This is a genomic window from Paraglaciecola sp. L3A3, from assembly GCF_009796765.1.
GTDB lineage: Bacteria > Pseudomonadota > Gammaproteobacteria > Enterobacterales > Alteromonadaceae > Paraglaciecola.
Genome location: NZ_CP047023.1, coordinates 4,475,731 through 4,591,073, shown reverse-complemented (window position 1 = coordinate 4,591,073; position 115,343 = coordinate 4,475,731). Strand labels below are relative to the sequence as shown.

Sequence of the window (115,343 nt, the reverse complement as noted above, 5' to 3'; positions counted from 1 at the left end):
GTTTATCCAATCGCACAATGTAATAATAGTTATATCTTTCCGGGTATAGGTTTAGGAGTAATAGCATCTAAAGCAGAGTTCATTAGTGACGAAATGTTGATGGCAACCAGTGCTGCATTAGCTAATGCTTCTCCCTTAGCGATAAATGGTCAAGGAGCGTTATTACCTTCATTAGGTGAAATTGCTACTTTAAGTAGAAAAATAGCCTTTGATGTGGGTAAAGTGGCTATGAATCAAGGGTTGGCTTTGCAAGTCTCGGATGAAGTATTACAACAAAGAATTGAGCAGAACTTTTGGACTGCCGAGTATCGTCCGTACAAAAGAGTAAGTATTTAATTGTAACCCTTGCTTAACCTGCGTAGAATCCGCCACCGGAGTTGGCCTGGCAATCGCCGTTCAGTTTTCACTTGTGAATTTCTGAAGGGAGGAAAGTCCGGGCTCCACAGGGCAGGGTGCCAGGTAACGCCTGGGCGGCGCAAGCCGACGACAAGTGCAGCAGAGAGAAGACCGCCTTTTTGTTATCCGTAATAAATTGGTAAGGGTGAAAGGGTGCGGTAAGAGCGCACCGCACCACTGGCAACAGTGTGTGGCAAGGTAAACTCCACCCGGAGCAAGACCAAATAGGATCTCTTATGGCGTGGCCCACGTTGAGATCGGGTGTGTTGCTTGAGCCAGTGAGCGATTGCTGGCCTAGATGAATGATTGCCCACGACAGAACCCGGCTTATGGCCAACTCCACCTTATTTTTATCTTCGGGCCTCTTTATACTTATCTCGAGTTCAGGTTACTTATTCTCTAAAGTGTATCGCCCTAGAATTATTGAGAAACTTCAACTCGGCCTCTACCATTATGTTTCGCTTTATATAAGGCTTTATCTGCTAGGCGGTATAATTCGTTAATAGACAGGCCTTCATGCCATTCTGCACCGCCAATACTTACGCTTAGTTGATAATCTTTAGCTTCCTCAAGTTGTAATTGAGCGACGCCTTTACAAAGTTGTTCGAGTAAGATTTTAGCGTGTGCTATATCTGTTGCGGGTAGAATAATCGCAAACTCTTCGCCGCCAATCCGTGCAATAAAATCAGTTACTCTCAGACGTTCACTTAAATACATAGCTAAAATTTGTAGCACTTGATCACCAAAGTCATGACCATACTGATCATTTACAGATTTAAACCAATCGGCATCAACTATGGCTAAACATAGATTTTCATTGTGTGATTGGGTTTGGTTAATTTCATTTTTTATTGCTGAATCAAAGGCACGTCTATTGGGTAGTTGTGTTAATACATCTGTGGTTGCGGCAAGGGTAAGTCGAGTATTGGCGGTTTGTAAATCTTGGGTACGTGTCAGTACTTGTTTTTCTAAAGATTCATTTAATTCTTTTAGATTTTGCGCTAAACGTTGTTCTCGTCCCAGTAAACGCATATGTTCCCAGCCAAAATAAATGGCTTGTGAGGTGATAAATAGAAATATAGCAATGGCAAATAACTCTAGATAAGGATCAATGTTCTGTGCATAAAGGAAGGCATCATAGGCGCCACTGACTAAAATAATAACTAAACCTAATAGCTGTAACCAGTGTTCACGAAATCGAGCGTAGACTTTCCAACTTAGAAAAAGAGCGTAAGAAAAAGCAACCAGTACGTAAAAAGTGCGTAATGAATGTCCTATTAGCAAGAATTCGTGCAAAGTCAGTAACGGAATAAATAACAGTAAAACTATGGGGATAGCACTAAGAAAAAGTAACAGCTTTTTTAAGATGAAATGTTGTTTAAAAATGGCAGGTAACAAGTAGACCTGCGCCCCAACAAAAATAGCTAATAAAGATAGAAAACTACCCCAGGCTAAGTAGAAATAGTGATTAATTGTGAAATGGGGAAATAAGTAAGCAAGAACACTCCCTGTTACCAGTAAACGTAAACCTGTACCTAAAGATATTAAAACTAAAAATAAATGTAAGGCACGACGGCTAGAAGAAAAAATAGCTTGAGCTGCGGCAAATATTGTCACTAATAAACTGGCGCCTAAAAATAATATATGCCATGAAGAGCGGTGCATAATATTGCGATATAGTTCATCTTTTTGACCTATTTGGGGAGGCTGAGCTATGCCTCCAGTCCGATAATCATCAATGTATAATTGTAAAATTACTTTATTCCCTGGATAAAGTTTTGGTAACTGAAATGATGCCCCGCTATGAAGTAAGCCTGCGGATCCTGCTGGGGGTAGCGATTTAATTACCTCATCTGATTCGGCAATAAAAGGAGATAAGTTATCAAAAGCTTTGACCCAGGTTCCATGCCCATTATCAATATAAACTCGCATGGTAGAACTTTGACGGCCTGGCCAAAATGCTAAATCCTCTCCTGTGCTGTAAATGCCATTTAATTCAATTTCAGCCCAGAGTGTGATTAACCCTCTAGGATAATATTCATCGACTTTTACTTTATTCTCTGGCCAATAACTTGGGATTTCTAGTGTGATGGCATCCTGTTGAAACTGTGTAATCTGTGCAGGTGGGATAATCTTACCAGGCAGGGCCTGCCATAAGCCTCGTAAACTCATTTGCTGACAAGATGGATCTATCATGCCTGTCTTGTGGGTATATGACGAGCAGTCTGAAGCAGAATATATACTAGCTGACCACAAACTTATTAAGCCTATTAGTATCCACTTAAACAAGCGACAATCAATCATATATAATCTGATCCTATCCTTAGCTGACAACAAATCGGCGTGGGTATTCAAAATCTACTCTAGCGACAAATTTACTGATAGTACAATTGTGATTAAAACGATATCAAGCCCTCAAATCTAAGATAACTTATTCTTAAAATCTTCGTAACTAAATTGTCGAACTAATTCAAAACTTCCATCTTTGCGTAATATGCCAATCGAAGGGTGTTCAACGCCATTAAAAAAGGTGGTTTTAACCATAGTGTAATGGATCATATCTTCAAAGATAATGCGCTCGCCGATTTGTAATTCATGGTCAAAACTATACAAATCTATGGCATCACCAGTAAGGCAAGAGTTGCCACCAAAACGGTAGGTATAAGCTTTTTCACCGGATTTACCTGCGCCACGCACATCTGGGCGATAGGGCATTTCGAGTACATCCGGCATGTGCGCAGTGGCAGACATATCAACAATAGCAATTTTATCGCGATTCTCGACAATATCTATGACTTCACAAATTAACGGGCCTGTTTGCCAAGCTACAGCAGAACCAGGTTCTAATATAACGTTAAGGTGCGGATGACGAGATTTAAAGGCTTTTAATGTGGTGATAAGGTGCTCTACATCGTAACCCTGTTTAGTCATTAGATGACCACCACCAAAATTGATCCACTTAATTTGCGCAAAGTATAGGCCGAACTTTTTTTCTACTGCGAGGATCGTACGTTCTGTGGCATAAGAATCGCACTCACATAGGTTATGAATGTGAAAACCTTCAATGCCGGATAAATCTGCATCCACTAAATCTTTGGCTAAAATGCCAAAACGTGAGCCAGGAGCACTTGGATCATATAACTCAGTTTCAGCTTCACGGTGTTCTGCATTTAATCGAATACCAGGAGAAACAGTGGAGTTTAAAATTTGTTGTTTATACCTATGCCATTGGCCGAGACTGTTAAAAGAAATGTGATCAACTAAATCGACTAACTGGTCGATATCAGTAGGTTTATATGCGGGAGAAAAGGCATGAACCTGTTTGCCTATCTCTTCTTTCCCTAGTCTAGCCTCCCACACTGCACTGGCAGTAGAACCTTGTAAGTACTTGCTAACCAAGTCAAACGTAGACCACATAGAAAAACCTTTCAGCGCTAAGATTATCTCAACACCACTTTCTTGTTGCACTCGCTGCATCAATTGTAGATTGGCTTCAAGTTTAGTTTCTTCACATACATAACAAGGAGAAGGGATCGCAGGGTTTAACATGGGGTCTTGCATAAGGAGGTTACTTTTTAAGGCAAAATAGATTCGTTAGCATAACGCTAGCAATCTATGAGTTAAAGTAAAAAGGCTTAGCTAATCAAGCAAAGCCTTTATTATTTTAGCTACGAGCTACGAGCTACGAGCTACGAGCTACGAGTGTTTTAGCTCGGTACTCGCAGCTAGAGAGAGCTAGCTGATGTTATCTTTTAAATGGGCTTTCGTCGCATTCAATCACATGCCAAGGTAAGCCATGCATATTTAACATCTCCATAAATGGGTCTGGATCAAATTGTTCCATATTCCATACGCCTGCTTTTTTCCAAGTACCGTTCAATATTAAACTGGCACCTATCATGGCTGGTACACCTGTCGTGTAAGAAACGGCTTGAGCACCTAATTCTTCGTGGCACTTAGCATGTTCGCAGTTGTTGTAGATAAAGATGGTTTTTTCTTTGCCATCTTTTAGGCCCGTTATATAAGTACCAATACAAGTTTGCCCTGTATAACCGTCGGCTAATGAGCCAGGATCAGGCAATACCGCTTTCAGAAACTCTAAAGGTACAATCTGCTGACCTTGGAAGTTAATTGGTTCAATACTTGTCATGCCAATACCTTCTAACACTTTTAAGTGATTCAGGTAGGCATCGCCAAAGGTCATCCAAAAACGTGCACGTTTAAGGCTTGGGAAATGTTTAACGATTGACTCTAATTCTTCGTGATACATTAAATACGAAGCTCGAACACCTATGTTTTGATAATCGAGATATTCACGAACACTTAATGGATCGGTTTCTTTCCATTCGCCATTTTCAAAGAAACGCCCACGCTGGGTAATTTCTCGAATGTTAATTTCAGGATTGAAGTTGGTAGCAAAAGCTTGGCCGTGATCGCCACCATTACAATCTACTATGTCTAGGTAATGAATCTCGTCGAAATAATGTTTAGCTGCATAAGCGGTATATACATTGGTCACACCTGGATCAAATCCACTACCTAATAAGGCCATTAAGCCTGCCTTTTCGAATTTTTCTTGATAAGCCCATTGCCATGAATATTCAAATTTAGCGACATCTTTAGGTTCGTAGTTGGCGGTATCTAAATAATCTACCCCTGTTTCTAAACAAGCGTCCATAATGGCTAAATCTTGATAGGGTAAGGCTAAGTTAATCACTAAGTCTGGGTTAACTTGATTGATAACCGCGACTACTTCACTAGCATGATCTGCATCGACAGCAAAAGTACCCTTAACACGGTCTAAGCCCACTTCTTTTTGTAATGCTTCACATTTAGATACCGTGCGGCTGGCAAGATATATTTCGTCAAAAAGCTCAGGTAAACGAGCACATTTTTTAATGGTGACTGCAGCAACACCACCGGCACCAATAATTAAAACACGAGACATAAAGTTATCCTTTTAAGCATAGATGAGACATAAAAACCGCGGCATCCTATCAGTATTTTTCAACTGCGCAATAGATACATGAAATTAGTGATACAAAATAAAAGTTTTTGTCGCCAAGTGCTAGTTAAATATTGATGAATATTCAGCTAATAGTGTGCCTAGAACAACTTCCGTTCGTTGCTTTAAGGTGCCAGATGCCACTAAGTGCGGAATTCGCTGTTTGGCTAAATAGTCACGATTAAATTGTTGAAATTCATAGCGGTTAGCATCCCCTGATCTTTCCCAAGTATCATCGTAGGGAATATCATCGTCACATAAAACCACTAGGTCATATCGTTGCCAACATTGTTTGGCTAGTTTTTCTAATTCAGGTAGAGCGTTCTGGTGGTAATGTAAAGCAAAGTGCCAGGTGGTAAAGGCGCTGGTATCACAAAATAAATATTTATTTGCTTCTAGGCTCGCTTGGTCTTCCCATTGATTTTGAGTTTGCGCAATATGTAATAGTTGTGCTGGTGTTAGTCGCCTATCAATTTGATGTTTTAACCAATACTCTCGCCCGTATTCCGCCACGCTTAATGTCTTTAATTCTTTGGCTAGCGTTTCACTTAGTGTGGTTTTACCGGTAGATGGTGCACCTATAAATACAATTCGTTTGATCAATCGTTTTGCTCTATTAATGTGTTGTATACCAAGGGGGATAAGTAGTCTTTAAACTGGTCTACATTATTCCTAATTTTAGTGGCACTTATAGGGACTTTGGTTCTTGCTTGGTCAAATCTTATATCTTTGCAGTTAAGAGCTAAGCTAACGTGCTCTCCATAGGATTCACTACTAAAAAAGTAATCGAAGCAGTGATCTTTTAATAATTCTTGTAGATAGACGTCATGTTTGTTAATAATTTCTTGGCTATAGCCCACTTCTTTTGGACCATCAATTGCTAATATCACTTGAACCTGGGGGTACAGTTGTTCGAGCCATTTGATTCTAATTGGTAGTGGGCAGCTGGGTAATTCATCACATGCATAAATGACTATTACCAGTTGATCTGCATATCGCAGGGAAAAATCAATCAGTGCTTGATGGCCTTTATGTAATGGAGCAAATTTACCTAGGGTAAGGCCTTTAGCCATATTTATTCCCTAGATTTTGCTGACACAGATTTTTATACCACTGCCATTGACCAATAATTGCCAAAATTAAAAAACATAAATATAAAATAGATGTAGGGTATAAGCCTTTTTGCCAATAAATAATAATGGCGACTATATCCACTAAGATCCATAAGCTCCAATTTAAGAGTTTTTTGTGCGACAGCAACCATTGGGCGGCTAAGCTAGCACAGGTGGTAAAGGCGTCAGGGTAGGGGAAATCTGCATCGGTTTGGCTGGCCATCATAGTTCCTAATAACAAGCTGCTTCCGATAATAGTGGTTATCCATAGCGTATATTCTTTGACTGAACCTGGTTGTACTTGAATATGCCCTGTTTGGTCTTGAGAATGCCGCCAAATCCACCATCCGTAAAATTGAAACCCTATATAAAAAATATGCAGTGCCATATCAGAGTAGAGTTTAACATCGTAAAAAATCCAGCTATAAATACAGACTTGAATTAAGCCAAAGGCAAAACACCAAATACTACGCTTTATAATAAGATATACACATAGAAAGCCTGCCACTGTAGCAATCCATTCAAAGGGTGAGGCGCCAGCAAAACCTTGTAACCATTCCAGCCAATGCATCAATTATTCGACAGTAAATGTTTGGATTGAATCTAAAAATAATTTGCCAGAACCTAACGTCCCGCCAATAACATAAATTACCCCATTTAGTTCAGTTGCTGCATTATGTCTAGAAGCTTGAAAATTAAATGGTGAAGTACTCCAGTTTTGAGTTTTTGTATTATAAATGTAGCTAGAAGTTAAGTTCTTATAATCGCCGAAGGTATAAATTTTGTCCTGCACAGCTACTGCCGAGTGGGCACTTAAGAGCTGTGGAAGAGATGGCAGACTTATCCACTGATCTTTCGTTAAATCGTAACGAGAAAAGTGGTTAGAGGCTTTCTTATTGTTATAACCACCAATGGCATAAATATGTTTACCAAGTATCACGGTTCTAGTGTCTTCTGCAAAGGGTAAACCAGACGCTTTTGTCCACTGGTTAGTTGTGATGTCGAAGATACTGACGATGTTGGTAGGCACTAACTTTTGTCTGGAATCGTATTTACTACCGCCACTTACCACGATTTTTCCATCGATATAAACTGCGCTGGCAAAACGTCTTGGGACCGGCATTTCGCCCAAGATTTTGACTTGTTTAGATGGGATGTCATATATTTCAACCAATGGCTGTAAACTAGAATAATGCTTCCAAGCTGTTACTCCGCCTAAAATATAAATTGAATCTTTTCCGTCCCACACTGCCGAGTGGTAACGTCTAGGTAACAATTTATCTTTTAATTTTATCATTTCTTTGGTTCGTGGATCTATAATGTGAATATCTCTCGAAAAACCTCCTTTTTGGCTGCCAGCTAATACAAAAATTTTCTGACCATTGTTGACGATCGCATGACCATATAAGCCATTTGGCATCGATAAAACCGCTGATTCCGGCAAAGTGTGGTAAGTAGTACAACTTGTGAAGAAGCAAAATGTAATCACAATTATAAGTATGTTGTTTATTGATTGGCTCATGGTGATTTTTCGAACTTAAATATTTATGGTTGAATTGCCAGCTAAATATTGAATACTTATAATGATGTGTGCAAGGTTTATTTTCTTACCCCTTGCAAGCCACCTGTGTGCAAAGCCAAGATCCGACTGTTTTTAGGAAAATACTTTTGGTGTAGTAAATCCTGTATGGCAAAAAACAATTTGCCACTGTAAATTGGTTCAATATCTAATTGCTGTTGTTGGTTAAAGTCAGTGCAATACTGAGTTAACTCTTCAGTCTTTTTGGCATAACCACCAAAATGATAATCATGATTAATTTGCCAATTTTTATTGTGGCAATCTGGCGGCAGTAAGTCAGTAACTAAATCCTCTAAGTAATTTTGTCCTTTTAGTACACCTATGCCTAACACTTTTGTTTTATTTGCTAGTTGTTTGTTACCTAATGCATTAATCAACCCCGCTAAAGTGCCGCCACTGGCAACAGGCGCAATGATAAAGTCATATTCTTGGTTAAGTTCATTTACTATTTCGCCAACACCTTCTAGAGCATATTGGCTAGAGCCGCCTTCGGGGATAATAACGGCTTGTGGAAATTCGATTTGTAATTGGTGTAAATAACTAGAGTTGCGTGCTTGATACGTGATTTTGTTTACATAACGTATATCACTTTGCCATGAGACTAAGTCTTGTAACATCGGACTAAGATTTTGCGAGTAATCTCCACGTACGATTGCAGTAAACTTAATATTCAGTTGTCGGCAACAATAGGCCAAAGCATGCAAGTGATTAGAAAAACCGCCGCCAAAACTAATAATATGTGGGCATTTTTGTTCTAGCGCATCGATTAACTGAAACTTGATCTTGCGCCATTTATTACCCGAAATAATGGCGTGGATAGAGTCGTCACGTTTAATGGTAATCTTGGTACCTTGGAGCAGAATGGATTGTTCTGGTGATGGTAAGATGATCTTTAATAATGGTGTTAAATCTGTTGTTGTCACGCTATTAATTTCTTGAATGGTTAGTGCCGTGGTTATTATACATATTCCTCTAACTTCGAATATAACCGCTGTTGCTGTATGGGTTTGGCTAGGTAATCAGTCATACCGCTATCGATACACTTTTCGCGATCGCCTTTCATTGCGTTAGCAGTCAAGGCGATAATTGGAATATCTGATATTTCTAAATTTAGTTTTCTAATACTCTGCGTAGCTTGGTAACCGTCCATATTGGGCATTTGACAGTCCATTAAGATTAAAGAATAAAAGCGATTTTGTTTGGCTTCTTTATCTAATTTTTCTAAGGCTTCTAAACCGTCTGATGCGATATCATGAGGGACATCTTTTAATTTTAACATCTCACTGATAACTAATTGATTAATTTCATTATCTTCAACAATTAATATTCGTAACTGGCTTATCTCTTTGGCGTTTGAAGATGGCGTTTTAGCTATGGAAATTGGTTTAAAGCTATCCGTGTTTGATACTTCAATTTTTACCGTAAAAGTACTGCCTTTTTGTTCTGTGCTTTGTACTGTAATTTCACCGTTCATCAAGGTCGCCAAACTTTGGCTGATAGATAGGCCTAATCCGGTGCCACCAAATTTACGTGTGGTTGATGCATCTGCTTGTCTAAATGGTAAAAATAAATGTTTTAGTTGTTGTTCTGTTATGCCGATGCCACTGTCTTTTATTGTTAATATTAAATGAGACTTTTGTTTTTCCAGAGTAATCAGTTCACTGCTGATAACAACCTCACCTTGTAAGGTAAATTTAATGGCGTTACTGATTAAATTCGCATAAACCTGCCTGATTCTTGTCGGATCTGCAATGATTGCGATGTTTTCAGTTAAAGCAAAATCCGAGGTTAATTTAATAGATTTATTTTTCGCAAAAACAGTAAATGGAGCAACACATTCATTCAATAAGTCGTTAATAATAAAGGGGGTGTTTTCTAATTCAATTTGTTTGGAGTCAATCTTTGCAAAGTCTAAAACATCATTTACTTGGGCAAGTAAAGAATCCGCGCTACTTTGCGCTAAATTCAAAAAGTTCTTTTGATTATTATTTAAACCTGTTTTATCCATCACTTGCAACGAACCAATCACACCATTGATAGGTGTGCGAATTTCATGACTCATATTAGCTAAAAAGGTACTTCTGGCCTCAAGAGCTAGGGTCAGTTCTTGATGCCTTTTTTCTAATTGTTCTCGGTAATAGACTTGTTTAGTGATGTCTTGAAATGCGCCATATAAACGAACACATTGATCATTTTCAATTTCAGCCCTACCTTGGCTCGCTACCCATTTTATTTTGCCTGTGTGGGTGACAATTTCAAACTCCCCTGCGAAGTCACCACCTTTTAACATAACTTTATTGACCATAGCCCGAAGACGTTCTCGATTTTTTCCGGCTTTATAAAAATCAATAGCGGTTTCAAGATCTGGAACATAATCTTTATCAACTTCATGAATTAGCCTTGTTGCTTCAGACCAATGTATTGACTGAGTGACAAGATCTATCTCCCAAGCTCCGACTCCTGAAAGTTTGCTGATTTCATTCATCAAATTTTGCTGGTGGGTTAAGCGTTTCTTCTGCTTTTGTAATATGGCCAATGCGTTGTTTCTGGCAATTTCGTTGCCAACCCAGTGGGCTAAAAACTCAATAAATTCGTGTTCTGTTGGACCAAATGGATTGGCTCTTGGTTCACTGGAAGAAAAGTTGAGGGTACCGTAGCGTTTTCCTTCAACCATCAAAGGTGCCCCGATATAACTTTCAAGACCAAAATCTAAATAACAGGGATGTTCAGCAATTTCACTTTTGCCAGCATGATGAAAAGAAGTGGATTTGTCTGCAAGTAGGGTGTGGATACAATAAGTATTACTTAACGGAAAAGTTGTTTCTGCTTGCAAGGCGTTATCCGGAGAAATCGCATGTTTCACAGTATAAGTATCATTGTGTATTTGGCTAATAATAGCTAATTCTAGATTAAAAACATCACTGCCGAGAATAAGCAGCTTTTCCATTTTCTGTAGGTAAGAAAGGGAATTGTCAGAAGTGATTTGATATAAACTTTTTAGGTGTAACATCTTGATTATTATTCCAAAATAAATCGGTACGCTTAATTAGTTTGTATCGATGTTGTTAATCTATTATTAGGCAAATTAGATCCTAATGAAGTATATCAAATGAGCAAATAACCACTCGATTTTAATAAGTAAATAACTTAGCCAATATTAGCATTATTTGCGAACAGTAACAAAGTATCTAAAGTCGAATTAGCGATAGACTTTGGTCGTGTTTAACTGATGTTTCTATTCTTTACTAAGTTTAGACAGGTTTACCTAGAGTCATTCTGAGTTCATCGTCGTTTGCTTAAATCGGTATAAGGCATATCAAATAACAAAACATCTGCATATGTTAGTTGACATATAGACGTCTATACGGCAAATTGCACTTATGAAAATCAATTCAATTTGCATCACCGGCATGATTATTACCACCCCAGATAAGGTGGTCGCTGGCTAGTACATACGCATTACATACTAAAAGCCCGCAACCAAAGCGGGCTTTTTTGTTATTTGCTTGTGTGAAAGTAAATTTGAAATAACTAGAAATACGTGAAGTTCGAGGAGCAATAAAATGAAGGTGTTGAAGTTTGGCGGGTCATCTCTCGCCGATGCAGAGCGTTACTTGCGAGTTAAAGATATTGCCATGGCATGTCATACCGAATCGGGTGCTGCTATTGTATTGTCTGCTCCAAAGGGCGTAACAAATGCCTTGTCTTTATTGTGCGACGAAGCCGCATCAGGCAAAGATTACGGTGAATTATTTGCTAAATTAAATATGGTTTTGTTTGGAATTTTAGAAGACTTACAAACCAATTTACCTAACTTTAAATCTGCTGATTTGGCTGAATTTATTCAACAAACTTTGAATGAGTTGAATCAACATTTAGAAGGTTTTGCCTTATTAAGATGCGCACCAGAGCAAGTGGTAGCGAAAATTTTAAGTATTGGTGAATACGTTAGCGTTAATATTTTTAGTCAGATTCTGACTTCTGTTGGTCAAGCCAATAGTATTATAGACCCTGTTGATCATATTATTGCAGAAGGTGATTACCTTGATAGCATTTGTGATGTATCTGCAAGTAAAGCTCGTTTTACTGACGTAGATAGCTCAGGCAAACAAGTATTAATCATGCCTGGTTTTGTGGCTGTAAATGGCGCAGGCGAGAAAGTTACTCTAGGACGTAATGGCTCTGATTATTCAGCTGCGATTTTAGCTGCTTGTATCGATGCTGAGTGTTGTGAAATTTGGACTGATGTTGACGGTGTGTATAACGCTGATCCAAATCAAGTTGAAGGTGCGGTGTTATTAGACAAACTGACATACCAAGAAGCCATGGAGTTATCATACTTTGGCGCCAAAGTATTACATCCAAAAACAATCGGTCCTATTGCTCAACATCATATACCTTGTTTAATCCGTAATACCTTAAATCCATCAGCACCTGGTACCTTAATTAGTAACGAAGCCAGTACTAAGTGGACCAGCGTAAAAGGCATTTCACACTTAGATGACATGACTATGTTTAATGTAGCAGGCCCTGGCATGAAAGGCATGGTTGGTATGGCAAGTCGTGTGTTTGAAGTGATGTCTCGTGCCAATATTTCTATTAGTTTAATCACTCAATCTTCTTCGGAATATAGCATTAGTTTTTGTATTCATAGTAAAGATGCGGCTCACGCCCAAGATTTATTAGAAGACTCCTTTGCATTAGAGCTATCTAATCAGTTACTTGATCCGATTGAAGTACGTCATGATTTGGCGATTGTTACTTTAGTGGGGGATGGCATGCGTCATTCAGAAGGTCTAGCGGCTAAGTTCTTTAATTCTTTGGCACAAGCAAGAGTGAATAACGTAGCCATTGCTCAAGGTTCTTCAGAACGTTCTATTTCGACAGTGATCGCGGCTAATAAAGCGAAAAAAGCAGTGCGAGTAGTACATCAAAACTTTTTCTCAAGCTTACATTCAATCGATGCATTTTTAGTAGGTTGTGGCACAGTAGGGCAGGAGTTCTTAGGGCAAGTGGCTCGTCAACAAGCGTCTTTGTTAGAACGTAATATCAAGTTGAATGTGTATGGTATCGCCAATAGTAAAAAATTATTGTTAGACACCAAAGGCATTGATCTTAATGCTGATTGGGCAAATGCATTACAAAACAGCGATAAAGCGTTGTCAGTTGATACATTACAAGATTTTGCTCACGCGAATAGTTTAGTCAACCCAGTTCTAATCGATTGTACAAGTAGCTCGGCTATTGCTGATCAGTATCCACATATGATGGAAAGTGGTTTCCATGTGGTTACGCCAAATAAAAAGGCCAATACTGCCAGCACTGAGTTTTACCAATTGTTGCGTGACACAGTACAAAAAACCAATCGCCAATTTTTATATGAAACCACTGTGGGTGCAGGCTTACCTGTTATCGAAAACCTGCAGAAGTTATTTTATGCTGGTGATGAGCTAATCAAATTTGAAGGCATTTTATCTGGCTCTTTATCTTTTGTATTCGGCAAATTAGACGAAGGTTTAAGTTTATCTGAAGCCACTAACATAGCTAAAAAGAATGGTTTTACTGAACCAGACCCTCGAGATGATTTAAGTGGTATGGATGTCGCCAGAAAACTATTAATCATGGCTCGTGAAGCTGGATTAACGTTAGAATTAGAAGATATTCAAATCGAGCCTGTATTACCTGAGTTTTTTGATGCGAGTGGCTCTATTGACGACTTTATGGCTAAATTGCCAGAAATCGATAGCCATTACGCAGACAAAATTAGTGCAGCCAAACAAGAAGGCAAAGTGCTGAGATATGTTGGTTCAATTAATCAAGGTAAGTGCGTGGTAAATATTCAAGCTGTGAACGAATCTCATCCTTTGTTTATGGTTAAAGAAGGTGAAAATGCTTTAGCTATTCACAGTCATTATTACCAACCTATTCCATACGTAATACGTGGTTATGGTGCGGGTGCTGCGGTAACTGCTGCTGGTGTGTTTGCTGATGTGATGCGAACTATGCCATGGAAACAGTCGTAATCATCTTGAAACGTAACCATGTTGGAAAGTAAGTAAGATAAAATGTCAGAATCAAATATGCAGAACAAAACAATAACAGCCTATGCGCCAGCCTCTATTGGTAATGTCAGTTTAGGTTTTGATTTATTAGGTGCGGCCCTGAAACCGATTGACGGAAGTTTATTGGGTGATGAAGTTGATTTAACCATAGCAGAGCAGTTTAGTCTTGAAGTGGCTGGCCGTTTTGCCGACAAATTGCCACCTGATCCTGATAGTAATATTGTCACTCGTTGTTATCAGCATTTTGTTAAAGTATTAGAGCAAAAAGGTTATGCCAAAGAAGATATCCCAGCATTAAAAATGACCTTGCATAAACATTTACCTATAGGTAGTGGTTTAGGTTCTAGTGCTAGTTCAATTGTTGCGGCATTACATGGTCTTAATCAGTTTTATGCAGAATATTTTGGCAAAACGCCTTTTACTGATAATGAACTGTTATTAGTTATGGGTGAGCTGGAAGGGCAAATTAGCGGCAGTGTGCATTATGATAATGTTGCCCCTTGTTTCTTAGGTGGTTTAACCTTGATGGCTGAATATAAAGAACAAGTTGCCTTACAATTGCCTATCTTTAAAAATTGGTATTGGGTGTCTTGTTATTCTGGCATTAGTGTTTCAACTGCCGCAGCACGAGAAATTTTACCAAAACAGGTATCAATGGCTGATACAATTCAATTTGGACGCCAGCTAGCAGTATTCACTGATGCCTTATATCGCCAAGACGAAGAGCTTGCTGCAGCCATGATGCAAGACGTTATCGCCGAACCATACCGTAAATCATTGTTACCCAAGTTCGATGAATCGAGAGCGTTTTCTGAACAAAATGGTGCATTAGCATTTGGTATTTCTGGTTCTGGCCCCACAGTGTTTGCTGTGTGTGATAATTTACAAAATGCAGAAAAAATTAATCAATGGCTAACTGACAATTATATTCAAAATGACACAGGTTTTAGTCATGTCTGTCAGTTAGATTTAGACGGTGCCGTTACGCACCAATCTTAAGGTTGTGTTGAAGTAGTTGTACTATGCTTCTGTGCAATAATTTAACGTAATTAAAGTGCGTTGAAAATAGAAATTAAAAGGTAATAAAAATTGGAACTCGTAAATTTAAAAGACGCATCAGAAGTAGTGACATTCGCCCAAGCCGTTAAGCAAGGTTTAGGCAAGAATCAGGGGTTGTTTTTCCCAACTACACTACCTAAGTTTGATGATATGGACGCACTTTTGGCTATGCCTTTTGTTGAGCGTAGTGTTGAAATCTTAAGTTCTCTTATTGGTGATGAACTTTCAAAAGAGCGGATCGCAGGCATAGTTGAGCGTGCTTTTGCATTTCCAGCACCTTTAGCAAAAGTAACCGACAATATTTATAGTTTAGAATTATTTCATGGTCCAACATTAGCATTTAAAGATTTTGGCGGTCGTTTTATGGCCCAATGTCTAACTGAAATTTCTAACGGTGAACCTATTACCATTTTGACAGCCACTTCGGGTGATACAGGTGCTGCGGTAGCTCATGCTTTCCACGGCATTGAAAATATCAATGTGGTTATTTTATTCCCTAAAGGGAAAATTAGTCAGCTACAAGAAAAATTATTCACCACTTTGGGCGATAATATTCATACGGTAGCCATTGATGGTGACTTTGATGATTGCCAACAGTTAGTTAAAACAGCTTTTGATGATGTTGATGTGCGAGAAGGTTTACACCTTAACTCAGCTAACTCAATTAATATTAGCCGTCTAGCTGCACAAGTTTGTTATTACTTTGAAGCTGTATCGCAACTGACTGCCGAAGAGCGTAAAGAAATTGTGATCTCTGTACCTAGTGGTAACTTTGGTAATCTGACTGCCGGCTTAATTGCTAAAGTGATGGGTTTACCAATTAAACATTTTGTTGCTGCAACGAATATGAATGACACTGTTCCTCGTTATTTGAAAACGGGTGAATGGGAGCCAAAAGACACAGTGGCAACTTTGTCCAATGCTATGGATGTTAGTAATCCAAATAACTGGCCACGTATCGAAGCTATTATCGAACAAGGTTATGTAGACAAGTCTGAGATTTCTGGCGATACGGTTGACGAAGAATATACCCAAGTGTCTATGCGTCAATTAGCGCAATTAGGTTATATCAGTGAGCCCCATGCTGCGATTGCATATAAAGCACTAGTTAGAAAACTAGAAGAAGGGCAAACAGGTATATTCCTTGGTACAGCTCACCCTGCTAAATTCAGAGAAACAGTTGAAAATGTGTTAGGCCAACCTATTAGCCTTCCACAACCATTAGCTGAATGTGCAGGTAAAGAAGGTTTGGATGTTGAATTAGCCAATGACTACCAAGCATTAAAAACGCATATGTTTAACTTGTTAGGCTAAATACTAATAAGTGGATACTTGGTCGGATATATTAGCTGCGGAAAAACGGCAGGCTTATTTTCAGCAAATTACAGAGTTTGTTGATAATAAAAGACGTGCTGGCACTGCAGTATATCCTCCTCAACAAGATGTTTTTAATGCCTTTGATTTGACTCAGTTAGCCGATGTAAAAGTGGTAATACTGGGTCAAGACCCCTACCACGGGCCTAATCAGGCCCATGGTTTATGTTTTTCTGTTTTACCAGGAGTTAAACCTCCCCCATCTCTTGCAAATATCTATAAAGAACTGGCCAATGATATTGATGATTTCTCTATTCCCGAACATGGATTTTTACAAAATTGGGCAGAACAAGGTGTTTTGCTGTTAAATACCGTTTTGACTGTAGAACAAGGAAAAGCCCATTCTCATGCAAAAATCGGTTGGGAAACTTTTACAGATAAGGTCATGCAACAACTAAATGAGCACTGCCAGGGTGTGGTCTTTTTACTTTGGGGTAGCCATGCGCAAAAAAAAGGTGCTGGTATAGATCAAACAAAGCACCATGTTTTAAATGCTCCACATCCCTCGCCATTATCTGCTTACCGAGGTTTTTTTGGTTGCCAACATTTTTTCAAAACCAATCAAATTTTACTCGAACAGGGTAAATCGCCAATTAACTGGCAAGTATAAAATCCTTCATTGTTAATTTCTGAAAATACTTAAATTACATTGAAACAATTACTTAGCTGTGGTTTTCTAAGCCTAAGTAGTTGCATATTATAAATGGGTAAAGAAATGAGAGCAGATTTTGTCAGAGCAATAACAATCATTTGGTTGAGTTTGCTGGCATTGAGTATCACTTGGCCAGGTATGTTGTGGTTTGCAGTTATTTTAGTACCACTTACTGCAGTGGGCTTTTATGATATGTATCAAACGAAACATGCACTATGGCGAACGTTTCCTTTAATTGGTCGTGGACGCTGGGTGATGGAGTTTTTACGTCCCTTTTTGCGTCAGTATTTTTTCGAATCAGAAACTGATGGAGTACCTATTAACCGGATGAACCGTTCGGTGATTTATCAAAGGGCTAAAGGTCAGCAAGATACCATTCCCTATGGCACCAAAGTGGATACTCAAAGGGTAGGCTATGAATGGATTGGCCACTCTATGGCGGCTATTCATCTAGATGAAAATGCTATCGAACCTAGAGTGAAAATTGGTGGCCAAGCTTGTAAGCAACCCTATGAGGCGAGTATTTTTAATGTCTCAGCTATGAGTTTCGGTTCGTTAAGTGCGAATGCAATTTTAGCCTTGAATAAAGGCGCTAAACTCGGTGGTTTTTATCATAATACTGGAGAGGGCAGCGTCAGCCCTTATCACCTGCAACATGGCGGAGATCTCGTTTGGCAAATTGGTACAGGCTATTTTGGTTGTCGTGATGTGCGGGGCAAATTCAGTGCAGAAAGGTTTACCGAAACTGCTACTAAATTTAATATCAAGATGATTGAAATTAAATTAAGCCAAGGTGCTAAACCTGGGCACGGTGGCATTTTACCAGCAGATAAAAACACCTTAGAGATCGCGCAAATTCGTCATGTTGAACCCGCTACTAGAGTGGATTCCCCGCCAGCACATAGTGTATTTAAAACGCCGCTAGAGATGATGGATTTTATTCAACAATTACGAGATTTATCTGGTGGAAAACCTATAGGTTTCAAATTGGCAGTCGGCCGAAAAAGTGAATTTATTGCTCTTTGTAAAGCCATGGTTGAAACCAATATTAAACCCGATTTTATCACAGTAGATGGGGGCGAAGGTGGCACAGGCGCAGCACCCTTAGAATATTCTAATTCGGTTGGTATGCCACTAAGAGAAGCCATAGTGTTTATTACTGACGTGCTTACTGGTTTTAATTTACGTAAGGAAATCAAAGTGATCGCCAGTGGTAAAGTGTTCACTGGTTTTGACATAGTTAAGAATTTATCTTTAGGTGCCGATCTATGTAATAGTGCTAGAGGTATGATGGTCGCGTTAGGTTGTGTGCAGTCTTTGGTGTGCAATACCAATGAATGTCCAACAGGTATTGCCACGCAAGACCCCATATTAGCCGCTGGCTTAGTGGTTAACGATAAAGCGACTCGGATTGCTCGATATCAAAAAGAAACAGTACGGGCCACTATGGACTTGGTTGCCTCTGCTGGTTTGCGAGATCCCAATCAAATCACGCGTTCACATATATATCGTAGAGTCAGCGAAACTAAAATTAAGCGTTTGGATCAAATTTACATAGGTTTAGTGCAAGGTAGTTTATTAGGCGACGATTATCCAGAGCGATTTGCCCATGAAATGAAAGAATCTTCATCTAAGTGTTTTATGCCCACCAATTTTGTGGTGCAATGTTACAGTGGTTTAGAAGAAGTAACCGAAAGCTGAAGTTGGTAATGTTATAAAAACTAAAACGCCCTGAATATCAGGGCTTTTTTGTAGCGATTGATTAGATAACCTGAATACTGGATAAGCCGAACCTCTCGATAACGCTCTTTTTGTGCCTAGCGGCGTTGGGCTGCCTAGCCGCGATGGAGGAGAGTCTAGCAATTACACGTTATTACGTACGACAATCCGCCTTGCTATACACCAAAATTTCGTCACCGAGTTAGCATCCAGGTGAGGTGATTTGGCTGGATATTATTAAGCCATTGAATTTTAATGAAAAATCCAGATTAGACGATACTTCTTATCCAGAACTCAGGTTAGATAAATTCTAATTGATCTTCCGGTGACATACCTAGCTCACGTAATTCTTGCCTAAGTCTGTGTCTGTCATGGATGGCTTCGATTTCTCTCCACTTGCGTTTGCTGGTTTTAGATTTTGAGTTACGGGTTTCTGAATCTATAGTTGACAATAATTCGGACTTATTCATGATGAACTCCAGTATTATTTTTTAGCGCAGCGTTAACATATTATTGAAATCTTTAGGTTTTCATCTAAAGACGGTTTAAATATGTACCATAAGAGGCTTAAAAATAGAACAAGTATTTGAATTATTTATTAATAAAATGTGAACTTAATGTGACACTTGCTGAAGGTTTGAAATGATTGATTTAGGGTTTCGAGAGAAAATCATAATATAACAGCATAAAAAAACGGCGACATTCATAAGAATAACGCCGTATTGATTGACAAGCTAAACTGTTAAAGCAACATCTTTACGAATCTCGAATCTCGAATCTCGAATCTCGAATCTCGAATCTCGAATCTCGAATCTCGAATCTCGAATCTTAGCTATTCGCTTTTCTAAATTTAGCGATAAGTTGATTAGTTGATGCATCAAAGTTTAGTTCTGCATCTGTGTTAACTAGCTTGTTTAATACTTGGTTGCCTAATTCTTTACCAAGCTCTACACCCCATTGATCAAATGAGTTCACACCCCAAATAGCACCTTGCACAAACACTTTATGTTCATATAAAGCAATCAAAGAACCAAGGGTTTTTGGATCAAGCTTATCGAACAAGAAGGTATTGCTAGGTTTGTTGCCTGGCATAGTTTTGTGTGTGGCTAATGATTCTAGCTCATCATCGCTTAGGCCTTTTGAGGCTAAGTCAGCTTTACACTCGTCAAAGGTTTTACCTTGCATTAAGGCTTGAGTTTGACCAAAACAATTAGAGGCTAACATGGCATGATGCGTATCATCTTGATTAGGCACATTTAAAGGCAACATAAAATCAGCAGGAATTAATACTGTACCTTGGTGAATTAGTTGGTGGAATGAATGTTGGCCGTTCGTGCCTTCACTACCCCAAATAACTGGGCCTGTTTCGTAGTCTGTGACTGTTTTATCGCCAGAGACACGCTTACCATTACTTTCCATGTCTAACTGTTGTACGTAGGCTGGAAAGCCGCGTAGATAATGATAATAAGGTAGCAACACATGACTTTGTGCGCCAAAGAAGTTGATATACCAAACACCTAGACTAGCTAAAATCATAGGTAAGTTCTGTTCAGCAGGGGCTTTTTGAAAATGTTCATCCATTTCAAACGCACCTTGTAACAAAGCACGGTAGTTGTCATAACCAATAGTAAGGGCGACAGGTAAACCAATCGCAGACCAAAGAGAATAACGACCGCCAACCCAATCCCACATAGGAAAAATATTGTCTTCAGCCATACCAAATTCGGTTGCGGCTTTGATATTTGAAGAAACAGCAATAAAGTGTTTCGCTATGTCTTCTTGTTTACCACCGGCTTTTAAGAACCAAGCTTTAGCGGTTAAGGTATTTTGTAATGTTTCTTGGGTGCTAAAAGATTTAGACGACATCACCACTAAGGTTTCTTCGTGATCAACAGACGCTAAAACATCTTGGATATGACAGCCATCGACGTTGGCTACATAGTGCACTTTTACACCTTTAAACCAATAAGGTTTAAGGGCTTCAGACATAATTTTAGGGCCTAAAAATGAGCCACCAATACCGATTGCGACAATTTCTTTAAGAGGTTTTCCGGTATAACCTTTTAGCTCGCCGTTGTGAACACTGGCCACAAACTTTTCAATTTTTTGCTGACAGGCTAACACTTCTGGCATCACGTCTTCGCCATCAACCAAAACAGGCTTACCAGAAAAATTACGTAATGCGGTGTGTAATACTGCTCGTTTTTCGGTGTGATTGATAATTTCACCAGCAAACATTGCATCACGTTTTTCAGCTACCTGACAATCAGTCGCAAGTGATTGTAGTGCTGAAATAACTTCATCAGTTACTAGGTTTTTTGAAAAATCTAATTCGATACCACAAGCTGATTGGGTGTATTTTTCTGCTCTTTTAGGATCGGCAGCAAACCAATCTCGCATATGTTGCGTTTTTACTTGTTCTGCTAGGCTTGCTAATTGTTGCCAAGCTGGAGATTCAGTCAGTGCTGTCATGAGGTTTCCTTAAATGTAGGGCGGTTGTAAGGACATAATCTTTATCCTTGAAACTACACGTTTATTGGCTGCGATGCTGACGGGCTGAAGCCAGACCTACATAGGTTGAATGTAGGTCGGTATTTAAGCCGTCATGTCTCATGGGATTTTGCCCATTCGCCGGCGTGTAACTCAAATGATTTTGGGTATATACAATTATAATGACAAAAAAGCGCCGCAGAACGACGCTTTTTTTAACTAATTGAGCTTATAAATAGCTTTTTAGTAGCGTTTCTAATTTAACTTGGTCGATAGCGAAGTTACGGATACCTTCAGATAACTTTTCAGTAGCCATCGCATCTTGGTTCATGTCCCAACGGAACTGAGCTTCAGTTAAAGGAGCACCAGGTGTTTTAGTTGCGCCTGTGTCTTTTAACTTAAGAGGTAATGCCCCTTCAGCTTGAGACAAATCTTCTAATAAACCAGGGCCAATTGTTAAACGGTCACAACCAGCTAATTCTGTGATTTCATCAGTGTTACGGAAGCTTGCGCCCATTACTACTGTTTTATAACCGTGTTCTTTGTAGTAGTTATAAATCTTAGTAACAGAAACCACACCTGGATCTTCAGCAGGAGCGTAGCTGTCTTTACCTGTTTTAGCTTTGTACCAATCTAAAATACGACCAACAAATGGCGAGATTAAAAATGCACCAGCTTCGGCACAAGCTTGTGCTTGAGCAAAACCAAATAATAAGGTTAGGTTACAGTTGATGCCTTCTTTTTCTAAAACTTCTGCTGCGCGAATACCTTCCCAAGTAGAAGCTAATTTGATCAAAATTCGGTCTTTACTGACGCCGGCTTCATCATATAGCGCTACTAGTTTATGTGCTTTTTCGATGCTTGCAGCAGTGTCGAAAGATAAACGTGCATCAACTTCAGTTGAGATACGGCCAGGTACGATATTCACTATGTCTGTACCAATAGTGACAGATAGCTTGTCGCCAGCATCGATGATTTGTTGTGCTGGATCAGAAGATTGCTCTTTTGCCCAAGCAACAGCTGCTTCTAAATGCGACTTATATTGTGGCATTTCAGCGGCTTTTAATAACAAAGATGGGTTAGTGGTCGCATCAACAGGTTGATACTTTTTAATGGCTTCGATATCGCCTGTATCCGCTACAACTGTAGTGATTTCGCGTAAAGCTTGTAATTGGTTAGACATATAATCCTCTATGTTAGTGGCATTTTTGTAGGCTATAGCTTGGCAAACTTGTATGCAATCTCAAAGAAATAAGGCAACTATCTTATGTCTTATCAAGCTTAGCTAATTGAAAATTAAATTATGGTATCTGTACAGGGTATAACTGTTAAAAAATGCTTGCCAGTAAAACTCGCACAATCGGCAACAAAAATAACAGTAAAATGATAAGACGTAACGGTTTTTAGGTAATTTAACTAAAACTTTAATAGATTTGCTTGTATTCGCCAGTAGCTACCTCATATTAGTTATTGTTAATTTACCTAGATAGGATTTATTTAAATGTTAGTTGTGATTTCACCCGCCAAAAACCTTGATTATGATACCCCGCCAGCAACTAACCTCTTTACTCAGCCAACTATGTTAGCTGATTCTGAAACCTTGATTGAACGTTGTAGAAAACTGACCCCTGCGAATATTTCATCTTTGATGAAAATCAGTGACAAACTCGCGGGCTTAAATGCTGATCGATATGCCAGTTGGCAACTACCTTTTACCTCCGAAAATGCCAAACAAGCGGTACTAGCATTTAATGGTGATGTGTATTCTGGCTTAGATGCCAGTAGTTTTACAGAAAACGATTTTGAGTATGCCCAGCAACATTTACGTATTTTGTCTGGTTTGTATGGTGTATTACGCCCTTTAGATTTAATGCAGGCCTATCGGTTAGAGATGGGCACTCGCTTAGACGTAGAGCAACACAAAAACTTGTATCAATTTTGGGATGACAGAATAACCAACAAATTGAATCAAGCGATTGAAGAGCAAGGTGATAATGTTTTGGTTAATCTTGCTTCAACTGAATATTTTAAATCAGTAAAATCCAAATTATTAAATGCCGAGATTTATACGCCCGTTTTTCAAGATTGTAAAAATGGCCAGTACAAAGTGATTAGTTTTTTTGCAAAAAAAGCCCGTGGGTTGATGGCTAGGTATATCATTCAAAATCGCGTCACTGATATCAGTGAATTAAAACGCTTCAATAGTGCAGGCTATCAATTCTCAGCAGAAAAAAGCCAAGGTAGTGAATTAGTCTTTACTCGTGACGAGCAGAAATAGACTGGTACTTATTGTTTGGCTCATTCAATCGGCATTATCAAAATTGAGCCATAATACTTTGTTAGCAAGTGTTATGAAAAACAAAAATCAATTTGAGGTGACTATGCTTTCTTTCAATATATTTCGTGTATTTGGACTCCCTACTAAGCTTGCTGTGGCCATATTTTCACCCCTGTTGACAGTATTAAAAAGGCATTGGCCAATCCCAACAATATAACTCACACTTTACATAACCTGAGTTCTGGATAAGAAGTATCGTTCAAGCTAAATATTAACAATATAGTTCAATAGCTTAATCACATTCGTCCATATCCCTGACCCGAATGCTCACTCGGTGACGAAATTTTTCGTGGATAGCAAGGCGGATTGTCTTACGTCATAACGTGTTATCAGGGACTGTTAATCTTTTCAGTATAAATTTTGTTGTAACTAAACGCTTTTTAATCGCGGCGCTGGTTTACTCTAGGCATCCTGCCTTACGCTAAAGCCAGCAAAGCTGTTTAAAAACACTCCCGATGTTTTTGTTTAGGCCTAATGGTGGATTAAGTCAAAAATCAACAACACAAATAATGTATGGAACATTTTTGAATAGCTTTAGCTAGCCTGCTTGCAGGTGAACTACATGGATGTAGTGAATAAAGAGTCCTATGTGTATAGGACGACCTACTTTCTTTAAAACATAACAAGCAGCGTTTGTGCGGTATTTCTACTTCACAATCGTGATTCATTGTATAAATAGCGCACAACTCACTGTAAAAAATATAGAGAAGGTCAATAGCCCCAGGACAATCCAACGCCGCTAGGCACAAAAAGAGCGTTATCGAGAGGTTCGGCTTATCCAGTATTCAGGTTATTTAATAAATCTTTATGAGTTTATTCATGAGAAATATTATTACCACTTTGATTCAATTAAGTTTTTATTAACTAGGCTTGTAGTTAATTATTCTGCAAATAAGATGGAAATAAATGTTAACTAGTTGTTGCAAATGTTTGACTGAAATCGTTTTCATTGGCATAGTAGTCAAACTAAGATAATAACAATGCAAACTATTTATAAAAACATCTGTTCATTTGTAACCGTTTTATTTGACGCTAATTGAACACAGTTCCATCGATATAAAGGTTGTTGGAAACATTTCTACTAGAGTTACAGCTGATTGGTTGGATGTAACTCTTAACATACAAGAGGTAACATTTATGACTGCACACAATAAAAAGAATTACACTCCAGTCTTCAAAAAATCTCTAATGGCTTTGGCTATTATGGGAATTTGTGCGACTGCCACAGGACAAGAGGTCGAAGCTACAGATGAAGATGCTGAACTAGAGGTAATTCAAGTTTCGGGCACACGTGCCAATCTTTTAAATGCTCAAAATTTAAAACGTAATGCTGAAACTGTTGTTGATTCTATTACCGCTGCTGATATTGGTTCTTTACCAGATCGGAGTGTTTTAGAAGCCATTCAAAGACTACCTGGTGTGTCAATTGAGCGTTTTTCTGGTCCTGATGATCCAGATCATTTTAGTGTTGAAGGTTCAGGTGCCATTATACGTGGTATGACCCAAACTCGCTCTGAATTTAATGGTCGTGACTCTTTCACTGCAAACTCAGGTCGAGGTTTGTCTTTCCAAGACGTATCCCCTGAGTTGATGGGGGGGGTTGATGTATATAAGAGCCAAACTGCCGATATGATTGAAGGTGGTATTGGCGGTACCATTAGTTTACGAACTCGTAAACCATTTGATGCGCAAGGCCGAGTGTTTGCGTTTAATGCTGATTACTCTTATGGAGATATTGCAGAAGAAGGGAGCCCTACATTTTCAGTTCTTTATAGTGATCGCTGGGAATTGGATAGCGGCGCAGAATTTGGTTTGCTAATCAATTATGCAAAGTCTACTTTAAACGGCGCTTCTGAGGGTATTCAATCTGATGCCTATGTACAATATAACGCTAGTGAGCTTGCTGGCGCAGAAGATTTTGTAGGTGATGGTTCTGGTAAAGTATGGATGCCAAATGGGGCTAACTTACTCCAAAAAACAGACCATCGTGAACGTGAAGGTTTTTCTACAGCGATGCAGTTTGAGAGTGCTGATGATACAGTTTTAGCTAGCTTCCAGTATATTCGTTCTGATGCCACTTTATCTTGGCATGAACAAGCAATTAAATATCAAGGTGGCTATAAGCAAAATTTAGCTGGAGAAAATGCTTCCCGACCATTAGAAGGAACTCAGTTTGCCTTTGATGATATGGGACGTTTTGAATCTGGCACCATCACTCAGGGCGCTGGTGGCTGGAGAGTTGCTGATGGTAATGTTGATCATGTACCTAGAGCATGGGGAGATAACGCAGCTAATCAATGGGGACATATAAACCAATTTGAAAGCCGTGTAAAAGACACCAGTAATCTAGTAGAAGATTATTCATTTAATGTGCGTTGGTTGGCGACTGATAATTTAACGTTAACAGGCGATGTACAGTATATCAAAGCCGATACCCAAGATGATGACGTGTTGATTAGCACGGCTACCTTCATTGCTCAAGAATATGATTTAACAGGTGGTAGTCCTACCGTAGCCTTTTTAGAGCCTTGGTTAGGTGCTCGTGATGCAGATCCTGATGCCTTTGCAACAGGTTATCCTGGTTTCTCAGATGATCCTGCCGGTGATAGTAACTACTTTAACGACCCCAATTCATACTTTTTGCGGTCGGCGATGGATCATTACGAGCGGTCTGAAGGTGATTCTATTGCAGCACGTTTAGACGGAAAATATTTTCTAGAGGATGCCGGTATTCTTAGTTCTGTTGAGATGGGGGTTCGTTACGCAAAACGTGAACAAACTATCCGTAAAACTGGTTGGAACTGGGGAGCTTTAGGTCCTGAGTTTAGTGGTGCAGCACCCGCATCTTGGTTAGCGACAACACCTGAAATTTCGGCAGATTCATATGAAAGTGTTGATTGGTCTGATTTCATGGGCGGAGATGCTGCAAATATTCCAGGTAATAAAACTATTCATCTAACGGAAGATTATGTTCGTTCAGTGATCGCTGGTGCTAGACCTTATCAATCTGCTGCTGGTGACTGGGTACCTTATCCCGATTATGACGATGTAGACGCTGAATTTGGCTTGTTTTCACCTAGTGATGTGAGCAATACCATAGAAACCAATAAGGCTCTCTATGTAAAATTAAACTTTGAGAGTGATGACGATATTCGTTATAGCGGTAACATTGGTTTACGTTATGTAGAATTAAAACGTGATGCATCTGGTTTTGTTAGTTTTCCTGATTTAGTTCCTGGAGAAGGGCTCGCACCGCCGGCATCTATTGGTGATGTGCAACTAACTCCTGAAATTGTAACTAATTTTATTATTCAACAAATTACCGCAGATCCTAGTTTAACTGTTGCTAACGTAATTGAAGCCAATGCTTGGATTAGCGAACAAAATAATTATTTACCTGACGCATCAAGAGCTTTTGGTAACAATTATAGAGAAGCTTTAGCTGCCGAAAAAACATTCAAAATGTTTTTACCTAGCTTTAATCTTAAACTGGAGTTAAGCGATGAGTTAATCGCGCGTTTTGCTCTATCGAAGGCTGTAGCATTACCTGATATTGGCGATATTACTAACTATTCTTCGCTTGGTGCCAGTGATATTACTACTGTAAGAGCTGGAGGACCTATCGATCCAGAGAATCCACCAGAACCTGAAGATAATTTACTGCTAGAAACTTATGTTGGTTCATGGACAGGCAGTGGTGGAAACCCATTATTGGAGCCTATGGAATCGGTTCAATATGATATTGGGTTAGAGTGGTATTTTGCTGATGTCGGGCAGTTGAGTGCAACCTTGTTCCATAAAGATTTAAGTAATTATTTTATTCAAGGTGGTTTCCCTCGTTCTTTTACTAATCCGTCTAATGGAGAGGTACAAACTGTGTTGGTTTCGACAACAACAAACGGTGGTAAAGGAACTATGGATGGTTTAGAACTAGCCTATCAACAATTCTTTGATAAGTTACCTGCACCATTTGATGGCCTAGGTGTACAAGCGACTTATACCTATATTGATGCTAGCGGTGTGCCGAATAACGAAATTGAATACGAGGACGAATCTTGGGCAGGTAAGCCAGATGAAGATCCTGGTGTGCGTATCACCTTAGATAATGTGCCATTACAAGGACAATCTAAGCATACTGCTAATTTTGTGGCTATGTATGAAAAAAATGGGTGGAATGCACGTTTAGCATATAACTGGCGCTCTAAGTACTTGTTAACTACTCGTGATGTCATTAGTAAAGTACCATTATGGTATGACGATCATGGTCAGTTAGATGGATCTGTTTTTTATAAGGTCTCGGATAATATTACTGTGGGCATTCAAGGGACCAATATGACTAACTCGGTATCTGAAACTATCATGCAACTTTCCAATGAGGGATTAGAAGCTGGTCGGTCATGGTTTGAATCGGATCGCCGCGTTGCTTTGGTGGTACGTGGTAATTTCTAAATAGGTAGTTACCTATATAAAATGCGCTCTGGGTGATCAGAGCGCATTTTTGTTTATATCAATCAATATTTGCCTCAGTAATTTGTTATACAGTGTTAATTTCTGTGCTCGAAGGTTAATTCTCATTAATATGAAAAAAAAGAAAATAGTTATTGTAGGAGGTGGTTCTGCAGGTTGGATGACCGCAGCTGGACTGTCTCAATTTTTACCTAAAATGCAATTTGAAATAACCCAAATAGAATCAAATATGATTGGCACTGTTGGTGTGGGTGAAGCAACTATTCCACATATTCGTCAATTTAATCAGATGCTTGGTATTGATGAAAATGAATTTATGCGTGCTACCGGAGCAACCTATAAATTAGCGATTCAGTTTACCGGTTGGGGTAGTAAAGATAGTAGCTATATGCATCCCTTTGGCCATAGTGGCCATGATATTAATGGAATTAATTTTCATCATTATTGGTTGCATTTACAGCAACAACAGGGGCTTAAATTAGCTGAATTTGATCAGTATTCTATAGCTGTAGTTGCGGCACAAAAGAAAAAATTTCAATACCAACAACAAAATCAAAATGCGTTGTTAGATGACTACAGTTACGCGTTTCACCTAGATGCCACCTTATATGCTAAATATCTTAAATCTTACTCTATTAAACGAGGTGTCAGGACAATCGAGGGTAAAGTTACAGTGGTTAACCTTGCTGATGATAGTGGTGATATTCAGTCTGTTCAGCTGGAGTCGGGACAAAAGATAGAAGGCGATTTATTTATCGACTGCTCTGGGTTTCGAGGATTATTAATTGAAGAGGCGCTTAAAACAGGTTATCAAGATTGGACTCATTGGTTGCCTTGCAATAAAGCATTAGCTGTTGCCAGTGAAAAAACAATCGATCCACCTCCTTATACTCGTTCTGCTGCCAAAAAAGTGGGTTGGCAATGGCGGGTACCTGTTCAGCATCGAACCGGTAATGGATTAGTATTTTGTGGTGATTATTTATCTGATGATGAAGCACATGCAATTTTGCTCGATGGTCTTGAAGAACCGGCATTATCCGACCCAAGGTTGTTACGCTTTACTACAGGCAAACGTAATAAGTCATGGTCTAAAAACTGTATTGCGATTGGGTTATCAGCCGGTTTTTTAGAGCCACTCGAGTCTACAAGTTTGTATTTGACGCAAATAGCTATTCAAAAACTGATCGAATTTTTTCCTGCTGACAAAATTAACGATGTTGAGAGAAACGCTTTTAATCGACACTTGGACACTGAATATGAACGGGTTAGAGATTTTCTAATTTTACATTACAAACTAAATCGACGTAATGATTCAGAATTTTGGCGTTATTGCCAAAATATGCCTATACCCGATTCTTTGCAGCAACAGATGACACTTTTTCAACATAGTGCTCATATCTCCACTTACCGCCAAGGTTTATTCATGCCTGCGAGTTGGTTGGCTGTGTATTTAGGTCAAGATAGTTTACCTCTCCATTATGATCCTCGAGTGTTGACTTACCCCGTTGAAAAGCTGCAGTATTATTTAAATAAAATGGCCGAGCAGGTTTCTCAAACAGCTAGCGAAATGCAAAACCACAACATAGCGATTCAAAACATTCAGCGAATTGGTTTTAGTGCTTACCCTAATGCTGCACTAAGTTTATATGGAGGCAGAATATGAATGAATCTATGTCAATCAAACATATTGTGTTAGTCGGTCAACATTTACCTTTGATGATGTCAGCTGTGATCTTATCCTCACAACTTGCAGACCAACCAGTGCGGATAACTGCTGTTGAAATTAAAGGGGGTGATACTGGACAGGTTGAATCCACTGGTAGTGAATTTATGTCATTGTGCAATATATTAAAATTGCCATTTAAAAATATAATGCAGCAGTGTAAGGGAACATTTAGCCTTGGGCAGCGGTATATCAACCAGCAACGTGATTGGTTTGTTTCCTATGGTCATTTTGGGATTCAAGGTGAAGATAATGAATTTGTACAAGGTTTATTGAGGCTTAAGCGAAGTGACCCGTCCATACAATTGGAATCTGCGAGTATTGCGGCCCATGCTGCAAAACAAGGAAAGTTTGCTATTCCCCCAGCTAGTAGACCTGATTTACAACAAGCTTTAGATTTTGCTGTTAATTTAGAAGCAAATAACTATGAAAAGCAGCTAAAAGAATTTGCTTTAGCACGTAAGGTCACTTTTATAAAAGCTAATAGTTTTTCTGTTAACTGTGGGGCTGACTTTGATATTGAAGCAATTACACTCGATGGACAACATGAGCTAACTGCTGATTTTTGGATTGACTGTAGTGGTGATTTGACTCGTTTTATGGCTAATCATGATGAGGTGACTACTCAGAGTAATGACTCTTGTTGGGATAAATACGCAGAGTGTCTGGTAGATGATAAAACTTGTCTCGATCAACCATATAATCAGTTGCATGTTACACATTGGGGGTGGTTGAAAATACTCCCGTTAGCAGAGCAGGCTTGTGTCCAGCTCGAGTATAATAGCCAACAAGTGAGTGAGGTTGAAATCAATCAATGGCTTGCTGATTATTTATCGTTGTCGGACTCAAAAGTTGAGTTAATCGTACATCGAAAAAATAAGTTTAAAATGAACGCCAAAGCTTGGCAGGGCAACTGCTTATCAGTTGGCAATAGCAATGTAAGCATGAGTAAGTTGTTTTTTTCGGAACTGTATTTCGTGCAAGCTGCATTGGTGCAGTTTTTGGGAGTATATCCTTCACTTGGCGATAATAATGTCAGTAAAATTTGGTTTAATAATCAATGGCTGCAATTTATTGCTGAGGCAAATGATTATGTGCAGTGCCATTATGCGTTTTTAGAGCAAGGATCTCTTGTTAGCGCTTCGATACGCTCAAAAAAATTGCAACAGCGATTGGATTTGTTCCAGCGCTTAGGGCGTTTGACCACGTCAAATACTGATGCTGTTAGTGATGTTGCTTGGAATGGATTGTTGGCTGGAATGGGGATTATTCCTCAATTATCGAGCTTATATTTATCGAATATGAGTAATGAGCAACTTCATGACTCATTGAATAAAATTAAATTATCAATCGATAAACTTGTGGCCGGAATGCCCCATTATCGAGATTTTTATCATCAGTTTAATCGTTCATAAGTCGATTAGTGTTATGCAACCCATGATGTGGAGCATGTATTAAATATGCAAAATAATAAGATAAAAAAAATATTAATTTTGGGCGGCGGAACCGCCGGCTGGATGGCTGCTGCGGCACTGTCTAAAGTTTTACGTCAAGAGTTTTGTGAGATACGTTTAGTGGAGTCAGAGCAAATTGGTACTGTTGGTGTAGGGGAAGCCACCATCCCGCAAATTCAACTTTATAATCAACTTCTCGGTTTGGATGAAAATGATTTTGTTCGTAAAACTCAGGCTACCTTTAAATTAGGTATTCAATTTGTTAATTGGAATAAAAAAGGCAGTAGTTATTTCCATGCTTTTGGTGATGTAGGTAAAGATATGGAAGGGGTACATTTCTATCAATATTGGTTGAAAATGCGTGCATTAGGCAAAGCTGCCGACATAGATGAATATACATTAACTGCTTCTGCATGCCATGAAAACCGTTTTATGCGCTCTATCGATGCGGGTAATTCACCGCTGTCTAATATTGCTTATGCTTTTCACTTCGATGCTGGCTTATATGCTAAATATCTACGTGAATTATCTGAGAGTAATGGAGTGATCCGTACAGAAGGCAAAGTAGTGAAAACTAATTTGCGTGATAGTGGATTTATTCACTCTGTGCAGCTTGATGATGGCCAAGAGTATCAGGCTGACTTTTTCATTGATTGTTCAGGTTTTCGAGGCGTGCTAATTGAAGAGGCTCTGCATACAGGATACGAAGATTGGTCACATTGGTTACCTTGTGATAGAGCTGTTGCAGTACCTTGTGCCAGTGCTGGTGAACCTTGGCCATTTACTCGTTCTACTGCACACAAAGCTGGTTGGCAATGGCGTATTCCTTTACAAAACCGTATTGGCAATGGGCATGTGTATTGCAGTCAATTCATGTCGGATGAAGAAGCTACCCAAATTTTGTTAGATAATTTGGATGGCGAACCTTTAGCTGAGCCTAGAATATTGAAATTTGTGACAGGTAAGCGACGTAAAAGTTGGAATAAAAATTGTTTGGCATTAGGGTTGGCTGGCGGTTTTATGGAGCCCTTGGAATCTACTAGTATTCACTTAGTTCAGTCTGCGTTGTCTAAACTGTTTAGTTTCTTCCCAAATAAAAACTTTGATCAAGAAGATATCGACGAATATAACCGCCAAATCGATTTTGAGTATGAACGTATTCGTGATTTTCTGATTTTACACTATTACGTAACAGAACGAGATGACTCCCCTTTTTGGAAATATTGCCGAACTATGGACGTGCCTGTTGAGCTCACCCAAAAGATTGAACAATTTAAACGAAATGGCCGTATTGCTCGTTTCAATAATGAGATGTTCAATGATCTTAGTTGGTTTGAAGTGATGTATGGACAGGGGATCGTTCCTGACTCTTATCACGCGCTGGTAGATATTTTTAGCGAGGAAGAGCTACATAATCGAATGGAAGGAATAAAGTCAGTGGTTAATAAATCAAAAAACTATATGCCTTCACACCAAGAATTTATTAATCAAAATTGCAAGGCAAAATAGGTGTTGTTACTAACAACGATCGAAGAATATGTTGAGCAATAAATTGAGTTAAGAAGTGCTGCATATAGGCCAAGAACAGCAACCTATTTTAGTGATAGATAACGTTGTTCAGGATACCAGTAGTTCAATTGATTATGCCATGACAAAAAATGATGTGGCACCTTCTGTTAGTCATTATCCTGGACTACGTTCTGTCGCCCTTAAATATTATGGGGTTATGCTAAAAAAGACTTATCTGCATTGTTGTGTTCGGTTTTGTATATAGAAGCGCAGCAACTGGATAAAGTTGATAGTTATTCGTCATTATTTGTGTGATGCCGAACATGGTGGTAGCTATTTTTACCATCATCGAGATAGTGGTTTTGAGTTTATTGGTGAATCACGTATTCGTTCATATCAGATTGATCTAAAAGGTGAAATTCCACAATATGGAATGCCTTGTAAATCGTGTTATATTAAAATTGAAAACGTTTTCTTTTAACGTGCCATATCCGTGGCAGTAATATTTAACCGAGCAGTTATCTATCGATGCTCCAGTTTACATTCGGGGGATATTTCCGCGAATTATAAATTTGACATGAATCCATATACAGAGCGTTTCATGATCGCTTCTTTTATATATAGTTAATTGTGGTGACACTAAAAGTTAACTATAAGCAGGATGTAAAATGCAAAAAAAATTACTTGTTTTACCTTTAGTGGCTGTATTTATTAGTTGTAATCCAACAACTGTTTCTAAGTCATCTCAGCATGATCAAATTGATAATAATGCTGCAGGTGTAATCCATCCTGAATTATGGCCTAAACAATCGTCACCCATTGCTCGTGATCCTGCTCAAGAGGCAAAAATTGCAGAGCTACTCGCTAAAATGACCTTGGAAGAAAAAGTAGGGCAGGTCATTCAAGGGGATATTGCCTCTGTGACCCCAGAAGATGTTAAAAAATATCATTTAGGTTCAATTCTAAATGGGGGGAACTCAGCGCCTAATGGTGATAACCGTTCTCCAGCCAAAGATTGGCTGCAACTGGCCGATGAATTTTGGTTAGCCTCTACTGACACCTCTGATGGTAATCTTGGTATTCCGGCCTTATGGGGCATAGATGCAGTACATGGCAATAATAACGTGTCAGGGGCCACTATCTTTCCTCACAATATAGGTTTAGGTGCGGCTAATTCCCCTGAGTTAATGGAAAAGATTGGCGAGGTAACGGCTAAAGAAGTGTTAGTGACTGGTATTGATTGGACTTTTGCCCCAACAATTGCGGTGGTACAAAATGATAGATGGGGTCGTACCTTTGAAAGTTATTCTGAAAAGCCAGAAATAGTTGCCAGTTACGCAGGTAAAGTGGTGGAAGGTATTCAAGGTGCAGTAAATTCTGCAGACTTTTTAACTAATGGGCATTTGTTAGCTAATGTTAAACACTATGTAGGTGACGGTGGCACAACAGATGGTGTCGACCAAGGTGAAACCTTAGCTAGCGAAGCACAGTTAAGAGATATACATGCCGCAGGTTATCCTCCTGCTATTCAAAGTGGCGCATTAGTTGTGATGGCGTCATTTAATAGTTGGTATGGCGAAAAAATGCATGGTCACAAACCTCTATTGACTGATGTGTTAGTGGGGCGAATGGGTTTTGATGGATTTGTTGTGGGTGACTGGAACGGTCATGGTCAAGTCAAAGGTTGTTCAAACACTTCTTGTGCCAAAGCCTTTAATGCCGGTTTAGATATGTTTATGGCCCCTGATAGCTGGAAAGGCTTATATGAAAATACCTTAGCGCAAGTTAAATCAGGTGAAATCAGCATGGCTAGATTAGACCAAGCCGTATCTCGAATTTTGCGGGTTAAAATGCGTGCCGGCTTATTTGAAGCGGGTTTACCCTCTAGTCGTCCATATGCCGGAAAATTCGAATTATTAGGCTCAGCCCAGCACAGAGAAGTAGCTCGAGAAGCTGTACGTAAATCACTGGTTTTATTAAAAAACAATAAAAATTTGTTGCCTCTCTCGGCTAAATCAAAAGTGTTAGTGGCGGGGGATGCTGCGGATAATATTGGACAACAATCAGGGGGCTGGACCTTAACTTGGCAAGGCACAGGTAACAAAAATTCAGATTTCCCTAATGGCCAGTCCATTTACCAGGGGATATCCGCTGCTGTTAATGCTGCTGGTGGACAGGTAAGCCTTAATGCCACCGGCGAATATGAAGAGAAACCTGATGTAGCGATTGTGATTTTTGGTGAGCAACCTTATGCTGAATTTCAAGGTGATGTGACTGACTTAGACTTTAAACCAGAACAAAGCTTACAAGTATTACGTGATTTACAAGCAGCAGGTATTCCTACTGTCAGTGTATTTTTATCCGGTCGCCCTATGTGGGTTAATCCAGAGTTGAATGCTTCTAATGCCTTTGTTGCTGCTTGGTTGCCGGGTAGTGAGGGATCAGGAGTTGCTGATGTGTTATTTAGAGATAAAGATGAAAATATCCAATATGACTTTGTCGGTCGTTTATCATTTTCTTGGCCGAATAATCCTTTAGATGTTGAACTGAATCATGGCAGTGCACCTTATCAACCATTGTTTGCTTATGGATATGGTTTGTCAGTTGAAGATAAAAAAGATATTCAGCTGATTGATGAAACATTAGATCCGGCCATAGTGAAAGAAAATAATAGCCGATTTATGTTTGCCGGTGACCCAGTGCAACCTTGGCGTTTAGTGTTAAATGATGCCGGTGGTAATACTCAAGTGAGCTCTAATGTTCAAGTCAGCTCTATGTCTAAATTACAAGTAAAAGCTGCGGATTATCAAGCCCAAGAAGATATTATTGAAGCCACTTGGAGCGGTGATGCTAATCTTTCAATCCAAGGCAACCCAGTAAATCTAGTGGCCTTGATGGAAGCAGGTAAAGTACTGCAGTTTGATTATAATTTGCTACAACATTCAGCCAGTAATGTTTCATTAGCTATGGGTTGTGAGCAGGGTTGTAATGGTACTATTAATGTCACTCAAGCCTTGAAAAACAAGGTAGGTAAAGGCTGGCAACAAGCCAATATTAAACTGAGCTGTTTTGTTGAATCTGCTGGCAATTTACAAGCTGTGACTTCGCCCTTTACATTACACTCAGATGCCGGACTGTCAATTCAACTCAGTGCAATTAAAATAGTCGATAACGATATGGGCGCGGTTTGTTCATTTTAATATTATGAATTAAACGAGTGTGGTTAGCTAAATTGGCCAACAACACTGGGCTTAATGAATAGATAAAAAGTAGCGGCTTATGCCGCTATTTTTTTATGACTCACAGTCCCTAGTTTATCTAAAGCTGTTTCGCCAAAAATTCCTCATGGGACGGCATGATGCTTAAGCATTTTTGTGTCACGGTATGAATTTCTGTCATACGCCTCTCCATTTCTTTTTCGTCTAAAAAATTGGCGATAGGATGATAACGTTGTGGGTGAATGCTTTGACCATTGAATATTGCAAACCAACTACTATGATTAAAAAACTCTTTGTCTTCACTGTATAAGCGCGCATTTTCTTTATAAATAGCGATACGCTTCTCTAACGACACCGGTATATCCATTTCCCGCACATAATTCCAGAACGGGCTATCGTGACGCGTAGTCGCTTTATAGTGCAGGATCAATAAATCTCTAACTTGCACGTATTCCTTATGAGTGGACTCGTTATAGAAATCAATATCGGCTTGATTAAATAACTTATCTGGGAAGTTAGTCATTAGCCTGGCAATAGCGGTTTGTATTAAGTGTATCGATGTTGATTCAAGCGGCTCTAAAAAACCCGAAGCAAGACCTATGGAAACCACATTTTTGTTCCACGGCTGCTTTCTAATACCTGTTTTAAACCTTAACTGACGAGGGGCTGAGATGGGGGCCGTATCAAGGTCTTTGTTGAGGCTTTCGATTGCATCCTGGTCACTTAAAAATTGACTTGAGTACACATAGCCATTTCCGGTTCTTGACTGTAGTGGAATACGCCACTGCCAACCTGCCGTTTTAGCCGTCGCTCGGGTGTATGGAGGAAGATCGGTCATACGTTTGCTGAGGCGCGTAACAGCACTATCGCAGGGCAAGTAATGTGACCAATCTTCATATCCCGTCTTTAACGTCTCTTCGATGAGTAAGCCCTTAAAGCCTGAACAATCAATAAACAAGTCACCTTTAATACATTCGCCATCTTCCAATGTGACCGATTCAATGTGGCCGGTGTTTGTTGCTTGGGTGACCTTAACAATTTTACCTTCGGTTCTAGTCACGCCATTTTTCTCAGAAAAATCTCGTAAAAAGGCTGCATACAATGCCGCGTCAAATTGATATGCGTACGAGAGTGCACTTAGAGGACTTCCCTGCAACTCTGGACGTGCACGCATGAATTTTCCTGCCTTGGCTGCTTGAACCTGTAGGTTAAATTCGTCGATAGGTTTGGCAGTACCCATTTTCTGTTGGCGTAACCACATATGATGAAAATGAATGCCTTCCATATCCAGACCATAAGGGCCAAATGAATGAAAATAAGACTCACCAATTTTATGCCAGTCAACAAACTCGATACCGAGTTTGAAGGTCGCATTGGTTTTTTTAATAAAGCTATTTTCATCAATGCCTAACAGCCGATTAAAGTACTGAATATGCGGGACGGTGGCTTCACCTACGCCTACTGTGCCTATCGATTCAGATTCAATTATTCGGATATTGATTTTTTTACTACCCAGCAGTTTCGACATGCCTGCAGCTGACATCCAGCCAGCAGTTCCACCACCGACTATGACGATATCTTTAACGTCCATACCTTGCATAAAATTACCTGCTTAAAATTAGAATTTAAATCGAAGAGCCTGCATAGTTTTTTATAAACTCGGCATGGGTTGGCATTTGCAAGCTTGTTTGTTGCATTGCGCGTTGCATACTTTGTAAGCTCTGTTCAATGTTTTGTATAGGCACACCAAGCAACATTGGCTCTGCTGTTTCAGGGTAAATGTTTTGACCCATCATTACGGCTACCCAGCTAGAAGTTGAGAATAACTCGTGGTCGTCTCTGAATACTCGTCCAGCGCACTGAAATAACTCCATTTTGTGTTGCAAAGAGTCAGGTATCGACATGTTTTTACAATAGCGCCAAAATTCGCTATCTGTGCGTTGTGTGGCTTTGTAATGCAATATAATAAAATCTCTGACTTGATGAAATTCACGGGTCATTAAACGGTTATATTCTTCTACTACTTTAGCGGGGGGCGTTAAAGACGGATATAACGAAATAAAGCGGCTGATCCCCTGTTGTATTAAGAAAATAGAAGTCGACTCCAATGGTTCTAGAAAACCGCTAGCAAGACCAATTGCCACACAGTTTTTATGCCAGAATTTATCTCGGCAGCCAGTGGTAAATCTTATGGTACGTGGGTCAGAAAGAGCTGGGGCATCAAGTCCTTGCATAAGTATATCTGTAGCTTGCTGATCATCCATAAAATTAGTGCTGTAAATATGGCCGTTGCCAGTCCTATGCTGAGTCGGAATGCGCCATTGCCAACCAGCGGTTTTGGCCATGGATTTAGTGTAAGGCAGTAACTCACCTTGACGTTCGCTTGCAACTGCTTGAGCACTGTTACATGGCAGCCATTTTGTCCAATCGTGAAAAGGCACGCCAAGTGTTTGGCCTAATAATTTTGATTGAAACCCAGTACAATCAAAAAAGAAATCACCCTCAACACGCTGATTGTTTTGCATAATAAGTGTAGAAATATTTTCAGTTTTCTCATTAAGCAATATCTGCTCGATACGCCCTTCGATTCGTATCACGCCGCGCTTTTGGGCGTAGTTTCTTAGAAACAAAGCGTATGCAGTGGCATCAAAATGGTAGGCATAACCAATTTGCGATAAGAGCGAGCGAGGATTATCGTTAGGTAGGGCAAACTTCATACTTTTAGCGGCCACCGCGCACATGCTGTATTCTTCTAAACCATTGGTGTTACCAGCTTGCCTTGTATGTAGCCAATATTGATGGAAATCAATACCGTTCATGTCTGCACCATGGTTACCAAATGGATGAAAGTATTTATCGCTAAGTTTACCCCAATCACTAAACTCTATGCCCAGCTTAAAAGTACCCTTGGTTGCCTTTAAAAATTCAGCTTCATCAATGCCCAACATGCGATTGAAGCTTATAATATCGGGAATGGTTGCTTCACCCACTCCAACCGTGCCAATTTCTTCAGATTCTACTAGTACAATTTGTACGTCATCAGGTCTTAGCATGCTTGATAGTGCAGCCGCAGACATCCAACCCGCGGTTCCGCCGCCAGCGATAACAATTTTTCGGATGCGATTGGTAGATGATTGATTCATGATTGTCTCTTTAAATAATTCAAAAACTTTTCTGTGTAGAGTGAACAGGGGGGGATTTTAGGCACCATGGTCACTATTGTATTTTGGGTTTGCAGTAAGTGCTGTTTAACATGTGTATTGTCTATGTTGTCACATAGACAATTTAGGCGCCTTGGAAAACGCTGCATACCAAAATGAAGTATTATCCAATCTTCGGCGTAGAAGGGTTCAAAGTCGTAGGAAACGATTAATCCACGGTGCAAATATTGTGCTAGTTTTCTATCGAGCAATGCTTGTGTATCACTATCAAGAACCGGATTTTGACTCTTAATTTGAACAGTGTGCTCATGTTGCGAAAAATGTCTGGTATCGGTCAATGCCAAGTTAAATAGTTTGGCGTGCTGAACGTCCAATCTATAGCGCCGATTGTATTCTTTTTGTTCCATGGTCATATTATTCGAGATGGGAATTAGCGCTAGAAGGCGTTCTATATCTAGCTTAAGCAATCTAAAGGACGCATTTGAAAATGGCTCAAGCACAGCTGCACTGAGGCTGATAGCTACACAATTACCTACCCAAGCTCGTTTTTTTTCACCAATATCAGCGCTAATTGATGCAATTGTGTTGGTAGACATTATATTTTCTGCAGGCGTATCTTTAACATTAACAGCTTGCAATATCTGGCTAGAATCTTGTAAATAAAGCGTCGACTGCCAAGAATTTCCATGTCCCGATACTAGGTTACACGGTTTCATCTGGGTGTCATTTTCGTTAGTTAAGAGCGACACGTTTATTTTAGAATCTACGCGTTTTTTGCTAGCCAAAGCGCTGATTAATTTAGCGTCAGTACCCGAACAGTCAATGAATAAATCGGCCTCAATGCAGGAACCGTCATTTAGTCGCAAGTTAGTAATATGCTCATCTGCGGCTTCGACTTTTAAAAGATCTGATTGGATCAGTTTTATCTTTCTCTGCTTAATTGTATTGAGTAGGAATAGTGCGTAACTTTGATAGTCAAAATTATAGCCATATTCAGCCCTAGACAATGGCGATGCTGGTTGATTTTGCGGTGGATGAGCAAACTTCTCATGTAAAGCGCACTGGGCGCCCGCTAAGTATGTTTGTAAGTCTTGTTTGTGTTTTAACAAAACTTGGTGGAAGTCAACGCCGTACATAGAGGTAAATGGCAAACTAAAGGCTTGTACCCAGTTAAATTTTGCTTCTGTCCAATTTTGATAATGGGTTCCAAAGGAAAAACTTGAATTGGTTTGTTGCAGTAACTCCGCCTCAGAAATATCCATTGCCAAATGCAGGTTATAAGCATCAGGCGTGCTTGTCCCCCCATACAAGACATCGCTGGGCGCCTGTTCAGCAGGTAATATCAGTGAAAGCGACACTTGATCTGCCAGTGTGTTATGGATTGTCAAAGCGGATATAAAAGCAGCAATGCTATGACCATATATCACGATATCTAGCTTTTTCGGATTCACTTTATTAACGGAGTTGGCCTTGTGCACTTCATTTTTATTCATATACAACATTCCTTACTACAATCTATACGATACATAGGCAAAGTCATGATATATAGCGATTCAAAAAGGCCCGGTGTTCTTCAGCCTGATGTAAACCTAGCTTGATATCTTCGCGCATCGCATTTGCTCTAGCGCGTATATGATCACCAACAAACGCTTGCACCCTAGGATCGACATTATGCGGTATCAAGTTTTGTCCAAGCAAAACTGCAACCCAACTTGGTGGTAAAAATGCGCCTATTTCATAGCGCTGAATGTAGGCGCGATGCATCCACAAATCTAGTTTTTCTTGCAGGCTATCAGGTAGTGTCATATTTTTAAAATATGCCCACATAGGGCTATCATTACGGTCGTTTGCAACATAGTGTAATAATAGAAAATCTCGAATACGCTCATATTCTAAGCCCATCTGAGTATTGTATTCTGTAATATCTAGTGCATCTATTGTGAGTGGAATCGAGCAGGTTTGTTGATCATCTAAGGCTGGAAATAGTTCGATTAACTTAGTAATGCCTTCTTGAATTAAATGAATAGAGGTAGATTCGAGTGGCTCTAAAAATCCTGCTGACAAGCCGATAGCAACAACATTGTTTTTCCAAAAGTGATTTCTACGGCCTGTTTTAAATCTAAGCTTGCGAGGCTCAGCCAACACTTTGCCATCCAATTGATCTAAAAGTGAGTGTTGTGCAGCGTCGTCACTAATAAACTGACTGCAATATACATGACCATTGCCAGTACGATGCTGTAACGGAATTCGCCAAATCCAACCTGCGTTTTTAGCTGTTGCGCGGGTAAAAGGAGTTAACTGTTCTGTACTTTCACAAGGTACAGCAATGGCTCGGTCACAGGGTAACCAAGTGGACCAATCTTGGTAGCCAGATTTTAGACTTTGCTCAATCAGCAAACCACGAAAGCCTGAACAATCAACAAATAAATCGGCACTTATAAGTTGGCCATTCTCCATGCTTAATTCTGAAATGTTGCCATTTGTTTCGTTTATTGAAGTGTTAACAACTTTTCCTTCTATTTTATTTACTCCAAGTTTGCATGAAAACTCCCGTAAGTATTGGGCATACAGGCTAGAGTCAAATTGATAGGCATAACCAAAAGAGTTTTTCAGATCTAGTGTGCCCACTTCTGGTATCTTGAATTTGTTAGATTTTGCCGCGGCAATACCAAAGGCGTAGTCCTCTAATTTACCAATGCCATTATCTTTTTGAGCTAATAACCAATACTGATAAAAGTCGACTGAATTTATTTTTTCGCCAAAATCACCAAAAGGATGCATATAGCGTTGTCCCTTGCCGCCCCAGTTAACAAACTCTATCCCCAGTTTAAATGTAGCTTTGGTTTTACGCATAAAATCGCGTTCGTCTATGCCTAGGGCCTGATTGAAAAATCTAATATGTGGCAAAGTGGCTTCACCGACCCCAACGGTGCCAATTTCTGCAGATTCAATAAGGGTAATTTGCAGCTTTTGCCTTGAGAATTTCTTTGCTAGGGCTGCCGCTGTCATCCATCCAGCAGAGCCACCTCCCACTATACATAAATGCATACTTCGACCTGTTTTTTATTACTAAATTTCATTTTTGTTTTCATAAATACCGCAAATTTAAAAAAACGTTGTTAATAAATGTGACGTTATGTTAAAAAAAGACATGTTAGCGCTAACATTATGGCATTAACATATAATATTTTGTAAATAAAATCACTAGTTAATAAACAACACGTTTTTATAATCGGGTCAATTGTTGATGTTTTTTTGACCGCTAACTAGAAAGAATATAACTAAGAATGCGCTGAATTAGGCGTAGTAAACCACTCACTAGGAGAACACACTATGAGCTTGCAAAGAAAAACTTTTCTATGCACTTCAGTAAGAGCAGCGATGTTTGGTACTTCAGCTCTTCTCGCAGCTGCCTCAAGTCAATATGCGGTCGCACAAAGCGTTGATGGAGAAGCCGTCACTGAAGACGATGTTGAAATTATCAGCGTTACGGGGATCCGTGGTGCATTAGCTAACGCAGCTGAAATCAAACGTGAAGCATCAACATTTGTTGACTCGATTACTGCATCTGACGCAGCAGCGATTCCTGATTTGTCTGTTGCTGAGGCTCTTTCGCGTATACCAGGCTTGACTGTTTCTCGTTTTACTGCGGGTGGAACAGCTGGCGACTTTCCTTCTCCTGAAGGTTCAGGCAACTTAATTCGCGGTCTTGGATTTATTCGTTCAGAATTTAATGGACGGGATGCGTTTTCAGCAAATGGTGGCAGAGCGTTAGATTGGTCTGCTGTACCTCCACAACTTATCGGCCGTGTTGATGTTTTCAAAAACCAACAAGCCGACCTTATAGAAGGTGGTATTGGTGGAACAATTAACCTACAAACACTTGCTCCTTTTGATAATGAAGACGGTATAGCACAAATTTCTGTTGATACTGTTTACACTGATATACGGGAAGAATACAGCCCAACATATAGCGGTGTGTTTGGCAAAAACTTTACCTCTGATAACGGCAGATTTGGATTTGTAGGCTCATTTTCTTCATCTCAATTACAGTCAGACATCAATGGTTACCAAGCAGGAATGGTTGTTCCTCGTGATAATGTACCGGCCGAGAGCTTTGCTGAGGGGCAAGAGGTAAGTGATCCTGTAGGCACTGTTGCCCTGACACCTGGTTTTAATTTACGTACCAACGAAGTTGATCGCGAAAGAGAGAGTTACTACCTTGCTGGGCAATGGCGCAGTGCTGACGATAACGTTGAAGTATTAGTTAAATACGTAACCGTAGAAAATGAAACCAATGGTCTTGAACGCACCTCTGAGTGGTATGCTGACGCAGAAACGGTGAGATCAGGAGGGGTAGAGGTTAGTGATTTAGTTGTATCGCCATTTACCTCAGACGGTATCCCCAAATGTAATGGCAGCAACGAAGTACCTGCTGGTGAATGTGACGAGCTAATCCCTGTTTCAGGTGGTTTAATGGAAGAAGGGCTGATAACAGATGATTTTAGAAGCTGGGCTGGCGCGTACGGATTGCGTGTGTCGAATCTAGGCATAGGTAAGCAAGAATATTCAAAAACCGATGATGTCAGTGTTAACATAAAATGGCGTGCTAGTGATCAATTGACTGTTGAATTTGATGCTCATAAAACAACGGCCGAAGCGTCTTTTGAAGAACAATGGATTGGTGTAAATACATTCTTAAACGTGTTTTCTCGTCCAGATTTAGATAACCCATATTTAGAATTTTCTGTTGATCCGCGTACTAACATAGCTGCGGGTAACCGCCAAGACAGTGGCACGGTTCAAGTTCCGTATGAAGCGCCTACTAGTCCGGCAGATCCTGCTGGTTCTTATGTTGGTTTTGCAAACGACTCATTCCGTGAAGGCGAAGGCGATTTACATGCAGCCAAGCTTGACGTTGAATATGAATTTGACAACTCAGACGGTTGGTTTCAGTCTGTTAAAATGGGCGCACGCTACTCTGAACGTGAACAAATCAACAAAGAAGCTGGTGGCAACTGGAAAGGCGTCACTCCATTATGGGGCGGGGGCGTAGCGCCTTTAAATTCGTTAGATAAAAATATTTACGATGAAGTGGATTTTAGTGATTTCTTCCGTGGTGGTGTAGTAGGTGGTGAAAATACCACACTACTTTATGCCAGTGCTGACTTGTTGCGTAATCCAGAGTTATTTTATGATTACTTACAGGCTGAGCCTGATTTCGAAACATCATTCTATTCGCCATTCGCTACTACTGATCTTAACCCTGCGGATCCAGCTAATGCGGACCAACTGCGTCGCACAGACGATGGTAACTATACTAAAATTTATCAGCCAAGCGGTATTTCAGATGTTGTTGAAGAGACCATTAATTTGTATGCCATGGTCAAATTTGCGCAAGAATTTGATAATGGGATGTGGCTAGAAGGTAATGTAGGTTTACGTTATGTTAAAAACACATTGGGTTCAAATGGGGTGCTCAGCTATAACGAATTCGGCGTAGATGAACAGGAGGTTGACTATACTTTCGAGATAGATGGAGAGGAGTTTACTCTACCTTACCCAACAGAAGTGGAAGCTACAGATGAAATAAATGACTTTTTGCCTGAAACAGAAGCATATTTACAAACAGCAAACTCTGTTCGAAGAGTTGACGTAAAAGATGAGCATTGGTTACCTTCATTAAATATTAAATTGAACCTTAACGACGATATGCTCATCCGTTTTGGTGCAAGTAAAGGTGTGACTCGTCCAAACATGTCAGACCTTAATGCCACTCAGTCAATAAGTGCCAAAACGAGTGTTGAACGTTTCGTGAATATTGATCCCTCTGACCCGGATTATGATCCCACTGACCCGAGTAATTTTACTCCTCGTGGTTTAGTAAATGGCACCTTATCAAACATCCGCATAAATGGCGGTAATCCAGACCTTGTAGCCACTACAGCGAACAGTTTTGATATTTCATATGAATGGTACTTCGAAACTGGCTTTGTTACTTTTGGTGTGTTTAAAAAAGATATTAAAAACATAGTGCAATATGGTGTTAAACCAGTTGGTAGTATTACCTTAGACAACACACAAGTTAATGTTAACTTTAACGGTCAACTTAATTTAGCCGAAGCCGAAATTTCAGGTTTTGAAATCGCTTATCAAGATTTCTTTACTGAGTTACCGGGCATTTGGTCAAATTTGGGTATTCAAGCTAACTACACTTTTGTTGACGCGTCGGCAACACCACCGCCACAGTTTCTAGATGCTGATGACGATGGAGTACCTGATTCGGCTGATACTACTTTCCGTTTCGGTTTAGATAATCTGCTTGGGCAATCAGAGCACACAGGTAACCTAATTGGTATTTATCAAGATGATGCGTTAGAAGTGCGTTTAATTTATAACTATCGTTCAGAGTATCTGAATTCATATCGAGACTTTGTCACGGGTAACCCCGTTTTCCAAAAACCCACTGGATTTTTGGATGCGTCTGTTAGATATCACTTTACTGACCATCTAACGGCGAATTTCTTAATTGCCAACATCACCGATGAGAAGAACCAGTCAGAAACGCAGGTTGACGAAGCGGGTACACGTTACCAACGCTCTAGCTTCTTGAATGATCGTCGTGTGCAAGTAGGCCTAAGTTACAAATTCTAACCTGAGTTGTTCTTAAGCATATTTTTAGTAATAAAGGGAGAGGTTAACCTCTTCCTTTTTGTTTTAGTTAGTTCATTAACTCACGTATTTTCTACTAGTAAAAATGAAGTCAACTAAATGGAATTTCGTATTTAACGACCGATTTTCTTGCTAACTTAAGAGGAAAAGTAAAATGAAAAAATTATTAATTCGTTCGGCAAGTATAGTGACAATCATGTCATTATTGGCAGCATGTGGGATAGAGGAACATCCAAAAGATGTAGAGTTTCCAGATAACGAATCTTCAGTGCCTGAAGATCCAGATCCTGAAGTGCCAGAAGAATTTTCTGACGTTACTGTGACCAGTTTAAAAGCATTGGCAAACTTTCCAATAGGCGTTGCGGTGCCAGAGAGTCTATTAAGTGATACTGCACATCAAGACGTTGTAATACAGCACTTTAGCCAACTATCGTCTGAAAACGATATGAAAATGGATGCTATGCACCCATCTGAAACTACTTTTAACTTTACTAAAGCCGATGCATTACTTAGCTTTGCTGACGCTAATAATTTAACTGTGCATGGCCATGTATTAGTTTGGCATAGTCAAATACCTGATTGGATGAGAAATTTTTCCGGAGACACAAATGCTTGGGTTGCCATGATGGAAAATCATGTAACAACAATCGCAACACGATACGCTGGTCGGCTTGAAACGTGGGATGTTGTTAATGAAGCATTCAATGAAGATGGCACATATAGAGGCTCGGCTGCAGGTGATGATTCTGTATGGTATACAAATATAGGAGAGTCATTTATACCGAAAGCCTTTACTGCCGCTCGAGCTGCTGATGCTGATGTAGATTTATACTACAACGATTATAATCTGATTTGGAATAATGATAAATTAGATGGTGTTATTAATATGGTCAATGATATGCAAGCTGATGGCGTACCTATTGATGGAATAGGCTTCCAATCTCATATTACAGTTAATAGCCCTGATATTTCGACAATCAGAGCCCAATTTCAGAAAGTGGTAGATATTCGCCCAAAAATCAAACTGAAAATCACCGAACTTGATGTGCGTATGAACAATGAAGGTGGTGCAGCTTTAACTACTTTTACAGCTGCTAGAGCTGAAGTGCAAAAGCAATATTATTTTGATATTGTCCAAGCATACTTAGACATTGTTCCTGAAGATCAACGTGGCGGTATTACTGTTTGGGGAACTAATGATGGAGATAGTTGGTTACAAAACTTTCCTGCACCTACAGTAGAATGGCCATTATTGTTTAATGATGATTTTACGCCTAAACCTTCTTTACAAGGTTTCGCTGACGCATTAGAAGCTGCAAACCTTGTTAATCCTGATGATACAGAAACACCTGCAGCATTCTTTAATACAGGTTTTGAAACTGATCTTGATTCATGGGAACCACGAGGAGATGCAACAGTAACGTTAGAAACCACCGAAGCACACACTGGTAATAATAGTGCTTTAGTTGCAGGACGCACGGCTACTTGGCAAGGTGTATCAAAAAGTGTTGTAGACTTATTCACCGTGGATGAAAGTTATAATGTTTCTGCATGGGTTAAGTTATCTGATGATGCTAGTACAGTTACACCTAACATGAAGCTAACGTTAGAAATCAATCACGGTGCAGGTGACGGTACCACTGAATACCTTGAAATGACGGCTCCGGTAACAGTAACTGCAGGTGATTGGGTAGAACTAACAGGTACTTATACGCATACGATATCAACTGTAGCAAACTCTGCTAACCTTTATGTTGAAGCAAGTGAAACCACAGTTGATTTTTATGTTGATGATATTTCTATAGTACCGTCTACGCCTGTTGTTGAAGAGCCTATGGGTCCAGCTGAACTTATAGTTGATGGTGATTTTGAAGATGGTATTGGTGCATGGGGACCGCGAGGAGATGCAACAGTAACATTAGAAACTACCGAAGCACACGCAGGTAATAATAGCGCTTTAGTTGTAGGACGGACGGCTAATTGGCAAGGTATATCAAAAAGTGTAGTAGGCTTATTCACAGCGGATGAAAGTTATAACGTTGCTGCATGGGTTAAGTTATCTGATGATGCTAGTACAGTTACACCTAACATGAAGCTAACGTTAGAAATCAATCACGGTGCAGGTGACGGTACCACTGAATACCTTGAAATGACGGCCCCGGTAACAGTAACTGCAGGTGATTGGGTGGAACTAACAGGTACTTATACCCATACGATAACAACGGTAGCAAATTCTGCTAACCTTTATGTTGAAGCAAGTGAAACCACAGTTGATTTTTATGTTGATGATATTTCGGTAACATTGGCGGAATAATATAAATATTAACTATGATTATTCATTAAGGATTTATATCTACTTTAATGTTAAATTATAGTTAAATGCTATTAATGAAAAGAGCTAACAGATTTATCTTTTAGCTCTTTTTTTAGCTCTAAATTTAGTCGTTAAACGCTGACAATTCATAAAGCCAATGCATTATTAGGAAATATTAACCTTTTAGCTTATTGAAGGACCATCGTATGTAAGTATGCCTAAGTTACAAATTCTAACTTGAGCTTTTCTTAAGCATATTTACTTAAAAAAGGGAGAGGTTAACCTCTCCCTTCTGGTTTTGGTCTGTTCCTCTGAAATACTCTGACATAAAGTGGGCTTCTTTATGAAAGCATCATAGAATTGGTAAATAGGATATGAATGCAACGTGTTCATTTTAACAATAAGAATAATTAATAGTTTGGAATGAAATTATGAAAAAAAGCATTAGTAGTTTGGCCATATTAATCCTCGTATCACTAGTGTTAATTTCCTGTGATACAAATAAGGCTAACAGTCAAGCCATACCTATTTACCAGCAGTGGCATACAGTATCTATGTCATTTAATGGTCAAACAACCAGCGAAGATGCCGAAGTTAATCCATTTACTAACAGCCGTTTGTTGGTTCGTTTTAGTCACAAAGATAAAAGTTATTTGGTTCGCGGCTTTTATGCAGCTGACGGTGATGCCGCCAATACCAGTGCTGATAGCGGCTCAGTTTGGCAAGTCAGATTTTCCCCAGATCAGTTAGGTGATTGGCAGTATCAAGCCTATTTACATACGGGGGATAAAGTTGCAGTTAGTCGGTCATTAGATATAGGGCAATTACAACCATTAGCGAATGACTCTGGCCAGTTTATTGTGGTCCCTTCTGATAAAGAGGGACGTGATTTTAGAGCTAAAGGTAAATTAGTGGGGAAAGGTCGTTATTTGGGTTTTACAGAGCAGGATAAACCTTGGTTAAAAGTCGGTACTAATAGCCCTGAAAATTTTTTAGGCTATGTAGATTTTGATGATACTTACCGTGGTGACTTAAATCATCAACACGAGGACGCACCTCAGGCAGATAAATTACATATGTATGCACCTCACGCCAATGATTGGTCAGAAGGTGACGTCACTTGGGCTAATGGTAAAGGTAAAAACATTGTCGGTGCCACTAATTACTTAGCTAGCATGGGCATGAATAGCGTGTACTTTTTAACTCTGAATATTGGGGGGGATGGCAAAGATGTGTGGCCGTACACAGATTATGATGAAAGAAAACGCTTTGATGTGAGCAAATTAGAGCAATGGAATCTATTGTTCGAACACATGCAAAAAAAAGGTCTGGCTCTACACATTGTCACCCAAGAAACTGAAAATGAAACTATGTTGGACGATGGTGATACAGGCTTTTATCGGCAATTATATTACCAAGAGCTGATTGCTCGTTTTGCTCACCACTTGGCGCTAATATGGAATTTAGGAGAAGAAAATGGCCCAGTTGATTTCTCTCCTATTGGTCAAACGCCGGAACAACGTAGAGCGATGGCGCGCTATTTTGTAGAAAACGATCCTTACACTCATCCTGTTTATTTACATACCCATGCGAGTGAACATCACAGAGAAGAAACCTTGCCTGAAGTGTTATCAGAAACCGCTATTATGGGCTTGTCGTTTCAAGTGGATAAGCCTGGAACTGTGCACGACGCCATTTTAAAGTGGCGTAAAAAGGCGCAGCAAAAAGGTAATAATATTCAAGTTAGCATGGATGAAATTGGTATTTGGTATGATGGCCTAAAACCAGATGTAGATGATCCCCAGCATAATATTTTGCGTCAACAAGTACTATGGGGCAGTTTGATGGCTGGGGCGTCTGGCACTGAATGGTACTTTGGTTATAAATTTCCTAATAACGATCTAAATTCAGAAGATTGGCATACTCGCCATAATATGTGGCAACAAACTTCTATTGCCGAGCAGTTACTCACGTCTTACTCCTTAGCTGATATGCAACCGAATGATCAGCTAACCGTTAGAAATGATGATTACGTTTTAGCTGAAGAAGGTAAAACCTACTTAATTTACCTTGCTAAAGCAGCAGGAGAAAACAAGTTGAATTTACCCGCTGGAAACTATCAAGTGGCTTGGTTTAATCCCAGAGAAGGAGGCGAGTTAGCCGAAGGAACAGTAACTGTAATATCAACAGAGGCTAATAACTTTGGCATGCCGCCACTTGATGTACAAGAGGATTGGTTGGCAGTGATAACTAAAAATTAAGCTAAAAATATATTCATGATACAATGCATAGTTAGCGTAAAATCTATGCATTCTTTTTTTATTATCTATTTTTAGGGATCTTGTTGTTGAGTGAATACCAATTAAAAGCTTGTCTAGTAAAATACAAATTAAAATTTTTCTTAGTATTAGCCGCTTTATTTCTTAATCTTTATTGTTCGTTGTTATTTGCCAACACAGCAAATAAAAATATCACTGAAGCTGAACAATCAGTTGTTAGTTATTCGACAGAAATAGCCAAAACACCTGTTCTGGTAGTAGAACAACTACAAGAAAATCAGCAAAGTCTGAACATGCACTTATTCCTTATAATCTTACTAGCTTTTAGTGTTTGTGCCTTGGTAGTGATAATCATCTACAAAGGAGTCAAATATAAACGAGAGATGGTATTATTAACCAGCACAGATGAACTAACTGGTTTGGCAAATAGGCGTCAAATATTGCAGCAGTTAGATAATGAACTCGAGCAGAGCCAAAGTTATAAAACACAGCTCAGTATTGCTTTGTTGGATTTAGATTGGTTTAAACAACTGAATGATAAGTATGGTTATTTTACTGGAGATAAAGTCTTAAAGTTGTTTGCTAACTCATGCGAAGAAAATTTACGGCAAGCTGATTTTGTCGGCCGATTGGGTGGTGAAGAGTTTTTATTTATCTTGCCTTGCACTGAAAGTGAAGGGGCTTATCAAGTGATGGAAAATTTACGACTTAAGATGACAGAACTGACAGCTGAGATAAATTTGCCCGATCTAAATGTCACGATTTCAGTAGGTATATGTCAGTTTCAAGTAGGTGACAATGTTGAAGATATCATGAATATAGCAGATACAGCATTATTTAGAGCTAAACAAAATGGTCGAAATCAAGTGGTTGTCGGTGATAGGCGAGAAAGCTCGATAGTCGAATAATATGAGATGCACTGCCGAAGGCTTTATTCTTACCGTTAATTCATTTGAACATCAGCATCAAACATTTCTAGAATTCTGGTTTTTAACCGAACAAGGGCCGGCTAAAGGTATTAGCCCTGCCCAAGAGTTAGTGTTTTTTATTGAGCAGGATGACCAACAAATTGTCACCCAGCGCTTAACCCAAGCTAATCTAGTTTTTACCTATAAACCTTTGACACTCAGCACATTTGAGCATGTGAGTGTGGGGGCTATCTATTTTCAAAAACAAAGTCATTTTTATCTCGCCAAACAATCATTGAAACAAGCGGGTGTTGTCGGTTTTGAAGATGACATTCGTTTACCCGAACGTTATTTAATGGAGCGTTTTATTTATGGTAGCGCGAAATTTACAGGTAATAATGTAGATGCTGATAGCAAGTACTTACAATTAGACAATTTACAGTGTAAACCTAGTCAATATATTCCTAAATTTAGTCTGTTGTCTGTGGATTTAGAATGTAGCGAAAAAGGAGAGTTGTATTCTATTGGTTTAGCCAGCGATACATTTAAATGTGTCATCATGATTGGAGAGTCAGAGCTCAAAACCGGACCTGACGCTGATTGGATTATTTGGATAGCAGATGAAAAAGCTTTATTAGAAACCTTTATCCAACAATTTAATCAGCAAGATCCTGATCTAATCATTGGCTGGAACGTGGTAAATTTTGATTTTCGGTTATTGATCAAACGCGCCGCTTTACACAATGTTGCATTAAATTTAGGCCGTGAACAGCGAGTAATAAGTTGGCGTGATGCGCGCAACGAAAGTAATTTAGGATTTGTGTCTATACCGGGTCGCATGGTGATTGACGGCATTGATGCTTTAAAAACCGCCACTTATCAATTCGATAGTTTTAGCCTAGAAAATGTTGCTCAAAGTCTGCTGGGAAAAGGTAAAGCCACAGAGAGCGTTGACGATAGGTTAGCGCAAATTCAATACGACTTTATCCATAACAAAATCAAGCTAGCAAAATATAATCTGCAAGATTGTGATTTAGTGTTAGAAATATTTGCTCACACTAAGGTGCTGGATTTTTTAGTGTTACGTAGTCAACTGACTGGGTTAGAGCTAGATCGGATGGGTGGCTCGGTGGCAGCCTTTATCAATTTATATTTACCTAAATTACATCGTGCCGGATATGTCGCGCCTAATCGCCCTCAAGATGGCGGCTTAGCTAGCCCAGGTGGCTATGTGATGAGTTCTAAGCCTGGTCTTTATAAACATGTATTAGTGCTAGATTTTAAGAGCCTATATCCATCTATTATTCGTACATTCAAAATTGATCCGCTAGGGTTAGTTGAAGGGCTGAAAACTCCAGACAATGCAATACAGGGCTTTAAAGGCGCAAAATTTAGTAGAGACAAGCATTTTCTGCCGGACATTATTACTTCACTGTGGCAACAAAGAGATCAAGCCAAACTAAAACGAGATGACGCCCGTAGCCAAGCGATTAAAATATTAATGAACTCATTTTACGGGGTATTAGGGTCGGGGGGCTGTCCGTTTTACGATACCCGCTTAGCCAGCTCTATTACGATGCGTGGCCACGACATTATGCAACAAACGGCATTGTGGATAGAACAAGCGGGTTATCAAGTGATTTATGGTGATACCGATTCCACCTTTGTTTGGTTAGACGGTGAGTTTACCAATCAACAGGTGCAAACCATTGGGGATGAGCTTGCTAAAAAAATTAATCTAAAATGGACTGAAAAAATCACCACAGAACATCAATTAGACAGTGACTTAGAAATTGAATTCGAAACCCACTTTAGTCAATTTTTAATGCCTACTATTCGCGGTTCTGAGCTCGGCAGTAAAAAGCGTTATGCCGGACTAAAAGTAGTCGAGGACGGTGAACAACTTATATTTAAAGGGTTAGAAACAGTGCGCTCAGACTGGACACCGCTTGCCAAAACCTTTCAATTAAAGCTCTATCAAATGGTCTTTGCCCAGCAGAGTGTTGAAACTTATCTTTGTGATCTAATTAACGACACCCGTTTGGGTAAGTTAGACGACTTATTGGTTTACCGTAAACGGATTCGCCGTAAATTAAGTTTGTACGTGAAAAACATCCCGCCCCATGTAAGGGCTGCCCGTTTAGCCGATGAAAAAAATGCCAGTTTGGGTAAGGCATTAAGATATCAAGATAAAAGCTGGATTGAATATGTCATGACCATAAATGGCCCAGAGCCAATAGAATATTTAACCAGCCTAATCGACTACGAACATTATATTGAGAAACAAATACAACCCATAGCCGAAGGCATTTTGCCTTTTATTGATCTGTCTTTTGAAAACATAACCAGCAGGCAAATGGGCTTGTTTTAATCTGTAGGATTAGATTTTTCACTACCAAAATCCACTATCACTTGATAACAGCCTTGGCTGTCACTTTTTTCATAAAACCAATTGTGGTGTTCTATTATTTTTTCACTTAACTCTAGTCCTAAGCCGTAACCATAACCAAATGCTGAGGAAGGGGGATTTGTGTTAGATGTGTGATTAGTGCTCGGCAACTGTTTAACCGCATCGTCTTTGGCGTTGCTATTGGTAATAGTGACACGACTACCTTGTTGGTTGATATGTACATAGCCTTTTTGTGTGTGCTGATAGGCATTTCGAATTAGGTTGTTTAGAACAATGTGACAGGCAAGGGCAACCACGTTGACACTAGCTGCTTGGCATTCAATTTTAATCTCCACATCTTTAGCGGCTAATAAGTAGCTTAAATCGTTACAAGCTTGATGAATGACTTCATCTATTTTGACTAGCTCTGGGGCTATGGCTAAATCGTCATTGCGGCTCAACCAAAGAAAGGTGTCGGTTAAGTTACTCATGGTTAAACTCGCTCGTTGAATACGTTCGAGTGTCTGTTGCTGTTTTTCAGTTACTGGTTGCTTTTCATTGAGTCGCTGCAATAAATCAACACTACTTCGCACCACCGCAATAGGTGTACGTAATTCATGACTGGCGTAACTTAAAAAACGTTGTTCACGCTCCAAACTTTGGTGCACTGAAATTAAACTGCTTTGTATTAATGATGCCAGCACATTTAATTCATTGTAGTTAAAATCAGGGGGGGAATTTTGTACCGTTTTTTGATCTAAGGACTTGGCCCAGTCTTTTAATGACTCCACAGGTTTCGCAATTTTTTGCATGATCATACGTAGAAAAAAAGCAAATAATGATATGGCAATGATGGCTACAATTAGTGCCCATACTAAACGGTTCTTGGGTTTACTTTTTTTGACTTTTAAAGAGATATCTTTTTCAAGGAAGACTTTCGAAATGTATATTGGCTCACCTTGTGAGGTCTTATATAAAACCACAAAAAAGACGTTTTTAGGAAGAGCGAAAATATTTGATTGATCTTTTATCTTTTGTAACTCACCTTCTTTCGTAGGGGGGGATTTAAAACGTTGTTGAATAATTTTAGGCGTGTCTTGCCAACGCTTGGCAATGCCAAAGTTGGCGATAGTTTGTGGCTGACCATCCTCCACATTAGTTGTCTTAGCGAGATCAAACATGGTGCTGTTAATTCCTCTGTCTAATCCATCTATATAATAATTGACACTTAAAAATGAAAAACCTATAGCCATGACAGAGCCAAGAAATACCACACTGATAAAAAAGTAAAGTTTAAGACTCGGCCTGATTTTCACTATAAGGCTCCTTCATTTTGCTGTGTGATGGCAAAGCCTACCCCAGACACTGTGGTCAATTTTATATTGGCAGTGATTGCTTCAAGTTGTTTACGTAGGTGATGAACGTGAACTTTAAGGCTGTTACTGTCGGGTTGGTCATCGCCCCAAACAAATTGCATAATCTGTTCGCGACTTACCGCTTGCGGCGCACTGCGCACTAATACCTCTAGCAATTTAAATGCAATAGGCGAGAGCTTTAACTGTTGATTGTTTAATAAGGCTCTGGTCTGGGTTAAATCTAAGATCAACTCTCCCAACACTAAACGTTTGGCTTCACCGCTACGACGTTTAGCCAGCACTTGTACCCGTGCAACCAGTTCTTTCATAGCAAAAGGTTTGACTAAATAATCGTCACTGCCTGCTTCAAAACCTTGTAATTTATTTTCTAGGCTATCTCTGGCAGTTAACATTAAAATGGGCATGTCCATGCCTCGTTCTCGTAAGGTGTGACAAAGAGTGAGACCGTCCATTTTCGGCATATTGATATCTAGTATGATCATTTGGTAATGATTCAATTCAATTAAGTGCAAGCCCATTAATCCGTTACTAGCATGGTCACATTGAATAGACTCAATTTCGAGATAATCGACAATGGTGGTAGCAAGGTCAATATCGTCTTCAACCAGTAGTACATTTATCATTCAGGCTTTGTTCCTAGATACTTCTTGGACATTAGCCCCTAGCTTATGAGCTTTGGAGCCGTAATTTACTAATTTTTAAAGCTAACATATAGGGTGACTTTCATACAGGGGGAGCTCCTTTTATATGGCCCCGTTCTCTGTAATCCCACCACCCAATACTCGATATAAACTAATACGGTTAGCTAAGTCGACTTGCTTGGTCAAGATCAGTGATTGTTGCGCTTGATACAGAATACGCTGTGCTGTTAATGCATTTTGAAAACTATCCACCCCTCCTTTATAACGAGCAAGGGATAGTTCATAACTACGCGTTGCCGCTATCACTAAGGCTTGTTCTGCATTGAGCTGTGCTTGTATAGTCGCTCTTCGGGCCAAGGCATCAGCTACTTCGGCAAAAGCGTTTTGAATAGCGTATTCATAGGAGGCTAGATACTTAGTTTGTTGGGCTTGGCTATAAGCTAAGTTTGCCTCGTTAGCGCCGCCATCAAATATTGGCAGGGTTAAACTAGGGGCAATGGTCCAAATTGAGCTAGCGCCACCAGTAAAAATATCGGCTAACACGGCACTGGCTAAACCACCTGTGGCAGTTAAAGACAAGCTAGGAAAAAACGCGGCTCTTGCTGCGCCTATATTGGCATTGGCCGATTTTAATTGGTGCTCTGCCGCTAACACATCGGGACGCTGTAACAATACCGACGATGACAATCCAGCTGGCACATCAGCTACTAATTCAGCTGCGTCAGGTAAGCTATCTGGCAATAAGCTACTATCTAATTGCTCACCTACCAATAAGCGCAAGGCGTTAAGGTCTTGGCTTACTTGGGTGGTGTACACAGCGATGTCTGAATTTGCACCATAAAAAACAGTTTCAGCGCTGGCAAGATCTATTCTTGAATCTACCCCAAGTTCTAAACGTTTAAGAGTGATATCTAATGTTTTTTGTGCATTTGCTTGAGTCGCTCTAGCTAAACTGAGTTGATTGCTATCAGCGGCCAAGGTTAACCAAGCGTCGGCTATCTCGCCAATTAGAGCAATTTGCGCGGCCTTAGCCGTGTCTTCTGTGGCTAAATAGGCTTCCATTTGTACTGTATTCAAACTACGAAGTTTACCAAATAAATCAATCTCGTAGCCGCTAAGGCTAGCGTCTGCTGTATAGACTGTACTGATATTTCCCGATGATGTTTTGCTACGACTACCGCCAAGACCAAGGTTTATATTTGGATATAACTCCGCTTTTTGAATACCGTAGGTGGCTCGTGCTGCTTCAACATCAGCAAGGGTTTGACGCAAACTTCGATTGTTGTTTAAAGCTAATTCAATCACTTGGGTTAAACGTGAGTCTTGAATAAAGCTTTGCCAAGGTACTTGATTGGCTTGTTGTGACGATACTCCTGAATATTGCTCTGCTTGATACTGCAATTGCAAACTTTCATCTAAGGCTTTTTCTTCAGCTAATTCAGAGCGAGAATAATCAGGGGCTAAGGTGCTACAACCCACTAAAATTAACGCCCCAGCGATAGGTAATAACCTAGCGCTGAGTTTGTTTGCTAATAATGATTTACTCATGATTATTCTCCAATGCTTTAGGGGTTTCATCAGTAACATGCTTTCTTTTTGGAAATAGGCCACGAATTAATACAAAGAACAGAGGTACAAAGAAGATACCCAAAACCGTTGCCGTTAACGTACCACCCACAATACCTGTACCAATTGATATACGACTATTGGCACCCGCGCCAGACGACAAAGCGAGAGGCAATATGCCAAACATGAAGGCCAATGAGGTCATAATGATCGGGCGTAAACGTAACTTAGCGGCGTTAACTGCAGAATCCACCAAAGATAAACCACGTTGGTAAGACGCTTCAGCAAATTCAACAATCAAAATGGCATTTTTTGAAGCCAAGCCAATGGTGGTTAACAAGGCGACTTGGAAATAAATATCATTTTCTAAGCCTCTTAAGGTGGTGGCTAATGCCGCACCAATCACACCCAATGGAATAACGGTAATCACAGATAAGGGCACTGACCAACTTTCGTATAATGCGGCTAAAGCAAGAAACACCACCAAAATGGATATCACATACAGGGCAGTTGATTGTCCACTGGATATTTTTTCTTGATATGACAAACCACTCCAAGAGTAAGTCAGTTTGCCTTGGCCTACTTCCGCAGTTAATCGTTCCATTTCGGCCATTGCCTGTCCAGAGCTGACACCATCGGCACCTGCTCCTTGGATTTGATAAGAGGCAATACCATTAAAGCGAGATAAGCTTTGCGGTGCACTCGACCATTTAGTACTACTAAACGCAGAAAAAGGTGTCATGGTGGTTTCACCCTCGGCATTTTGGCCGCGAATATGCCAGTCATCTAAGTTTTCAGGTTTTGAACGATATTCAGCATCACCAGCGATATAGACTTTTTTCACTAGACCATCGTCAAGAAAATCATTGATATAAGCCCCTGCCCAAGCATAGGTTAAGGTACTGGCCACATCGCTTAACGACAAGCCAAGTGATGTGGCTTTGCCATTATCTATATCAATTTTAAGTTGTGGGGTTTCGCTTAGTGCCCCTTCTCTAATACCAATAAGCATGTCACTTTGACGGGCTTTATTGATTATTTCATTTTTTAAGGCTGTCAGCTCTTCTCGACTGGTACCTGCAGAGGCTTGTAACTCAAAAGTAAAGCCATTACTTTGGCCTAAGCCGCGGATAACAGGTTGAGATAAAGCAAAGATATTAGCATCACGTATGCTGGCTAAATTTTTATTCATGCGTCCAATCAAAGCGTTAACACTTTGTTCTTCGCTAGTACGCTCGTCCCAGGGAGTTAGTGCTACAAAGCCCATTCCCGCGTTTTGTCCACTACCTGAGAAATTAAAGCCAGCAATAGTAAAACGGCGAATAACAAGATCAGACTCTTGTTCAGCTAAGTATTGATCAACTTTTTCAGCCACAGCTTGTGTTCTTTTGATGGATGCACCTTCAGGTAAGCTAACCTGAAACATCGCACTACCTTGGTCTTCTTGGGGTAAAAAACCACTAGGCATACGTGCTATCAAAACTCCTAATATGACAACAATCAGGCCATAGCCTAATACCCAGCGTATTTTACGGGTAATCACACTTTGTACTTTTCCTGTGTATGAGGCCGTCATACGATCGAATCCGCGGTTGAATCGAGCAAAAAATCCTTTGCCCTCCGCGCTATGTTCGGTTTTAGTTAACATGCTTGCACAAAGTGTTGGGCTAAGGGTTAAAGCTACAATTACTGACAAGGTCATAGATGAAACGATGGCAATAGAAAACTGTTGATAAATAACACCAGTTGAACCACCAAAAAATGCCATAGGTAAAAATACCGCAGACAACACCACTGCAATACCGACTAGCGCGGTGCTAATTTCTGACATGGATTCTATGGTGGCATCTCGGGGGGATAGGTTTTTCTCACGCATTAAGCGTTCGACATTTTCTACTACCACTATGGCATCGTCTACCAGCAAGCCGATCGACAACACTATGCCAAACATTGTCAGAGTATTGATAGAAAAACCAAAAGCAGATAACACGCCAAAGGTGCCTAATAACACTATAGGCACTGCTATAGCAGGGATCAGTGTTGCCCGCCAATTTTGCAAGAATAGCCACATCACTAATACCACTAAAACTATGGCTTCAATCAGGGTTTTGACTACTTCGCTGATAGATATTTTAATAAAAGCGGTACTGTCACGTGGAAAAGTGACCTCGTAGCCATCTGGTAGGCTTTTAGCGAGCTCAGCGACTCTTTCTTTCACTCGTGTGGCTGTATCTAAAGCATTAGCACCAGGGGATAACATCACCGCTATACCTGAGGCTGGATGGCCATTGAGGCGGGCGATTGCATTATAACTTTCACTACCAATTTCTACCTGGGCCACATCTTTTAATAGAACGTTAGCACCATCTGCGGCATATTTTATTATGATGTTGTTAAATTCCTCAGGGCTAGACATCATTGACTGTGCTGTCACTGTGGCATTGAGTTCTTGGCTATCTAAAGTGGGTAATGCCCCTAATTTTCCGGCGGGTACTTGTATATTTTGTGCTTTCAGTGCACTGCTGATATCAGAAGGCATAAGCTCATATGCTGCCAGTTTGGTTGGATCTAACCAGATCCGCATGGCGTATTGTGAACCAAATACACGTACATCTCCTACCCCTTCAATACGTGCTAAGGCATCTTCAATATTTGAAGCAATATAATCAGAAATATCAAAAGCAGAAGATTGGTCAGTTGTATCGTAAAGTGCAGTGACCAATAAAAAGTCTGAATTGGATTTTTTAACTGTTACCCCTTGAGCCTGTACGGATTCTGGAAATCGAGAGTTAACTTGTTGTACTTTGTTTTGCACTTGTACTTGTGCATAGTCTGGATCTGTTCCTTCTTCAAAGGTGATGTTTACCGATGCTCCACCATCTGATGTACTAGAAGAAGAAAAATACAATAGTCCATCTAATCCTGTTAGCTGCTGTTCGAGAATTTGGGTTACGCTATTTTCAACGGTTTGGGCATCAGCTCCCGTATAGTTAGTACTTATACTAATGACAGGTGGAGCAATACTTGGGTATTGAGCTATAGGTAACGACAAAATAGACGCTAAGCCGGTAAGCATAATAATGATTGATATAACCCATGCAAAAACAGGGCGATCGATAAAAAAGCGAGCAAACATAATTTACACGCCTCCTTGTGCAGAAGCTGAATTGCTATTTTGATCAACTACAGTGACCATTATGCCTTTATTATTCATTTCAACTTGGACTGGCGTTACTTCACTGCCTGGGCGTATTTTTCCCGAACCTTCAACTAATAATTTGTCATTTACCGATAAACCAGCGGCGATAACCCATTGGTTCTCAAAGGCATCAAGTGTTTGTACTACTCGTCTTTCTACTAGGTTGTTATCATTGATTACGTATGCAAAAGCTTCCCCCGTGGCAGTGCGGAAAATGCCTTGTTGAGGTACTAAAATTGCATTTTTATTGATGGCTTCGTTGACTTCAGTACGGACAAACATGCCGGGAAGTAATATGCCGTCAGGATTAGGAAATTCAGCCCGTAATGTGACGTTGCCTGTTGATGCATCCACCGACACTTCTTGCATTGTTAGCTGGCCTTTATGACTATATTGACTGCCATCTTCTAAGGTCAGAGTAACTTGTGCATTTCCTTGAGATATACCACTTTCGTTGATTAATTTGCGCAGCTTTAATAGTTCTTTGCTGCTCTTTTTCATATCTACATAGATAGGGTCTAAGGTACGTATAGTAGCTAAAGCACTGGTTTGTTGGGCAGTGACTAATGCCCCAGATGTAATGCTAGAAATTCCAATATGCCCAGATATGGGCGCTTTGATTTTTGTAAATTCTAAGTTGATAGCTGCAGTGGCTAAAGCTGCCTCATATTTTTCAATATCGGCTTGAGCTTCAAGGTAAGTGGCATGGGCATCATCTGCTTCTTGTTGCGATACACCTTCAAACTTTAATAAATTGGCATAACGTTCATCTTTTAATTTAGCTGTTGCTAAGGATGCTTTTGCGCTGTTTAAATTAGCTTTGGCTTCATTATAAGCCGATTGATAAGTCGCGGGATCGATTTGATAGAGAAGTTCACCTTGTTTGACTGTGCTGCCTTCTTTAAACAAGCGAGTTTGAATAATCCCCCCAACTTGAGGACGGATTTCGGCACTTAATGATGCTACGACTCGCCCTTGCATTTTTGTGTCAATATTATGCTCAGCAGTTGTCACTTTTATGTAGGAAACCGCAGGAGTTTGCTTGCTTGGAGCTGGTGCAGTGTCTTGTTGGCAGCTACTGAATATAGTGGCGGCTATTATCAGTCCTCCGATATAAATTGTAGATTTCATGGTAAGCATTCCTAATTAAAAACTGAGAGATAAAGGTAAAACTAAGCAACTTTTAATTTGTGTTATGCACAAATGAAGCAGTTGAAAAGCCTATGTTGTAAAACATCATAACTGGGTGATGGTTAAGAAAGGGTTAAGGGCGTTGTTTAGCTGGTGGATATTTGTTAGTTTCGCTCTACTAAAAAATGAATAACCAATAAATTATCTTCTATGAATTTTACCCCTGCTATCCAGCCTCAAATCGAGCAACAAATTGAAGCCTTGTATCAAGCTTTTCTGAATTTAGAGCAGAACCAACAAGCAATGCTGATGATTTTGGCTGTTATTTATAAGCCAATTGGTATTGCGAAGTTAGGGCATGTCACAGATATATTAGCGGATAGAGATTTTCTACCACTCAACAAAAAGGCTTATCGCTTAGCTATTCAGCATAAAGAGCAACTGAGCGAGCTTTCTTTATTAATGACTAATAAAGATGGTTTACAAATTAATATCTTACTGGCTAATCGTTTAATCTCTGAGCTCGGTCAATTAACTACCTGTTCGCAGATGAGTGGCAAGGATAAGTTACTTGAGATCATCATGGCGGCTGAAGAAATTGTGCCTGTGGTGAACATCTATGATTGGCAAAAGAAGAAGGTTGATGAACAAAGAGTGATTCGTGACCTTTATTATTTGTATCCTATCGAGAAACTGGTTACAGGCTTAACCTTTAATAAAAATCCACAAATCATTGATCATCAGCAAAATACTATTTTGGTGAAGCTGTTTTTTGTGCCTTTTAATTTAGACACCTTTTTAACCTTACCTAATATATTGCAATACCAAGCGTTTGCGACTTTGTTTAGGGAGTGTCAAATAACAGGGCAAAGTTGTGCTTATGCAATCCAACTATTAGAGCAGGTTTGTCTCGCCCATTCAGATCCAGAAGACTTTTTATATAACATTGATTGCCAACATCTATTAGCTGAACAATATTTGTATCAAATGCGTTTTGCTGATTTTGAGCGCATTATAAAGCCCGAAGATACTAGCAGTTACGGATTGCAGTTGTGGGGAGCCTATTACTTTTTGACAGGTGAAAATCAGCAGGCTATCGATTGTTTTGAACAAGCCATTAAAGCTAAAAACAAACTAACTAAACGTAAAAAGCAGTATTTGAACGAAGTTTTGGGCTATTTCTACAAATTGGCTTTAATGGTTGAGGGCAACCGACATGACGTCAGTTGTTTTGCTAGTGCCAAACAACAAGTAGAGTTTGAAGATAGCGATCGCAAAATTAATAGTGACTTTTACGCATTAGGTCGCGTTTTTTTGCGGCCAATTCAAAGTTTATCTACGGCTGAAAAGTACTCTGTGCTTATTGAATTTAGTGCGATTGACCAAGCAGCTGATTTCTTTTGTCATCAACTTTGTTATCTCACCTATTTAATTGGTCAAGTGTGGTGTAATCAATCTAAAGATCCTCAGTTTGTTGAGCTAGCTACTCAATACCAAGCTAACTTTTCGCAACTTTCTTACTCTGCATTTGCTGAATTATGTGCACAGATAGGAGTAAATATCGCCAATAAAGATTACAAAAGTGAATCTAAGCTAGTTGATATTTGTTCATTGGTAGAAACCAAAGCCCAGTGGGATCTCGCCCTTGATAAACTCATCGCCCTTAACCCCAAAACCCCTAACAACTCTGCTACCGATAAACCAAAAGCCTTAAAGCCGGTGCGCTTAATTTGGGAGCTAGAGCATGACTATTACGATTCATTGAAAGCGCGAGAACAAAAACTCAGTAAATCGGGTTGGAGTAAAGGGCGAGTCATTTCATTGAAACGCCTAAAAGAAGAAACTGAGACTTTCGACTATTTAACTGACAGCGACAAAGTACTTTGCCGTACCATCAAAGTGTATCAATCTTGGGGCTATTACGGCAAAACAGAATATGTACTGCAAGGTTTACCAGCCTTAAATGCAGCTGTGGGTATTGATAATCTATATTATGCAGATAATTTAAACCAAGCCATAGAGCTGATTAAAAGTGAGCCTGAGTTATTAGTCAGTCAGCAAGGAGAGCAGCTTTGTTTAAGTATCGCTAATTTATCAGGCATAAACAGCGATGAAGAGCTGGGCAACATTTATGATCTGAGAGAGGTGTCAGATAATAAGCTGCAATTAACCGAATTTTCTCCCGAACATCTTAAAGTCGCTGAGATTATTGGTGAAAGTGGTTTGCTAATTCCTAATAGCGCCAAACAAAAAGCCTTAGATGGTATAGCGGCTATCGCCCCATTTCTCAATATTCAATCTGATGTGGCAGAGCTAGACACAGGATTAGCTAACCATGAATGTGACCCAAACTTGGTGATCAACATTCAGCCAGCCCAAAGTGGTTTAGTGTTTACTTGTGTGGTGATGCCATTTGGCGAAGATGGACCTGCCTTTAAACCAGGCATTGGTAATGCCAGCTTAACCTGTGACATCAAAGGCAAACGGGTGGCGACTCAACGAGACCTAGTGCGAGAAGAAACATTATTAGATGAGCTGGACAAAGCCTGCCCAGCCTTTTTAGATATGTCAGGCAATGAATTAGTGCTAGATGATTGGCAATCAGCATTAACGGTTTTAGAACAATTAGAGATGGCAGTATCACAGGCTAAATTTGAGTTGTTACTACGCTGGCCGAAAGGAAAAAAACTCAACATAAGCAAAAAATTAGAAAGCCAACACTTACAACTGGCCATGAGTAAAAAAAGCGAATGGTTTGATATCAGTGGTGACTTACAAGTCGATAACGAGCAAGTGATAGAACTGCGCAAGTTATTAGAATTAGTCAAAACTAGCAACGGTCGTTTTATCGAAATGGGCAGTGAGCAAATATTGGCACTATCTGAAGATTTGCGCCACAAGCTTGAGCAAATTAACCAAGTTACAGACGATGGTAAATTTCACCCTTTAGCCAGTCTGCAACTTGAAGAAGCCACAACGGGTATGCGCATGAAAACCATTCATGCTTGGGATCAGCAAACTAAAAAAATGCATCAAGCTAATGGCATCGACCCGCAAATTCCTTCTACCTTTCAAGCACAACTACGTGACTATCAAGTAGTGGGCTTTGATTGGGCATCGCGCTTAGCCCATTGGGGCGCTGGCGCTTGTTTAGCTGACGATATGGGCCTGGGTAAAACCTTACAAGCCCTAGCTGTTTTGTTGTCTCGTGCTGGTGGCGGGCCCAGTTTAGTAATTGCCCCCACCTCGGTTTGTTTTAACTGGCAACAAGAAGCCTTGAAGTTTGCCCCGACTCTTAATATTAAGTTATTTGCCGACTCAACGGGCACCTCGCAAAGGGAAGAGTTATTAAATGAATTAAACCCTTTTGACTGCGTGATCATCAGTTATGGCCTATTACAGCGAGAAAGTGATTTATTAAAAAATGTACAGTGGCACAGCATAGTGGCTGACGAAGCCCAAGCATTAAAAAATCCTTTGGCCAAACGGACTAAAGCTGCCTTTGCTTTAAAAGGCGACTTTAAAATGATCACCACAGGTACGCCCATTGAGAATGATTTAACTGAGCTGTGGAGTTTATTTCGTTTTATTAATCCTGGGTTATTGGGCAATTTAAAGCGCTTTGGTGAACGCTTCTCTCTGCCCATAGAAAACGCCAAAGAAGATAAATTGGCTGCCCAAAAAGCCAGTCAAAGTTTAAAAGCCTTGATCCAACCTTTTATTTTACGGCGCATGAAAAACCAAGTATTAACTGAGTTACCGCCACGTACAGAAATTAATATACAGGTTGAAATGACTCCTAAAGAGCGTGATTTTTACGAAGCATTACGACTCAACGCATTAGACAATATTAGCCAAAATGATCAACAAGGCCATGTTGGCGAACAGCGTATTAGAATGTTGGCTGAATTGATGAAACTACGCCAAGCCTGTTGTCATCCCAAATTAGTGATGGCAGAAAGTGAGATACCTAGCGCTAAGCTTGCTGCTTTGGAGGAGTTATTAGTCGAGCTGAAACTTAACAACCATAAAGCCCTTATCTTTAGTCAGTTTGTTGGCCATTTACAATTGATCAAGCAACATATTGAAAGTAAAGGATTTAGTTATCAATACTTAGATGGTTCAACGCCACAAAAAGAAAGACAAAAACGCGTCAATGCCTTTCAAAGTGGTGAAGGGGATATCTTTTTAATCAGTCTTAAAGCTGGTGGTTCTGGGCTAAATCTAACCGCCGCAGATTACGTGATACACATGGATCCTTGGTGGAACCCAGCAGTCGAAGAACAAGCGTCAGACCGTGCTCATCGCATGGGTCAAAAACGCCCAGTGACTATTTATAGGTTGATCACGCAAAATACAATTGAAGAAAAAATAGTCGCCCTACACCAGCATAAGCGAGATCTAGCAGACAAACTACTTTCAGGTAACGAGGCGGCCACTAAGCTATCTGTTGATGATATGCTGAATTTATTGAAAGAAACATTGTGAGCCTGACCTAAGGATAGTGCACTTAGTTAGTGCGGTTTCTACCTTTTTCCAAGAAATTTGTGCAGGGGCTTGTATATATTGATTATCAAAAAACTCGTCTAGGCCATTAGATACGAGGGTTATAAGTCTAGGTATTAAATTTGCTTATTCAAGCCAAATAAAAACAATTTGAGTCGAGTATGCATACCTTTATTGAGAATATCCCTAAAGCAGAGTTACATGTTCATCTAGAAGGAACACTTGAACCGGAACTTAGTTTTGTCTTAGCTAAAAAAAATGATGTCGCCCTAGAATATGACTCTACCGAGGCATTAGTCGCGGCTTATGATTTTCATGATTTACCCTCGTTTTTGAAAATTTACTATGCAGGCATGAATGTTCTGCGAGATGAATATGACTTTTATCAACTGACCTATGCATACTTAAGTAAGGCTCGCAGCCAGCAAGTGCTGTATGCAGAGTTATTTTTTGACCCTCAAGCACATACCAGTCGAGGGGTTAGCTTTGAAACTGTGATCACGGGTATTCATAAAGCCCAGCTTGATGCTGAGGAAAGCCTAGGGATTAAAAGCCAACTGATTTTATGTTTCTTGCGAGATATGAGTGCTGAATCGGCGATGCAACATTTAGATATGGCTGAACCTTATCTAGGATGGCTAGTGGGGGTGGGCCTTGATTCTGATGAAAGAAACAACCCACCAGTTAAATTTGCTGACGTTTTTGCTAAAGCTAAAAAAATGGGCTTAAAGTTGACTATGCATTGTGATGTGAATCAACAAAATACGTTAACCCATATAGAACAGTGTATTAGAACCATCGAAGTGGATCGAATCGATCACGGGATAAATTCTCTCGAAAGTGATAAACTTTGTGAACTTATTAAAGATAAAAAATTAGGGCTAACTGTATGCCCAGTTTCTAATCGTTTTGTAGTGCAATCACTGACATCAAATGAAATCCACTCTATGCTCGAAAAAGACATGTTAGTGACAATTAATTCTGACGACCCTGCTTATTTTAGAGCTTATCTCAATGAAAATTTATTTGAGTTACAAAAGGAAGGCGAGTTTGATCAGGCGCAAATGACGACCTTGGTCAGTAATGCTTTCAAGGTTGCTTGGTTAGACGAAAAAACTAAGGCTGACTATTTGTTACAAGTTGATAATTACGTTAGTCAGTATTAACGCATTGGTATTAATTATTTTTGAGGTCTATTTCTGTAGGCCTAAGAATTAGACTAATTCAAATGAAGTTGTTTAACCTGAGTTCTGGATAAGAAGTATAGTTCAAGCTAAATATTAACAATAGAATTCAATAGCTTAATCACATTCGCCCAAATAACCTCTCTTCAATGCTCACCCGATGACGAAATTTTTCGTGTATAGCAAGGCGGATTGTCGTACGTTATAACGTGTTAATAGGGGCTGTTAACTTTTTCAGTATAAATACCGCACAACTCGCTGCAAAAAAATACAGAAAAGGTCAACAACCCCAAGACAATCCAACGTCGCTAGAAACAAAAAGAGCGTTTTTTGTCTTTTAAGTTTTGTGATTTACTAGTCATAGATAGTGCTTCTTTATCCACTAAAGAACATTGTGCTCTATCTGAAAAGGATTGGCAGAATTTAACCACTATTCTTTCAGAACATCTTATACCAATCCACATGATAAGTGAGTGACTACTAATTTAGCTCGCATGGTGTAAAGAAGAATCATAAAAATGTCAGTATAAAGGAGCTCGATTAGCTCAGGATTAACTTGCTTTAAAAGTATTGTTAATCGTGTCACTGATTATTGTAGGAGGTGACTCGGAAATTGAATGACTTGTATGCAGAAATTAAGGTGTTGCTGATCGGTGAAAGGGTGATTTATTCAAAGTGTTTCACTCATATTGGTATATGAGTGAAACCTTATGATTTACTATAATGCGTTATTTAAAACGAATTAGATGCAAACAATATTTTCTGCTTGAGGGCCTTTTTGACCTTGAGTCACTACGAATTGTACGCGTTGACCTTCAGCTAAAGTTTTAAAGCCTTCGCTTACGATGGCACTGAAATGTGCAAAAACGTCAGGACCAGATTCTTGCTCGATGAAACCAAAACCTTTAGCTTCGTTAAACCATTTGACTGAACCAGTAGTTGTATTAGACATAATAGATATCCTAGAAATAATTAAATAATTTGTACCAAAAAAATTGGCGATTTAAGTATGAAAAAATTGAGATTGTACTGAGGATAACGCGAAGTATTACAAATAAACTATTATAACTAGAGTACTACAAATAACAAACATCGTGGGATTCACAAAAACAGGCCTTTTCTCAAACCTGCAGCAAATTTACGGGTAAGATGGGGGAAAGTCAAGTTATATTTATAATAAACCTTATATATTTAGCTACAGTATCAAGAGAGTGTTATTTTTCTCTTGGGCTTATTGAAGGGCGCGCTACGTCATTAATCCTAATTTCACTGAGTGCATATAATCAGTTGCTCGCTTTTGCTATTCACACCAGCTTCCCTAAAGTATCTCTTAACCTAAATATTGGATTAGCCGTAATTTATCCTTTTTTAATGATTCATATAAAGCATGAATTATATTCATGAATTAATGAAATAAAATCAATTTTATTCATTGAACCTACCGCGTATAACATCCTCAGCTCTTCACTTTTTACTAGGCTCTAGTTAATTCTTGATTAGGCATAAATAAAAAATAGTCAAATAAAAAGCGAAGTAAAAAGAATAAATTCAGGTTTTAGTACAGCAAATTGGATACCAGATGATCATGAAAAAAGATTTAACATTTACTATTAAGAGTATTTGTCTTGATGAAAATTACCAGCCTTCAGACAATACACGAATTACCACTAATTTTGCTAATTTGGCCAGAGGCGAAAGCCGTCAACAGAACTTGCGTAATGCCTTAAAGATGATCGACAACAGTTTTAATGCCTTAGCACATTGGGATAACCCCAAAGGGGAACGTTATTCGGTTGAGCTTGAAATTATCTCTGTCGAAATGGATATCCAAGGTAGTGGTGAGACTTTTCCGTCGATTGAAGTCTTGAAAACCAATATTGTTGATCATCAAACGCAAGAGTGCATTGAAGGCATAGTCGGCAATAACTTTTCTTCTTATCTGCGAGATTATGACTTTAGCGTATTGCTGGGGGAGTATAACAAGGGACAAAGCCAGTTTAGTGTACCCGCTAATTTTGGTGAATTGCATGGCAAGCTCTTTCAACATTTTGTCAGCTCACAGGCATATAAGCAGCATTTTAAAAAGCTACCAGTAATATGCTTGAGCGTGTCACATAACAAAACCTATTTTAGAACAGATAATCAACATCCTGTTTTGGGCGTTGAATATAAGCCGAATGAGTCATCGTTGACCGAGCAGTATTTCAAAAAAATGGGCTTACAAGTGCGTTATTTTATGCCGTTAAATAGTGTTGCGCCTTTGGCTTTTTATTTCTTTGGTGATCTGCTGAATGATTACACTAACCTTGAATTGATCAGCACCATTAGCACTATGGAAACCTTTCAAAAAATTTACCGGCCTGAAATTTATAATGCGAATGCGGTGGCTGGAAATTGCTATCAGCCCAATTTGCAGAATCAAGATCATTCACTCACTCAAATTGTTTATGACCGAGAAGAGCGTGGTAAATTGGCAATTAAGCAGGGTAAATTTGCTGAAGAGCATTTCATCAAACCCTATCAAAAAGTACTTGAGCAGTGGTCAGCCAATTACGCTATTTAATTATCCATTACTCGGATTAATCAGCAATCTTTAATGAATACACAGGTATAGCAGCATTTATTATGAACACATCGACTATAGAGAAACACAGGGTGAAGCCCCATATTTCGAAAAATATTCTATCTACATCAACGGCAGGCAGTTTACCTAAGCCTTCGTGGCTGGCACAACCCAAAGCGCTTTGGTCACCATGGAAATTGCAGGGACAGGAATTAATTGACGGTAAACACGATGCCTTACGTGTGTCATTGCAAGAACAACAACAAGCGGGCATTGATATTGTCAGTGACGGCGAGCAAACCCGGCAACATTTTGTGACGACATTTGTTGAGCACCTGAGCGGTGTTGATTTTGAAAAGCGTAAAACCGTTAAGATCCGTGATCGTTACGATGCCAATGTCCCAACAGTGGTTGGCCCAGTTTCTCGGCCTAAGTCGGTTTTTGTGGCAGATGCTAAGCTTTTACGGCAGCAAACCAAGCAGCCGATTAAATGGGCACTACCAGGCCCTATGACAATGATAGATACCCTTTATGATGACCATTATCATAGTCGCGAAAAACTTGCGTGGGAATTTGCTAAAATCCTGAATCAAGAAGCCAAAGAATTAGAGGCAGTAGGGGTTGATATTATCCAATTTGATGAGCCTGCCTTTAATGTGTTTTTTGATGAGGTGAATGATTGGGGGATTGCTTGTTTAGAGCGAGCTATTCAAGGACTTAAGTGTGAAACAGCAGTACATATTTGTTATGGTTATGGCATTAAAGCCAATACCGATTGGAAAAAAACACTGGGATCTGAATGGCGACAATACGAGCAAGCTTTTCCAAAACTGCAAAAATCTAATATCGATATTATTTCCCTAGAATGTCATAACTCTCACGTGCCAATCGAATTACTTGAACTGATCCGCGGTAAAAAAGTAATGGTAGGTGCCATTGATGTGGCAACCGATACTATTGAAACACCAGAGGAAGTCGCCAATACCCTACGAGAAGCTCTTAAGTATGTTGATGCAGATAAGCTCTACCCATGCACTAACTGTGGCATGGCTCCGTTATCTCGTGATGTAGCAAGGAGAAAGTTACAGGCTTTAAGTGCAGGCGCAGCAATAATCCGAAAAGAATTAACTAGTTAGCTGTATATTGATGAAAACGAATAAAAAGCCCGAATATTGCTATTCGGGCTTTTCGATTTTTACGTGGGTAAAAAAGCGTTATGTTTTACGCAGAATAAAACGTTTAGTAAAAGTGTTATGAGCGTAGCGTATTGTTGTATGTACGTGAGCGAAATAACAACGCAGTAATCGACGTTTTAGACCAGTTACATCATTCCGACATGTGCAGTGTAAGTACTTGTTTTTATAAAGTTATTTGTATGGGGTAAAGTAATGACAATCCACTTTGTACCACTAACCACCAAGAGTTCTATTTAACTCATTGAATTTTAATGAGTTAATGTGATAACGATTGTATTTGGAAACAAGATCAAAACTCCAAAGTATTCTGTTCATTAAATTCATATCCTAACGCTTTGTAACCTTTTCCTTGTTTCTTCCACATACGTTGTAGCGTCGAGAAATCATCAATGAAATCGTAAACTTGAATAACAGTTTTACTGCTCTATTCTCGCTGAATTCGTCCAGCATATTGCGCTAAAAATCCTTTCCAAGCTATTGGCAGCGTTATAAATAAAGTGTCTAAATGGGGTAAATCAAAACTTTCGCCAACATATTTCCCTGTAGCTAAGATAACAACAGGCTCATCATTGTTTGGTTTACTGGATAGGAGGGGGGATTCGTTCTTGTCTTTATTTTGTCGAAATTACGTCTGTAGTTCAAAACCTTTATTTCGCACCAAAGCAAATGATAATGATTCGCACTTGCAATTAAGGAGCTCCTCATTGTACACTGTTTCAATTGCGAATAATTATCATTTACAGGTAGTGTATATTAAGTGAAAACACATTATTATTTAGCCATTGTTACCGTGCTGAATTTAGGACTTTTCAGTAACTTGGTTAATGCCAACAATACGAAAACAGAGGTTGACAGCAGAGAGTTCTCACATAGTGAAACAATTGTTGTTACAGGTACCCGAACCCCTAAACTTTTATCTAACTCGCCTATTTCAGTTGATGTTATCGACGGTGCCGTAGTTGGATTATTATCCCAAGGTACTGTCGCACAAGCGTTAAACTTTGTGCCCGGAGTAGTAGTTGTACGCAATGAAAAAGATGGTTATAGCGTGCAAATGCAAGGGTTTGATGGTGATAACGTATTAGTATTGTTAAATGGCCAACCACTAGTTGCACCTACTGGTGCTGCAGTTGATTTGGATCAGATCAGCGCTCAAGATATTCAACAAATTGAAGTTATACGTGGTGCCGCGTCAGTCATGTACGGGAGTTCCGCAATGGGCGGGGTGATTAATATCATCACCCGCAAATTTAACGAAAACCGTTTAAAAATTGGTGTTGAAATAGGCCGTTTTACTAACAACACTGTTGACGATGAATCATTAAGCCATTTAGTGACCATCAACGGTAATGTGATGACTGGCGATTGGAATAATCATCTTAACCTGTCGCTAAAACATTCACCAAGTTTTGATTACGATAACGATCATACCAGCACACCTGCAGGCAAATTAGATAAAATATTTTTAAATCTTGGTACTAATGGAGCCTTTAATAACCTAACGATTAATGCAGAAACGCAGTATTTCAAAGAAGAAAAACAAAAAGCGGTTGGAATTATTCCCGGTCAAAATATAAATAACTATTACATCTCTGATGTTGAACGCTACCAAGTTGACTTAGGCATAGGTAAAGCCGTTTTTAACAAGCATAAGCATGAAATTGCCGATACCAGCTGGAAACTAAATACTCGTTTAGTCGAACATGAAGAAACAAGTGGGTCATCGACATTACGCAAAGCCGATATTGGTTTATATGAAGTTAATGGTCAATATGTATGGTCCGCTCCTAAAGTAACAGATGATGCCGGCTTAGAATTAGTGGCGGGTGGGCTTATACACTTCGACACGCTTGCGCAAATTAACTTAAAATCTGATGTCGCTGAAATTGATAATAAATCACGTCGCAGCGTTGAGGCATTCAGTCAATTAAATTGGATCTACGACGACGAACAATACTTATTTGGCATTCGCGTTCAAGACGATTCAGATTTTGGCGGCCATGGTGCATTACGTTTAAGCGCAATGTACGATTTACTCAACGAAAAAACAGACAGCCTAAAATGGAGATTAGGTGTCGGTCAAGGTTATCGAGTACCTACCTTAAAAGAACGTTTTTACCAATTTGATCACAGTGCACTAGGTTACAAAGTTTATGGTAACGAAGACTTAAAACCTGAAGAGTCATTGTCATTCAATTCAACCCTTACTTATCAATCAACCATTGATTCTAATTGGCTGGGTAATTTTGAGTTGAGAAGCGAGTTGAACGTTCATTATACCAAAGCTGACAACTTAATTGACTTATTTACCGACCTAGAAAAATCAATAGACGAAGACTTAGATATTTCTGTTTATGGGAATATCAAAGAAGCGACCCTGCAAGGGTTTGAACTCAGCTTTGAGACACAATTTGATTACTGGTTCAGTCAAATAAACTACAGCTATTTAGATGCACGTGATGGTAACGACAAACGATTAGAAACTCGCCCATATCACCAAATAAAAACTAACCTAGGTTATAGCGATATTAATGCAGGTATCGATGCCGTTCTTTACGCTGTTTACCAAATAGACGAAGCATTTGATAACGAGCAATTTACCAATGGTGAAGAAAACAACAGCTGGTTAACCATAGATTTTAAATCTTCCTGGCAATACACAGAGCAATTAACTTTACGCTTTTCCATTGAAAACATTTTTGATCAACATGCGAACTTATCAGCACAGCAAGCACTAAAGTTTGACGCCCGACCTATTTCTAGCCGCTTTATTTCAATAGGCGCAAGTTACCAGTTTTAAACCTTAAACCTTAACCCTTATCAATATGTCGCATTACTTAGCGGCTAAAAAATATTAAATTCTTGGAGAAAATAATGAACAATAAATTTGCGATCGCTGTGTTATCTGGCTCAATGTTACTCACCGCGTGTGGTGGAAGCTCTTCAGATGATACAAATGTTATCCCTGAAGAACCAAGTAATGTGTACGGCCCTTTAGCTACAGGCAGTGTTGCTGAGCCAAACTATGCTTATTTTGATTTAGAGACCATGACTGTAGTGAGTTTAACTGAAGAGCAAGCCGCTACAGATACTAGCTGGGATATAGCTTTCAAACGCACCGGTGTTTATTTAAATAACGCAAATAACGACAGTCCTGTTACAGCCTATTTTACCGGAAATAATACCGACTTTTGGGACGGTGAAACGCCCGTTGCAGATAAATTTTTAAATGCCACTCCTGAAACAGAACTAGCGGCATTTGACAGTGTGAGCATAACCGATGTACCTGCGGATACTAGCATGTTTATCGCCGATGAAATGTTTAACATTATTAGTGATTTTTACAACTATGATCCCGTTACTCATCAAGTAAGCGCCGCAGATGATAAATACTTTATTGTTAACTCAGACGACCAGTTAACTAAATACCGAGTGTCAGCATTAACACAAGTTGGTTTCGCTATGAGCGACATTACTTTGCAAATAGCCAATCAAGATGACGCTGATTTGTTCGGTGCCGAAAGTCCATTACTGGTTGATTTAGTAACAGAATGTGGTTTAGGTGACATGGTATATGTTGATTTTGGCACCGCAACCGTTGTGACAGAAAACGATAATTGGGATCTTTCATTTATATGTAATGAAGCTAATACCGGCTCAGATTTTGAAATGGATATTGCTGATGATGCAACAGCACTGCAAGATTTCACTAACGAAATTACAGGTATTTCAGCGGAAGCATTACCCTACCATAGCTTTAAAGCAAACACTTATACAGAAAAGGCTTTCGATGCAACGCCTTGGTACGCCTATAACATCGAAGGCGGCATTCCTCATGGGATATATTCACAATACGGTATCTATTTAATTAAAACAGATAGCGCTACATATAAATTGCAAATGCTCAGTTATTACGACGAAGAAAGCACTTCAGGCAGCATTTCCTTCCGTACAGAAGCTTTAGTAGCTCAATAATTTAATTTTAAATTCGCTTACAGGGAGGTAAGCGTTTCTTAATCAATATTTTAAGTAGGCACACAGTGATCCAGCAACTCGAATTTTTAATGTATCAATTGTCTGATTTTTTTATGGCTCCGGTACTTATTTTAATCGCCGCATTATTCATTTACGCATTATTTGCTACCGGTCAGTATGTAATGCAAATCGTCCAGCGTAAAAATAACAAATCGCATTTTTATCAGTTATTAAATAGCGAGCTTGTGGATAATCAGTCATTAAACTTAGCTGGTTATCCATTAGCTGAATTAGCCAACCACCATCCTAAAGTCAGCAAAGACCAACTAGATGTTGCCGCTTTAGGTGAACTAGAAGGGGTGCGTAACGTCAGCCGTTTAGCACCCATGTTAGGTTTAATCGCCACAATGGTGCCAATGGGACCTGCACTTAAAGGCTTAGCCGACGGCAACATTCAAGGTATCAGTGAAAACCTAATTGTTGCTTTCTCTGCAGTAATTTTTGGCTTGGTTATCGCCTCAATTACATTTTGGATCGCTTCAGTGAAAAAGCGTTGGTTAGCTGAGGAGTTGGTAGCGTTAACGCCTTTACTTGAAGAGTCTAAGCAAGCACAAATCAAAGCTCAATTTGAATATGCAAAAGGTCAACAGAATGAAGCTGCTTGATGAAGATGAAGGCATCAACCCTGCGCTTTCAGTGGTGAATTTGGTTGACGTATTCTTGGTGCTAGTTGCTGCCTTGCTTATTACCATCGCACAAAATCCCCTTAACCCTTTTATGACTGAAGATGTGACTGTTATCAAAAACGAAGGCAAAGAGAATATGGAAATTATCGTGAAAAAAGGCAATAAAATTGAAAGCTTTAAAAGCCAAGGCCAAACCGGTAGCGGTTCAGGTAAAAAAGCAGGAACAGCTTATGAGATGACAGACGGTTCAATCATCTACGTAGCAGAATAAAAAGATTTAACAACTTGGTTTTACGCACAGTTACTGTTGCTCTAACAAAATATCATCTTAAATGTATAGGTTATAAAACTCAAAATGAAACTATTTTTAACTGTCATTGCCTTGCTAAGCACTTGTTTACCTTACGCTATAATGGCTGAAACACAAAAAAACACCCAAGATAATAAAATCCTATTTATTAGTGCTGCGCACTCGAATAAAGCCAAAGTTAAGCTTTTAAAAACAGTCGCGGCAGAAAGCACCACACAACAAAATAATGTACATTTTACTGTTGAGCAAAAATCAGCCAAAGACATAAAAGATATGGTGATAGCAGAAAAGCTATTTTCTGAATATGATTTAGTGGTGCTTGACGCAGTGTCGAGCCGATTTGCCAAACAAACATTTGAAGGATACATACCTTCAATTAGTAAAGTGTCTGCTGAGCTCTCGACTAAGTTCATAGCGCTTAATTGGCTAGAAAACCAAGCCGCGCAACAAGGTTTGTCACAACCACAGCAACAAGCATTGCAAAGTTATTGGAAAAATGCCGGCCGTAAAAATTTAACGAACATGTTAAATTTTATTGCTTTTGATATATTAAAGCGTGAAAACCCCAAGAAAATAGCCGTAGTCAAGCCACTTATTTTTCCAACTCAAGGAATATATCATCCTAAACAGCCCGACTTAATGAGTCCTTCATTAACTAGTTATCATAAATGGTCGGCACCATCTGCTGGGCAAACTAAAATAGCCTTATTAATGCAACGCGCCTCAATTGAAACCGAGCAAACTACCGTTATTGATGAAACCATCAATCGATTAGAAGCCAAAGGCGCTTATGTTGTGCCCTTCTTTTTTGAACTAAGTCCGCGCAGTGGCGATTATTCACACCTATTACAATTAGAACGTGGCGATGGTAGCAAGCAAACCGAAGTCGACTTAATCATTAACTTTCGTAATATTCACTGGGCAAGTAAACGCAAAGCCGAGTTTGAAGCTTTTGGTGTGCCAGTGGTGCAGGCTTTAACGTATTACGATGGCGACCAAAAAGCCTGGGAAGCAAGCTCCGAAGGTATTTCATCAGGCATGATGTCTTTTATGTTAGTACTACCTGAGTCGGCTGGTGCCATCGACCCAACTATTGTTGCCGCGATGAATCACCGTGAACAAAAAGTTGAGGTGATTGATTATCAACTAGATTTTCTTATCGAACGCTCTCTCAACTATGCCAAATTAGCCAACATGAATAACGCCGATAAAAAACTCACCACTATGTTTTGGGGGGACCGAGACATGGGCGCATCTTTTTTAAACGTACCTGAAAGTTTACAGGCCATCAGCCACCGCTTAAACGACGAAGGGTATGCCATTGACAAAGTTGATGCTCAGTACTTTATTGACCGTGTCGACCGTATTCTTAATCCTTTTTATCGCGATTTTGAATTAGAAGCCTTATTAAAGGATGACTTAGCCGAGTTGCTACCTGTTGCCGATTATAAAAATTGGTTAGCGTCTGCGCCACAAGCAACCGTTGCTAGCATCAATGAAAAATGGGGACAGCCAGAAGATAACTTTATGGTGACTATTCGCGATGGTAAGCACTATTTTATTATTCCGCGTATTAGAAATGGCAATATGTTGGTATTACGCCAGCCGCCGCGCGGCGACAGTGCCGATAAAGAGCAAGGTTTATATCACGACACTAAAGTTCCAATGAATCATTATTATTTAGCCGCTTATTTTTATGCGCGTGAATATTGGCAGAGTGATGCATTTATTCATTTAGGAACGCACGGTACACATGAATATTTACCGGGTAAAGATCGTGGCTTATCTCGGTACGATGGTGCAAATTTGTCAACAGGCACACTGCCTATTATGTATCCATATATAGTTGATGATGTTGGCGAAGCCATGCAGGCGAAACGTCGAGGTAACGCCATTACTGTCGGTCATATGACACCACCGTTTGCGGCAGCAGGTTTACAAGGAGTAACGGCTGATATGCATACCTTGGTCGATCAGTATCGTCACATTGATACTGGTGGCGTAAAAGAAAAAACTAAGCAGCAAATCATCGACTTTTGTATTAAAGAAAACTTATGTAAAGACTTAAATTACGACTTAGCGACAATCAATCAAGACTTTGATCGCTTTTTACAAGACTTACACAGCTACTTGGAAGAGTTAGCCGCTTCAAATCAACCCCTTGGTTTGCATAGTTTTGGTGAATTGCCTGAGCAACGCTTAGTTATTTCAACTTTAGGCCAAATGTTAGGCACAGATTTTTTAAGTATTGCCTCTGATTTTGAAAAGGAACACTACGAATTAGAAGATCACCACCATCATGATGAACACGGTGATGAAGAAAAAAATCATGATGAAAAAGAAGGAGAACAACTTAAATCGCACGATGATATTTCTGACGGTTTAATGCACTTTATCAATGAAGACTTAGAAAATACCGCAGGCTATAAAACCTTACATGACTTTGTAGTGAATGCTGGAAAAGCGGATATGGACGAGCTAAGTGATGAAATAAAGCCTTACATTGAAAAAGCGCAAGCTTACTATAACAACCTCATAGGCATTAAAGAGTTAGACAATTTAGTGGCTGGTTTAAACTCCCAATTTATCGCGCCGAAAAACGGTGGTGATCCTGTGCGTAATCCTGAATCCTTACCCACAGGTTATAATCTAATTGGTTTTGATCCATCACGTTTACCAACAAAAGCTGCGTTTGAACAAGGTAGTGAATTAGTCGAAGAAATCATCGCCAACTACTACAAAAAACATGGGCAGTATCCCGACAAGCTGGCGTTCTCATTATGGTCAGTTGAAGCTATGCGACATTATGGCGTGTTAGAAAGTCAGGCGCTTTATGCTATGGGGCTTCGTCCGAAATGGAGTCCTGATGGACGGGTAGTAGGCACTGAAATTATTCCTTACAGCGAGCTGAAACGTCCACGTGTTGATGTTGTCTTATCGGCAACAGGTCTTTATCGAGATGCATTTCCAAATGTCATGGAATTACTCGCTAAGGCGATTCAAGAATTGTCTCAACTTAAAGAAGACAGTAACTCTATTTGGGCTAATCATATCAAAGAAAACAGCCAAAAAGTGAGAGCGGAATTAGTGGCTGAAGGCCTAGATGAAGAAGAAGCAGAATACTTATCAAGTGTGCGTATTTTCTCAAACACCTTTGGTGACTATGGCTCTGGTGTTGACGAACCTATTATGAACAGCAACACATGGGAAACCGATAAAAAGATTGCCAATAACTATTTGGCTAACATGGGGCATTATTTTGGTGCAGATAAATCCCGCTGGGGTCAAAAAATCGATAACCTTTACGCCAAGCAGTTATCGGGTACTGATGTTGCGGTATTTGCTCGCTCTTCTAATCTTTACGGCATGATCACCTCTGACGACCCATTTGAGTATTTCGGTTCTTTGGCGTTAGCTGTGCGTAATATCGATGGTAAGAGTCCCGAAATGATGATCAGTAATTTACGTAATGTCAAAAAAGCTAAAATGGAAATGGCGGCAGAGATGCTTGCAAAAGAATTACGTACCCGTAACTTCCATAAACGTTGGATAACTGAGATGCAAAAAGAAGGTTACAGTGGCGCAGTCACCATGGCTGGTAACCTCAATAACTTTTGGGGCTGGCAAGTCGTTGATCCAAATGTTGTGCGTAATGACCAATGGGATGAATTTGTTGATATCTACATTAACGATGAACTAGAGATTGGTTTAGACGACTGGTTTAAAGAAGTAAACCCAGGCGCATTAGCGCAAATGATGGAACGTATGTTAGAAGCCGAGCGTAAAGATTATTGGGACACTGATGAGCAACGTTTAAAATCTATAGTTGAAAAGTACATTGAAATGGTTGAGAAATATGACTTAATTGTGATGAATGATGCAGTACGAGAACATGCTAATGAATTAGCCAAAGGTTTTGGATTACAACCCATGCAACAAGCTAAAACCATGGAAGATATGGCAGCTCAAAAAATTCTGCAAAAAGCAGCTTCTAAACAAAGTGCTGAACAACCAGTTGAAGGCCAAAAACTTGAAAAGCAACAAAAGCAAGAACAACAACAAGGCAAGGAAGATTATTTTATCTGGAAAGCACTCGCAGCAATGCTCATTATTATGTTAATTGGCATGGTATATCAAAGCAGAGCCCGCCAGCGTAACGCCAAAAAATTAGCGGAAGTTGTGCAATTATCAAAATAAAAATTGGATTATTGTTACTTCAACAAACCGCCCTAATGGGGGCTGATCTAACGATACAGATAAATCAGCTTTTGAAGTAAGTGCAATCTAAAAAAAGCCCGAATATTGCTATTCGGGCTTTTCTTTAATAAGGGATTAGACTTATTTAGGCGCAGGATAAATTGTTTAGTTCAAGGCGCTTTATGAGGACGTTTAGTGTTTCTTAAACGAGTTATAAAGCAACGATGAAGTAGGCAATTTAAACTAGCATAAATTACATCATGCTGCCCATCCGATAGATATCTACTTGTTTTTATTGGGTTAGTTATATGGGTATTAGTAGTGATACCCCATTTTATACCCCTAGAAATCAGCGTACAACCTAACCTATTGAATTAAATGAAATTATGTTTTTTTGCATACACTGAAGAGTAATGTTCAATATAAAATCAAAGATCTAAGTTTTTCTGTTCATTAAATTTATATCCTAGTGCTTTATAACCTTTTTCTCGTTTCTTCCACATACGGTGTAATGTCGGAAAATCATCAATAAAGTCGTAAACTTGAATTACAGTTTTACTACTCCATTCTCGCTGAATTCGTCCAGCGTATTGCGCTAAAATGCCTTTCCAAGCTATTGGTAATGTTATAAATAAAGTATCTAAATGTGGTAAATCAAAACCTTCACCAACGTATTTTCCTGTAGCTAAGATAACAACAGCTTCATCATTACTTGGTTTACTGGATAAGAAAGTTATTCGTTCTTGCCTTTGCTTTGTTGAAATACCGCCATGCAGTTCAACAACCTTTATTCCCTTATCAGCCATCAATTTAGCAAGTAATTCAATATGCTCTTTTCTTTCGGTAAGCACCATCACTGATCTGTCATTATTTACGGACTGCTTGATGCTGTTAACAATCATTTCATTTCTAGCTTGATCACAAACTAAGTGTTTATACACTTGAGATATATGTGGTTTAGTATCAGGGATTAACCATTCTAAAGGAAAACTAGTATCAGTCTTAACCACCTTCACATGTTGTTCAAAGCTACTGATGGAGCTTGCTGCCTTATATACAACCGCGCCTATTTGGAAGTGCATTAATTTTTCTAAACCATCTTGGCGTTTAGGTGTTGCCGTAAATCCGTGAATATATTTAGCATGCACTGACTTTATCAAACACTCATAGTTTGATGCAGGCAAGTGGTGGCATTCATCTATTAATATTTGCCCATATTTTTCAATTACAGGTTTAATGTCTATTCCATTACGGCTAACTAGGCTTTGATAAGTAGCAACATCAATTTCATAGGTTAATTTATCCTTCCCTCCCAACAATGAACCTACTTCCACATTAGTTAAGAAGACCTTTATCCGTTCAAGCCATTGTTCCGCCAACTGTCGGTTATGAACCAATATTAAAGTATTTACCTTTCTTTTAGCGACAAGAGCCAATCCTGTAACGGTTTTACCGAAGCCCGTTGACGCAACAAAAATACCATTGGTTTGTGAAAATAAAGCATCAACAGCTTTCTTCTGCTGACTTTTCAATTTGCCAGTAAACTTAACCTTTTCGAGTTGATTACCTGCAAAACGTTTATCACTGTATTCAATCTCTATTGTTTGGCCTGATATGATGCGAGTAACTTCGGCTAAGCAACCTCGTGGCAGAATTAAATAACCATTTTCTATATGTGCGGAACAAATATATCGACTTGTACCAATCGTTGATAACCGTAAGGCTTGTCGTTTGTAGAACTCTGGATTAGAAAATACTGCGCAATGCTTTAACGTAGAAGTCAGCTTTCCGGGTAAATTAGCGATTGGAACATATAACTGATCCGCTAGCGTTAATGTAAGACTCTTTGGGCAATCGTTGATCTTAATAATGTCATTACCGTTAAGCTTATTCCATGGTTCATTCTTTTCAATATCCTCAGACGCTATTTCAATATAAGAATTTAGTTGATTCAGCGTTGATTGAAGCTGGGGTTTAGTCACTTTTTGAGTAGCTGCCAATATTGACCACTGATCATTATAAGGTACGCCTTCATCGTTAATGAAAACACTATTGTTATATTTTCTTGGCTCTAGCTGTAGTGGTAAAGCAATCAGGTTGCCAAAGCCCCCCTCTGGCATAATATCTTGATTAGGAAATAATCTATCGAAGCAATCAAATGATAGTAACGGATAGCGTTCCATCGTTTTACGAAGTAAACCATTGCCTAATCGACGAGCATCACTAGCGGCTACAGCTTCCGAGAAAAAGATCCATATATGGCCACCGTTACCACTTCTTGAACGTTCTAATAGATAGGGAATATTTAATGATTCGCAAGTCGTTGCAAATGCAGATGTAGCCTCAAACCAGTCCTCTTTATCAAAATCTGCAGCAAGTAAACACGTTGAGTTGTCACTTAATAGAGGGTAGATACCTATGGTTTGAATGCCTTTTAAATGTCCGTAGACAGCTTGATGGTCGGGTACTTTAAAGCTCTGATTTTTACATTCAGTACAACTTATTTTTGGTTTGTTGCAAATTTTTGGCTGCCACTCATTCCAACAAGCGGGAGAATAACCACTTCTACCATTTTTTGATTCCCACCTAAATGGATAAACATCGTTCCGGCCTTTAAAATATGAAAGAAAAAGGTCAATTTTAGATTCAGGAGAGGCGTGTAGATTAAAGTTTTGAGCTAGTTCAGCTTCATGTTGCGTTATTAACGCTTGGCGATCATTAAGCAAAACAAGCCGCTCTTCATTTAATAATTGAAGACGGGTATCTATTTTGGCAAGCTTGTTAATATGGCTTTCAGGCATGATTATATTCTCACCAAAGTCCGCTCTATTTTTTAATCATTAAAAATGTTTTGAGGGATCCATACGTTGATGAAGAATACGAGCAACATCAATACCCTCATCACTAACTTGGTAGAACACAATGTGTTTTTCTACAGGAAAGCTTCTAGCACCATTATATACATCACTTCTTTCCTTACCGAAGTCAGGGTATTGAGCTAGTTTCAATAAGGCTGAGTCTATGGTTTGAGCATACACCTTTGCTTGTGCGCTTCCCCAAGATTCAATTGTTGTTGAAATTATTTTGAATAAATCCTCTTCGGCTAAAGGAGATAACCTATAGTTCGACATTGGCACGCTTACTTGTAGACTTACTATCTACTGCAAGGGAGGCTTGTTCAAATATATCCATTACGCTGTGCTTTGATAATTCGCCAGCAGCTAGTTGTTCAAAACCTTTCGCTACTTCTTCTCGTAATATCTCAAGTTGCTTGTTTTTAGCAACATCTTTTTCAAATAACATTCTTAATCCATCACGGATTACTTCACTTGCTGAGGTATATAAGCCAGCAGATACCTTTTCAGTAATTCTTCGCTCGAATTCTTTACCTAAAGAAATATTCATAATTAACACTCCAATCATCTATTCATCATATTATGCGCACGGTATGCGCATAATTCAAGTTTGATTGAAAGGTTACAATCAAAGCGAACATTGGCTCATTTATATCAAAACCAGTAAAAAATTAAATTTAGCGTGGAAATCAAACAAATTAATACCCCAACTTATCCCCCTGAAATTGCAGTTATATTTAACCGAATGCAATAACATGCAGCGCCTAAAACCGAAAAAACCCACAAACCAAAAGGTTTGTGGGTTTTTATGCAATGCTATGAAGCGTTACAAGATGTTATGCAATCGCTTGCAATTACATCATGCCGCCCATTCCGCCCATACCACCCATGCCGCCCATATCAGGCATGCCGCCTGCAGGCGCTGCATCATCTGCCGGAGCATCAGCGATCATAGCTTCAGTGGTGATCATCAAGCTTGCGATTGATGCAGCAAACTGAAGTGCTGAACGGGTTACTTTAGTTGGGTCAAGAATACCCATTTCGATCATATCGCCGTAAGTATCGTTACCAGCGTTGTAACCGAAGTTATCAGCGCCGTTCTTCACTGCGTTAGTCACGACAGATGCTTCTGCACCAGCGTTAGCTGCGATTTGACGCATTGGAGATTCCATTGCACGTAATAATAATTTAATACCGTGTGTTTGGTCTTCGTTGTCGCCTTTAAGGTCAGCAATTTTAGAGGCTGCACGTACTAGAGCCACACCACCACCGGCTACTACGCCTTCTTCAACCGCTGCGCGAGTTGCATGAAGTGCATCTTCAACACGGTCTTTTTTCTCTTTCATTTCAACTTCTGTGGCTGCGCCAACTTTGATTACTGCAACACCGCCAGCTAATTTAGCTAGACGTTCTTGAAGCTTCTCTTTGTCGTAGTCAGAACTTGATTCTTCGATTTGTGCACGAATTTGCGCAACACGGCCTTGAATAGCTTGTTCGTCACCAGCACCGTCAACAACAGTAGTGTTATCTTTGTTGATAACAACACGTTTAGCTGTACCTAGGTCTTCTAGTGTTACTTTTTCAAGTTCTAGACCGATTTCTTCAGAAATCACAGTACCGCCAGTTAGTGTAGCAAGATCTTGTAACATGGCTTTACGACGGTCACCAAAACCAGGTGCTTTAACCGCAGCAACTTTAACGATACCACGCATGTTGTTTACAACTAGCGTCGCTAGTGCTTCACCTTCAACGTCTTCAGCAATAATTAACAAAGGCTTAGAGGCTTTTGCTACTGCTTCAAGTGTAGAAAGTAGTTCACGGATGTTAGATATTTTCTTATCTACTAAAAGAATGTAAGGGTTGTCTAATTCAACGCTGCCATTTTCTTGGTTGTTCATGAAATAAGGAGAAAGGTAACCGCGGTCGAACTGCATACCTTCAACTACTTCTAATTCGTTTTGTAGAGATTGACCTTCTTCTACGGTAATAACCCCTTCTTTGCCTACTTTGTCCATAGCTTCAGCGATAAGGTCGCCTACTTCTGAATCAGAGTTTGCAGAGATAGTACCTACTTGGGCGATAGCTTTGCTGTCAGCACAAGGAACAGATAGAAGTTTAAGCTGTTCAACGGCAGCGATAACTGCTTTGTCGATACCACGCTTAAGATCCATTGGGTTCATACCCGCAGCAACTGATTTTAAACCTTCAGTTACGATAGATTGTGCTAATACTGTTGCAGTTGTGGTTCCGTCACCAGCTTCGTCATTAGCTTTAGACGCAACTTCTTTAACCATCTGTGCGCCCATGTTTTCGAATTTATCTGCCAATTCGATTTCTTTGGCTACCGATACACCATCTTTAGTGATGGTAGGTGCGCCAAATGATTTGTCTAAAACAACGTGACGGCCTTTAGGACCAAGGGTGACTTTAACTGCGTTAGCTAGGATGTTTACACCGGCTAACATTTTTACGCGAGCGTCATCAGAAAAACGTACTTCTTTAGCTGCCATGATAATTATTCCTCTAAAATTTGGTTAATGGGTTGGGTTATTCAACAACTGCTAAAATGTCATTTTCGCTAAGAATTAATACTTCTTCGCCATCTAGCTTTTCAGTTTTAACCCCGTAACCATCGTTAAAGATTACGATGTCGCCGATTTTTACGTCGACAGCTTTAACGTCACCGTTGTCTAAAACACGGCCATTGCCAACAGCGATAACTTTACCGCGAGTTGATTTTTCTGCTGCTGAGCCAGTTAATACTATGCCTCCCGCAGATTTACTTTCTTGTTCTTGACGTTTAACGATAACGCGATCGTTTAAAGGACGAATTGCCATTTTCAAATCTCCGAAAATTCCAATGTTAATATTGTGATGGCTCGATAATTCGAACCGATAGTTGAGCGACCAAATCTTCAGCCACCCAAAATTCTGATTAATAGAACTTTGTTCTGCGTCCAGAGATGGGGTTGCTGGAATTGATCTCAAGGTTTTTTTAATAAAATTGTGAAAAAAAGATCTTTTAGATACATAAATACGTAACTACTTTCTTATAAATTCTTGATATGTTTATTCCAAACAATTAAGGAAAGAATACTTTGCTAAAAATTAATGCCCTATTTATCTCCGTATTATTTAGTTTTGGAGTGTGTGCTCAAGCAGATATCAAAATGGAAGATGATCTCCGTCCAGTATGGGAAGTAGGGGCTTTTGCGGCAGTTTTTAATACTCCTGAATACCCAGGTTCGAATCAAAATAAAAATAACTTTATCGCTTCTCCGTATGTGGTGTATCGCGGTAAAGTTGTAAGGGTGGGGGATGGTTCTATTGTTAGAGCGGTAGCGGTTGATAAAAGTTGGTATGAACTAGATATTTCTATGGCCGCATCGTTTGGAGCGAATTCCGATGACAATACATTACGGGCAGGTATGCCTGATTTGGATTTTATTTTCGAAGTCGGACCCCAACTAAAAATGCGTATTGCCGATTTTAAGTTTGCTCAACATGGTCGCTCCGAATTATTTTTAAATTTGCAGGCCCGTGCCGCTTTTTCTACTGATTTTTCTGGCATTGATCATAGAGGATATGTTTTTCAACCCCAATTAGCTTATGTGCAGAGGGGGTGGTTAAGTGAAAAAACCGCCTTATCAATTAATCTTTCCCCTTCATGGGCAACTGAGGACTTGCATGACTATTTCTATCAAGTCGACAGTAATGATGTCACTACAGAGCGCCAAGCATTTGATGCAAAAGGTGGTTATATGGGGACTAACTTAGGAGTCAGTATTTCTTTTAATGCCACTGATGATGTGCGGGTGTTTGTTGGCGCAGGGATGTCTTTACTTTCAGGGTCAGCAAATAGTGAAAGCCCATTGTTTGCTGAAACAAGTACTTATTCGATTGGTGTGGGTATGGTTTGGCGGTTTATTCAAAGCGATGAGCTTATTTCGGGAAGATGAGATTCAGTACAATATGTAAATGTTTGTGTATTACTGATGCAATATAAAAATTGGCCCTCATATATAAATTTAATCACAGATTTTTTGTCATAATATTTGTCGACACTAAATAAAGTTGGAACTAAGCTTTATTTAGTTGGTCAATCTTTTATTAACTTTACATTTTCTTTGAGATAATAAACTTATGCAGTACATAAGAGACATTAGTAACATATCTAAGGCGCTATTTAGCGTGTTGATGATATGTGTTTTGTTTCTTTTCTCATCGCAAAGTTTTGCAAAAAATGACTCCCACTCTAGTCTTGTAGCCACCAATGTAAATGTAGAGTTGAATAGTGTAGAGTTGAACTTGGATGACAATGATTCATCTGATCCAGCAATACTTTACAAAAACAATATTTGCGCTGCTGTTATTGGTCAAAGGTCGGCTTTTCTTTGTTTTGATTACATTCCAGCTGCTAATAACTACTCCATAAATGTTCGTGCTCCGCCTCTAAACTAAATTATTCCTATTTAAAATTTTTTATATTCAGTTTAATTTTAGTTTAAAGAGGTTCACATTATGTCGACTTATAAAAATTTACCCATTTGCGATCTACAAGGTTATGAAATCAACAGTCAATCTATGACTGCCCCACTAAATTTAGATAGTCCTGCTATCGATATTATGGCTAATTTTTCAAATAACACTGCTTTAATGTTGTTTGATGATATGTCTATTCAACAAGCTACTGATTTGCTTAAAAATACTCATATGAGTAAAGCATTGGTAATAAATAGCCAAAAACAATTTGTTGGTATAGTTACCTTAGCTGATTTACAAAGCTCACGAGTATTAAGTATTGCTAACCAATTGGGAATTCCAAGAGGAGATCTAACCATAGCTCGTTTAATGACGCCTAAACTTCAATGTACTGGGGTACAGCTACAAAATGTGATGAATTCAACGATTGGTGATGTATTAACTACTATGCAAGAGCAAGGTACACCTTATTTATTAGTGATTGCCCAAATTAATAAAGAAATCGTCGGTATGATTTCAGCACTAGACATAGCTAAAACTTTGCACATGCCAATTCAAATAGCGCCTAAACCTAAAAACTTCCAAGAAGTGATGTTTGCAGTGGCGCATAGATAAAAGCTTCTCATTCATGTTCTATGACTGTTCACCAATGGTTAACATGTCCTGATTTTAGGGCATGTCTGCCATGTTTTATACATTAGTATTATTTACAAATGCTCTAGCTAAAGGTAGAAAATCTACAAATGATTCAGCACTTGCTTATAATGATCAGCAAGTGAATCAATTTATTTGTTTTTTTTGCACTTTTGGATGCCTTATTTCTTATGCTAGACCTGATTTTAGAACTTTTTCAATATTCTGATCGCAGCCTATTAGCTGCTTCTACATACAATGTATGGTTAGTTTTATTATCAGTGTTGATTGCAATATCAGCTTCATTCATGGGCTTTCAGGTTGCATTTCAGGCAATAAGAAGCTCTTCTTCATTACGCAAACATGTTTCTCTATTAGTCGGCAGCATTGCATTAGGTGGTGGTGTTTGGTCTATGCATTTTATTGGTATGTTAGCTTTGCAGCTATGTACCAGTGTTTCCTACGAGTTTACTTTAACTGCTATTTCTATTTTACCGGCAATTGCTGCTTCTTGGGTGGCTTTAAATTTAATTATTCGGTCCGAACTTCGGATCAGCCAATTCATTTGGGGCGGGATTTTAGTGGGCGGGGGTATAGGGACAATGCATTATGTGGGAATGGCGGCTATGGAAATGGCCCCGTTACTACGTTACGACCTCTTTATGTTTTGTGTGTCAATTTTGGTTGCGGTTATCTTAGCCATATTATCTTTATGGATTAGTTTTGGTTTAGATAAATTCTTTGGAATGCAATTAAGCAAAAGAATTAAAATTGTGATCTCAAGTTGTGTCATGGGAGCGGCTATTTCTGGCATGCATTATACTGGCATGGCTGCCGCACGTTTTGTTTTACCTGAGGGTATAGAAGCTTCTCTTCAGACTGATGATATCTCATTGTATTTAGCTTTAGGCTTGACCGTAATAACTATGTTTATTATTGGTTTAACCATCGCCCTAAATGTGGTGTTCAGATACAAAGATATTTTTGCTAAATCGAGTCAAAATGAAAAAAGACTGACAGCTATTATGGATACTGCAGTTGATGGAATTATTACTATAGATTCTAGAGGCATTATTGTCAGTATTAACAAAGCGGTGACAACCCTGTTAGGTTGGGAGTCAGAGGATCTGTTGGGGCAAAATGTGAAAATATTGGTGCCAGCCCCTTTTCATCATAGTCATGATCAATACATTGAAAATTATATAAAAACCCGTGAAGCAAAAATAATTGGTACTGGTCGAGAAGTGGAAGCCAATACTAAAAGAGGTGATAAAATTCCCATGCGTCTTGGTATAGGCCATGTAGAGTTTAATAACCAACACATGTTTGTGGCATTTATTTCAGATCTTCGTGAGAGGGTTAAAATGGAAGCTGCCTTGCGTGAAAACGAAGCGCAAATCCGTTCATTATTAACAAATATTCCAGGCATTGCTTATCGCTGTCTTGATACCCCTGGTTGGCCAAACTTATTTATTACTGACGAAGTTGAAAAAATCACCGGCTACCCTGCCAAAGACTTTTTATTACCGGACCCAAAACGTAGCTTAGGTGAGTTTGTTCATCCTGATGACTTGGAAATGGTGGCGAAAACCAATTTACGTGACCACAATGGCTTCAAGCTAGAATTTAGATTGATAGACAGATACAACAATGTCAAATGGATGCTAGGTCACGGCAGAGCATCTAAAGTTACCGATTCTGATGACTATTATCTCGATGGTTTTATTATGGATATTAGTGAACGCAAACATATGGAGTCCGAGTTAGTAACAGCGAAAGAAACTGCTGAAAAAGCAGCAGAAAGCCGCGCGGCATTTTTAGCTAATATGAGTCACGAAATTCGTACTCCGATGAATGCGGTTATTGGTTTCAGTGATATATTATTAGATGAAAACGTCAACCCAGTTCAACGTAAACATCTGACAACCATTAACCAGTCTGCCAAATCTTTGTTGCATATTTTGAATGATGTCTTAGATAGTGCAAAGCTAGACAAAGGTAAATTTCAACTCGAATACCGTGATTTTCTGCTGGTTGAAGAAATAGATGCGGTTATTTCAACACTTTGGTTGCAAGCAAAAAGTAAAGACTTACAACTGGATTTAAATATTGCGGATGACATTGTAGGTTATTACAACGGTGCGCCTGATCGTATTCGACAAGTACTGACCAACCTGTTAGGTAATGCAATTAAATTTACTGAGCGTGGTCGTGTGGTACTCAATGTCAGTAAATCGAGTGATGACACTTTTTTATTTTCAATTGTCGACACAGGCATTGGTATGACCGAAGAGCAGTTAGCTTGTATTTTTGATGCATTTTCGCAAGCAGATGAATCAATGAGTCGCCGATTTGGAGGAACAGGACTGGGAACCACTATTAGTAAACAGCTGGTTGAACTGATGGGGGGCGAAATTTCTGCCACTAGTGTGTATCAAAAGGGCTCTGAATTTAGTTTTGTTATTCCTTTAAAAACAGTGGAGTTTACTGAAGGTGCAGATCCTCAAAATAACTTTCCAGTGTTACCTAAGCTATGTGTGTTAGTGGTCGATGATATTGAGCAAAATATAGAATTGTTAAGTCTATTACTTAAACGTCATGGTCATGAAATTATTGAAGCTCGGGATGGTGAACAAGCTTTATTACAAATGCAAAATAATCCAATAGATTTGGTGTTAATGGATATTCAAATGCCAGTGATGGATGGTTTGACAGCAGCCATAAAAAGAAGACAACTCGAAGAACAAAATGATTGGCCACAAATACCTATTATAGCCCTTACCGCCAGTGTTTTACCGCAAGACAAAATATCAGCCGAAGAAGCTGGAATGAATGGATTTTCTAATAAACCTATTGATTTTTCTCAGCTTTATTATGAGATGGCAAAAGTCTTAAAAATACAAGATGGAGTAAAAAAACCTTTACCCTCGAATAGTCAAAATTTGCATAAAATTGATATCGAAAAAGGAGTGGGATTGTGGGGCTCGAAGCAAGCTTTATATACTGAAATAAAAAGGTTTATTGAGCGAAATAAATCAGAAATTATTCAGATTCGAGAATTATTGCTCACAAATGATTGGACAGGAATCTCAGCTGTGGCTCACAAATTTAAAGGGGTGGTGGGTAATTTAGCTTTAAATAGTTTAATGGAGTTATTTGCAAAGTTAGAGCAAGCCAGTGCAGTTAAAGATTTTGATGTTAGTAAAGAACTGATTGAAAGTATTGAGACGTTATTTTTATCTATCTCTGATAGTGTGTCTCGAATGCAAGAAAGCAATTTGAATTCTGAGGCAAGCGATAATAAAGTGACAACTATAGGACTAGAAGACCTTAAGATAATTTTGAGTCAATTAGAAAGTTCGATAAACAATAATGAGTTTAATGAAGAGTTATTGGAGCAGTTACATAATTCACGGGCACTAAAACCAACTGAAATTAAATTAATTATTGATGCCTGTAATGACTTTGAATTTTCTCGTGCAGCTTCATTGGTTGCAGCCTTAATACAATCAATAAATTCGACTAAATAATAGAAGAAACAATACCATGTTAAAAAGTGAGCAAAGTGTATTGATAGTAGATGATGAACCCACAAATTTACGGGTGTTGAATCAAATATTAAATCAAAGTTATAAACTGACTTTTGCTAAAAGTGGCGCAGATGCTTTACGTCTAGTGGAAAAAGATCGCCCAGACCTTATTTTGTTAGATGTGATGATGCCTGAAATGACAGGTTATCAAGTGTGTGAAATACTGAAAAAAAATGACAATTTTAAAGCTATTCCAATTATTTTTGTCACCGCATTAAATGACACTGATGATGAAGCCAAAGGATTAAATCTTGGTGCGGTTGATTATATCGCTAAACCTGTTTCAGCCGCAGTGGTGAAAGCTAGGGTCAAGACTCATTTATCATTAGTGGACGCTGAGGAATTAAGAAGAACTCGTCTGCAAGTGATTCAACGTCTTGGGCGGGCATCAGAATACAAGGATAATGAAACAGGTATGCATGTGATGCGCATGAGCCATTACTCTAGAGTACTTGCTTTAGCCTATGGTTTTTCAAGTATTCAAGCCGAAAACTTATTTAATGCTGCGCCTATGCACGACATAGGTAAAATTGGAATCCCAGATAGCATTATGCTTAAACCTGGCAAGTTAACCGATGACGAATTCGAGCAGATGAAAAAACATCCTGAAATAGGCGCTGAAATTTTAGGTGAATCGGACTCTGATTTAATTGCTTTAGCTAAAGTTGTGTCATTAACCCATCACGAGAAATGGAATGGCACAGGCTACCCTAAACAACTAGCTGGTGAAGATATCCCTGTTGAAGGTCGTATAGTGGCATTGGCAGATGTATTTGATGCCTTAACCAGTGTTAGGCCTTATAAAGATGCATGGCCTGTAGAAAAAGCGATGGATTTTATTCAAAGTCAAAAAGGGCAGCATTTTGATCCTCAATTAGTTGATTTATTTGCCCAAAGTTTGGATCAAGTTTTAGAAATTAAAGAACGCTGGAAAGATTAATTGTTACCGATAATTCCAGTTCTAATTATTTTATTATTTAGATTTAGTGACCATGGTTCCACAGGGATTTTATATGAAATTATTTCGCTCTAGTTATTCTGCATTATTCTGCTCTGCCTTTGTTTTCTTATTCGCCCCCGTTGCTGTAGCCGAAAACACTTTTCAACGCAGCCCTGAAGTTATTAGTGAAAACTGTACAAGTTACATGGCGACCTTTAATCAACAACTCAGCACCCTAGTTTCTGACCCGTCTGCAGCGACTTATGACAGCGTATTTCAGTCTTTTGATGATTATATGACTGAATTTGTTGATGAATTTTTACATGATTATTTAATGCAAAATGTGCACACAGACCAAGCTATTCGTAAGGCCAGTACCGATTGTGCGTTAAAGGGTATGGCCCTACTCAATGAATTAGCGATGAATCGAGACTTGTACGACCGTATGTCAGCTGTTAAAACACAGGGCTTATCTGCGGATAAAATTTTTACAGTTAATTATTGGAAACAACAGTTTGAAAGTTCTGGTATAGGTAAACCTAAACAAGTCAGAGAGCAAATCAAAGAAGTTAATGATGACATCAGCGAAATTGGTAATACTTTCAACCAAAATATTACCAAAGCAGTAGAATCTATTAGCGTAAACCCAAATCGATTAGCTGGATTACCTCAAGATTACCTAGACAGTCATCCTGTGGACGAAAATGGTTTAGTGGTTATCACTACCGCTTATTCTGATATTACGCCTATTGAAAAATATGCTCACGATGCTTCTTTACGCAAAGAAGTGGCAATCATGAAACGTAATCGTGCGGTGGCAGAAAACCAACCTGTGTTAATGCAGCTATTGGAAAAACGTTACCAACTAGCCAAGTTGCTGGGCCACAAAAACTTCGCTGAGACCAATCTGTTAGGCACTATGGTCAGCCAACCATCCAAGGTTGTGCAATTCACCGATAAGCTAAGTGCGGCAATAAAAGCGCCTGTGTTAACAGAAAAAGCTATGTTATTGGCACAAAAACAAAAATTAACCCCAAGCACTAAACAAGTGTTTAGTTGGGATGAGGCTTATTTGAGCAACATCATTAGGGAACAATACTATAAACTGGATACCAAACTGGTAAGAGAATATTTTGATTACGATAAAGTTCGAGATGGCATTATTGCACTTTCTGAAGATTTATTTGATATCACTATCAAACGCTCAAATATGGCTTCTTGGCACACCAGTGTTGAAGCCTATGAGGTGTATGAAAATAAAAAACTCATTGGTAATTTTTATCTCGATTCTCATCCTAGAGAAGGTAAATACACCCATGCGGCACAATTTGGTGTGCGTTTAGGTAAAAAGGATAAAACTACCCCAGCCGCGGCCCTAGTGATGAATTTCCCTAAAGGTTTAATGGAACACGCTCAAGTGGAAACCTTTCTACATGAATACGGGCATTTGCTGCATTTTATTTTTGCCGGACAAAATGATATTGGCTATAGCCGTTTTCAGGGGGAATCTGATTTTAATGAAGCCCCTTCAATGATGTTGCAAGAATGGGTCTGGAATTATCAAACATTAAAACGCTTTGCCACTAATAGCAAAGGCCAGGTTATCCCCAAAGCATTAGTTGAAAAAATGAATGAAGCTCGTTATTTAGGTCAAGCCCTTGGAGTTGCGACTCAGCTAACTTACACGGCTATGTCATTTGACTTGTATAACCGAGATCCAAAAGACTTAGATTTAAACACCTTCGAACAAGATATATTTAATCGGTATTCACCTTATGGTTATGTTGATGGCACTTATTTACACACTTCGTTTGGACATTTAAATAGTTATGGCGCTAAGTATTATACCTACCAGTGGTCAAACTCTATTGCTGAAGAATTATTATCACGCTTTAAAAAAGAAGGTTTACGTAATAAAAAAACAGCGAATGACTATCGCCAGTTAATTTTGGCGAAAACTGGCACCAAACCCGCGGCTGAATTAGTCAAAGACTTTTTAGGCAGAGATTTTACCGTAGAAGCTTATGCTCAAAAATTAAGTAAAGGGGAGTGATGTATCTGGAGAGGTATTAGCAATCGGAGCCACAGGTGGCCCCGATTTTTGTTGTTAATATAATAATAGCTTTAGAACTTATAATTATACCAATGCGGATTAGTATTAATCATGGCTTATCCAGTGCGGCTTTCAGAGGATTTAACCATAACTGAGTCAAATAAATCAGCCGAAGCATAATATTTTTCATCAAATAGATTATTAATTGACAACATTACTTGATAACTGGCTGCCACATAACCTACGAAAGCGGCACACATCAGCTTGAATAGTCAAAGGCCTAGGAAATGACTTTTGTTACCCCGTTTTTATCGCTTACTTCCAAAACTCAAGATGAAGCGCTGCAATCTCTTCAACCACCTCATCAATTGGCCCCCATACTCGAATGGCTTTTTGGCTTTTAGAAAATACATATCGACTTGGAATATCTAAAGTGGGATTTTCACTATTATTGCCGGTGAGCTGTAATAATTGATGCTCTGACATACCATAAACTAGACGACCAATATTTGCCCAATATTGTGTGCCCGCGCACATTACACAAGGTTCAGCGGTAGAATATAAAGTCATTCCCCATAATTCTTCTGCTGAGAATTTTTTTGCAGCGCGTTGTGCTAGTGTCGACTCAGCATGGGCAACAGAGCTTATATTGCCTTGTTCCATCACTACCGTTTCGTTGTCAGCAGCAACTAATACCGCACCAAAGGGATGATGGCCGTTTTGCATAGTCTCGTAAGCGACTTTATTAGCTTGTCTTAGGTGTTTCAACATTTGCTCGGCCGTAGGATCGTTTCCAGGTGGGCTTGGCCGGTTATCAGATTCCGCTTTCGCCTTGGTGAAAAGCAAAGGTGCTATGCTAGCAGTCGCAAGTGAAAAACCAGCAAAACGCAGTAGTGTTCTGCGGCTATTAAGCGGCTTTTGTTCAGCCATGACTTGTTTACTCCAGTTTTGTTCTAGAATGCAAAAAGTCCGGTGATATAGTGATATAACCGGACTTTTTATACGCTTTTCCTATGAAAGATTAAAAATTATATCGAACACGGCCCATTACCATACGCGGTGCGATATACTGAAAACCAGTCTCGTTTACACCAAACACATCAGTCATTGACGAGTTAATGCCGTCTTCGTCTGTTAAGTTATAAACTATAAAGTCGACACCCCAAACTTCATCAGGCGTGTCATAGGATACATTTAGGTTTAACACATCATAAGCATCAACAGGATCCACTTCAGGATTATTGAAAACTCGTTGTTCGAAATCACCACGATAAGTGTATTGTAGACTGGCTAGTATGTATCCACCATTAGACAATATATCTTCATAAGACAAGGTAATATCAGCGGTTAAGCCAGGGGTTTTCGCAAGTTCGTTGCCATTTAAGTTTTGTAGAAATCCTGCAACATCTCTGTCGCCACCATGAATCTCCTCTTTTGCTGGCGTTACACCATCAGCTAAAAATACATCTTCAATTAACAAACGGTTATCAAGGGCTAAATAGTCTGCAGATATTTCAGACTCTATTGCAGCCATCTTCACATCTAAACTAAAGTGCTCCCCAATTAGGGCTGTCATCTCAAACTCTACGCCGTAAATCTCGGATTCTGGAATGTTTGAAACGCCGCTACCAAACTCATTGAAATCAGATGCCTGGAATTGTAAGTTGGTATAGTCGTAGTAAAAGGCAGCTACATTGGTTCGTACCATGCTATTCATTAAATCTGCTTTGTAACCAATCTCGTAAGCGTTGATAGTTTCATCTTCAAATGCCTCTTTTACTAACGCATCGTCACCGACTGAAAATGTTAAGTTGCTTCCTCCAGGTTTTAAACCTCGTGTATAAGATGCATATGTCATTACATCTTTACTGAGGTCCCATTCAACGGCTAAACGACCAGTAATATCATTGGTCTTTGGATTGATAAATGAAGGTTCAGTAGCAAAAAAGTTAGAAACCGTACTTTTGACTTCATCATGGGTGTAACGTAAGCCTGTAATTAAACGAACATCATCACTTAGTGGATAAGTCGTTTGACCATAAAGAGATATTGATTCACGCTTGGGATTAGAGTCAGAAATAAAGCCGACATCGCCACCAAATACTGCAGGAAAACTTGTTTCATAACCATCGAGGAAACCGTCACGGCCTTTATCAAGCTCTTCTCGAATAGTAATTTCGATATCGGTATCTAGATAGAACACACCTACGAGCCAGTCTAACTTGCCAAATAATGGCTCGTTAGAAATAACATTGATTTCTTGGGTGAAGGTGGTTTGAATATTATTTTCAGGATTGAACTGGCTAATTTGGATTTCAGGGTTGGTCAAAAATGAATGACGATCGTTATCACGCACCACAGTAATGTCATCTTTTTGATAACTAGTTAACGATTTTATGGTAACTAGACCTGCATCCCACTCTGCAATTAAACCATATACTTCAGAGTCTAATTCATAAGAAGATTCGGTATCTTGAGATAAGTTTCTATTGCCAGGTGTGGGATCGTCTATGCCTTTAATCCCAGCACCGTTAGACTCTCCTGTGAATATCTGTGCTAAAAAACGAATACTTAGATCGTCTGTAGCATTAAATAACCAATCAGTACGAAACGACATGTTGTCGATATTGTCTAGGTCTTCACCTACATAGGTCTCGCCAGGTGTTGTTACGCTCGGACCGTCGTATACATTGTCTGTGTAACCGTCTTGTACTACAGCGCTAAATGAAGTTCGCATCGCTAAATCGTCAGAAATAGGTACATTCACGGTACCGCGAGCTTTGCGTAAATTATAACTACCAATGGTTAGATCAGCCTTTCCCTCTATGTCTGTAAAATTAGGTAAAGTGTTGATAACGTTGATTGCACCACCTGTTGAGTTTTGCCCAAAGAGAGTGCCTTGTGGTCCCCGTAATACTTCTATACGGTCAATATCTATAAAGTCGGTTTGCAGGGCGTATGGCGAAGCTATATAAATGCCGTCCATATGGTAAGACACTGAAGGGTTGGCTGTTGCATTCTGGTTTGCTTCGTTACCAACACCTCGAACAGAAATAATTGTTTTAAAACCTTCATTTTTAGCGACAGTGACACCCGGTGCTACGGCACTTAAATCCACAAAAGAAGAAATGTATTTTCTATCAAGATCATCGGCAGTCATAGCCGTAACAGCTTGCGATAAGTCTTGCAGGCTCTCGCTACGTTTCTCGGCGGTCACGATAATGTTTTCAATGGCTCTTGCAGGCTCAGGGTTTGCTGCTGAAGATGACTCTTGAGCATATCCTGCGTGCGCGATGAAATTTGAAACAACCAACGCTGCGGCTATTGGCTTCAATTTGAAGGTTTTGTTGTGCATTAGTTTTTCCTAGAGTGAATTGAATGTGTGTTCATTCGACAGGTATGCTTATTTCTGCAATATATTAGTTATGAATTTAAGCTGTTAGTCGACTTATCAATGTGTAGCAGGAAAAGTGCCAGTTTTCTGACCGCTCAGACAGGTTCTTTTTTGATTTTGTAACTCATTGAATTTATGTGATTATTAATAAAATTTTTTAGTGTAGAAGAATAGAATTTCAAGAAGTAGGTAACGATAGAGGGGGTTCTTAATGTGCAAAATAATACTATGTTGCACAATGAAAGAGCGGTATTTTTTCAATATTGCTGATTATTGTATTCGCTATCTCACTAGTATTACTTTGACCGTTCGATTAGTTATATGTGTTTCCTTGAATTGGTGATCTTACAAATGCAGAGGAAATAGAAATATTCGCCCAAAAAAAGTGCAAGAATGACTCATTTTGGGCATAGGTGTTAATTTAGTGCAAGTAACAAATAAATTAACTGAGAGGTTAACTTTCTTTATCTTCAGGCAGCAATAAACTCATAATGATAGCTGTGAAACCAGCGGTGGTAACAGCTGATGAAAGTATGTTTTTTAATAGCCCAGGCAAGCCTTGTACCGCTTCAGGCACCATAAGTACTCCTAAGCCAGCACCAAAAGAGGTGGCTATGATCAGTGATTTCCGTCTATCAATAGGTTCACTGCTGAGTATTTTAATACCTGCCACCGCGATAGTGGCAAACATCACTAAGGTTGCTCCTCCTAATACCGGTTTAGGAATAGCTTGCAGTACACCACCAATAATAGGGAACAGGCCCAGTAAAACCATGATCCCAGCAATGTAGAAACCAACGTGACGACTGGCGACACCTGTCATTTGGATCACCGCATTGTTCTGGCCAAAAGTGGTATTGGGGAAAGTATTAAATACAGCAGCTAGGGCTGAATTTAGACCATCGGCTAATACCCCACCTTTGACTCGCTTAAAGTAACTATCACCTTTAATAGGCAGGCCACAAAAAAGACTATTAGCGGTAATATCGCCAGAGGTTTCTAATGCGGTTAAAAAATAGATAAGGGCAACAGGTAAAAAGATATCCATGTCAAAATTAAAGCCATATTTAAATGGCACAGGTAAACTAAACCAAGGCTGTTCCACTACGCTGGCAAAAGATACTAAGCCTAAGGCGTAAGCTAGCACTGAGCCTGCTAACATTCCCATCATAATGGCTGATAGCCTGATCCAAGGGTTTTTAGATATATTTAGGCCGATTATTAGCACCAACACAAATAAGCCTAAGCCTAAGTTTTGTACTTCACCAAAGCTAGTGCTGCCAAAGCCTCCGGCTAAGTCTGTGATCCCCACTTTAATTAAGCTTACACCAATTGTGGTAATCACTATGCCTGTGGTTAACGGAGTGATAATGCGTTTCACTTTGTCGATAAATTGGCTAACAATAATCTCGATAAAAGCCCCAACAAAACAGATACCAAACATAGTGGCTAATATTTCATCATTGCTGCCGCCTTTGGCTTTAATCGCAAAGCCTGCTACTAATAGGGCGCTGACAAAAGCAAAACTGGTACCTTGCACCGCAATCAAACCGCAGCCTACTGGGCCGAATGTTTTAGCTTGTACAAAAGTAGACACACCTGAAATAAACAATGCCATACTAATTAAATAAGGCACTTCAGCTTGTAATCCTAGTGTGGCACCTATGATAAGTGTTGGCGTGATCACCCCAACAAAACAAGCCATAAGGTGTTGCAATGCGGCGGTAATACTTTGGGATTTACTAGGAATATCTTCAAGGGCAAATAAGATATCTGAGTTAGCTTTCATTCGTTTTCCTTTTAACTTACTCATGTATTGAGTCAGTAATATTCTTAATCATCTTGTGATGAATAATCAAAGGAAAGCAAGAATCTGACCAATAGGTCAGAAACGTGGTGAGCCGATAGTTTTTATATAAATTTAGCCGTCTACTTGTTCTTCATCAAGTAAACTTTCGCTATAGGGATCATAATTAAATGCCCCTAAGAATGTGGTGTACTCATCATTAGCTACACCACTTAGTTTTGCGCTGTATTCTTGTTCAAACAATAAAATTATCCAGCTCACTTGTTCTAGTTTGTTCTTTTTAGCCTTACTCATAAGATTAACAATATAAGAACTTGAACAAGAACACTGACCAGCAGCATCACGAATATCAATCAAACCATCATGAGAACCGTTAGTTTCCATATCTTCAGGTAAAAAATACCGAATATTGTAATTAGCCGACCAAGTGTTTTTAGCGCGTTTATTATTTTTGAAAAAGGTCTCTTCAAAATATTCATCTGGTATATCAGCATAAGGATAATTAGAAGCCCAGATTGAGACTTTATTTTTTTTATTAAAAAGTTGATCTTGCTCTTCGGCTTGTGGCGTTTCTGTTTGCATAAAGGCTAATGGCCATAGGTGACTGAAAGAGCACACATAGTAATGGATGAGTAAAGCAGTAGCTAGGAAATAGGAGGTTGGAAAAGATAAAAGTAGTAGATAGCTATGACTGGCTTTAAAGTTCGATATTTCGACATCTAGTTAGCTGGAATCCAATTTTTAGTATTCAATAAAATAAAGTTGTTAAGATATTGATTTTATTTTGTTTTTAATTATTCAGTTACAATGACGTAGGTATTAGATAACCTGAGTACTGGTTAAGCCGAACCTCTCGATAACGCTCTTTTTGTGTCTAGCGGCGTTGGATTGTCTAGCAATAACACGTTATTAAGCTATTGAATTGTAATGACAAATCCAGATTAGACGATATTTCTTATCCAGAACTCAGGTTAGATAATTTAAACAGATTTCTCAATTACCTATGGCAAACGCTAAAAATTTTATAAGGTTGATTTACAAGGAAATCATCCTAAATGTTTTGAGACAGCTGTGATTGATTTAACAGCTACTATTAGGATTAATTCGTTTCTTTTATAGAATAGGCGATATCTTTTAAAGTAGTGAAGTTTGGAATTTTAAGAACTAACTGTATTTTTTGACTACTGCTTTCCAGAAGGTTTCTCGAGTGAGTTTTTTTAAGGCGACTGTGTGGGGATCTAATTGTTTCCCGTTTTTGACGCGTAAAGGCAGATACTTTAGTAGTTGTTTAATCGGGCCAGTGTCACCATTTTCTGCCATGGCTACAGCATGTTTGACTGAATATTTAAAGGCTGCGTATTCTCTGGCTGACTTGTCTTTGGTGTGTTTTCCGGCCTTTCTGTTGTAGAGGATATGGCCATATTCGTGAAGCACTACAACTATCAATCTATCTTCTGGGTGGGTTTTCATTTCTCTTAGAAACATTTTAGGAGTGAGGTAAATACTGTGTTTCCCTTGCGCCATGCCCAGAGATTTTTTGTTTGGTTTGATATAAACATCAACTTCTTGCTGGGTTACCTGCTCTATGGTTTGCCATAATTTAGGGTAAATACTTGGATTGTTTTTGACAATATTTTCGAATACTTGTTGTGATAAACCTTCTCCTTTTTTTACCTCGCCAGCCATACTTGGTTGAGCTAAAAAACATATCGAACTAAGAATGGCGTATAGGTATATTGTCTTCATATGTATAAACTCTGCTTCCAAGCGGGTTAGTAATGGCTGATAAGTTGATGAAAGGTTTCAGACAAATTATATATTTGGTCATCAGCGCTTATGCTCATAATAAAATAGTACCAGCCTGAATATAGACAGTATCTTACATTTAAAATTCGCACTAAAGATGCCGTTGATATAATTATGCCATGCCTAGATATTTTATGTTTTACTATGCCTTTAAACCCCAGTGATCTATGTGGTTCAAATGCATTTATCTTTGGCTTTTTCCATCTATTGCTTTTAACGTTTTTTCAAAAATTTGTGGGGGAGCAGGCATACCGTATTTTTTAAAGTATTTATCGACTTTGCCGCTTTTACGATAGTCCAACATTATAGCTGATACCTTAGCGTAGTACTTAGCCGCTTTTGATCTTTTGGATATGCTTATATACATAGGATTTATAAAAGAATCTTTTAACGACACCTTGTTAAAACGCCCATCAAATAGCTCTATATAATGATAAGCAGAAGTTACCGCAACATCTATTCTGCCTAACTCTAGCATAGCTAAAAGTTGTTCTGTTTTATCAACTAATACAAGCCTATGACTATCTAGTTTTGAAAAAGATGGAGAATAAAAAACATTTCGAATTGCGCCTAGAGTGACTTTTTTAAGTGCTTCATAGGAGTCAATATCAGATGTAAATTTAGGTGACTTATAAAAAAATAAAACTCTAGTAGGTGAAGCATATTCAACAGGATGCAAAAATATCTGCCTTTCTGGGGTCATCGAGTGCATGATTAATAAATCAACCTTGCCTTGTTTGGCTTCTCTCACTGATCGTCCCAGTGGCGGTTGTTGTATCCATACTATGTCATGCCCAAGCTTGGCAAAAATATCTGTAGCTAAATCAGGCACGGCACCTGAACATCTCCCATTCTTAAAAAACAACTCTGGGGAATAATTTCGACAATAGGATATTAAAGTTTCTGCCGTTACACCTATTGGTAAAGCATAAAAAAGGAACAGCAACAATATTTGCACCTTCTTTTTCATAGCAAAATTACTTTATGCCTGATGGTATTAATTAGGTTTATATTTTAACCCACTGTAACGCTAACTGTATGAGTTAATCAATGTTTAAAATAATGAGTAATACCCAAGGAGCAGATCCATTAAAAATTAAAAATTGAGAGTTGTGTTACCAACAATGCAAAAAATGAAAGTAGCCCTGCTTAATTGTTCCCCCCAGCAAGTTCAAATCCTTCTCTACATGTTGTAATAGCTTTTTCAGTATGCATACAATAAGTAACTTGAGCTCGGGATAAGCCGAGCCTCTCAATAACGCTCTTGTTGCGCCTAGCTGTGTTGGATTGTTTAGTAATAACACCTTATTGCGTACGACAATTTGCCTTGCTCTCCACGAAAAATTTCGTCATAGAGCGACCGTTGATGTAAATAAAAATGAATGTTTGTTTTTAACTATTTGAATTTTAATTGTAAATTAAAATTACATAACACTTCTTAACCCGAGTTCAGGTTAAGTAAAATTTTATATATGACCGTCTCTGTGTTTGCCCTTAAGAATAGCTGTTTTAAGAGTAGATATCTTATGCAAAGCAACTGAGGGAATACCATGATTAACTATATTTATAAATTTACCCTATTGATCCTGGTGATCGCAGTGGGATTTGGTTTTCTGAGTTTTTATAAAGTTAATGAATACACTGCGGCGATCGCAGACGGGACAAAATTAACATGTTCCGATTTTCAAAAAGGCATCACAAAATATAAAGGTGAATGCTGGGAATGCCCTACAGGGTTTAGTAACCATTTAGCTAAAATGGCGGGTGATCCAAGCAACCCAAAACACTGTAGAAAAGCAAAAAATTACATTAAAGCAGAACGCCATAGTGAACCAACAGGCTTATTAAACATAACGTGCAAATCAAAAGAGGTTTGGTATAAAAATAAAGCGTGTTGGACCTGCCCAGCGGGTTATAAACCCGCTCGAATTAAAGAAAATAAAGGCAATCCTCAGTGCAAACCAAAGGTCAAATACATCTACAAAGCGGCCAACAAAATAGGAGAAAAAGGATGCCCTGATGGTTCATGGGCAGGCACCTTAACCAAAAAATGCTATCGCTGCCCAGAAGGGTATAAACGCAACATACTTAAGACCGTAATTGACAGTAACCCTACAAATGATCCTAAAGCTTGTAAAGGAGAAGTAACGCTTATGGAATCCATCCTTCAAAGCAGTAGCGAGTAAGCAGTGGCTGGTGGATAGAAAAAGCAAAATATAAATAGTAGGTCGTTTTTAGCTAGCTTCAAAGTTCGTCATCCTGCATGTCGTTAGCAGGAACCCATTCTTAACCCGAGTTCAGGTTCGGTAGTAGTAAATAGTGGCTGGTAGATTGGATGGTCTGGCCCACATTGATTTTAATCTTCAAATGGAAAATTTTTTAAAATATTGATTTTATAAGCTTTTTATTTAATTTTTTACAATGTTTTATAAATTACTCTAACATTTTATCTATCTCAGCAATCGCAACACAGTCCTTAGAAATACGCTTATTGAACATTTCTTTTTTTTCTTGTAGCTGTTTAATGAACTCAGGGCATAGTTTCCCCAACGTTTTATATTGCTCATACCCCCTCTTAATTTCAGACAATGTAAATCCTATAGCTTTACCGCGCTCAATAAAAGCAAGCTCATCCAGTTGGGTTTTGCCATAGTGTCTATAACCGTTATCTGCTCGCAAGGGGGGAGTCAGCACGCCTACTTTTTCGTAATAACGAAGAGTATCGCGAGAAAGTCCTACTTTTTTTTCCAATTCCGAAATTTTCATACTATTAACGTTGACTGTGGAGTAACTTAACACTTTACCATAGTTATCTTTAAAGAGGATAAGCTATGAAAATCACCCAAATTAGAAATGCTACTATCGTAATTGAAGTTAAGGGAGCCTGTATTTTAGTTGACCCTATGCTTTCAAAGAAATCAACGCTGCCCAAACTGCGTTACTATAAAAGCAATCTACGAAACCCATTAGTTGAATTACCTGAAGCATTCTATAAATTGAAAGCTCGTATTGACTATGCATTAATTACTCATTGTCAAAAAGGACATTTTGATCATTTAGATAGGGCAGGTGTACATTGGTTGAAAAAAAATAAAATTACAACATTTTGTACTTATCACGATTCTACCTATTTAAATAAGAAAGGTATCCACACCAGTGTATTGAAAGAAAAGTGTGGTTCTTTTTTCGACGGTACAATAAATCAAATTCCAGCAAAGCATACTAGTGGATGGTTAACTCCTTTCATGGAACATGGTGTAGGCTATTATATTAAGCTGAAAAATGAACCTAGCCTTTATTTAATGGGGGATACAATTCTAACGGATGAAATCCGCAGATTTATACGTGATAACCAACCTGATTATATTGTTGCACCAACGGGAAAAGCGCAGTTTGATATTGGTGCACCTTTATTACTAAATGAAACAGAAATTGTTGAATTGGCATCAATAAGTAAAGGATTGATTATAGGTAATCATATGGAAGCTTTAGACCATTGTCGCATAAGCCGCAAAGGCTTGACAGCTATATTAAAAGACCATAATTTAACTAAACAGTTCATCATCCCAAATGATGGAGAGACTGTAGACTTAACTTAGGCGCACATTAATTTTCCAGTTGAATTAGTCGTCATTCAGAATGCGTCCAGCGGCTTTTGAACAGGGCGTCGCTACACATGGTGTTCCCTTTCAATTACCGAGAACGCAGGGCAAAAGCCGCTGGGCATTCCTTACAGGCGAGTTTTAAATGAACTTACTCTGTGTTGCTCGAACTCAAAAGACAACTGGCTGTTTTGTAATAAAAAGATTCATCCAAGCGCTTTGATTAGGCTCATTTAAATTCTCGCTGAGTGCATACTTATTAATGCGGATTGGTATCAGTAAGCATTTAAAAAAATCAATACGACTATTGATTATCTTTTTTGCTAAATTCCAATAAATCACCTGGTTGGCAATCTAACGCTTCACAAATTTTTTCTAAGGTTTCAAAACGCACTGCTTTGGCTCGACCTGCTTTTAAGATAGATAGGTTTTGAGCTGTGATACCTATACGTGCAGCCAGTTCATTAGAGCGCATTTTTCGCTTCGCTAACATTACATCTAAATTAACAATAATTGGCATAGCAAATCCTAAACCGTTAAGTCATTTTCAGCTTTTAGCTGAGAGCCAATACTCAAGATCCACGCGCTAACATAGACAAAAACAAGAGTGGCTAGGTTTTCGGGTATACTTAACTTTAAATTTCCCGTTATTACTGTCAGGTAAATATTCAGAATAAATTCTCCAATAAAGGCCATTAACATTAAAAAAGCCACTGAATTAGCCAAGTTCGCATTTTTTTGACTAAAAATTTCTTGCTGCTTAAACCTTTGAACAATATTCAATATTAGCCATAAAATACGAAATCCTATACCAATTAAAATAAACGAACTTATCGCTAAAATAACTTTTGTAACACTACTAATACTCGCCAAGTCAATTTCATTAGAACCATTTAAGGTAAACATTCCATCCGTGAAAAATATCAAAGTGGGAATGGCAAAAACGGCAAATATCATTAAAGCAATTAAAAAATAAATAACGGGAATACACACACCGCAAACTTTAGAAATTTTTTGATACAGCGCTTGTTGATTATGGCTAGACATGACTATTTCCTTTTTAAATACCCAATAATTGAACAAGAATATAGTGAAGTTGAAAATAAAAAGCAATAATTAATTATTGTTTTGCGATAATTAATTATTCTTAAGGGGTGTTTTATGTCCGTTGAAGGTAGTGTTTAATGGCTTTTTCTGATAGAAAAAGTTTAAAACTTGTCACAGAGGAGCACAGAGAGTTAATACGTTATGAAGGGAAAGCTCTGCATCACCTGTAGGTCGTGGCTTTAGCCCGTCAATATTGAAAAATAGACGCCATAAATGGAACGACCTAGAAAAGATCAAAAGAAATTGTCACAGACGGAGCACACAGAGGGAAAAAGCAGTCGATAGCGGCTAGAAAAATCAATGTTATGTCCTCGAAATTTACTTTAATCTCTATACGTAAAGGTTGTTAACATATTGATTTTATGTGTTTTTAATAGTTTTGTTACAATGGGTGTCTAGCTAAGTTTGGATAACGTCTACTTATGGGGAGACTTTATACTTCCAGCCATAATAACTATAAAGATATTCACCTCCATCTTCTCTATCAGTTAACTTAGCGGTTAATAGAAATTTAGTCCCAATAGGATAATCTTTACTTAATTTCTTAGAGCATTCCACGTGTAACGTAGGTGGATATTTATGTCCTGCTACTGGACGTATTACTATCGAACCAATCATCGATTTGAATTTCTTTTTCATCAATATTTGGATTCAAAGATATTTGCAACAATTTAACTAAATGTTCGACATTAATCCCACCAATCGATTCAATAAGTGATTTGTAACTTTCACCTTTTAGTTCGCTAAAAGTTACATTTTTTATATCACTTATATAACTCAGGAATTCATTGATATTTGAAGAGATACTTTCCAAAACTTTAAGTTCTTGGATTTCATTGATGATAGCTGTAGCTGGTAAGCTATTTATTAATTTTTCTAATTTGTTTTTTTCTTCCAACCAATGTCTAGTGTGTAGAACACGTCCTTCGGCATTATAAATAGATGGATTACCAACAATAATAGGTAAAATTTTGTGCTTGTATTCTTTTTCTTTTAAAAGATGTATAACTTCCTTTAAACAGTTCTTTGATTTTAAATAATCTTCGCTCACAAGCAGTATAGCGAAATCTGTGTCTCTAATTTTTTCCATAAAGCTAGTGATACTAGATTTATATTCAATATCACGAACATCTCTAACTAGATTTAATTGAAACTGGCTTAAATCACTTTCAATTTCATCAGCGATTTTAGTGTCGCTCCATGAATAAGAAATAAAAATACTAATTTTTGATTTTGTAGTCACGATACTTCCTTTGTACTCAACTGTTGGTCGGTCTGCAAGCGCTTGTTATAAGGCATTGTTCTCCGACTTCCGTAGAGCTTTTGGTAAAATAGCATCAATCTCTGCATCGCTAAACGTTAGCTCTTCGAGCTTTTTTAAAGCTTTCGTGGCTTCTTTGTAGGCTTTAGCAATAGTTCTAGGGGAACCTCTATATATTTCCAGTAGACTCTCCTGAAGATCGTCTCTATGTTTTCTTATTTCATCGCTTTCTACGCAACCAGACCTTATATCTGTTAAAAGAGAGAGATAAGATTCCCTCATATTCCACAGGTCCACTGCTGCATCTGAATGCTTCTGGGCCAAGCCACCAAGATCATATTGCTTTACATAGGTATTCAAAACAGTCAAAACAAAAGACAGAGCTGCGGAAAAAATGCCTATTTCCTTTGACTCACCAAAAACAGCAGCGATAATTCCTGTTGTTGTGATTGCCGACAGAATTATCTGCCAGAGCTTTATACGGTTGAGCCTAGTATTTAATATGTCAGAGCATTTTTCGTGCGTTTTATGTGACCAAGCGACACGCCCAAAACACTCTCTTAGCTGTTCTTCTAACACATTAGGAAGGGAATTTTGTTCCATAGATCTCTCGCCATTTCTGATTTGCTGAATACGGCATTTCATCTGCTTCGAACTGTAGCGCTTCTTTAGTAATGTTGTAGCACCGGAGCGCTTTGTATTCAAATGCACCTTTTCGCGACACATATTGTGAACTACCGGGCGCAAGCCAGTAATTTTTATCTGAGTCTTGATTCTTTAGATATTCAAAGAAATCTCGCGTCATCCAATCGTAATAAATAAAAGATTTATCCTTGTATTCCCACTGTTTCAAGAAGTTATACCCGAGCGTATCGATAAGAAGACCTCCCATAGGTACATCCCACTTATCTTTCCATGCTCGTGCCATCCGGCACAGCCGCTTCAGGTTTTTATTCCACGAATTATTAGCTGTTGTGATCGCTGAAATTTCTTCACGGGGTTTAGTTACTTTCCATGAACCACCGCTATTACTATCTGGATAGGTATAACTTGAGCCATCTTTATTAATGAAACCTGGGACTATTTCGTAGCAAATTCCATCTTTGAAATTCAACTTTACAACTTGCCCGTCACCACTCACATGAGTAGTCGAGTAGGTTTTCTTAATTGATTCTTTTACCGCTTGAATAAGAGCAGATTGACCATTTCCATTGTATTTGTCATATTTTTCATACTCAGTGTATGGCAGCTCGACAATCATATCGATATCACTGACATGAATATCAGTCCCTCTACCATAAGAACCGACAACTAAACTGTACCTAATATCAGAGTCAATTCCGCGAAAATCAGAATTAATCCTTTTTGTAATCTGCTTTGCTCTATAACGAACATTCGAAACAGTTGTATCGCTCATTCGTAAGGCGGTACAAAAATTTGAGAATTTGTCACTGATGCTCAAATAGAACTCCTTGCTTATAACGCTTTGCATATGGGGGTTTTAGGAGCGCTTTACCAGCGAGTAAAATTCCCAACATGATGCACTTGTTAGGTGCAATGATTTGATTTAACAACACTATATTTGATAGTTTTTCCATTCCGCCCCCCATTGACTACGCTTACACATACCTCTTGATTTTTACTGAGAGGCTGAAATGAATTTAGTGGAACTATCTCTCCGTCCGGATTACGAATATAAATATCATGTCTTCTAGTTCCTAATGGAGAATTTAAAACCGTTGTACTGAAGTAGAATGTATTTTTAACCTCATAACCTTCAAAACTATTTAGCCATTGTCCAACGAACGCTAAAACAGTGCCAATTACAAAAAGGCCAATTAGGAGTCTAATTTTAACAATTTTTTTAACTCTAACTTGGTACTTAGTTACCATACTTAGCACCTAACGCCTCAATAATTCGTGTAGCTAGTTTGGCAGTTTTATTGCGTGGTTTGCAATAGAAAATGACAAACTTGCGCAGTCGAATTAATTGACTTGTTCTATGGTAGCCAGACCTTAGTCGCTTTGGCTACGAAGATTGGAAAATTCCAAAATAAATGGCACTTGAGAGGGAGTTCAGATCCTTAAGCTTAACTTGTGGTCTGATTGAAAATTAACGCCGATTTCAACAGCCACTTAGTTAAGCTTAAGGGATGAAAACAGTATAGTCCCGTCAAGTTTCTTTGCTAGATCTTATTGGCCTTAAAACAGCCTTAATAATACTGATTATTTATACAGCAAAAGTCTCTGTATGGACTATAATATCTAGACCTTTCCCTTTCCAATACCTTAGAACAATTTAGTTAACGACAATTTGGGGTGTTCAAACACGACAAATTGTCCAATTTCATTCGGGCTGTTTTTTACACAACCTATAAGGTATTCATTTATAACGAATAACTTCCCCATGTGCAAAACATACTTATTTGAAATACGACATTTGTCGTTGATCTGCTGTTATTGGACAAAATAGCTAGCCTTAATAGGTAAAGTGTACTTATTTGAATATTAAAAAAAATGGATTCCGGCTCAAAAGACTACCGGAATGACGTTAGGGAAAGATGGGAAAGGGAGATAATTTGCTACCGTATCGACAACCGTAAGTGATAGATTTTTGTTTTTACTTCAATCTATTTACCAGCTTCGAACCACTGCATTTTGTCGGCGAAGCCGATGCTTTTGATTTTACCGCGACTACAAATTCCCCAGCAAATTATTGGCTTGTCAGATGTCCAGACATGGACGTCTGGACAAGGCAATCTTTTATAGCTGGGAGCGGCTTATTGCCGGTCTGACATAGAAGGCAATTATTTGTTGGATTAGGAATTTGTTTGGAGGCCGGCATTTTCTGGTTACTCTTTTTTGCTGTTGAAAAAGAGTAACTGGTGCGGCAGGGATGCCGCACCAAATCCGCAATGGATTGCGGTGAACGTAGTGAATAATCTTAGTGTGCGCAGCACATGCTTTATGGCGAAGCCATGCTTGGTTCGCGAAGCGAATGCCTTATCGCGCAGCGATGCTCAGTGTGCGAAGCACATGCTTTATGGCGAAGCCATGCTTGGTTCGCGAAGCGAATGCCTTATGGCGAAGCCATGCCTTGTGAGCAAAGCTCATGCCTTGTGTGCGAAGCACATGCTTTATGGCGAAGCCATGCTTTTGCTAGCGCAGCAAACACCTACCGTGCAGCGCAATACCCCCGCCACCCACTAAACTCACTAATATCAGTACCTATCTCAGCGGCATACCCTTCGGCGATAAAACCTGTGAGGATTTCACCGGTTTCTAGTTCTACTTGGCCTATACCTAATGGTGCGGCTATGCCTTGTACAAATGAACCAAATTCACTGATGGGCATTGACCAAACCTCAACTTCAAACGTACTGCCATTGCCTTTAGTGCGAATTAAGGCTGGGCGTTCTACTTTGCCTGCTACTGCGTACATTTTATATTTAGCAGCGGTTTTGGCCGTGGATTTAAATATGGCCCCTCGGTCGGTAAGTTGCCAATTAAGTGGCATATCCGATAAGTGAACGCCTGCTACCACTATGTCTATGTAACCTTTGCTTGGTGCTAAGCTTGTGGCTTGTGTTTGGTAGGGGAGCTGGGTGGCACCTAAGGGTAGTTGATTATGCTGACGTAAGCGGCTAGCTAAAGTTAATAACTTTTGGTCTGTCATAGCAGGGCTGAATAAGGTCACCCCAAATGGCATATCGGCTTGGGTAAATGACATAGGTACCGCTATGGCAGCAAAGTCGAGTAAGTTCATAAAATTGGTGTAATAACCCAATTGTGAATTACGCAAAATTGGCTCTTCGGCTATTTCGGCCAAAGTAAAATGTCGGCCCGCTGTAGGTGACATAAATACATCGACACCAGCCATTAACTTGTCTGCTAGCTGTTTTAAATCTTGTAACTTGTACAAGGCGTTAAAGGTGTCGGTGGCCTTGGGTTTCTCACCGGCACTAATAATAGTGCGAGTCACATCCATCATGGCTTCAGGTTTGTTGGTGATAATATCTTGGGTGGCTACATAACGCTCTGCAACCCATGGACCTTCGTATAATAGTTTGGCGGCATCGAGTAATGGGGCAAAGTCAACTTCGACTTTACTGCCACCTATGGCTTCTAATTGTTTGATGGCATCTAGGTAGCCTTGTTGGTAGTCATCACTACCAAAAAAGGCCAGTTGTCTTGGCAGCGGCACGGCGAAGGTAAACTTAGCTGGATAGTTTACTGCCCCTTGATTAGAGATAGGATTGGGTCGTGCAAAGCCATCAGTACTATCAAAATTGGCGGCTACCGAAAATACAGTTTGTGCGTCTTCTGCGGTTAAACTAAAAATACTCACGCAATCTAAACTTCGGCAAGCAGGCACCACACCTGTGGTCGACAACAAACCTTTAGAAGGTTTTAAGCCGACCAAGTTGTTGAAACATGCTGGTACTCGTCCCGATCCTGCTGTGTCTGTACCTAGGGCAAAACTGACTAAACCTACAGCTGTGGCGATAGACGAGCCAGAACTCGAACCGCCAGAAATATAGTCTGGATCAAAACTATTGGGAGCCGCACCATAGGGTGAGCGAGTGCCTACTAACCCTGTCGCGAACTGATCTAAGTTAGTTTTACCTAACGGGATAGCCCCAGCTTCAATCAATTGTTGAACCACATAGGCTGATTTTTCTGCCACGTAACTGAATTCTGGGCAGGCAGCTGTAGTAGGTATGCCTGCTAAGTCGATATTATCTTTAATGGCAAAAGGCACGCCCCACAAGGGGCATTCTTCGGGTGTTTTGTTTTCTAACGCCTTAACGTATGGTGCGACTTCTGCTGCTGATAAGATGTGGATCCAGCTTTCTGGGTAATTCTTAGCTTCAGCTAACAATTCGGTAATCAAGGTACTTGGATTAAAGTCACCATTTTTATAGCTTTGTTGTAAGGCCCTAATTGTTAAGTTTAAAGGGGGGCTTAAGTTAATTGGTAATTTCATGATGTCTCCTTAATCTTCAGTTGTATGGGTTGCAAGTACCAACAAAGCTTGGCCGGCTTGTACTTGTTGCCCTGTTTCTACTAGTATTTTTTTCACTATGGCGGCTTCTGGACTGGTGATACCAATTTCCATTTTCATAGACTCTAAGATGATCAAGCTGTCGTTTTCGGCTATGGTATTGCCTTCTGCGGTTTCAATTAACCACACACTACCAGCAGCCGTTGATTCAATAATAAATTCACCTTCGGCCAGTTCTAATTCATCCAGCTCTGTGTCCATAGTATTATCAGCTTGGTAAACTAATTGACCATTAGCTTTCCAATCATTCATTTCTTGTTCGAAAGCTCTTTCGCGCTGCTCAACAAATTTATCAATGTCGCGCTGTTGTTTTGACCACTCAAGGGCCAATTCAGGCATAGATATTGAGCTTTGTTCAATTTTGGGTTGCCATTTGCCAATAGGAAAATCAGCACGGATCTGCTCCAGTTCGTCATGAGAAACCGGATAAAAACGAATTTGGTCAAAAAAGCGTAATAACCAAGGATTTTCAAATACTTCGGTTTGACGGTAGCGGTTCCACATTTGTGCGGTACGTCCTACAAACTGATAGCCACCTGGACCTTCCATGCCATACACACACATATACGCGCCGCCTATGCCCACAGAGTTTTCTGCAGTCCAAGTTCTAGCTGGGTTATATTTGGTGGTGACTAATCGATGGCATGGATTTAACGGTGTAGCAACTGGCGCACCTAAGTACACATCACCTAAACCTAATACTAAATAGCTGGCTTCAAAGACGATATCTTGCACTTGTTGGATGTCAGTTAAGCCATTAATTCGTTTAATAAAATCAATGTTAGATGGACACCAAGGGGCGTCTTTACGGACTGACTGTATGTATTTGTCGATAGCCAACTGGCAGGCTTCGTCGTCCCAACTTAGCGGTAAATGCACTATGCGTGAGGCAAATTCTAATTGGCTAGTATCGCCCAGTGCCTTATCTAGTGCTTTTAACTTGGCGATCAATTTACCGGCGGTCACTATTTGATTATCGAAATGCACTTGTAGTGAACGAATACCTGGGGTGAGTTCTAATACTCCATCAATACATTCTGCCTCAACACTGGTTAACAAGGCTTGAACTCGTGCTCGTAAAGCTAGGTCTAGTACCAGCTCGCCATATTCCACTAATAAAAACTTATCACCGGCTTGGCGGAACACCAGATCAGGCTCGCCGTCTTCGGTGACCAAGGTATCTAAAATAGGTGAACTAATAGGCACAGCTTGATAATCACAAGCTTGTGGGGTTAATGCTTGTAGTTGCTTATTTTGTGCTTGTTCAACTTGTTGTGCCGCGGCTAAGTCGACTATTTCAAAACGTACTTTATCGCCACCTTTAAATTGACCAAGTTTCCATAAATCGGCAGAAATCACGGTGAAGGGACAAACAAAACCTCCTAAACTGGGGCCGTCTGGGCCTAAAATGACTGGCATATCACCGGTAAAGTCTACCGTACCAAAGGCATAAGCATTATCGTGAATGTTAGACGGATGTAAGCCTGCCTCACCACCACTTTCACGGGCCCATTCGGGTTTAGGGCCTATCAAGCGAATACCTGTTCGACTTGAATTGTAGTGTACTTCCCATTCATGTTGGTGGATGGTTTCAATGTCTTTATCAGTGAAAAAATCAGGTGCGCCATGTGGCCCCGACATCACTCGCAATGACCAAGTATGTTCAATTTTTGCTGCCAATTCTTCACTGGCAGGTAAAGAAAATGTGATGTGCTTGGCTTGGTTGTCTATGAGTTGAATAAAATCGCCAGTACGTAATGCACGACCACAATGTCCACCAAATTGACCTAAAGTAAAGGTGCTTTTGCTGCCTAGATATTCAGGGCACTGAATGCCGCCACTTATGGCCAAATAAGCCCGGGCGCCAGCGTCTTTTACTGAGCCTATTTTTAATGTTTGTCCAGCAGCAATATTGATGACTTGGTTCATGGCATAACTTTGTTCATCTAACTTTATGTCAATATCTGCGCCACACACAATCACTTGGCTGGCTTGATGGAATAACAGAGATGGGCCTTGAATGGTGATTTCTAAACCAGCAGCATCTTGAGTATTACCCAATAAGCGATTAGCTAAATTAAACGAATAAAAATCGAAAGGGCCAGATGGTGGCACACCAATATTCCAATAACCTGAACGGGCAGGGTAATCCTGAATAGTGGTCATTGTGCCGGGTTTGATTACTTCAAAACCTGCAAAGCTTGCATGAATGTTATCTAGGCTACGAGTGAATATTTTTCCGTCTGCAAACAGCTCTGTTTGCAAAATATCTCGCACATAATCAATGTTAGTGATGATGCCGTACAAGTGGCTATTTGTTAAGGCGTTGTCTAACTGC

At 39.2% G+C, this 115,343-nt stretch carries 75 protein-coding genes, 1 other RNA gene and 1 pseudogene (2 of these 77 only partly in view); 35 read left to right on the top strand and 42 right to left on the bottom strand.

Annotation, left to right across the window (positions count from 1 at the left end; all coding sequences use genetic code 11):
• On the top strand, window positions 1-336 hold the 3' portion of the coding sequence (locus GQR87_RS18910; protein ID WP_158972075.1) for an NAD-dependent malic enzyme. 1,359 nt of this gene lie to the left of the window's left edge; only the last 336 of its 1,695 coding nucleotides appear in the window; its start codon lies beyond the left edge, outside the window; it ends in the stop codon at window positions 334-336.
• 37 nt (window positions 337-373) lie between these two features.
• An RNA gene (gene rnpB / locus GQR87_RS18905) (RNase P RNA component class A) lies at window positions 374-741 on the top strand.
• 75 nt (window positions 742-816) lie between these two features.
• Here rnpB and GQR87_RS18900 read toward each other — a convergent pair.
• The 9 genes from GQR87_RS18900 to GQR87_RS18860 form a co-directional block, all read right to left on the bottom strand.
• Window positions 817-2,592 carry a GGDEF domain-containing protein gene (locus GQR87_RS18900; protein ID WP_158972073.1) on the bottom strand — a complete coding sequence of 592 codons (1,776 nt, stop codon included), beginning with the start codon at window positions 2,590-2,592 and terminating at the stop codon, window positions 817-819.
• Between the two features lie 225 nt (window positions 2,593-2,817).
• The gene (nspC, locus tag GQR87_RS18895; protein ID WP_158972071.1) at window positions 2,818-3,957 is read right to left on the bottom strand and encodes a carboxynorspermidine decarboxylase; all 1,140 of its coding nucleotides are present in this window, start codon (window positions 3,955-3,957) and stop codon (window positions 2,818-2,820) included.
• A gap of 184 nt (window positions 3,958-4,141) precedes the next feature.
• Window positions 4,142-5,344 carry a saccharopine dehydrogenase family protein gene (locus tag GQR87_RS18890; protein ID WP_158972069.1) on the bottom strand — a complete coding sequence of 401 codons (1,203 nt, stop codon included), beginning with the start codon at window positions 5,342-5,344 and terminating at the stop codon, window positions 4,142-4,144.
• A gap of 120 nt (window positions 5,345-5,464) precedes the next feature.
• Window positions 5,465-6,004: an AAA family ATPase gene (locus tag GQR87_RS18885; RefSeq protein WP_158972067.1), complete on the bottom strand. Its 540-nt coding sequence runs from the start codon at window positions 6,002-6,004 to the stop codon at window positions 5,465-5,467.
• Window positions 6,001-6,474, bottom strand: coding sequence for an adenylyltransferase/cytidyltransferase family protein (locus GQR87_RS18880; RefSeq protein ID WP_158972065.1), 474 nt, complete (start codon window positions 6,472-6,474; stop codon window positions 6,001-6,003). The genes GQR87_RS18885 and GQR87_RS18880 overlap by 4 nt, the downstream gene beginning before the upstream one ends.
• Complete coding sequence (pnuC, locus tag GQR87_RS18875; protein WP_158972063.1) at window positions 6,467-7,084, bottom strand: nicotinamide riboside transporter PnuC; 618 nt, start codon at window positions 7,082-7,084, stop codon at window positions 6,467-6,469. Before pnuC ends, GQR87_RS18880 begins: the two co-directional genes overlap by 8 nt.
• A gap of 3 nt (window positions 7,085-7,087) precedes the next feature.
• On the bottom strand, window positions 7,088-7,933 hold the full coding sequence (locus tag GQR87_RS18870) for a kelch repeat-containing protein (RefSeq protein ID WP_158972061.1): 846 nt from the start codon (window positions 7,931-7,933) through the stop codon (window positions 7,088-7,090).
• 179 nt (window positions 7,934-8,112) lie between these two features.
• On the bottom strand, window positions 8,113-9,015 hold the full coding sequence (locus GQR87_RS18865) for a 1-aminocyclopropane-1-carboxylate deaminase/D-cysteine desulfhydrase (RefSeq protein WP_158972059.1): 903 nt from the start codon (window positions 9,013-9,015) through the stop codon (window positions 8,113-8,115).
• Between the two features lie 35 nt (window positions 9,016-9,050).
• Window positions 9,051-11,102: an ATP-binding protein gene (locus GQR87_RS18860; protein ID WP_233267321.1), complete on the bottom strand. Its 2,052-nt coding sequence runs from the start codon at window positions 11,100-11,102 to the stop codon at window positions 9,051-9,053.
• Window positions 11,103-11,655: 553 nt separating this feature from the next.
• Between GQR87_RS18860 and thrA the strand changes: the two genes are divergently transcribed.
• The 5 genes from thrA (at window position 11,656) to GQR87_RS18835 (ending at window position 18,940) form a co-directional block, all read left to right on the top strand.
• The gene (thrA, locus tag GQR87_RS18855; RefSeq protein WP_158972057.1) at window positions 11,656-14,115 is read left to right on the top strand and encodes a bifunctional aspartate kinase/homoserine dehydrogenase I; all 2,460 of its coding nucleotides are present in this window, start codon (window positions 11,656-11,658) and stop codon (window positions 14,113-14,115) included.
• A gap of 42 nt (window positions 14,116-14,157) precedes the next feature.
• Entirely contained in the window at window positions 14,158-15,153 is a 996-nt protein-coding gene (gene thrB, locus GQR87_RS18850; RefSeq protein WP_158972055.1) for a homoserine kinase, read from the top strand.
• Window positions 15,154-15,243: 90 nt separating this feature from the next.
• Complete coding sequence (gene thrC / locus GQR87_RS18845) at window positions 15,244-16,527, top strand: threonine synthase (RefSeq protein ID WP_158972053.1); 1,284 nt, start codon at window positions 15,244-15,246, stop codon at window positions 16,525-16,527.
• 10 nt (window positions 16,528-16,537) lie between these two features.
• Window positions 16,538-17,197 (top strand): uracil-DNA glycosylase, encoded by a 660-nt coding sequence (gene ung, locus GQR87_RS18840; RefSeq protein ID WP_158972051.1) that lies wholly within the window; start codon window positions 16,538-16,540, stop codon window positions 17,195-17,197.
• 105 nt (window positions 17,198-17,302) lie between these two features.
• The gene (locus tag GQR87_RS18835; protein ID WP_158972049.1) at window positions 17,303-18,940 is read left to right on the top strand and encodes an FMN-binding glutamate synthase family protein; all 1,638 of its coding nucleotides are present in this window, start codon (window positions 17,303-17,305) and stop codon (window positions 18,938-18,940) included.
• A 317-nt stretch (window positions 18,941-19,257) separates the two neighbouring features.
• Here the strand turns inward: GQR87_RS18835 and GQR87_RS18830 are convergent, their stop codons facing one another.
• The 3 genes from GQR87_RS18830 to tal form a co-directional block, all read right to left on the bottom strand.
• Entirely contained in the window at window positions 19,258-19,428 is a 171-nt protein-coding gene (locus GQR87_RS18830; protein ID WP_158972047.1) for a DUF3545 family protein, read from the bottom strand.
• 358 nt (window positions 19,429-19,786) lie between these two features.
• Window positions 19,787-21,430, bottom strand: coding sequence for a glucose-6-phosphate isomerase (gene pgi / locus GQR87_RS18825; protein WP_158972045.1), 1,644 nt, complete (start codon window positions 21,428-21,430; stop codon window positions 19,787-19,789).
• Between the two features lie 247 nt (window positions 21,431-21,677).
• Entirely contained in the window at window positions 21,678-22,631 is a 954-nt protein-coding gene (gene tal / locus GQR87_RS18820) for a transaldolase (RefSeq protein WP_158972043.1), read from the bottom strand.
• Between the two features lie 318 nt (window positions 22,632-22,949).
• Here tal and yaaA point away from each other — a divergent pair, with 318 nt between their 5' ends.
• From yaaA to GQR87_RS18785, 7 genes and pseudogenes are all read left to right on the top strand, one after another.
• Entirely contained in the window at window positions 22,950-23,726 is a 777-nt protein-coding gene (yaaA, locus tag GQR87_RS18815) for a peroxide stress protein YaaA (protein WP_158972041.1), read from the top strand.
• Window positions 23,727-24,923: 1,197 nt separating this feature from the next.
• Window positions 24,924-28,235, top strand: coding sequence for a TonB-dependent receptor (locus GQR87_RS18810; RefSeq protein ID WP_199271645.1), 3,312 nt, complete (start codon window positions 24,924-24,926; stop codon window positions 28,233-28,235).
• A gap of 130 nt (window positions 28,236-28,365) precedes the next feature.
• A complete protein-coding gene (locus GQR87_RS18805; RefSeq protein WP_158972039.1) occupies window positions 28,366-29,916 on the top strand; it encodes a tryptophan halogenase family protein in 1,551 nt (516 codons plus the stop codon).
• Complete coding sequence (locus GQR87_RS18800) at window positions 29,913-31,391, top strand: tryptophan 7-halogenase (protein ID WP_158972037.1); 1,479 nt, start codon at window positions 29,913-29,915, stop codon at window positions 31,389-31,391. Before GQR87_RS18805 ends, GQR87_RS18800 begins: the two co-directional genes overlap by 4 nt.
• A 45-nt stretch (window positions 31,392-31,436) precedes the next feature.
• Window positions 31,437-32,939: a tryptophan halogenase family protein gene (locus GQR87_RS18795; protein ID WP_158972035.1), complete on the top strand. Its 1,503-nt coding sequence runs from the start codon at window positions 31,437-31,439 to the stop codon at window positions 32,937-32,939.
• A gap of 55 nt (window positions 32,940-32,994) precedes the next feature.
• Window positions 32,995-33,567: pseudogene (locus GQR87_RS22565) on the top strand (DUF6445 family protein).
• A gap of 40 nt (window positions 33,568-33,607) precedes the next feature.
• Window positions 33,608-36,139 carry an exo 1,3/1,4-beta-D-glucan glucohydrolase gene (locus GQR87_RS18785; protein WP_158972031.1) on the top strand — a complete coding sequence of 844 codons (2,532 nt, stop codon included), beginning with the start codon at window positions 33,608-33,610 and terminating at the stop codon, window positions 36,137-36,139.
• 118 nt (window positions 36,140-36,257) lie between these two features.
• On the opposite strand, the gene GQR87_RS18780 is transcribed toward GQR87_RS18785, so the two are convergent.
• The 4 genes from GQR87_RS18780 to GQR87_RS18765 are packed head-to-tail and all read right to left on the bottom strand — an operon-like array spanning window position 36,258 to window position 42,366.
• Window positions 36,258-37,757 carry a tryptophan halogenase family protein gene (locus tag GQR87_RS18780; RefSeq protein WP_158972029.1) on the bottom strand — a complete coding sequence of 500 codons (1,500 nt, stop codon included), beginning with the start codon at window positions 37,755-37,757 and terminating at the stop codon, window positions 36,258-36,260.
• Window positions 37,758-37,782: 25 nt separating this feature from the next.
• Window positions 37,783-39,300: a tryptophan halogenase family protein gene (locus GQR87_RS18775; RefSeq protein ID WP_158972027.1), complete on the bottom strand. Its 1,518-nt coding sequence runs from the start codon at window positions 39,298-39,300 to the stop codon at window positions 37,783-37,785.
• On the bottom strand, window positions 39,297-40,811 hold the full coding sequence (locus GQR87_RS18770) for a tryptophan 7-halogenase (RefSeq protein WP_158972025.1): 1,515 nt from the start codon (window positions 40,809-40,811) through the stop codon (window positions 39,297-39,299). Before GQR87_RS18770 ends, GQR87_RS18775 begins: the two co-directional genes overlap by 4 nt.
• Before the next feature lie 43 nt (window positions 40,812-40,854).
• Window positions 40,855-42,366, bottom strand: coding sequence for a tryptophan halogenase family protein (locus GQR87_RS18765; protein WP_158972023.1), 1,512 nt, complete (start codon window positions 42,364-42,366; stop codon window positions 40,855-40,857).
• A 285-nt stretch (window positions 42,367-42,651) separates the two neighbouring features.
• Here GQR87_RS18765 and GQR87_RS18760 point away from each other — a divergent pair, with 285 nt between their 5' ends.
• The 5 genes from GQR87_RS18760 to GQR87_RS18735 all read left to right on the top strand — a co-directional run bounded on the left by GQR87_RS18760 (window position 42,652) and on the right by GQR87_RS18735 (window position 53,862).
• Window positions 42,652-45,972 (top strand): TonB-dependent receptor, encoded by a 3,321-nt coding sequence (locus GQR87_RS18760; RefSeq protein ID WP_158972021.1) that lies wholly within the window; start codon window positions 42,652-42,654, stop codon window positions 45,970-45,972.
• Between the two features lie 172 nt (window positions 45,973-46,144).
• The gene (locus tag GQR87_RS18755; RefSeq protein ID WP_233267320.1) at window positions 46,145-48,304 is read left to right on the top strand and encodes an endo-1,4-beta-xylanase; all 2,160 of its coding nucleotides are present in this window, start codon (window positions 46,145-46,147) and stop codon (window positions 48,302-48,304) included.
• Between the two features lie 431 nt (window positions 48,305-48,735).
• Window positions 48,736-50,565 (top strand): DUF5060 domain-containing protein, encoded by a 1,830-nt coding sequence (locus GQR87_RS18745; protein ID WP_158972019.1) that lies wholly within the window; start codon window positions 48,736-48,738, stop codon window positions 50,563-50,565.
• Window positions 50,566-50,651: 86 nt separating this feature from the next.
• Entirely contained in the window at window positions 50,652-51,491 is an 840-nt protein-coding gene (locus GQR87_RS18740) for a GGDEF domain-containing protein (RefSeq protein WP_158972017.1), read from the top strand.
• A gap of 1 nt (window position 51,492) precedes the next feature.
• Complete coding sequence (locus tag GQR87_RS18735) at window positions 51,493-53,862, top strand: DNA polymerase II (RefSeq protein WP_158972015.1); 2,370 nt, start codon at window positions 51,493-51,495, stop codon at window positions 53,860-53,862.
• Here GQR87_RS18735 and GQR87_RS18730 read toward each other — a convergent pair.
• The 5 genes from GQR87_RS18730 to GQR87_RS18710 all read right to left on the bottom strand — a co-directional run bounded on the left by GQR87_RS18730 (window position 53,859) and on the right by GQR87_RS18710 (window position 61,793).
• Window positions 53,859-55,196: a HAMP domain-containing sensor histidine kinase gene (locus GQR87_RS18730; protein WP_233267319.1), complete on the bottom strand. Its 1,338-nt coding sequence runs from the start codon at window positions 55,194-55,196 to the stop codon at window positions 53,859-53,861. The two genes, GQR87_RS18735 and GQR87_RS18730, sit on opposite strands and share 4 nt — an antisense overlap.
• Complete coding sequence (locus GQR87_RS18725; RefSeq protein ID WP_158972013.1) at window positions 55,196-55,879, bottom strand: response regulator transcription factor; 684 nt, start codon at window positions 55,877-55,879, stop codon at window positions 55,196-55,198. Before GQR87_RS18725 ends, GQR87_RS18730 begins: the two co-directional genes overlap by 1 nt.
• A gap of 120 nt (window positions 55,880-55,999) precedes the next feature.
• On the bottom strand, window positions 56,000-57,445 hold the full coding sequence (locus tag GQR87_RS18720) for an efflux transporter outer membrane subunit (protein ID WP_158972011.1): 1,446 nt from the start codon (window positions 57,443-57,445) through the stop codon (window positions 56,000-56,002).
• The gene (locus tag GQR87_RS18715) at window positions 57,438-60,599 is read right to left on the bottom strand and encodes an efflux RND transporter permease subunit (protein ID WP_158972009.1); all 3,162 of its coding nucleotides are present in this window, start codon (window positions 60,597-60,599) and stop codon (window positions 57,438-57,440) included. Before GQR87_RS18715 ends, GQR87_RS18720 begins: the two co-directional genes overlap by 8 nt.
• A gap of 3 nt (window positions 60,600-60,602) precedes the next feature.
• Window positions 60,603-61,793, bottom strand: a complete 1,191-nt coding sequence (locus GQR87_RS18710) for an efflux RND transporter periplasmic adaptor subunit (RefSeq protein ID WP_158972007.1) — start codon at window positions 61,791-61,793, stop codon at window positions 60,603-60,605.
• A gap of 210 nt (window positions 61,794-62,003) precedes the next feature.
• On the opposite strand from GQR87_RS18710, the gene GQR87_RS18705 reads away from it, so the two are divergent.
• Together GQR87_RS18705 and add are read left to right on the top strand one after the other, a co-directional pair.
• Window positions 62,004-66,281, top strand: a complete 4,278-nt coding sequence (locus GQR87_RS18705; protein ID WP_158972005.1) for a DEAD/DEAH box helicase — start codon at window positions 62,004-62,006, stop codon at window positions 66,279-66,281.
• 179 nt (window positions 66,282-66,460) lie between these two features.
• Window positions 66,461-67,465 carry an adenosine deaminase gene (gene add / locus GQR87_RS18700; RefSeq protein WP_158972003.1) on the top strand — a complete coding sequence of 335 codons (1,005 nt, stop codon included), beginning with the start codon at window positions 66,461-66,463 and terminating at the stop codon, window positions 67,463-67,465.
• A gap of 760 nt (window positions 67,466-68,225) precedes the next feature.
• Here the strand turns inward: add and GQR87_RS18695 are convergent.
• Window positions 68,226-68,435: a cold-shock protein gene (locus tag GQR87_RS18695; protein ID WP_158972001.1), complete on the bottom strand. Its 210-nt coding sequence runs from the start codon at window positions 68,433-68,435 to the stop codon at window positions 68,226-68,228.
• Between the two features lie 633 nt (window positions 68,436-69,068).
• On the opposite strand from GQR87_RS18695, the gene GQR87_RS18690 reads away from it, so the two are divergent.
• The 7 genes from GQR87_RS18690 to GQR87_RS18660 all read left to right on the top strand — a co-directional run bounded on the left by GQR87_RS18690 (window position 69,069) and on the right by GQR87_RS18660 (window position 80,410).
• Window positions 69,069-70,046, top strand: coding sequence for a DUF1852 domain-containing protein (locus tag GQR87_RS18690; protein ID WP_158971999.1), 978 nt, complete (start codon window positions 69,069-69,071; stop codon window positions 70,044-70,046).
• Between the two features lie 62 nt (window positions 70,047-70,108).
• Window positions 70,109-71,182 (top strand): methionine synthase, encoded by a 1,074-nt coding sequence (locus GQR87_RS18685; RefSeq protein ID WP_158971997.1) that lies wholly within the window; start codon window positions 70,109-70,111, stop codon window positions 71,180-71,182.
• A gap of 817 nt (window positions 71,183-71,999) precedes the next feature.
• Entirely contained in the window at window positions 72,000-74,042 is a 2,043-nt protein-coding gene (locus tag GQR87_RS18680) for a TonB-dependent siderophore receptor (RefSeq protein WP_158971995.1), read from the top strand.
• Window positions 74,043-74,116: 74 nt separating this feature from the next.
• Window positions 74,117-75,217: an HmuY family protein gene (locus GQR87_RS18675; RefSeq protein WP_158971993.1), complete on the top strand. Its 1,101-nt coding sequence runs from the start codon at window positions 74,117-74,119 to the stop codon at window positions 75,215-75,217.
• Window positions 75,218-75,282: 65 nt separating this feature from the next.
• Window positions 75,283-75,882: a MotA/TolQ/ExbB proton channel family protein gene (locus GQR87_RS18670; protein ID WP_158971991.1), complete on the top strand. Its 600-nt coding sequence runs from the start codon at window positions 75,283-75,285 to the stop codon at window positions 75,880-75,882.
• A complete protein-coding gene (locus tag GQR87_RS18665; protein WP_158971989.1) occupies window positions 75,869-76,174 on the top strand; it encodes a DUF2149 domain-containing protein in 306 nt (101 codons plus the stop codon). The genes GQR87_RS18670 and GQR87_RS18665 overlap by 14 nt, the downstream gene beginning before the upstream one ends.
• Window positions 76,175-76,258: 84 nt before the next feature.
• Window positions 76,259-80,410, top strand: a complete 4,152-nt coding sequence (locus GQR87_RS18660; RefSeq protein WP_158971987.1) for a cobaltochelatase subunit CobN — start codon at window positions 76,259-76,261, stop codon at window positions 80,408-80,410.
• Window positions 80,411-80,838: 428 nt separating this feature from the next.
• On the opposite strand, the gene GQR87_RS18655 is transcribed toward GQR87_RS18660, so the two are convergent.
• The 5 genes from GQR87_RS18655 to GQR87_RS18635 all read right to left on the bottom strand — a co-directional run bounded on the left by GQR87_RS18655 (window position 80,839) and on the right by GQR87_RS18635 (window position 86,103).
• Window positions 80,839-83,211, bottom strand: a complete 2,373-nt coding sequence (locus GQR87_RS18655) for a DEAD/DEAH box helicase family protein (protein WP_158971985.1) — start codon at window positions 83,209-83,211, stop codon at window positions 80,839-80,841.
• Between the two features lie 39 nt (window positions 83,212-83,250).
• On the bottom strand, window positions 83,251-83,541 hold the full coding sequence (locus tag GQR87_RS18650) for a type II toxin-antitoxin system RelE/ParE family toxin (protein ID WP_233267318.1): 291 nt from the start codon (window positions 83,539-83,541) through the stop codon (window positions 83,251-83,253).
• Window positions 83,528-83,815, bottom strand: a complete 288-nt coding sequence (locus GQR87_RS18645; RefSeq protein ID WP_158971981.1) for a type II toxin-antitoxin system ParD family antitoxin — start codon at window positions 83,813-83,815, stop codon at window positions 83,528-83,530. Before GQR87_RS18645 ends, GQR87_RS18650 begins: the two co-directional genes overlap by 14 nt.
• Before the next feature lie 304 nt (window positions 83,816-84,119).
• Complete coding sequence (gene groL, locus GQR87_RS18640) at window positions 84,120-85,775, bottom strand: chaperonin GroEL (RefSeq protein ID WP_158971979.1); 1,656 nt, start codon at window positions 85,773-85,775, stop codon at window positions 84,120-84,122.
• A gap of 37 nt (window positions 85,776-85,812) precedes the next feature.
• Window positions 85,813-86,103, bottom strand: a complete 291-nt coding sequence (locus GQR87_RS18635; protein ID WP_158971977.1) for a co-chaperone GroES — start codon at window positions 86,101-86,103, stop codon at window positions 85,813-85,815.
• 260 nt (window positions 86,104-86,363) lie between these two features.
• Between GQR87_RS18635 and GQR87_RS18630 the strand changes: the two genes are divergently transcribed.
• From GQR87_RS18630 to GQR87_RS18610, 5 genes are all read left to right on the top strand, one after another.
• Window positions 86,364-87,224 (top strand): MipA/OmpV family protein, encoded by an 861-nt coding sequence (locus tag GQR87_RS18630; RefSeq protein WP_233267317.1) that lies wholly within the window; start codon window positions 86,364-86,366, stop codon window positions 87,222-87,224.
• A 562-nt stretch (window positions 87,225-87,786) separates the two neighbouring features.
• Window positions 87,787-88,362, top strand: a complete 576-nt coding sequence (locus GQR87_RS18625; protein ID WP_158971975.1) for a CBS domain-containing protein — start codon at window positions 87,787-87,789, stop codon at window positions 88,360-88,362.
• 209 nt (window positions 88,363-88,571) lie between these two features.
• Window positions 88,572-91,910: an MHYT domain-containing protein gene (locus tag GQR87_RS18620; RefSeq protein ID WP_158971973.1), complete on the top strand. Its 3,339-nt coding sequence runs from the start codon at window positions 88,572-88,574 to the stop codon at window positions 91,908-91,910.
• A 16-nt stretch (window positions 91,911-91,926) separates the two neighbouring features.
• Window positions 91,927-92,910, top strand: a complete 984-nt coding sequence (locus GQR87_RS18615; RefSeq protein WP_158971971.1) for a two-component system response regulator — start codon at window positions 91,927-91,929, stop codon at window positions 92,908-92,910.
• A gap of 73 nt (window positions 92,911-92,983) precedes the next feature.
• Entirely contained in the window at window positions 92,984-94,963 is a 1,980-nt protein-coding gene (locus GQR87_RS18610; RefSeq protein WP_158971969.1) for a M3 family metallopeptidase, read from the top strand.
• A 315-nt stretch (window positions 94,964-95,278) separates the two neighbouring features.
• Here the strand turns inward: GQR87_RS18610 and GQR87_RS18605 are convergent, their stop codons facing one another.
• The 6 genes from GQR87_RS18605 to GQR87_RS18580 all read right to left on the bottom strand — a co-directional run bounded on the left by GQR87_RS18605 (window position 95,279) and on the right by GQR87_RS18580 (window position 102,940).
• Window positions 95,279-95,893 (bottom strand): nucleoside deaminase, encoded by a 615-nt coding sequence (locus tag GQR87_RS18605; protein WP_158971968.1) that lies wholly within the window; start codon window positions 95,891-95,893, stop codon window positions 95,279-95,281.
• Between the two features lie 91 nt (window positions 95,894-95,984).
• Window positions 95,985-98,318 carry a TonB-dependent receptor gene (locus tag GQR87_RS18600; protein WP_158971966.1) on the bottom strand — a complete coding sequence of 778 codons (2,334 nt, stop codon included), beginning with the start codon at window positions 98,316-98,318 and terminating at the stop codon, window positions 95,985-95,987.
• 493 nt (window positions 98,319-98,811) lie between these two features.
• Window positions 98,812-100,146: a nucleobase:cation symporter-2 family protein gene (locus GQR87_RS18595; RefSeq protein WP_158971964.1), complete on the bottom strand. Its 1,335-nt coding sequence runs from the start codon at window positions 100,144-100,146 to the stop codon at window positions 98,812-98,814.
• A 132-nt stretch (window positions 100,147-100,278) separates the two neighbouring features.
• Window positions 100,279-100,746: an immunity 22 family protein gene (locus GQR87_RS18590; RefSeq protein WP_158971962.1), complete on the bottom strand. Its 468-nt coding sequence runs from the start codon at window positions 100,744-100,746 to the stop codon at window positions 100,279-100,281.
• Window positions 100,747-101,328: 582 nt separating this feature from the next.
• Entirely contained in the window at window positions 101,329-101,910 is a 582-nt protein-coding gene (locus GQR87_RS18585; protein ID WP_158971960.1) for a hypothetical protein, read from the bottom strand.
• Window positions 101,911-102,154: 244 nt separating this feature from the next.
• A complete protein-coding gene (locus GQR87_RS18580) occupies window positions 102,155-102,940 on the bottom strand; it encodes an ABC transporter substrate-binding protein (RefSeq protein WP_158971958.1) in 786 nt (261 codons plus the stop codon).
• Between the two features lie 580 nt (window positions 102,941-103,520).
• Between GQR87_RS18580 and GQR87_RS18575 the strand changes: the two genes are divergently transcribed.
• Window positions 103,521-104,156, top strand: coding sequence for a hypothetical protein (locus GQR87_RS18575; protein WP_158971956.1), 636 nt, complete (start codon window positions 103,521-103,523; stop codon window positions 104,154-104,156).
• Between the two features lie 247 nt (window positions 104,157-104,403).
• On the opposite strand, the gene GQR87_RS18570 is transcribed toward GQR87_RS18575, so the two are convergent.
• Window positions 104,404-104,736: a MerR family transcriptional regulator gene (locus GQR87_RS18570; protein ID WP_158971954.1), complete on the bottom strand. Its 333-nt coding sequence runs from the start codon at window positions 104,734-104,736 to the stop codon at window positions 104,404-104,406.
• A gap of 65 nt (window positions 104,737-104,801) precedes the next feature.
• Here GQR87_RS18570 and GQR87_RS18565 point away from each other — a divergent pair, with 65 nt between their 5' ends.
• On the top strand, window positions 104,802-105,569 hold the full coding sequence (locus GQR87_RS18565; RefSeq protein WP_158971952.1) for an MBL fold metallo-hydrolase: 768 nt from the start codon (window positions 104,802-104,804) through the stop codon (window positions 105,567-105,569).
• 307 nt (window positions 105,570-105,876) lie between these two features.
• On the opposite strand, the gene GQR87_RS18560 is transcribed toward GQR87_RS18565, so the two are convergent.
• The 8 genes from GQR87_RS18560 to uca form a co-directional block, all read right to left on the bottom strand.
• Complete coding sequence (locus GQR87_RS18560; protein WP_158971950.1) at window positions 105,877-106,092, bottom strand: helix-turn-helix transcriptional regulator; 216 nt, start codon at window positions 106,090-106,092, stop codon at window positions 105,877-105,879.
• Between the two features lie 8 nt (window positions 106,093-106,100).
• Entirely contained in the window at window positions 106,101-106,619 is a 519-nt protein-coding gene (locus GQR87_RS18555; protein WP_158971948.1) for a DUF2975 domain-containing protein, read from the bottom strand.
• Between the two features lie 637 nt (window positions 106,620-107,256).
• Window positions 107,257-107,922: a toll/interleukin-1 receptor domain-containing protein gene (locus GQR87_RS18550; RefSeq protein WP_158971946.1), complete on the bottom strand. Its 666-nt coding sequence runs from the start codon at window positions 107,920-107,922 to the stop codon at window positions 107,257-107,259.
• 45 nt (window positions 107,923-107,967) lie between these two features.
• On the bottom strand, window positions 107,968-108,543 hold the full coding sequence (locus GQR87_RS18545) for an SLATT domain-containing protein (protein ID WP_158971944.1): 576 nt from the start codon (window positions 108,541-108,543) through the stop codon (window positions 107,968-107,970).
• Complete coding sequence (locus GQR87_RS18540; protein WP_158971942.1) at window positions 108,521-109,402, bottom strand: nucleotidyltransferase; 882 nt, start codon at window positions 109,400-109,402, stop codon at window positions 108,521-108,523. The genes GQR87_RS18545 and GQR87_RS18540 overlap by 23 nt, the downstream gene beginning before the upstream one ends.
• An 86-nt stretch (window positions 109,403-109,488) precedes the next feature.
• Window positions 109,489-109,833, bottom strand: coding sequence for a hypothetical protein (locus GQR87_RS18535; RefSeq protein WP_158971940.1), 345 nt, complete (start codon window positions 109,831-109,833; stop codon window positions 109,489-109,491).
• A gap of 1,282 nt (window positions 109,834-111,115) precedes the next feature.
• A complete protein-coding gene (gene atzF / locus GQR87_RS18530; protein ID WP_158971938.1) occupies window positions 111,116-112,927 on the bottom strand; it encodes an allophanate hydrolase in 1,812 nt (603 codons plus the stop codon).
• 9 nt (window positions 112,928-112,936) lie between these two features.
• A protein-coding gene (uca, locus tag GQR87_RS18525; protein WP_158971936.1) for an urea carboxylase crosses the window boundary here: on the bottom strand, window positions 112,937-115,343 show its 3' portion. It continues 1,247 nt past the right edge of the window; 2,407 of the gene's 3,654 nt are visible here — the last part of the coding sequence; the start codon falls outside the window, past its right edge; it ends in the stop codon at window positions 112,937-112,939.

Coding starts and splice junctions, on each gene's coding strand:
- GQR87_RS18685 (WP_158971997.1), top strand. CDS start 70,109: ATGAACACATCGACTATAGAGAAACACAGGGTGAAGCCCCATATTTCG.
- GQR87_RS18595 (WP_158971964.1), bottom strand. CDS start 100,146: ATGAAAGCTAACTCAGATATCTTATTTGCCCTTGAAGATATTCCTAGT.
- GQR87_RS18675 (WP_158971993.1), top strand. CDS start 74,117: ATGAACAATAAATTTGCGATCGCTGTGTTATCTGGCTCAATGTTACTC.
- GQR87_RS18715 (WP_158972009.1), bottom strand. CDS start 60,599: ATGTTTGCTCGCTTTTTTATCGATCGCCCTGTTTTTGCATGGGTTATA.
- thrA (WP_158972057.1), top strand. CDS start 11,656: ATGAAGGTGTTGAAGTTTGGCGGGTCATCTCTCGCCGATGCAGAGCGT.
- GQR87_RS18705 (WP_158972005.1), top strand. CDS start 62,004: ATGAATTTTACCCCTGCTATCCAGCCTCAAATCGAGCAACAAATTGAA.
- GQR87_RS18610 (WP_158971969.1), top strand. CDS start 92,984: ATGAAATTATTTCGCTCTAGTTATTCTGCATTATTCTGCTCTGCCTTT.
- GQR87_RS18590 (WP_158971962.1), bottom strand. CDS start 100,746: ATGCAAACAGAAACGCCACAAGCCGAAGAGCAAGATCAACTTTTTAAT.
- GQR87_RS18710 (WP_158972007.1), bottom strand. CDS start 61,793: ATGAAATCTACAATTTATATCGGAGGACTGATAATAGCCGCCACTATA.
- GQR87_RS18765 (WP_158972023.1), bottom strand. CDS start 42,366: ATGCATTTATGTATAGTGGGAGGTGGCTCTGCTGGATGGATGACAGCG.
- GQR87_RS18760 (WP_158972021.1), top strand. CDS start 42,652: ATGAGCTTGCAAAGAAAAACTTTTCTATGCACTTCAGTAAGAGCAGCG.
- GQR87_RS18665 (WP_158971989.1), top strand. CDS start 75,869: ATGAAGCTGCTTGATGAAGATGAAGGCATCAACCCTGCGCTTTCAGTG.
- groL (WP_158971979.1), bottom strand. CDS start 85,775: ATGGCAGCTAAAGAAGTACGTTTTTCTGATGACGCTCGCGTAAAAATG.
- GQR87_RS18785 (WP_158972031.1), top strand. CDS start 33,608: ATGCAAAAAAAATTACTTGTTTTACCTTTAGTGGCTGTATTTATTAGT.
- GQR87_RS18880 (WP_158972065.1), bottom strand. CDS start 6,474: ATGGCTAAAGGCCTTACCCTAGGTAAATTTGCTCCATTACATAAAGGC.
- thrB (WP_158972055.1), top strand. CDS start 14,158: ATGTCAGAATCAAATATGCAGAACAAAACAATAACAGCCTATGCGCCA.
- GQR87_RS18570 (WP_158971954.1), bottom strand. CDS start 104,736: ATGAAAATTTCGGAATTGGAAAAAAAAGTAGGACTTTCTCGCGATACT.
- GQR87_RS18620 (WP_158971973.1), top strand. CDS start 88,572: ATGCTAGACCTGATTTTAGAACTTTTTCAATATTCTGATCGCAGCCTA.
- GQR87_RS18585 (WP_158971960.1), bottom strand. CDS start 101,910: ATGAAGACAATATACCTATACGCCATTCTTAGTTCGATATGTTTTTTA.
- GQR87_RS18650 (WP_233267318.1), bottom strand. CDS start 83,541: ATGTCGAACTATAGGTTATCTCCTTTAGCCGAAGAGGATTTATTCAAA.
- GQR87_RS18535 (WP_158971940.1), bottom strand. CDS start 109,833: ATGGTAACTAAGTACCAAGTTAGAGTTAAAAAAATTGTTAAAATTAGA.
- GQR87_RS18890 (WP_158972069.1), bottom strand. CDS start 5,344: ATGTCTCGTGTTTTAATTATTGGTGCCGGTGGTGTTGCTGCAGTCACC.
- GQR87_RS18565 (WP_158971952.1), top strand. CDS start 104,802: ATGAAAATCACCCAAATTAGAAATGCTACTATCGTAATTGAAGTTAAG.
- GQR87_RS18560 (WP_158971950.1), bottom strand. CDS start 106,092: ATGCCAATTATTGTTAATTTAGATGTAATGTTAGCGAAGCGAAAAATG.
- GQR87_RS18695 (WP_158972001.1), bottom strand. CDS start 68,435: ATGTCTAATACAACTACTGGTTCAGTCAAATGGTTTAACGAAGCTAAA.
- GQR87_RS18780 (WP_158972029.1), bottom strand. CDS start 37,757: ATGCAAGGTATGGACGTTAAAGATATCGTCATAGTCGGTGGTGGAACT.
- GQR87_RS18800 (WP_158972037.1), top strand. CDS start 29,913: ATGAATGAATCTATGTCAATCAAACATATTGTGTTAGTCGGTCAACAT.
- GQR87_RS18655 (WP_158971985.1), bottom strand. CDS start 83,211: ATGCCTGAAAGCCATATTAACAAGCTTGCCAAAATAGATACCCGTCTT.
- GQR87_RS18830 (WP_158972047.1), bottom strand. CDS start 19,428: ATGAATAAGTCCGAATTATTGTCAACTATAGATTCAGAAACCCGTAAC.
- GQR87_RS18720 (WP_158972011.1), bottom strand. CDS start 57,445: ATGAGTAAATCATTATTAGCAAACAAACTCAGCGCTAGGTTATTACCT.
- GQR87_RS18870 (WP_158972061.1), bottom strand. CDS start 7,933: ATGCCAAATGGCTTATATGGTCATGCGATCGTCAACAATGGTCAGAAA.
- GQR87_RS18835 (WP_158972049.1), top strand. CDS start 17,303: ATGAGAGCAGATTTTGTCAGAGCAATAACAATCATTTGGTTGAGTTTG.
- pgi (WP_158972045.1), bottom strand. CDS start 21,430: ATGACAGCACTGACTGAATCTCCAGCTTGGCAACAATTAGCAAGCCTA.
- GQR87_RS18635 (WP_158971977.1), bottom strand. CDS start 86,103: ATGGCAATTCGTCCTTTAAACGATCGCGTTATCGTTAAACGTCAAGAA.
- GQR87_RS18735 (WP_158972015.1), top strand. CDS start 51,493: ATGAGATGCACTGCCGAAGGCTTTATTCTTACCGTTAATTCATTTGAA.
- GQR87_RS18770 (WP_158972025.1), bottom strand. CDS start 40,811: ATGAATAAAAATGAAGTGCACAAGGCCAACTCCGTTAATAAAGTGAAT.
- GQR87_RS18810 (WP_199271645.1), top strand. CDS start 24,924: ATGACTGCACACAATAAAAAGAATTACACTCCAGTCTTCAAAAAATCT.
- GQR87_RS18725 (WP_158972013.1), bottom strand. CDS start 55,879: ATGATAAATGTACTACTGGTTGAAGACGATATTGACCTTGCTACCACC.
- yaaA (WP_158972041.1), top strand. CDS start 22,950: ATGTTAGTTGTGATTTCACCCGCCAAAAACCTTGATTATGATACCCCG.
- tal (WP_158972043.1), bottom strand. CDS start 22,631: ATGTCTAACCAATTACAAGCTTTACGCGAAATCACTACAGTTGTAGCG.
- GQR87_RS18690 (WP_158971999.1), top strand. CDS start 69,069: ATGAAAAAAGATTTAACATTTACTATTAAGAGTATTTGTCTTGATGAA.
- GQR87_RS18575 (WP_158971956.1), top strand. CDS start 103,521: ATGATTAACTATATTTATAAATTTACCCTATTGATCCTGGTGATCGCA.
- GQR87_RS18600 (WP_158971966.1), bottom strand. CDS start 98,318: ATGCACAACAAAACCTTCAAATTGAAGCCAATAGCCGCAGCGTTGGTT.
- GQR87_RS18745 (WP_158972019.1), top strand. CDS start 48,736: ATGAAAAAAAGCATTAGTAGTTTGGCCATATTAATCCTCGTATCACTA.
- GQR87_RS18555 (WP_158971948.1), bottom strand. CDS start 106,619: ATGTCTAGCCATAATCAACAAGCGCTGTATCAAAAAATTTCTAAAGTT.
- GQR87_RS18605 (WP_158971968.1), bottom strand. CDS start 95,893: ATGGCTGAACAAAAGCCGCTTAATAGCCGCAGAACACTACTGCGTTTT.
- GQR87_RS18755 (WP_233267320.1), top strand. CDS start 46,145: ATGAAAAAATTATTAATTCGTTCGGCAAGTATAGTGACAATCATGTCA.
- GQR87_RS18795 (WP_158972035.1), top strand. CDS start 31,437: ATGCAAAATAATAAGATAAAAAAAATATTAATTTTGGGCGGCGGAACC.
- GQR87_RS18615 (WP_158971971.1), top strand. CDS start 91,927: ATGTTAAAAAGTGAGCAAAGTGTATTGATAGTAGATGATGAACCCACA.
- GQR87_RS18580 (WP_158971958.1), bottom strand. CDS start 102,940: ATGAAAAAGAAGGTGCAAATATTGTTGCTGTTCCTTTTTTATGCTTTA.
- GQR87_RS18545 (WP_158971944.1), bottom strand. CDS start 108,543: ATGGAACAAAATTCCCTTCCTAATGTGTTAGAAGAACAGCTAAGAGAG.
- GQR87_RS18860 (WP_233267321.1), bottom strand. CDS start 11,102: ATGTTACACCTAAAAAGTTTATATCAAATCACTTCTGACAATTCCCTT.
- nspC (WP_158972071.1), bottom strand. CDS start 3,957: ATGCAAGACCCCATGTTAAACCCTGCGATCCCTTCTCCTTGTTATGTA.
- GQR87_RS18805 (WP_158972039.1), top strand. CDS start 28,366: ATGAAAAAAAAGAAAATAGTTATTGTAGGAGGTGGTTCTGCAGGTTGG.
- pnuC (WP_158972063.1), bottom strand. CDS start 7,084: ATGCATTGGCTGGAATGGTTACAAGGTTTTGCTGGCGCCTCACCCTTT.
- GQR87_RS18645 (WP_158971981.1), bottom strand. CDS start 83,815: ATGAATATTTCTTTAGGTAAAGAATTCGAGCGAAGAATTACTGAAAAG.
- GQR87_RS18775 (WP_158972027.1), bottom strand. CDS start 39,300: ATGAATCAATCATCTACCAATCGCATCCGAAAAATTGTTATCGCTGGC.
- atzF (WP_158971938.1), bottom strand. CDS start 112,927: ATGAAATTACCAATTAACTTAAGCCCCCCTTTAAACTTAACAATTAGG.
- GQR87_RS18625 (WP_158971975.1), top strand. CDS start 87,787: ATGTCGACTTATAAAAATTTACCCATTTGCGATCTACAAGGTTATGAA.
- GQR87_RS18660 (WP_158971987.1), top strand. CDS start 76,259: ATGAAACTATTTTTAACTGTCATTGCCTTGCTAAGCACTTGTTTACCT.
- GQR87_RS18900 (WP_158972073.1), bottom strand. CDS start 2,592: ATGATAGATCCATCTTGTCAGCAAATGAGTTTACGAGGCTTATGGCAG.
- add (WP_158972003.1), top strand. CDS start 66,461: ATGCATACCTTTATTGAGAATATCCCTAAAGCAGAGTTACATGTTCAT.